This is a genomic window from Bacillus paralicheniformis (assembly GCF_002993925.1).
Classification (GTDB): Bacteria; Bacillota; Bacilli; order Bacillales; family Bacillaceae; genus Bacillus; species Bacillus paralicheniformis.
On record NZ_CP023665.1, the window covers coordinates 3,476,508 to 3,591,850 of the forward strand.

General features: G+C 47.0%; 119 protein-coding genes, 2 pseudogenes and 1 riboswitch (2 of these 122 cut by a window edge). Of the genes and pseudogenes, 27 read left to right on the forward strand and 94 right to left on the reverse strand.

Annotated elements, in window-relative coordinates:
* Positions 1–659: the 3' portion of an NAD(P)/FAD-dependent oxidoreductase gene (locus CP943_RS17835; RefSeq protein WP_020452828.1), read on the forward strand. The gene continues 409 nt to the left of window position 1, outside the view; the window shows 659 of its 1,068 coding nt (coding positions 410–1,068); its start codon lies off the left edge, out of view; it ends in the stop codon at positions 657–659.
* 80 nt (positions 660–739) lie between these two features.
* Here the strand turns inward: CP943_RS17835 and CP943_RS17840 are convergent, their stop codons facing one another.
* The 4 genes from CP943_RS17840 to CP943_RS17855 all read right to left on the reverse strand — a co-directional run bounded on the left by CP943_RS17840 (position 740) and on the right by CP943_RS17855 (position 3,298).
* Positions 740–1,111, reverse strand: a complete 372-nt coding sequence (locus CP943_RS17840) for an iron chaperone (protein ID WP_048350786.1) — start codon at positions 1,109–1,111, stop codon at positions 740–742.
* Positions 1,112–1,307: 196 nt separating this feature from the next.
* Positions 1,308–1,901 (reverse strand): dienelactone hydrolase family protein, encoded by a 594-nt coding sequence (locus CP943_RS17845; RefSeq protein ID WP_105981203.1) that lies wholly within the window; start codon positions 1,899–1,901, stop codon positions 1,308–1,310.
* Positions 1,902–1,988: 87 nt separating this feature from the next.
* A complete protein-coding gene (locus CP943_RS17850; protein ID WP_154495611.1) occupies positions 1,989–2,186 on the reverse strand; it encodes a hypothetical protein in 198 nt (65 codons plus the stop codon).
* A gap of 5 nt (positions 2,187–2,191) precedes the next feature.
* Complete coding sequence (locus tag CP943_RS17855) at positions 2,192–3,298, reverse strand: Rap family tetratricopeptide repeat protein (protein WP_020452833.1); 1,107 nt, start codon at positions 3,296–3,298, stop codon at positions 2,192–2,194.
* Positions 3,299–3,573: 275 nt separating this feature from the next.
* Here CP943_RS17855 and CP943_RS17860 point away from each other — a divergent pair, with 275 nt between their 5' ends.
* The gene (locus CP943_RS17860; RefSeq protein ID WP_009329528.1) at positions 3,574–4,074 is read left to right on the forward strand and encodes a phenolic acid decarboxylase; all 501 of its coding nucleotides are present in this window, start codon (positions 3,574–3,576) and stop codon (positions 4,072–4,074) included.
* Between the two features lie 19 nt (positions 4,075–4,093).
* Here the strand turns inward: CP943_RS17860 and CP943_RS17865 are convergent, their stop codons facing one another.
* The gene (locus CP943_RS17865; RefSeq protein WP_023856183.1) at positions 4,094–4,360 is read right to left on the reverse strand and encodes a hypothetical protein; all 267 of its coding nucleotides are present in this window, start codon (positions 4,358–4,360) and stop codon (positions 4,094–4,096) included.
* A gap of 113 nt (positions 4,361–4,473) precedes the next feature.
* Positions 4,474–4,800, reverse strand: coding sequence for a YuzD family protein (locus CP943_RS17870; RefSeq protein ID WP_003184955.1), 327 nt, complete (start codon positions 4,798–4,800; stop codon positions 4,474–4,476).
* Between the two features lie 134 nt (positions 4,801–4,934).
* Here CP943_RS17870 and CP943_RS17875 point away from each other — a divergent pair.
* A pseudogene (locus CP943_RS17875) lies at positions 4,935–5,233 on the forward strand (NifU family protein).
* A gap of 40 nt (positions 5,234–5,273) precedes the next feature.
* Here the strand turns inward: CP943_RS17875 and CP943_RS17880 are convergent.
* The 6 genes from CP943_RS17880 to yutH form a co-directional block, all read right to left on the reverse strand.
* Positions 5,274–7,235: a S9 family peptidase gene (locus CP943_RS17880; protein WP_105981204.1), complete on the reverse strand. Its 1,962-nt coding sequence runs from the start codon at positions 7,233–7,235 to the stop codon at positions 5,274–5,276.
* 106 nt (positions 7,236–7,341) lie between these two features.
* On the reverse strand, positions 7,342–8,262 hold the full coding sequence (thrB, locus tag CP943_RS17885; RefSeq protein WP_020452837.1) for a homoserine kinase: 921 nt from the start codon (positions 8,260–8,262) through the stop codon (positions 7,342–7,344).
* A complete protein-coding gene (thrC, locus tag CP943_RS17890; RefSeq protein ID WP_023856186.1) occupies positions 8,259–9,317 on the reverse strand; it encodes a threonine synthase in 1,059 nt (352 codons plus the stop codon). Before thrC ends, thrB begins: the two co-directional genes overlap by 4 nt.
* The gene (locus tag CP943_RS17895; RefSeq protein ID WP_095292354.1) at positions 9,317–10,618 is read right to left on the reverse strand and encodes a homoserine dehydrogenase; all 1,302 of its coding nucleotides are present in this window, start codon (positions 10,616–10,618) and stop codon (positions 9,317–9,319) included. The genes thrC and CP943_RS17895 overlap by 1 nt, the downstream gene beginning before the upstream one ends.
* Before the next feature lie 232 nt (positions 10,619–10,850).
* A complete protein-coding gene (locus CP943_RS17900; protein WP_023856187.1) occupies positions 10,851–11,813 on the reverse strand; it encodes a 2-hydroxyacid dehydrogenase in 963 nt (320 codons plus the stop codon).
* 91 nt (positions 11,814–11,904) lie between these two features.
* Positions 11,905–12,915 (reverse strand): spore coat putative kinase YutH, encoded by a 1,011-nt coding sequence (gene yutH, locus CP943_RS17905; protein ID WP_031305043.1) that lies wholly within the window; start codon positions 12,913–12,915, stop codon positions 11,905–11,907.
* Between the two features lie 144 nt (positions 12,916–13,059).
* Between yutH and CP943_RS17910 the strand changes: the two genes are divergently transcribed.
* Entirely contained in the window at positions 13,060–13,560 is a 501-nt protein-coding gene (locus CP943_RS17910; RefSeq protein ID WP_020452842.1) for a phosphatidylglycerophosphatase A family protein, read from the forward strand.
* Between the two features lie 47 nt (positions 13,561–13,607).
* Here CP943_RS17910 and CP943_RS17915 read toward each other — a convergent pair whose 3' ends face one another.
* Genes CP943_RS17915 through CP943_RS17925 form a run of 3 tightly spaced genes read right to left on the reverse strand, consistent with a single transcriptional unit; the run spans position 13,608 to position 15,142 of the window.
* Positions 13,608–14,378 carry a TIGR01457 family HAD-type hydrolase gene (locus tag CP943_RS17915; protein WP_020452843.1) on the reverse strand — a complete coding sequence of 257 codons (771 nt, stop codon included), beginning with the start codon at positions 14,376–14,378 and terminating at the stop codon, positions 13,608–13,610.
* 20 nt (positions 14,379–14,398) lie between these two features.
* Positions 14,399–14,839, reverse strand: coding sequence for a DUF86 domain-containing protein (locus CP943_RS17920; RefSeq protein ID WP_023856189.1), 441 nt, complete (start codon positions 14,837–14,839; stop codon positions 14,399–14,401).
* 27 nt (positions 14,840–14,866) lie between these two features.
* Positions 14,867–15,142 carry a YutD family protein gene (locus CP943_RS17925; RefSeq protein ID WP_003184977.1) on the reverse strand — a complete coding sequence of 92 codons (276 nt, stop codon included), beginning with the start codon at positions 15,140–15,142 and terminating at the stop codon, positions 14,867–14,869.
* A gap of 103 nt (positions 15,143–15,245) precedes the next feature.
* On the opposite strand from CP943_RS17925, the gene CP943_RS17930 reads away from it, so the two are divergent.
* Positions 15,246–15,863, forward strand: coding sequence for a YhcN/YlaJ family sporulation lipoprotein (locus CP943_RS17930; protein ID WP_020452845.1), 618 nt, complete (start codon positions 15,246–15,248; stop codon positions 15,861–15,863).
* 57 nt (positions 15,864–15,920) lie between these two features.
* Here CP943_RS17930 and lipA read toward each other — a convergent pair whose 3' ends face one another.
* Positions 15,921–16,817: a lipoyl synthase gene (gene lipA, locus CP943_RS17935; protein WP_023856190.1), complete on the reverse strand. Its 897-nt coding sequence runs from the start codon at positions 16,815–16,817 to the stop codon at positions 15,921–15,923.
* A gap of 252 nt (positions 16,818–17,069) precedes the next feature.
* Between lipA and CP943_RS17940 the strand changes: the two genes are divergently transcribed.
* On the forward strand, positions 17,070–18,050 hold the full coding sequence (locus CP943_RS17940) for a M23 family metallopeptidase (RefSeq protein ID WP_023856191.1): 981 nt from the start codon (positions 17,070–17,072) through the stop codon (positions 18,048–18,050).
* A gap of 46 nt (positions 18,051–18,096) precedes the next feature.
* On the opposite strand, the gene CP943_RS17945 is transcribed toward CP943_RS17940, so the two are convergent.
* From CP943_RS17945 to CP943_RS17980, 8 genes are all read right to left on the reverse strand, one after another.
* Entirely contained in the window at positions 18,097–18,210 is a 114-nt protein-coding gene (locus tag CP943_RS17945) for a methionine/alanine import family NSS transporter small subunit (protein ID WP_003184985.1), read from the reverse strand.
* Complete coding sequence (locus CP943_RS17950; protein WP_023856192.1) at positions 18,207–19,736, reverse strand: sodium-dependent transporter; 1,530 nt, start codon at positions 19,734–19,736, stop codon at positions 18,207–18,209. Before CP943_RS17950 ends, CP943_RS17945 begins: the two co-directional genes overlap by 4 nt.
* A 183-nt stretch (positions 19,737–19,919) precedes the next feature.
* A complete protein-coding gene (gene yunB / locus CP943_RS17955) occupies positions 19,920–20,696 on the reverse strand; it encodes a sporulation protein YunB (protein WP_095292342.1) in 777 nt (258 codons plus the stop codon).
* Positions 20,697–20,763: 67 nt separating this feature from the next.
* Positions 20,764–21,069, reverse strand: a complete 306-nt coding sequence (locus tag CP943_RS17960; protein ID WP_023856194.1) for a YunC family protein — start codon at positions 21,067–21,069, stop codon at positions 20,764–20,766.
* A 79-nt stretch (positions 21,070–21,148) separates the two neighbouring features.
* Positions 21,149–22,504, reverse strand: coding sequence for a bifunctional metallophosphatase/5'-nucleotidase (locus tag CP943_RS17965; RefSeq protein ID WP_025809804.1), 1,356 nt, complete (start codon positions 22,502–22,504; stop codon positions 21,149–21,151).
* 19 nt (positions 22,505–22,523) lie between these two features.
* Complete coding sequence (locus CP943_RS17970; protein ID WP_026580074.1) at positions 22,524–23,345, reverse strand: sulfite exporter TauE/SafE family protein; 822 nt, start codon at positions 23,343–23,345, stop codon at positions 22,524–22,526.
* Between the two features lie 17 nt (positions 23,346–23,362).
* The gene (locus CP943_RS17975) at positions 23,363–24,214 is read right to left on the reverse strand and encodes a DUF72 domain-containing protein (protein WP_020452851.1); all 852 of its coding nucleotides are present in this window, start codon (positions 24,212–24,214) and stop codon (positions 23,363–23,365) included.
* Between the two features lie 130 nt (positions 24,215–24,344).
* A complete protein-coding gene (locus CP943_RS17980) occupies positions 24,345–24,878 on the reverse strand; it encodes a hypothetical protein (RefSeq protein WP_065643725.1) in 534 nt (177 codons plus the stop codon).
* A gap of 88 nt (positions 24,879–24,966) precedes the next feature.
* Between CP943_RS17980 and CP943_RS17985 the strand changes: the two genes are divergently transcribed.
* Positions 24,967–25,551: a TetR/AcrR family transcriptional regulator gene (locus tag CP943_RS17985; RefSeq protein WP_020452853.1), complete on the forward strand. Its 585-nt coding sequence runs from the start codon at positions 24,967–24,969 to the stop codon at positions 25,549–25,551.
* Between the two features lie 210 nt (positions 25,552–25,761).
* Here CP943_RS17985 and CP943_RS22335 read toward each other — a convergent pair whose 3' ends face one another.
* Together CP943_RS22335 and CP943_RS17990 are read right to left on the reverse strand one after the other, a co-directional pair.
* Positions 25,762–25,899, reverse strand: coding sequence for a hypothetical protein (locus CP943_RS22335; protein ID WP_158700706.1), 138 nt, complete (start codon positions 25,897–25,899; stop codon positions 25,762–25,764).
* Positions 25,900–25,908: 9 nt separating this feature from the next.
* A complete protein-coding gene (locus tag CP943_RS17990; RefSeq protein ID WP_025809814.1) occupies positions 25,909–27,135 on the reverse strand; it encodes a pyridoxal-phosphate-dependent aminotransferase family protein in 1,227 nt (408 codons plus the stop codon).
* Positions 27,136–27,299: 164 nt separating this feature from the next.
* On the opposite strand from CP943_RS17990, the gene CP943_RS17995 reads away from it, so the two are divergent.
* The gene (locus CP943_RS17995; protein WP_105981205.1) at positions 27,300–28,898 is read left to right on the forward strand and encodes a PucR family transcriptional regulator; all 1,599 of its coding nucleotides are present in this window, start codon (positions 27,300–27,302) and stop codon (positions 28,896–28,898) included.
* Between the two features lie 100 nt (positions 28,899–28,998).
* Here the strand turns inward: CP943_RS17995 and CP943_RS18000 are convergent, their stop codons facing one another.
* Together CP943_RS18000 and CP943_RS18005 are read right to left on the reverse strand one after the other, a co-directional pair.
* A complete protein-coding gene (locus tag CP943_RS18000; protein ID WP_020452856.1) occupies positions 28,999–30,195 on the reverse strand; it encodes an MFS transporter in 1,197 nt (398 codons plus the stop codon).
* 180 nt (positions 30,196–30,375) lie between these two features.
* On the reverse strand, positions 30,376–31,782 hold the full coding sequence (locus CP943_RS18005; RefSeq protein WP_023856201.1) for a YfcC family protein: 1,407 nt from the start codon (positions 31,780–31,782) through the stop codon (positions 30,376–30,378).
* Positions 31,783–32,024: 242 nt separating this feature from the next.
* Here CP943_RS18005 and CP943_RS18010 point away from each other — a divergent pair, with 242 nt between their 5' ends.
* Positions 32,025–33,071, forward strand: coding sequence for an anthranilate phosphoribosyltransferase (locus CP943_RS18010; protein WP_023856202.1), 1,047 nt, complete (start codon positions 32,025–32,027; stop codon positions 33,069–33,071).
* A 79-nt stretch (positions 33,072–33,150) separates the two neighbouring features.
* Entirely contained in the window at positions 33,151–33,972 is an 822-nt protein-coding gene (locus CP943_RS18020; RefSeq protein ID WP_020452859.1) for an endonuclease I family protein, read from the forward strand.
* Between the two features lie 126 nt (positions 33,973–34,098).
* Here the strand turns inward: CP943_RS18020 and CP943_RS18025 are convergent, their stop codons facing one another.
* The 25 genes from CP943_RS18025 to CP943_RS18145 form a co-directional block, all read right to left on the reverse strand.
* On the reverse strand, positions 34,099–34,938 hold the full coding sequence (locus tag CP943_RS18025; RefSeq protein WP_020452860.1) for an FAD binding domain-containing protein: 840 nt from the start codon (positions 34,936–34,938) through the stop codon (positions 34,099–34,101).
* A gap of 222 nt (positions 34,939–35,160) precedes the next feature.
* Entirely contained in the window at positions 35,161–36,282 is a 1,122-nt protein-coding gene (locus CP943_RS18030; RefSeq protein WP_020452861.1) for an NAD(P)/FAD-dependent oxidoreductase, read from the reverse strand.
* Positions 36,283–36,346: 64 nt separating this feature from the next.
* On the reverse strand, positions 36,347–37,207 hold the full coding sequence (locus CP943_RS18035) for a DMT family transporter (RefSeq protein WP_020452862.1): 861 nt from the start codon (positions 37,205–37,207) through the stop codon (positions 36,347–36,349).
* Between the two features lie 30 nt (positions 37,208–37,237).
* Positions 37,238–37,621: a hypothetical protein gene (locus CP943_RS18040; RefSeq protein ID WP_023856206.1), complete on the reverse strand. Its 384-nt coding sequence runs from the start codon at positions 37,619–37,621 to the stop codon at positions 37,238–37,240.
* A 624-nt stretch (positions 37,622–38,245) separates the two neighbouring features.
* The gene (locus tag CP943_RS18045) at positions 38,246–39,367 is read right to left on the reverse strand and encodes a Rap family tetratricopeptide repeat protein (RefSeq protein ID WP_020452864.1); all 1,122 of its coding nucleotides are present in this window, start codon (positions 39,365–39,367) and stop codon (positions 38,246–38,248) included.
* 563 nt (positions 39,368–39,930) lie between these two features.
* Positions 39,931–40,224, reverse strand: a complete 294-nt coding sequence (locus tag CP943_RS18050; RefSeq protein WP_105981206.1) for a hypothetical protein — start codon at positions 40,222–40,224, stop codon at positions 39,931–39,933.
* Between the two features lie 229 nt (positions 40,225–40,453).
* Positions 40,454–41,851 (reverse strand): Fe-S cluster assembly protein SufB, encoded by a 1,398-nt coding sequence (sufB, locus tag CP943_RS18055; protein WP_020452865.1) that lies wholly within the window; start codon positions 41,849–41,851, stop codon positions 40,454–40,456.
* 18 nt (positions 41,852–41,869) lie between these two features.
* Positions 41,870–42,316, reverse strand: a complete 447-nt coding sequence (sufU, locus tag CP943_RS18060; RefSeq protein ID WP_020452866.1) for a Fe-S cluster assembly sulfur transfer protein SufU — start codon at positions 42,314–42,316, stop codon at positions 41,870–41,872.
* Positions 42,306–43,526 (reverse strand): cysteine desulfurase SufS, encoded by a 1,221-nt coding sequence (sufS, locus tag CP943_RS18065; RefSeq protein WP_075212651.1) that lies wholly within the window; start codon positions 43,524–43,526, stop codon positions 42,306–42,308. The genes sufU and sufS overlap by 11 nt, the downstream gene beginning before the upstream one ends.
* Positions 43,526–44,839 (reverse strand): Fe-S cluster assembly protein SufD, encoded by a 1,314-nt coding sequence (gene sufD / locus CP943_RS18070; RefSeq protein WP_105981207.1) that lies wholly within the window; start codon positions 44,837–44,839, stop codon positions 43,526–43,528. The genes sufS and sufD overlap by 1 nt, the downstream gene beginning before the upstream one ends.
* Positions 44,840–44,856: 17 nt before the next feature.
* Positions 44,857–45,642 (reverse strand): Fe-S cluster assembly ATPase SufC, encoded by a 786-nt coding sequence (gene sufC / locus CP943_RS18075; RefSeq protein WP_020452869.1) that lies wholly within the window; start codon positions 45,640–45,642, stop codon positions 44,857–44,859.
* Between the two features lie 222 nt (positions 45,643–45,864).
* Positions 45,865–46,800 carry a cation diffusion facilitator family transporter gene (locus CP943_RS18080; RefSeq protein WP_105981208.1) on the reverse strand — a complete coding sequence of 312 codons (936 nt, stop codon included), beginning with the start codon at positions 46,798–46,800 and terminating at the stop codon, positions 45,865–45,867.
* 414 nt (positions 46,801–47,214) lie between these two features.
* Positions 47,215–47,598 (reverse strand): carboxymuconolactone decarboxylase family protein, encoded by a 384-nt coding sequence (locus CP943_RS18085; protein WP_031305044.1) that lies wholly within the window; start codon positions 47,596–47,598, stop codon positions 47,215–47,217.
* A gap of 93 nt (positions 47,599–47,691) precedes the next feature.
* Entirely contained in the window at positions 47,692–48,522 is an 831-nt protein-coding gene (gene metQ, locus CP943_RS18090) for a methionine ABC transporter substrate-binding lipoprotein MetQ (RefSeq protein ID WP_095292329.1), read from the reverse strand.
* Positions 48,523–48,535: 13 nt separating this feature from the next.
* Positions 48,536–49,204 carry a methionine ABC transporter permease gene (locus tag CP943_RS18095; protein ID WP_003185053.1) on the reverse strand — a complete coding sequence of 223 codons (669 nt, stop codon included), beginning with the start codon at positions 49,202–49,204 and terminating at the stop codon, positions 48,536–48,538.
* Entirely contained in the window at positions 49,197–50,222 is a 1,026-nt protein-coding gene (gene metN, locus CP943_RS18100; protein ID WP_023856214.1) for a methionine ABC transporter ATP-binding protein MetN, read from the reverse strand. Before metN ends, CP943_RS18095 begins: the two co-directional genes overlap by 8 nt.
* A gap of 116 nt (positions 50,223–50,338) precedes the next feature.
* Positions 50,339–50,446: riboswitch (SAM riboswitch) on the reverse strand.
* A gap of 174 nt (positions 50,447–50,620) precedes the next feature.
* Positions 50,621–50,977 (reverse strand): SCP2 sterol-binding domain-containing protein, encoded by a 357-nt coding sequence (locus tag CP943_RS18105; RefSeq protein WP_020452875.1) that lies wholly within the window; start codon positions 50,975–50,977, stop codon positions 50,621–50,623.
* 121 nt (positions 50,978–51,098) lie between these two features.
* The gene (locus CP943_RS18110; RefSeq protein WP_023856215.1) at positions 51,099–51,407 is read right to left on the reverse strand and encodes a thioredoxin family protein; all 309 of its coding nucleotides are present in this window, start codon (positions 51,405–51,407) and stop codon (positions 51,099–51,101) included.
* A gap of 25 nt (positions 51,408–51,432) precedes the next feature.
* The gene (locus tag CP943_RS18115) at positions 51,433–51,777 is read right to left on the reverse strand and encodes a toprim domain-containing protein (protein WP_023856216.1); all 345 of its coding nucleotides are present in this window, start codon (positions 51,775–51,777) and stop codon (positions 51,433–51,435) included.
* Positions 51,778–51,839: 62 nt separating this feature from the next.
* Positions 51,840–52,076 (reverse strand): YusG family protein, encoded by a 237-nt coding sequence (locus CP943_RS18120; protein WP_020452878.1) that lies wholly within the window; start codon positions 52,074–52,076, stop codon positions 51,840–51,842.
* 60 nt (positions 52,077–52,136) lie between these two features.
* Positions 52,137–52,520, reverse strand: coding sequence for a glycine cleavage system protein GcvH (gene gcvH, locus CP943_RS18125; protein WP_020452879.1), 384 nt, complete (start codon positions 52,518–52,520; stop codon positions 52,137–52,139).
* Positions 52,521–52,581: 61 nt separating this feature from the next.
* Complete coding sequence (locus CP943_RS18130) at positions 52,582–52,938, reverse strand: arsenate reductase family protein (RefSeq protein ID WP_020452880.1); 357 nt, start codon at positions 52,936–52,938, stop codon at positions 52,582–52,584.
* Positions 52,939–53,053: 115 nt separating this feature from the next.
* Complete coding sequence (locus CP943_RS18135; RefSeq protein ID WP_025809836.1) at positions 53,054–54,838, reverse strand: acyl-CoA dehydrogenase family protein; 1,785 nt, start codon at positions 54,836–54,838, stop codon at positions 53,054–53,056.
* Between the two features lie 19 nt (positions 54,839–54,857).
* Entirely contained in the window at positions 54,858–56,033 is a 1,176-nt protein-coding gene (locus tag CP943_RS18140) for an acetyl-CoA C-acetyltransferase (protein ID WP_025809838.1), read from the reverse strand.
* 12 nt (positions 56,034–56,045) lie between these two features.
* Entirely contained in the window at positions 56,046–58,436 is a 2,391-nt protein-coding gene (locus CP943_RS18145; protein WP_105981209.1) for a 3-hydroxyacyl-CoA dehydrogenase/enoyl-CoA hydratase family protein, read from the reverse strand.
* A gap of 209 nt (positions 58,437–58,645) precedes the next feature.
* Between CP943_RS18145 and CP943_RS18150 the strand changes: the two genes are divergently transcribed.
* The 3 genes from CP943_RS18150 to CP943_RS18160 all read left to right on the forward strand — a co-directional run bounded on the left by CP943_RS18150 (position 58,646) and on the right by CP943_RS18160 (position 59,487).
* A complete protein-coding gene (locus CP943_RS18150; protein WP_020452884.1) occupies positions 58,646–58,807 on the forward strand; it encodes a YuzL family protein in 162 nt (53 codons plus the stop codon).
* A gap of 76 nt (positions 58,808–58,883) precedes the next feature.
* Positions 58,884–59,135: a hypothetical protein gene (locus tag CP943_RS18155; RefSeq protein ID WP_023856221.1), complete on the forward strand. Its 252-nt coding sequence runs from the start codon at positions 58,884–58,886 to the stop codon at positions 59,133–59,135.
* A 10-nt stretch (positions 59,136–59,145) separates the two neighbouring features.
* Positions 59,146–59,487, forward strand: coding sequence for a spore coat protein (locus tag CP943_RS18160; RefSeq protein ID WP_009329552.1), 342 nt, complete (start codon positions 59,146–59,148; stop codon positions 59,485–59,487).
* 29 nt (positions 59,488–59,516) lie between these two features.
* Here CP943_RS18160 and CP943_RS18165 read toward each other — a convergent pair whose 3' ends face one another.
* From CP943_RS18165 to CP943_RS18185, 5 genes are read right to left on the reverse strand one after another with little or no spacing between them, the layout of a single operon-like run.
* Complete coding sequence (locus tag CP943_RS18165; RefSeq protein WP_105981210.1) at positions 59,517–59,768, reverse strand: YusU family protein; 252 nt, start codon at positions 59,766–59,768, stop codon at positions 59,517–59,519.
* The gene (locus CP943_RS18170; protein ID WP_105981211.1) at positions 59,769–60,509 is read right to left on the reverse strand and encodes an IucA/IucC family C-terminal-domain containing protein; all 741 of its coding nucleotides are present in this window, start codon (positions 60,507–60,509) and stop codon (positions 59,769–59,771) included. It lies immediately after the preceding gene.
* Positions 60,502–61,320 (reverse strand): ABC transporter ATP-binding protein, encoded by an 819-nt coding sequence (locus CP943_RS18175; protein WP_020452888.1) that lies wholly within the window; start codon positions 61,318–61,320, stop codon positions 60,502–60,504. Before CP943_RS18175 ends, CP943_RS18170 begins: the two co-directional genes overlap by 8 nt.
* Positions 61,321–61,337: 17 nt before the next feature.
* The gene (locus CP943_RS18180) at positions 61,338–62,393 is read right to left on the reverse strand and encodes a FecCD family ABC transporter permease (RefSeq protein ID WP_020452889.1); all 1,056 of its coding nucleotides are present in this window, start codon (positions 62,391–62,393) and stop codon (positions 61,338–61,340) included.
* Positions 62,390–63,391 (reverse strand): FecCD family ABC transporter permease, encoded by a 1,002-nt coding sequence (locus CP943_RS18185; protein WP_020452890.1) that lies wholly within the window; start codon positions 63,389–63,391, stop codon positions 62,390–62,392. Before CP943_RS18185 ends, CP943_RS18180 begins: the two co-directional genes overlap by 4 nt.
* A gap of 152 nt (positions 63,392–63,543) precedes the next feature.
* On the opposite strand from CP943_RS18185, the gene CP943_RS18190 reads away from it, so the two are divergent.
* The gene (locus CP943_RS18190; protein WP_020452891.1) at positions 63,544–64,521 is read left to right on the forward strand and encodes an ABC transporter substrate-binding protein; all 978 of its coding nucleotides are present in this window, start codon (positions 63,544–63,546) and stop codon (positions 64,519–64,521) included.
* A 40-nt stretch (positions 64,522–64,561) separates the two neighbouring features.
* Here the strand turns inward: CP943_RS18190 and CP943_RS18195 are convergent, their stop codons facing one another.
* The 3 genes from CP943_RS18195 to CP943_RS18205 form a co-directional block, all read right to left on the reverse strand.
* On the reverse strand, positions 64,562–65,008 hold the full coding sequence (locus CP943_RS18195) for a YusW family protein (RefSeq protein ID WP_095292320.1): 447 nt from the start codon (positions 65,006–65,008) through the stop codon (positions 64,562–64,564).
* 79 nt (positions 65,009–65,087) lie between these two features.
* Positions 65,088–66,872: a M3 family oligoendopeptidase gene (locus tag CP943_RS18200; RefSeq protein WP_095292318.1), complete on the reverse strand. Its 1,785-nt coding sequence runs from the start codon at positions 66,870–66,872 to the stop codon at positions 65,088–65,090.
* A 110-nt stretch (positions 66,873–66,982) separates the two neighbouring features.
* Positions 66,983–68,137, reverse strand: a complete 1,155-nt coding sequence (locus CP943_RS18205; RefSeq protein WP_026580086.1) for a D-alanyl-D-alanine carboxypeptidase family protein — start codon at positions 68,135–68,137, stop codon at positions 66,983–66,985.
* 142 nt (positions 68,138–68,279) lie between these two features.
* Between CP943_RS18205 and CP943_RS18210 the strand changes: the two genes are divergently transcribed.
* Both CP943_RS18210 and CP943_RS18215 read left to right on the forward strand, forming a co-directional pair.
* A complete protein-coding gene (locus CP943_RS18210) occupies positions 68,280–69,122 on the forward strand; it encodes an oxidoreductase (RefSeq protein ID WP_023856223.1) in 843 nt (280 codons plus the stop codon).
* A gap of 93 nt (positions 69,123–69,215) precedes the next feature.
* A complete protein-coding gene (locus CP943_RS18215; protein WP_020452896.1) occupies positions 69,216–69,680 on the forward strand; it encodes a Dps family protein in 465 nt (154 codons plus the stop codon).
* Between the two features lie 298 nt (positions 69,681–69,978).
* On the opposite strand, the gene CP943_RS18220 is transcribed toward CP943_RS18215, so the two are convergent.
* A complete protein-coding gene (locus tag CP943_RS18220) occupies positions 69,979–71,349 on the reverse strand; it encodes a S1C family serine protease (RefSeq protein ID WP_105981212.1) in 1,371 nt (456 codons plus the stop codon).
* Positions 71,350–71,587: 238 nt separating this feature from the next.
* On the opposite strand from CP943_RS18220, the gene CP943_RS18225 reads away from it, so the two are divergent.
* Together CP943_RS18225 and CP943_RS18230 are read left to right on the forward strand one after the other, a co-directional pair.
* On the forward strand, positions 71,588–72,262 hold the full coding sequence (locus CP943_RS18225; protein ID WP_023856226.1) for a two-component system response regulator CssR: 675 nt from the start codon (positions 71,588–71,590) through the stop codon (positions 72,260–72,262).
* Positions 72,259–73,605, forward strand: a complete 1,347-nt coding sequence (locus CP943_RS18230) for a two-component system sensor histidine kinase CssS (protein ID WP_026580088.1) — start codon at positions 72,259–72,261, stop codon at positions 73,603–73,605. The genes CP943_RS18225 and CP943_RS18230 overlap by 4 nt, the downstream gene beginning before the upstream one ends.
* A gap of 23 nt (positions 73,606–73,628) precedes the next feature.
* Here the strand turns inward: CP943_RS18230 and spxO are convergent, their stop codons facing one another.
* A complete protein-coding gene (gene spxO / locus CP943_RS22515; protein WP_023856228.1) occupies positions 73,629–73,793 on the reverse strand; it encodes an anti-adapter protein SpxO in 165 nt (54 codons plus the stop codon).
* A 187-nt stretch (positions 73,794–73,980) separates the two neighbouring features.
* Between spxO and CP943_RS18235 the strand changes: the two genes are divergently transcribed.
* On the forward strand, positions 73,981–74,865 hold the full coding sequence (locus CP943_RS18235; protein ID WP_023856229.1) for a TetR/AcrR family transcriptional regulator: 885 nt from the start codon (positions 73,981–73,983) through the stop codon (positions 74,863–74,865).
* A 45-nt stretch (positions 74,866–74,910) separates the two neighbouring features.
* On the opposite strand, the gene fumC is transcribed toward CP943_RS18235, so the two are convergent.
* Positions 74,911–76,299: a class II fumarate hydratase gene (fumC, locus tag CP943_RS18240; protein WP_095292311.1), complete on the reverse strand. Its 1,389-nt coding sequence runs from the start codon at positions 76,297–76,299 to the stop codon at positions 74,911–74,913.
* Positions 76,300–76,382: 83 nt separating this feature from the next.
* The gene (locus tag CP943_RS18245) at positions 76,383–76,550 is read right to left on the reverse strand and encodes a YvzF family protein (RefSeq protein ID WP_020452898.1); all 168 of its coding nucleotides are present in this window, start codon (positions 76,548–76,550) and stop codon (positions 76,383–76,385) included.
* A gap of 125 nt (positions 76,551–76,675) precedes the next feature.
* Here CP943_RS18245 and CP943_RS18250 point away from each other — a divergent pair, with 125 nt between their 5' ends.
* The 4 genes from CP943_RS18250 to CP943_RS18265 are packed head-to-tail and all read left to right on the forward strand — an operon-like array spanning position 76,676 to position 80,732.
* On the forward strand, positions 76,676–78,118 hold the full coding sequence (locus tag CP943_RS18250; RefSeq protein ID WP_095292308.1) for a spore germination protein: 1,443 nt from the start codon (positions 76,676–76,678) through the stop codon (positions 78,116–78,118).
* Entirely contained in the window at positions 78,087–79,187 is a 1,101-nt protein-coding gene (locus CP943_RS18255) for an endospore germination permease (protein WP_026580091.1), read from the forward strand. Before CP943_RS18250 ends, CP943_RS18255 begins: the two co-directional genes overlap by 32 nt.
* The gene (locus CP943_RS18260; protein ID WP_026580092.1) at positions 79,184–80,305 is read left to right on the forward strand and encodes a Ger(x)C family spore germination protein; all 1,122 of its coding nucleotides are present in this window, start codon (positions 79,184–79,186) and stop codon (positions 80,303–80,305) included. Before CP943_RS18255 ends, CP943_RS18260 begins: the two co-directional genes overlap by 4 nt.
* 43 nt (positions 80,306–80,348) lie before the next feature.
* A complete protein-coding gene (locus tag CP943_RS18265; RefSeq protein ID WP_103750115.1) occupies positions 80,349–80,732 on the forward strand; it encodes a hypothetical protein in 384 nt (127 codons plus the stop codon).
* Between the two features lie 36 nt (positions 80,733–80,768).
* On the opposite strand, the gene CP943_RS18270 is transcribed toward CP943_RS18265, so the two are convergent.
* The 8 genes from CP943_RS18270 to CP943_RS18305 form a co-directional block, all read right to left on the reverse strand.
* Positions 80,769–81,404 carry a two-component system response regulator LiaR gene (locus tag CP943_RS18270; protein WP_023856231.1) on the reverse strand — a complete coding sequence of 212 codons (636 nt, stop codon included), beginning with the start codon at positions 81,402–81,404 and terminating at the stop codon, positions 80,769–80,771.
* Positions 81,405–81,407: 3 nt separating this feature from the next.
* Positions 81,408–82,472: a two-component system sensor histidine kinase LiaS gene (gene liaS / locus CP943_RS18275; RefSeq protein WP_023856232.1), complete on the reverse strand. Its 1,065-nt coding sequence runs from the start codon at positions 82,470–82,472 to the stop codon at positions 81,408–81,410.
* Complete coding sequence (gene liaF / locus CP943_RS18280) at positions 82,469–83,200, reverse strand: cell wall-active antibiotics response protein LiaF (RefSeq protein ID WP_026580095.1); 732 nt, start codon at positions 83,198–83,200, stop codon at positions 82,469–82,471. The genes liaS and liaF overlap by 4 nt, the downstream gene beginning before the upstream one ends.
* 30 nt (positions 83,201–83,230) lie before the next feature.
* The gene (gene liaG, locus CP943_RS18285; protein ID WP_101561490.1) at positions 83,231–84,094 is read right to left on the reverse strand and encodes a LiaG family protein; all 864 of its coding nucleotides are present in this window, start codon (positions 84,092–84,094) and stop codon (positions 83,231–83,233) included.
* Positions 84,095–84,200: 106 nt separating this feature from the next.
* Positions 84,201–84,884 carry a stress responsive protein LiaH gene (gene liaH / locus CP943_RS18290; protein ID WP_023856235.1) on the reverse strand — a complete coding sequence of 228 codons (684 nt, stop codon included), beginning with the start codon at positions 84,882–84,884 and terminating at the stop codon, positions 84,201–84,203.
* 20 nt (positions 84,885–84,904) lie between these two features.
* Complete coding sequence (locus tag CP943_RS18295) at positions 84,905–85,291, reverse strand: protein liaI (protein WP_023856236.1); 387 nt, start codon at positions 85,289–85,291, stop codon at positions 84,905–84,907.
* Between the two features lie 172 nt (positions 85,292–85,463).
* Entirely contained in the window at positions 85,464–86,417 is a 954-nt protein-coding gene (locus CP943_RS18300) for a pectinesterase family protein (protein WP_103750116.1), read from the reverse strand.
* Between the two features lie 131 nt (positions 86,418–86,548).
* Positions 86,549–87,127 carry a cob(I)yrinic acid a,c-diamide adenosyltransferase gene (locus CP943_RS18305; protein ID WP_101561488.1) on the reverse strand — a complete coding sequence of 193 codons (579 nt, stop codon included), beginning with the start codon at positions 87,125–87,127 and terminating at the stop codon, positions 86,549–86,551.
* Between the two features lie 185 nt (positions 87,128–87,312).
* On the opposite strand from CP943_RS18305, the gene CP943_RS18310 reads away from it, so the two are divergent.
* Entirely contained in the window at positions 87,313–88,059 is a 747-nt protein-coding gene (locus CP943_RS18310) for an SDR family NAD(P)-dependent oxidoreductase (RefSeq protein ID WP_105981213.1), read from the forward strand.
* 49 nt (positions 88,060–88,108) lie between these two features.
* Here the strand turns inward: CP943_RS18310 and CP943_RS18315 are convergent.
* The 8 genes and pseudogenes from CP943_RS18315 to CP943_RS18350 form a co-directional block, all read right to left on the reverse strand.
* Positions 88,109–88,537 (reverse strand): annotated as a pseudogene (locus tag CP943_RS18315) (4-hydroxythreonine-4-phosphate dehydrogenase PdxA); the annotation flags it as partial.
* Between the two features lie 103 nt (positions 88,538–88,640).
* Positions 88,641–89,819: a sialidase family protein gene (locus CP943_RS18320; RefSeq protein ID WP_105981214.1), complete on the reverse strand. Its 1,179-nt coding sequence runs from the start codon at positions 89,817–89,819 to the stop codon at positions 88,641–88,643.
* A complete protein-coding gene (locus CP943_RS18325; protein ID WP_025809865.1) occupies positions 89,819–91,222 on the reverse strand; it encodes a sodium:solute symporter family protein in 1,404 nt (467 codons plus the stop codon). Before CP943_RS18325 ends, CP943_RS18320 begins: the two co-directional genes overlap by 1 nt.
* A 68-nt stretch (positions 91,223–91,290) precedes the next feature.
* A complete protein-coding gene (locus tag CP943_RS18330; protein WP_023856244.1) occupies positions 91,291–92,460 on the reverse strand; it encodes an iron-containing alcohol dehydrogenase in 1,170 nt (389 codons plus the stop codon).
* Positions 92,461–92,464: 4 nt separating this feature from the next.
* On the reverse strand, positions 92,465–93,367 hold the full coding sequence (gene dapA, locus CP943_RS18335) for a 4-hydroxy-tetrahydrodipicolinate synthase (RefSeq protein ID WP_101561485.1): 903 nt from the start codon (positions 93,365–93,367) through the stop codon (positions 92,465–92,467).
* A 188-nt stretch (positions 93,368–93,555) separates the two neighbouring features.
* Positions 93,556–94,839, reverse strand: coding sequence for an ABC transporter ATP-binding protein (locus tag CP943_RS18340; RefSeq protein WP_105981215.1), 1,284 nt, complete (start codon positions 94,837–94,839; stop codon positions 93,556–93,558).
* On the reverse strand, positions 94,832–95,896 hold the full coding sequence (locus tag CP943_RS18345; protein ID WP_105981216.1) for a FecCD family ABC transporter permease: 1,065 nt from the start codon (positions 95,894–95,896) through the stop codon (positions 94,832–94,834). The genes CP943_RS18340 and CP943_RS18345 overlap by 8 nt, the downstream gene beginning before the upstream one ends.
* Positions 95,859–96,809, reverse strand: coding sequence for an ABC transporter substrate-binding protein (locus tag CP943_RS18350; protein WP_105981217.1), 951 nt, complete (start codon positions 96,807–96,809; stop codon positions 95,859–95,861). The genes CP943_RS18345 and CP943_RS18350 overlap by 38 nt, the downstream gene beginning before the upstream one ends.
* Before the next feature lie 379 nt (positions 96,810–97,188).
* Here CP943_RS18350 and CP943_RS18355 point away from each other — a divergent pair, with 379 nt between their 5' ends.
* Together CP943_RS18355 and CP943_RS18360 are read left to right on the forward strand one after the other, a co-directional pair.
* Positions 97,189–97,869 carry a GntR family transcriptional regulator gene (locus CP943_RS18355; RefSeq protein ID WP_105981218.1) on the forward strand — a complete coding sequence of 227 codons (681 nt, stop codon included), beginning with the start codon at positions 97,189–97,191 and terminating at the stop codon, positions 97,867–97,869.
* Positions 97,870–97,967: 98 nt separating this feature from the next.
* Positions 97,968–98,759 carry an SDR family NAD(P)-dependent oxidoreductase gene (locus tag CP943_RS18360; RefSeq protein ID WP_105981219.1) on the forward strand — a complete coding sequence of 264 codons (792 nt, stop codon included), beginning with the start codon at positions 97,968–97,970 and terminating at the stop codon, positions 98,757–98,759.
* Between the two features lie 43 nt (positions 98,760–98,802).
* Here the strand turns inward: CP943_RS18360 and CP943_RS18365 are convergent, their stop codons facing one another.
* Positions 98,803–99,498 carry an MOSC domain-containing protein gene (locus tag CP943_RS18365; RefSeq protein WP_105981220.1) on the reverse strand — a complete coding sequence of 232 codons (696 nt, stop codon included), beginning with the start codon at positions 99,496–99,498 and terminating at the stop codon, positions 98,803–98,805.
* Between the two features lie 190 nt (positions 99,499–99,688).
* Here CP943_RS18365 and CP943_RS18370 point away from each other — a divergent pair, with 190 nt between their 5' ends.
* Positions 99,689–100,597 carry a LysR family transcriptional regulator gene (locus CP943_RS18370; RefSeq protein ID WP_050820787.1) on the forward strand — a complete coding sequence of 303 codons (909 nt, stop codon included), beginning with the start codon at positions 99,689–99,691 and terminating at the stop codon, positions 100,595–100,597.
* Positions 100,598–100,634: 37 nt separating this feature from the next.
* Here the strand turns inward: CP943_RS18370 and CP943_RS18375 are convergent, their stop codons facing one another.
* The 12 genes from CP943_RS18375 to CP943_RS18430 all read right to left on the reverse strand — a co-directional run.
* Entirely contained in the window at positions 100,635–101,945 is a 1,311-nt protein-coding gene (locus tag CP943_RS18375; RefSeq protein WP_050820786.1) for a glycoside hydrolase family 28 protein, read from the reverse strand.
* A gap of 13 nt (positions 101,946–101,958) precedes the next feature.
* A complete protein-coding gene (locus tag CP943_RS18380; RefSeq protein WP_020452917.1) occupies positions 101,959–103,449 on the reverse strand; it encodes a UxaA family hydrolase in 1,491 nt (496 codons plus the stop codon).
* Positions 103,449–104,912 carry a tagaturonate reductase gene (locus CP943_RS18385; protein ID WP_075212667.1) on the reverse strand — a complete coding sequence of 488 codons (1,464 nt, stop codon included), beginning with the start codon at positions 104,910–104,912 and terminating at the stop codon, positions 103,449–103,451. Before CP943_RS18385 ends, CP943_RS18380 begins: the two co-directional genes overlap by 1 nt.
* 58 nt (positions 104,913–104,970) lie before the next feature.
* Positions 104,971–105,969, reverse strand: a complete 999-nt coding sequence (locus CP943_RS18390; protein ID WP_020452919.1) for a LacI family DNA-binding transcriptional regulator — start codon at positions 105,967–105,969, stop codon at positions 104,971–104,973.
* An 80-nt stretch (positions 105,970–106,049) separates the two neighbouring features.
* Positions 106,050–107,432 carry a glycoside-pentoside-hexuronide (GPH):cation symporter gene (locus CP943_RS18395; RefSeq protein ID WP_373367302.1) on the reverse strand — a complete coding sequence of 461 codons (1,383 nt, stop codon included), beginning with the start codon at positions 107,430–107,432 and terminating at the stop codon, positions 106,050–106,052.
* Between the two features lie 41 nt (positions 107,433–107,473).
* Positions 107,474–108,895 (reverse strand): glucuronate isomerase, encoded by a 1,422-nt coding sequence (uxaC, locus tag CP943_RS18400; protein WP_020452921.1) that lies wholly within the window; start codon positions 108,893–108,895, stop codon positions 107,474–107,476.
* A 173-nt stretch (positions 108,896–109,068) separates the two neighbouring features.
* Positions 109,069–110,826: a sensor histidine kinase gene (locus CP943_RS18405; RefSeq protein WP_020452922.1), complete on the reverse strand. Its 1,758-nt coding sequence runs from the start codon at positions 110,824–110,826 to the stop codon at positions 109,069–109,071.
* Positions 110,823–111,551, reverse strand: a complete 729-nt coding sequence (locus CP943_RS18410; RefSeq protein ID WP_020452923.1) for a response regulator transcription factor — start codon at positions 111,549–111,551, stop codon at positions 110,823–110,825. Before CP943_RS18410 ends, CP943_RS18405 begins: the two co-directional genes overlap by 4 nt.
* Positions 111,552–111,722: 171 nt before the next feature.
* Positions 111,723–112,490 carry an ABC transporter ATP-binding protein gene (locus CP943_RS18415; protein WP_043054605.1) on the reverse strand — a complete coding sequence of 256 codons (768 nt, stop codon included), beginning with the start codon at positions 112,488–112,490 and terminating at the stop codon, positions 111,723–111,725.
* A gap of 63 nt (positions 112,491–112,553) precedes the next feature.
* Positions 112,554–113,567 (reverse strand): FecCD family ABC transporter permease, encoded by a 1,014-nt coding sequence (locus CP943_RS18420; protein WP_023856259.1) that lies wholly within the window; start codon positions 113,565–113,567, stop codon positions 112,554–112,556.
* The gene (locus CP943_RS18425) at positions 113,567–114,631 is read right to left on the reverse strand and encodes a FecCD family ABC transporter permease (RefSeq protein ID WP_023856260.1); all 1,065 of its coding nucleotides are present in this window, start codon (positions 114,629–114,631) and stop codon (positions 113,567–113,569) included. The genes CP943_RS18420 and CP943_RS18425 overlap by 1 nt, the downstream gene beginning before the upstream one ends.
* 156 nt (positions 114,632–114,787) lie before the next feature.
* On the reverse strand, positions 114,788–115,343 hold the 3' end of the coding sequence (locus tag CP943_RS18430) for an amino acid permease (protein WP_020452927.1). It continues 848 nt past the right edge of the window; the window shows 556 of its 1,404 coding nt (coding positions 849–1,404); the start codon falls outside the window, past its right edge; its stop codon occupies positions 114,788–114,790.

A 115,343-nucleotide genomic window follows, 5' to 3' on the forward strand; every position in this document is an offset into this window, starting at 1 on the left:
ACTTAAATGCGGAAGCCACCGTTGCGATCGTCGGGGCAGGACTGAGCGGCGTTGAGCTTGCGAGCGAGCTGAGAGAAAGCCGAAAAGATTTGAACATCGTCCTTTTTGACCGTGGAGAATTAATTTTGTCGAGCTTCCCGAAGCGTTTGAGCAAATATGTTCAAAGCTGGTTTGAAGAGCACGGCGTCAAGATTATCAATTGCGCCAACATCACAAAGGTGGAAGAAGGCATCGTCTACAATCATGACGATCCGATACAAGCTGACGCCATCGTCTGGACAGCGGGGATACAGCCGAACCAAATCGTTCGGGATCTCGATGTGGAAAAAGATCCGCAAGGGCGCGTCGTCCTGACGCCGCACCATAACCTGCCGGGAGACGAACACGTGTATGTTGTCGGCGACTGCGCAAGCCTGCCTCACGCGCCGAGCGCACAGCTGGCCGAAGCTCAGGCGGAACAAATCGTCCAAGTGCTTGAACTGCGCTGGAAAGGCGAACCTCTTCCTGAAGCGATGCCGAAATTCAAGCTGAAAGGCGTGCTCGGTTCACTCGGCAAAAAAGCCGGCTTCGGTTTAGTTGCCGAACGGCCGTTGATCGGCAGAGTGCCTCGCCTGCTGAAATCGGGCTTGCTTTGGATGTATAAGCATCATAACGGATAAGATTGCTCGAAACCTTAGCGTTTTTTAATTAGGGCGCTCTCTCACCTTCAATGAGAGTACGCCCTTATTTTTGCGTTTTTTTATTTCCGCCAAAAAGTTGAACAGTCCGCCTTATCCGCAAGATTAAACTCGATCATTTTTTTAAGTAATGAGAAATCAAGCGGACGATCCCACGGGAAACGGACAAGCTGCTTCGTATGATCATAGCCGGCCTGCACGATTTCTTCAGAAAAACGATCAATTCCCGCGCTTTCAGGGGCAACAGCCAGGTGATGTTTCGCTGTGCTGAAACCGATAATAAAAGTGCCGTGATCGGTAAACATAGGCTGATTCCAGGCGATTTTCGGCGTTAAATTTGGAAATGTCTCCGCTGTCCAATTCAACACTTCCTCCATCCGGGCTCGATGTTCCGGGTGATCAATTCCTTCTAAATATTCTGCAAAAGCTTCCATGTTGCTCCCTCCTAAAATTAAAATGATGCTAGAACTTTGTTTCGCAAATGAACCCTTTGTAATAAGTCTATCCCTGGAACAGTTTCATTCGAATTCCCACAGATAAGATTCTACTCAAAAAAGCCCCCTTGTCATCGGCGAGCTTTCTTGAATTGAGCGTCATACCTATTATAGCGTTTCCATGCCTGTCCGCTTTTTATAAAGCTATTAAAAACTCCATCATCGTTTCATAAGCAATTTGCGAGGACTGCCGGTTGTATTTTACGGAATACGGGTCGCTAAATCCATGCTCACCCTTCAGCTTCACCGTTTTGACATTCTTTGATTCCAATTGGGATATACACGCGGCAACGTCAAAGGACTGCTCTTTTTCCGGGAAAAAAAGCAGTGCCGGACATGAAGGCGATATGTTCAGATAGTCTCTTATCCGGGAGCCGTAGTATCCGGCGATCCCATTGACACGCTCATCTTCGCTGCAAAGCCAGGCAGCGGTTGCTCCGACGCTGAACCCGAGTAAGATGATCTTGCGATATTGACGATCCAGCTTGGATATGATTGTATTTATTTTGCGCAAAAGACCGGGGAAACCGACGTTTTCCATAAAAAAAAGATAAGCCGCTTTTTCTTCAGCGTATTCAAACGGTTGATCCCGATTTAACAAATTGGGGCAAATAACATCAAAGCCCTGCTCAGCTATCAATTGGCAAACATCGTGCATGTGCCGGTTAATCCCGTATATTTCGTGCAGCACGATAACAGCTGTATCGGATTTATTTTGAATATGTATCATGTTCTGACTCCTTGTCTCTCATTGCTGCATAAAAAAAGGGCGCCGCCTTCGGCGCCAGTTTAACAGCTTGTACGGCAACAAATCAGGTTATGCAGTCTTTTGCAAAGCTGCAGGCGCTTTACCATCAAAGCTGTCGAGAAAAATCGCTCTGCCCGCCATCAGCTGGGCCGGCTTATCGTCAAGAAAAATGGCGCGACCGGCAAACTCGGCATTTCCCTTCGGCTGAGACGAAAAACTTAAAACGACAAGGCTGGCAAAGACGGCAGTCAACGCAACGGCAATCATCTTTTTCACTTTAGCTCCTCCGTTCTTTTAAGAATTTGGTCTCTTGCATGATGAGATTCTTCAAAATATTCGGCAGCTTTGTCTGCATCTCCATTTTCTTTATAGTAAAGTGCGATATCAAATGTTAATTCCGCTACATCCGTCCAGAGATTGATCGTTTTAAGATATTCTAAAGCATGTTCAACCGTAAGTGGATCCTGTTCATCATACAGAGCATGAATAAGTTTAAATTTCGACAAATATTCCCTTTCTCCTGCTTTTTCCGCGCGAAAAAATCCTTTTTCATACAATTTGCGGGCTTCTTTGACAACATTTGATTTGTATAGCACATGTGTCAGTTCAAACATGGAGTGGATGCCGTAAACCGATTCTTCATGCTCTTTGATAAGCAGCGCTTCTTTGAAATGATGTTCGGCCAAGGTGAGGAGATTGCGATTGACATAGCTCAATCCTAAGTTGTGGTGAGCCATACCGAGGAGAACGTGGTGCTTGATCAGTGCCGCGTCTTTTAGGGCTTGCTTGTAATGCTGTTCGGCTTCATCAAAACGAAATAAATCGAGTTTATTTGCTCCGATCAGCATATCGTTGCTGATCGCTTTTTGAATATAGTCATCATGTGTTTTGAAGGTTTTTAGAGCTGTTTTTGCATGGTTTAAGGAGAGGAAATTCTGTTTGATTTGATAGTAGGCGATAGCCAGTTTGTAATGGAATTCGGCGATTTCGATTTGATCGGGGATTGTTCTGAGCTTTTCTTCGGCTAGTTTATAATAATTGATGGCATTTGTATAATCCTTTTTATGAAATTCGTACATGCCTGCGAAAAAGAAATAATAATATTCGATCATGTCATCTGTGCTTTGCATATCTGCTTTTTGCTCCTGAATATCTTCGAACAATTTGGTGGAAGCTGCAAACTCTTCTGTCAGCAGTTTGTGCCGATAGTCTAAAAGATTAAAATAAAGAAGCAGATCTTGATTTTCTTCCATATTCGGCAGCCGGTGCTCAATGTCGTATTTAATCGAGACCGCTTGTGCCACTTCATGGCGCTTGATCATGACATACCATTGATTAAGCATTCCCGCGACTTCCTCATAAGCAATTTTTGTCTTCAATCGTTTATCCTTCCTTTCCTCCCATGTCTCTTCCTTTTTATGGGTTGTTTTTCATTTTACAGAATCGCTTATTTTTTGACAATCACTTTTCTAAATATTGGCTTAATTTCCTAAAATAACTCAAAATTCTGACATCAATCGTAACCATTTTCTGTATTGTTGCAAATCTCTCAGAAAGTATTTTCGTTTGACATTGTTTTTGATGACATTTTATAATTATATATGTAAATATCAACATGTTCGATTTTACAATAAACAAATAAGGAGCGGTTCATATGAATCAAGATGTCAAAGAGTTTGTCGGAAGCCATATGATCTATACGTATGAAAACGGATGGGAATATGAAATCTACATTAAAAATGACCATACCATTGATTACCGCATTCACAGCGGAATGGTCGGGGGACGCTGGGTTCGCGATCAAAAAGCCGATATCGTCAAGCTGACTGAAGGCGTCTATAAAGTATCATGGACAGAACCGACAGGGACTGACGTTTCCTTGAATTTCATGCCCAATGAAAAGCGGATGCACGGCATCATCTTCTTCCCTAAATGGGTTCATGAACGCCCTGATATCACAGTCTGCTATCAAAATGACCACATCGACTTAATGGAAGAATCGCGCGAAAAATATGAGACGTATCCAAAATATGTCGTACCGGAATTCGCCGATATCACATTCATTGAAAATGCCGGAATCGATAATGAAGATCTGATTTCAAAAGCCCCTTATCCCGGAATGACGGATGACATCAGAGCCGGAAAACGAGTATAAATGGGAAAAGGGCTTTTCATTAATGATATAATGACTGGACTTTTGTTAAGTCATGCAGCAAGGCTTTAATATCGTCTTGCGATAAAGGGACAAGCATTTGATCGTAAAGGGTGATGATCTGTCCTCCCTCGTCATGCTCATGCTGCCTTAAATACTGCTGCAAAGCCCTGAGCTGGTTTTCTTTCAAGCTGGTCTGCGTTTGAAACTGCTTGATTTTCTTTAACGAAAAAACATTCATTTCGTCATCAAAATCGCCTGACATGATTTGACCCTCAATGCTGGACATGCTGGCTATCCCTCCTTATTGACGATTCGGCTGGTAGTTAGTCTGTCCGCTTTAAGAAAAGTACAATCATAAAAAATAAAACAGCAAGGGACATATCTGTCCCTTGCTGTTTATCATGCAGGCTTATAACCTTGCTTTTCCATTTCTTTATACACGTCTTTCAGCTTCGGATTTCCTTCGCCGACCACTTGATCACCGACCATGACGAGCGGATAAAAATATTCGTCGTTCAGGATTTTTTCGGAGATTTCCTGTTTTTCAGGATCGTTTTCCGGCGGCTGATGGATATCAATGTACGTGATCGAGAAAGGCTGGTCGGGATATTTTCTTTTCAGGGCGGCTTCGAGCCACTCATACGTTTCTTTTGATGACGGAAGGTTGACACAGCTTGGACAAAGAACGTCGGCACCGTAAACAAAAAGCTCGGCTTGTTTTTTCATCAGCGGCAGCTCCTTTCTCTTTGTCTTTTATTTTATTCTATTTTGTCCTTTCGCTCCATATTGAAATGAAAATCGCTTTTTGTCTTTGCCGGCAAATATGATATAATATGTGGGAAAACGATTGAAACCAAACAATAGCTTTTTATTGTTCGACTGAATATAATGGTTGTATGATTTGAAAGGAGCGATACGAATGACGACAGAGGTCGAAATGAAAGAACAAGTACAGGAAGTGCTGGACAAACTTCGTCCATTTCTACTCCGCGACGGCGGTGACTGTGAACTCGTCGATGTTGAAGACGGCATCGTCAAGCTTCGCCTGCTCGGCGCATGCGGAAGCTGCCCAAGTTCCACGATCACCCTTAAAGCTGGAATTGAGCGCGCCCTTTTAGAAGAAGTTCCGGGCGTCATTGAAGTTGAACAAGTATTTTAATTTGAGAAGGCTGCCGTACATTACGGCAGCCTTTTCTTTTTTATAAATACGCTTCAAACCAGCCGGCAATATACTCAAGCCGTCTGATCCGCTGCTTCGGATGCCCGCTTCTTGATAAATCGTGCGACGCATTCGGGAATCTGACGAGTTTTACTTCTTTCCCCATTTTTTTCAATGCCGTAAACAGCTGCTCCGCCTGTTCAATCGGGCACCTGTCGTCCCGTTCGCCATGGAGGATGAGAAGAGGAGTCTCCACCTTGTCCGCATATTTGAGCGGCGAATGCTCCCACAGTTTGCCGGGATTTTCAAAAAGGTCCGCTCCGATCTGCCAGTCTGTGAAAAAATAGCCGATGTCGCTTACCCCGTAAAAACTGATCCAATTGGAAATGGACCTCTGCGTCACCGCGGCCTTAAAGCGATTCGTGTGGCCGACAGCCCAGTTTGTCATAAAGCCGCCGTAGCTTCCTCCTGTGATTCCGAGCCTTTCTTGATCGATGAAATCATATTGTCCCAGCGCGTGGTCAACAGCTGCCATTACATCTTTAAAATCTCCCCCGCCGTAGTCGCCTCTCACCCGGTTGACAAAATCCTGTCCGTAGCCGTGGCTTCCCCGCGGATTGACATATACAACGGCGCTTCCCTTTGCGGCCAGCACTTGAAATTCGTGAAAATAAGCATTCGCATACATGGCGTGAGGACCGCCGTGCACTTCCAGAATGAGCGGATACGTGTTTCCTTTTTCATATTGAGCAGGCTTTATCAGCCAACCGTGAATTGTCAAACCGTCCGCTGTCTGAAATTGAAGCTCCTCCGGTTCCGATATGATATGCTCTTCCGTAAACGCTTGGTTGGCATCTGTTAATCGCTCCGCTGTTTCTTCACCCAATGGGAGATGGTAAAGTTCGCTCGGCCGGACAGGCAGGGCTATCGATGCCGCAAAACTTTTTTCATCCGGATGCAGGCTGAATCCGTTCAGATGCTCTTTTTCCAACCGGACCGGATAAGCAAGACCTTCGATTGATATGTAGTAAATGCCTGTCGAACCTTTGTCAGATCCAATGACATAAAAGCCGTTTCCGTCTTTGGTCCAGGCCGGTTTCGGAAGAACGCCTCCGACAAGGCTGTCCCCTGCCACTGCATCGCTGAGATGGACATCAAGCATTTCCGTCAGACACGTTAGTTTTCCTGTTTCGATATTATACAGCCATGCTTTATCAAGCGTGGCGTTTTGAAATTCCTTTTCGTTTCCGATGAATGCAAGGTGTTTGCCGTCAGGAGAAAACGATAGTGAAGAAAAAACGCCGTTTTGACCTGTCAGGCGCTTCAAATCACCTGTCGAAAGGTTCATCAAATAGACATCGTTCACACGCATATCCGTCTGATTGGCACAAAATGCAATCCTGCCTCCGCACGGTGAAAATGCGTGGCTGAAATGGTCGCGTTCTAGATCGGTCAGCTGTTTTATCTCCCCGGTTTCCACTTGAACGAGGACAAGCTGCGTATACTTTCCCCTTTTAAACCCTTGGCCGTCTAATTTATACGACAAAGAATCGACTTCCAGCGGTTCGTGATCTTCAATCTCCGTTTTTTTCTCATCGTCGACGCTTTCCTCTTTCGTCAGCCTCACTGAACAAAGCAATGACTTGCCGTCAGACGACCATTCAGGCTGTGATACATCATAAGGAATATCGGTCACTTTTCTCGCTTCTCCTCCGGCGGCGCTTATTACGTAAAGTTGTGTGGTTTCCTCGCGATTAGACGTAAATGCAAGGGATTTGCCGTCGGGCGACCAGCGCGGATGCTGGTTTCTTCCTTTTCCAAACGTCCATTGTACTGACGCTTGTTGTTTGCGGTCGTAGACCATGATATGCGAATCATAAGAGTCCTGTTTTTCGTTTACTTTTGTTTGCACGTAGGCGATTTTTGCACCGTCAGGCGAGTACTGCGGGTCGGTAATGGATACAAGCTTGATGAGGTCTTTTTCGGTTATCAGCTGCTTCATGTTCGTTTCTCCTCCTCTATATGTTTGTCATACTATTTCGACTTTCTAAATAAAAATCCTTGTTTTGAAGGCAAACAAAAAAAGAGCCGAAAAAGCTCTTTTTTCGTTAAACACTGTTTACTGATTTTCTTTCAACGATAATGCCTGTATCCGGGACATGAAGGCAGTCCACTTCACAATGCGGAAACTTAGAAGCAAGCTGATCTCTCAGCGCGTCTCCCTTTCCTTTTTCAATAAAGGAAAGGATCGTCGGTCCTGCTCCGCTTAAAGCGGTCCCAAACGCGCCGTTTTTGCCTGCTTCATGCTCCACTTTAGAAAGCTCAGGGACGAGCGCCCTTCGGTAAGGCTGATGAAAGAGGTCTTTTTGCATCATGCGGCCGACAAGCTTCCAATCTTTCGCCATCAGTCCGGCGACGAGCATATTGCTGACCGCGCTTGCTTCCACCGCTTTCGGATAAGAGAGGCTTTCGGGAAGAACATCCCGCGCATCTTTTGTCAGCACTTCATAAAAAGGAATGACGACAACGACATCCAAATCGATGTCTTTCATCGAAACCATCTCTGTTTCATCTTCTTCATGAAGTCCGATGACAAGCCCGCCGAAAAGCGATGCTCCGGCATTGTCAGGATGGCCTTCTTCAAGGCTTGCAAAATGGAGTTTCTCGCGGTCAGAGAGCTTTAAATCGGCAAGTTCGTTCGCCAGCTCAATCGCAGCGGCAATTGCGGCTGCGCTGCTGCCGAGACCGCGCGCCAGCGGAATATCGCTCCACACTTTGACGAGGCTTGGCGGAAGGTCTTTTCCGAAGTGAGCGGCGGTCCGTTTGGCCACCTGGTAAATTAAATTATCCGTCCCTTCAGGAATTCCCGCTACGACTTCTGTTTCAGCCTCAAAACGCCACTCATCATGAGGAAAAACAGACAGTCTCAAATAACGGGACAGCGCCATGCCGACTGAATCAAAGCCCGGGCCCAGATTGGCCGTGCTTCCGGGAACCGTAACGGAAAACAGCATGTCAGCCTCAGTCATACACGAGCGGCTCCTTTTAAGTGTTCGAGAATGGCTTCTTCATCTGTCGGCAGTGTGACAGGTTTGATCTGCGACACATCAACGGCTGTGTTCGGATCTTTCAAGCCGTTTCCGGTTAAGACAGCGACAACTTTCGCCCCCGGCTGAATCTCTTTCGTTTCCAGCTGTTTCAGTACGCCGGCAATAGATGCGCACGATCCCGGTTCTGCAAATACGCCTTCTTCTCTTGCCAGGAGCTGATAAGCGTGCAGGATCTCTTCGTCTGACACTTCATCGATTTTTCCGTTCGATTCTTTTGCAGCATTGACCGCTTTGTCCCAGCTTGCCGGATTTCCGATTCTGATCGCTGTCGCAACGGTTTCCGGCTTTTCAATTACTTTGTTTTTGACAATCGGGGCCGCGCCTTCCGCCTGAAAACCTCTCATGACCGGCAGGCCTGTGCCGTTTTTCTCATGATATTCTTTAAAGCCTTTCCAGTAAGCCGTAATATTTCCGGCATTCCCGACAGGAATTGCAAGGATGTCAGGCGCTTCGCCCAGCTGTTCACAAATTTCAAAGGAAGCGGTTTTCTGTCCTTCAATCCGGTAAGGATTCACAGAGTTGACGAGTGCAATCGGCTCTTTCTCGCAAATGCTGCGCACCATTTTCAGGGCATCGTCGAAGTTTCCGTCGATCGCAATGATTTTAGCGCCGTACATGACGGCTTGGGCCAACTTTCCGAAGGCGATTTTGCCGTCCGGAATAATGACGATGCACTTCATGTTGGCGCGAGCCGCATAAGCCGCAGCAGCAGCTGACGTATTGCCGGTCGAAGCGCACATGATCGTGTCATTGCCTTCTTCTTTCGCCTTGGCGACCGCCATGACCATCCCGCGGTCTTTAAAGGAGCCTGTAGGATTGACACCCTCTGTTTTGACATAAAGCTCGATTCCGAGCTTTTTCGAAAGATTTTGCAGATAAATGAGCGGGGTATTTCCTTCGTTCAGCGTCAATTCCGGTGTTTTATCCGTTACTGGCAAATATTCTTTATATTGATGGATGAGTCCTTTCCACATTAGCTCCAACCGTTCCCTTCTACTCGATAAGTGCTTTTCACCTGATCAACAACCTCAAGATCATTCAGCTTTTGCAAGATATCCGTAAAATCCTCTTCTGACGTATGATGTGTCACAATGACAATCTCAGCCAGGTCATCATGGCCTTTAATCGGAAGCTGCAGAATTTTTTCAAAACTGACGCCTCTTTCCGAAAAAATCGATGTGATTTTTGAAAACGAACCGACCTGATCTTTAACATGAATTCTTAAAAACTGCTGGGCGAAGATTTCAGAAGGTGCCTTGATCTTCTTTTCAAATTGCGGATCGACAAAGCTGCTGCCGTTCACGCCGAGACGCATGTTTTTCATGACGGAAACCAAATCTGATACGACGGCGGTCGCAGTCGGCATGCTTCCTGCGCCAGGCCCGTAAAACATCGTTTCCCCGACGGCCTCGCCATACACGTAAACCGCATTGAATTCATTATGGACGGAAGACAGCGGATGATGCTCCGGCAACAATGTCGGCTGGACGCTCACTTCGACTTTTTGTCCGTCGCGCTGGGCGATGCCGATCAGCTTCATCGTATAGCCGAGCCGTTTGCTGAAATTGATGTCTTCATCAGACACTTGGGAAATGCCCTTCACTTTGACATCGTCAAGATCGACATTCATTGAGAAACCGAGCCTGGCCAAAATCGCCATCTTTCTCGCCGCATCAAGACCTTCAACATCAGCTGTCGGGTCCGCTTCGGCGAAGCCGAGCTCCTGCGCTTCTTTCAGCACTTCAGCATAAGGCGCGTTTTCTTTATTCATCTTCGTTAAAATGAAGTTGGTCGTTCCATTGACGATTCCCATCATTTTCGTAATCCGGTCTGAAGCCAGCCCGTCTTCCAGGCTTCGCAAAATCGGAATCCCGCCGGCGACGCTCGCTTCAAAATAAAGGTCGCAGCCGTTTTCTTTCGCGGCAGCCGTCAGTTCCGATCCATAGAGGGCGATCAAATCTTTATTCGCTGTCACGACATGTTTTTTCGCCTGAAGCGCGTCAAGCAAATAGCGTCTTGTCTCCTCGATTCCCCCGATGACCTCAATGATGACATCCACTTCCGGATCTTGAATGACATCATAAGCTTCCGTCGTCAGAACATCTTTGGAAAGGTCGACATCCCTCTTCTTATCTTTATCTTTTACAAGAACTTTTTGAATCGTAACAGGGCATCCGACTTGGTGTGTCAGCTTATCCTGGTGATCCTGAATAATCTTCACCACACCGCTCCCGACTGTTCCTAATCCTAGCAGCCCCACTCGTATCGCCTTCAATGAAATTCCACCTTTCTCTCTCTTATCGTCCTCTCTCTGAGGACATTTGTAAACACAACGCAGACATTTAAGTTACAAACATTATAATGGGGGATTCTTTTTTTGACAAGATGACATTTGCTGAAAAACAAATCATGAAAACGCTTTATACATTGATATAATAAGATTCTATATATTCAGAAATATTTTCGCGAGAAAATCTTCCGACCCGTCAGGCCGGCCGGAAGAAACATCAAATCTCGGTCTTTGCCGGCTTCCCTCCCAGGACAAGCGCAATATTTTCCGCACAAAGCCTCATCATGGCTTCTCTCGTTTCGACAGTGGCGCTGCCGATGTGAGGCAGCGCGGTCACTTGCGGCAGATTGGCGAGCGGGTGATCCTGCTGCACGGGTTCTTCCGCAAAGACGTCGAGTCCTGCGCCGGCAATATCTTTTTCGATCAGGGCTTCATATAAATCGTCTTCATTCACAACCTGTCCTCTTGAGACATTGATAAAAATAGCGGAGCGCTTCATCCTTTTGAATGCGCTGCGGTTAAACAGATGCTTCGTTTCCTCAGTCAGAGGCGTCAGGCATACCACAAAATCCGCCTGTTCGAGCAGTTCGCCAAAGGATAGATAGGATGCGCCCAGTTCGGCTTCCGCCTCGGGATTGCGGGTGCGGTTATGATATAAAATCTCCATGCCAAAGCCTTTCGCCCGCCGGGCGACGGCTTGTCCAATGCTCCCCATCCCGACGATGCCAATCGTTTTATGATGGATATCCGCTCCGGCCAAAAGCAGCGGCCCCCAGCCCGTCCAGTTGCCTTGTCTAATCCAGTCGCTTGCCTCGACGATTCTGCGCGCGGATGCCATCAGCAGAGCAAACGTCAAATCTGCCGTTGACTCTGTCAGCACGCCGGGCGTGTTGCAGCAGATGACGCCATGCTTTTTCGCAGCCTCCACATCGAGGTTGTCATAGCCCACCGCCAAATTGGCCACCACTTTTAAATGCGGCGCACCTTTTAAAAGCTCCTCATCAACTGTGTCGGAAAGCATCGTCAACAGTCCGTGCGCCTTTTTTGCTTTTTCCGCCAGAACGGCGCGCGGGCACGGTTCTTCTTCCTTTTCCCACATCTCAATACGGGCTTCTTCTTTTAACGCAGAAAGCTGTTCTTCCGGTAATTTTCTCGTTACATATACAAACGGTTTGTCCATGCTGCCTCGTTCCTTTCTAAGAGTAGCTTCCAATCTAAGCATATCGAAAAAATCCGGAAATGTTAACATGAAGAAAAGAACACCGCGGCGTCTATGGTGTCCTTTTCAGCCAATTGACAGGCGGCATGCTCATAAATCCTGCGGCTCTCATGCCTGCCATTTCTTGAAATCCGTTCAGAAATTGCTCATAAGCCGGCGCTCGAGACAATAAATGGTCGAGTCTGCTTTCAAAATAATGGTGCTCTGATTCAGGAGAAATATAATACCCTTCAACCGTCTCAAAATAGTGAAGCGGAAACAGAAGCCTGCTGTACACCAGCCGTTTAGAAAATGAGGAAAGCGGCGCGGCTTGTTCGTATTGCTGAAAAAACAATGCGATGTCATTGAAGTTTTTCCTTTCGTGAAACAAGCTTCTGGCATATTCCGCAAGATCCCTGGCCGCATGATCAAACACCCATTCCATCGGGATTTTAATAAGCGGCTCGCGCCTTAAAGCCTCGCAGGTGAGCCGCTGCTGGCAAATCGTCCCGGAGTCGGCGGCCTGCGGCTGATCATCCAATTCGGTATCGGCCAAATATTGAATCGCGTTTTCGGTTAAACCGAGATAATAAGGAAACGATTCGATAAAATGTTTTTCAAAAGGCTGCAGCTGTCTTGCCTGCGTTTTTTGGATCCAGAATTGTTCTAGCTGGTCGAGCCGTTTCCCCCAAAGTTCTTTCCACTGCCCGATCCGCGAGGTTTCTTTTACCTCATAAGGGTATCCTCTTCCCTTCTGATGAAATTCAGCCAGCTCCGCCCCAAATGAAACGGAGCTGTTTGTCATGCGGGGAGCAGCTTGAAGCAGCACATATGAGGCGCCATTGTCCTCAAATGTCATCTCCCCATCCTTTGTCAATATAAAAGATGAAACGTATGGGTCGCGCTGTTCTTGCAAATACTGACTCATACTAAACAATTCCGCCAGCTCATCCTGACTCAAGTGGGATACCGGGACGATCAAAAACATCGAATTCGGGGTATGAAAAGCCTGATAAGACAAGTATGAAGTAAGATCGCGAATATGGATTCCGAATTTTTCTTTGATCAGCTCCTTCACGGACATCACTTCCTGATAAATATTTCTCCTTCTACACATCGTAATCATGAAGGGATTCGATTATGAATTGATTCGGAAAAAGAGTTCTAAAATCGTTACATTTTTAAGGTTGTTTGTATACACTAAGTAAAAAAAGATTGGGTGAAAATGATGCCGGAAAACAACAGCATGCATCAAATCGAAACAGCAGCAAAAGAATGGCTTGAGAAACGGGGCGTCAAGATTTCTGATATTGCTGATCTTGTCTACGTACTACAGAAGAAATATCATCCAAACTTGACAAAAGAAGAATGTGAAGAGAATGTCAACCGGGTCATGAAAAAACGCGAAGTTCAAAACGCCGTGATCACAGGGATTCAATTGGATATGCTGGGTGAGCAAAGAAAGCTCATGGAACCGCTCCAAACCTTAATCGAGACAGATGAAAGCTTGTACGGCGTCGATGAAATCTTATCCTTCTCCATTGTGAATTTGTATGGATCAATCGGTTATACAAACTATGGATATATCGATAAAATCAAACCGGGAGTGCTCGCACGTTTAAACGATAAATCAACAGGCGAATGCCACACGTTTTTGGATGATATCGTCGGAGCGATTGCGGCAGCCGCATCCAGCAGACTGGCGCATCGAGCAAAAGATGCGGAATAAGCCATTAAAAAACACTTGTCCTTAAAAGACAAGTGTTTTTTTGCGGTTTAGATGCGATCCATCCAGTCTGTTAAAGAATCAATGACATATGTCGGCTTTTCCTGGTAGGCTTCAAGGTGTTCTTTTTTGGTCACGCCCGTATGAACGAGAAGCGTGTCCATCCCGGAATTCATTCCCGCCATAATATCCGTATCATAATTGTCACCGACCATCAGCGTTTCACTGATATTTGTGCCGAGCACCTTCATCGCCTGCTCCATGATGATCGGCTCCGGCTTGCCGATAAAAATAGGCTCTGTCTGCGTAGAAACGGTTAATACTGACGTGAGAGAACCATTGCCCGGCAATAGTCCTCTTTCTGTAGGAATGGCGATATCGCCGTTAGTCGAGATGAATGTAGCGCCGTTGCGGATGGCAAGGCAACCGACGGCTAGCTTTTCGTATGTAATGCCGCGGTCGATACCGACGACGACGAAGTCGGCGTCTTCTTCGCCGAATGCCAGTCCTTTTTCCTCAATGGCCTGGCGGATGCCTTCCTCACCGATCACATATACGGAAGCATCCGGTTTTTGTTCGGCGATAAAATTGGCGGTCGCCATGCTGGTTGTGAATACCTGGCTCTCTTCGGCCGGAATATCAAATGAAACAAGCTTGTCCGCCACTTGCTTCGGCGTGCGCGACGAGTTGTTAGTGACGAACAGATACGGGATGCTCCGTTCTTTCAGCTTCCTTACGAATTCGCATGCTTCTTCGATTTTTTCCGTCCCTTTGTACATTGTTCCATCCAGATCAATTAAGTATCCTTTGTATGTTTTCATGTTGTACACTCCAGTTTTGTTTAGTGCGGTTTGAATGCGGATACCGGACCGAGCTCATGGTTTAAATAATCGCGGATCCGCGCCGGAAATTTCTCAAGCGTTTCCGCATGCCTGCTGAGCAGCATGTCCAATTCTTCATGGTTGACATTCAAGTAGTCTTGAACCAATGTCTTCCGATAGGCGATCAAATGTTTCAGACTGTCGCCTTCCGCTTGGCTGACAACCTTTTCATCGGTCAGTATATCCATAATGTCGTCATAGCTTCCCGGATCTCTCATAATAAAGCCGTCAATCATATCGTTCCCTATATCCAATATACATTCGATCAGCGTGTGGCCGATTCGTTCGAGCGCTTTTTTTTCGACGTCGGAAGTCCATTCCTCCTGTGTTTGATAAAGCCGCAGCTCCTCTTCCAGGAAGTTCAGCGTGTTTTCGATTTTGTGTCGATCGACAAAATACATCATCAGAGCATCCCCTTTTATGATCGCTTATTTTCGCAGACGTTTTAAAACAAAGTAGGCACATCCGAAATTACAGTACTCGTAAATATATTCATCAAGCGTGCTGATCTTCGTATCAAATGTGGCCTTTTGATTTTGATCGTCAAAAAAGCCTTTCAGCCTCAGCTGGCTGTATCCCCAATCCCCGACGATGTAGTCATATTTATTTAAAATGTCGGAGTATCTGGCTTTAAACGCTTCTTCGTTAAAACCGTTTTTCACATCTTTGACGACTTCAAATGCAGCGTTCTGAACGACAATCATTCTTTTCACCTCTTTTATATGATAATTCAAACCCGTGCCGCCATCAATTGCTAAGAATAAATCCTCCCCGTTGGAAAAGCTATAAATGAGGAGGAAAAGCAGAATGAATAAAAAAATTCTTTTAGCAGGGCTGCTGGCGGTGCCTTTAGCAGGATGCCAGACAGCCTTAAATGATACCGAACACAATATATATGACGAAGACGGAAATACCGTTCACGTTGCAGACAAGAACCCTCAATATCATGAAAAGTTCAGAAATGACAACCGGAAAGGCAGATTCGGTTATGCGCGCCATCAGGCAACTCCAGTCGCAAACAAGGAAGAAATGCAGGCGCCTCAAATTGATCGGGAAGAAATGGCGCATATTATATCTAGTTTAACGGTTCAGCTTCCCAATATTCAAGATGCCTCAGCACTTGTGACAGACGAAGAAGCGCTTGTCGTGTACAAAACGGACTCTGGGCAGCGCGAACAGACGGCTGACCAAGTTAAAAAGACGGCGGCATCCGTCATTCCGAGGTATTACCACATCTATATTTCCGATGATCCGGATATGATGCAATCCGTCGCCAACTTCAGCCGGCTTGGAGCCAATTCAAGAAACGTTGATCAGCTGATGGCCGATACGATTAAGGAAATGCAAAAATCACCGCAAGGCAAAACAACGACAGGTACAGATGAAAACGGCCTTGACGGAAAAGGAAAAGCGACCGAATCCTGACCTGAAAATAAATAAGAAAAACGCCAGCGCAAACGGCTGGCGTTTTTTCATCCAATGTTATGCCTGTGCCTGGCGTTTTTTAGACGCTTCATTCACCTGTTCATCGGCATGGTATGAAGAGCGGACGAGCGGCCCTGCTTCACAGTGGCTGAAGCCTTTTTCCATGGCGATTTCTTTCAGTTCGGCAAACTCGTCAGGATGGTAATATTTCTGTACTTTAATATGTTTTTTGGACGGCTGCAGATACTGGCCGATTGCCATGATGTCGACGTTGTTCGCAAGAAGGTCGTCCATTGTTTCGATGATTTCTTCTTTTGTTTCGCCGAGGCCGATCATGATGCTGGATTTCGTCGGGATGTCCGGCTGCATCTCTTTGGCGCGGCGCAAAAATTCCAATGACCTTTCGTATGTAGCTCTCGCACGGACTCTCGGCGTCAGGCGGCGGACCGTCTCAATATTATGGTTTAAAATATCCGGACGCGTATCCATCAGCGTTTTCAAATTATGATAGTCTCCGCCCATGTCAGACGGGAGAACTTCGATTGTTGTAAACGGGCTTTTTCTCCGGACGGCGCGTACGGTTTCAGCGAATACCCCTGCTCCTCCGTCTTTTAAATCGTCACGGGCAACGGCTGTAATGACCGCGTGTTTCAGATTCATGATGCTCACAGAATCCGCGACTCTTTCCGGCTCATTCAAGTCAAGTTCTGTCGGCAGCCCCGTCTTCACCGCACAGAAGCGGCAGGCTCTCGTACAGACTGATCCGAGAATCATAAAGGTTGCGGTACGTCTGACGGCCCAGCATTCGTGGATGTTCGGGCATTTCGCCTCTTCACAGACCGTATGGAGGTTGTTTTCCCGCATTAATTTTTTTAAGCCCGTATAGTTTTCATTTGTGTTCAGCTTGATCTTAAGCCATTCGGGCTTTCTTAGGTGCTCGTCTTTCTTTGCCAATTCCATCATCTCCATTGTGGATTGTAGTCATGTTCAATACGAAATTTGTGACATAGCGCCGGATGTGTCCCTCTGCTTTGGAACCGCTTAAATTAAAATTGCTAAATCTTCATCTTTAGTCACTTTAACATAGTACAGATTTGTGAACAAGAGCTTGATTAGTCAAGATGGAATTTCTAACATTTTCTTATTATCGATTTCCGCAGATGTCACAAACTAACCGTATTCAAACTGAAAGGAGCTAAGGACACTGTGAAAGCTGTATTATCCGTTCTCATCCTCCTTTTGCTTATATCGCAGCCGTGCGCTCTTGCAAAGGAGAAAAAAGAGCCCGATCTGCAAAAGAGAATGGCCCTTTATCATAAAACAGAAGCTGCAACCCATATTCCTTGGTATGTTTTCGCGGCTGTCGACCAATACGAAATCAACATCCGCAAAAACCGCAAGGACTTGCCGAAGCAAAAAGGGCACACCGGGATATATATTCCGCAAAGCGTGTGGAGCGGACCTGAAAACCCCAACCCGAAAGATACATCGCCGCTCAGCATCAAGGTTTTTGACGGAATTGGAATGGACGGAAACGGAGACGGACTGGCGGAACCGGATCAGGATGAAGACGTCCTTTATACGTTTGGACAATACTTGTTGACATACGGAAGAGACATAGAAAATATCCGCATCGGCCTGTGGGAGTTTTACGAAAGGGATCAGACGGTCGGCATCATATCAGGCTTTATCAGGCTTTTTCAAAAATACGGCCACATTGATTTGAGCAAGCACGCCTTTCCTCTTCCCGTAAGATCAGATTACAGCTATAGAAGCACATGGGGAGATGCCCGCGGATTCGGGGGCAGGCGGATTCACGAAGGGACGGATTTGTTCGCCCATTATGGCCTCCCCGTCCGGTCGACATGCTACGGTATTGTTGAAATGAAAGGCTGGAACCGTTTCGGCGGTTGGCGGATCGGAATCAGAGACATCAACAATACGTACCATTATTTCGCTCATTTGAACGGATTCACAAAAGGCTTGAAAGTGGGAGAAATCGTCGAACCCGGCCAAGTGATCGGCTCGGTCGGAGCAACGGGATACGGGCCGCCGGGGACATCGGGAAAATTCCCGCCCCATCTTCACTACGGCATGTATAAAGACAACGGAAGAACCGAATGGTCTTTTGACCCTTATCCTCATTTAAGGGCATGGGAACGGAAGGAGCTTCGAAAGAAAAAATAAAAGACATCCCTATTTCAGAAGAATAGGGATGTCTTCTTTTCAGAGATTAACCGGCTTGGCTTTTCTTGCTTTTCACAACCGCATTGATGATGCTTGCGGCCAAGCCTCCCCAAATAATGACGATGCCGATTACCATCATTGCTATAGATGCGCCGTTCATGAGGAAACCTCCTTGTCATGTTGAAATGGCGTATATTTCAGTTCGTTCTTCCATTTTGAAAGTGAAAGGATAAACCCGGCTGCGATCGCTCCAACAGCGACGCACCATCCCCATTTCAGGAGAAACTCTACCGGCAGATCACCGTAGGCTGTTGTGATATTCGTCTTGATATTATCAAACATCATATACCCCAGAACAATCGGTGTGACGACGCTCAGGCAGATTCTCCACCAGGCGCCGAGCTGAATGTCGGAAACCGAATTGGCGTGAGCCTGCAAAGCTTTCAGCTCTTTCGCAAACCATGCAATCACAACGACTTCGATCAATCCGGCAAGCGCCACTCCGAAATTGTTGATAAAGTAATCGGCTGCATCGAGAAAGAACAACCCGCCTTTTGTCGCAAATACGAGCGAACACATTGCAGCAGCCCCTCCACCGAACAGGACGGCTTTCCGCCGCGGAACGTTGAACTTATCCTGAATCGCGGCAACATATGTTTCAGAGATCGAAATGAGAGACGTCAGACCTGCCAAAACTAGCGAACCAAAGAATAAAAATCCGAAAAGCACATTAAACGCCGGAAACTCATTGATGATTTGCGGAAAGACGACGAACGCCAAACCGATTCCGGAAGAGACGACCTCTTTGACTGGAACGCCTTGCTGCGCGGCCATAAAGCCCAGCGCACTGAATACCCCGATCCCGGCCAGCAGCTCGAACGACGAATTCCCGAAGCCGGTGATGAACGCATTGTTTGTAACATCGGATTTTTTCGGCAAATAGCTGGAATACGTAATCATGATGGCAAACGCGATCGACAGACTGAAGAAAATTTGGCCGTATGCCGCCACCCAAACTTTTCCGTTTGTTATCTGGCTCCAATCAGGCGTGAAAAACGCATTCAGCCCTTGAGCAGCCCCGTCAAGTGTAATCGAATAAATGACGATGATTAAAAATAAGACCACAAGCAGCGGAATGAAGATGCGGTTCGCAATTTCGATTCCTTTTTTGACTCCGGCAAATAAAATGCCTAAGGAAACAATCCAGACAATCGCGAGCGGAATCAGGACGCCCGGCACGAAGCCTCCGAATTGCCCGATGGCTCCTCCACCAATATCAACTCTGTTTAAATATTCAGTCATTAGAAAATTTTCTGTATCTTTACCCCAGCCTAAATTGAAAGAAAAGACAGTGTAAGAAATGGCCCATGCCACGATCACGGCATAATACGTCGAGATGACAAATGAGATGGCGACCTGCCACCAGCCGATCCACTCCTTTCCTTTCCCCATCCGGGCATAGGATAGCGGGGCTGAGCCCCTGTATTTATGGCCGATTGTAAATTCCATGATGAGAAGAGGGATTCCTGCTGTCAAAAGCGCGAACAAATATGGCAGAAAGAACGCGCCTCCTCCGTTTTCATAAGCTACAGCCGGGAACCTCCATATATTCCCCAAACCGATCGCAGAACCGACAGCTGCTAAAATAAAACCCGCTCTTGTTCCCCATTGCGGACGACTATCCATAAGCTTCCTCCTTTACCTTATTGAAACATCTGAAAACAATGAATTTTCTAATAATTATTATTATTGAATAGTATATACAGTCTTTTTGCCTAAGTCAAAGTATTTTTTTAAGAAAATAGACACATTCTGTTTCCAGGACGCAAAAAAAAGCATTCTGCCTGATGTGTGCAGAACGCCTGGAAATCATTGCTTATTTTGTTCCTTTTTTTGTTCTGTTTTTTCATCCTTTGAAGGGATTTGAATCGATGGCGCCGTCTGGCTGCCGTTGCCGCTGTAGAAGTCGGGTACTTCGCCGTGCACGGCTTGAATCGTTGCCGGAATCGTATTTTTAACAACCGCCGTTTTTGTCGCAAACGGTATGACGACACGGACCTTGACTTCGACAAGAACACCGACATTTATTAAAGCATTATTAATTCCATATGGTTCGACACTATGTTTAAAATCTGTAAAGACATCCCCCACAACATTAAGCCGTACAGGTATTTTCGGCCCTAGGTTTCCAAGAAGCGTGTTTCCCGTTGCCTGACCTAGAGGAATATTATAGATTACACCATCATTCTTACCTTCGGGAGTTTTCGCAGAAGAATTAAATTCTTCGGTTTCTGTTTCCTTCAGCTTTTCGTGAAGTTGTTTCGTAATTTTCGAATGCATACCACGAAGACCATGAGAGTTGAAATCAATTGTTGTTACTTTTCCATTTTCATTCGTCTTCATTTCTACTAGATTTTGCACATTTTCATCTTGGCTCATATAATCCTCGACGGCTTCCTGGATGACGTGCGTCGCAATCCGGTTCGTTTCCATTTCAGCGATGTTCAGAAGCGTCGGTTTGATGGATGAGTTGATGATCAACAGGCTGACGGCCGTTGAAAAAATAAAAAATACAAACGAAAGCAGCATGACATATCGAAAAGGCAAAGGTCCTCTTTTTGACAGAGGGCCGCGAAATCTTCGCAAGCAAAATCCCCCCTTACATCACAAGTGTATGCTTGTAAGAGGGGATATACGATTCAATCAGACAACTTTATTTCACCATTTTTAAAAGGGCTTCTTTTCCGCTCATTCCGGGATGGATGCCGAGCTCTCTGGCCGCATCGGTTACAGATTCGAGCGGCGCTTCGAGAAGCTGATCGATCGTCCGCACGCCGACGGCTCTGGCGGCGACGATTTTCCGTTCTTTTAATTTATCATTCAGCAGGGCGACGTCAAGCGCTCCGCACATAATATATCCATGGTCATTGGTTACCGCCATAAAGTTCGTTTTCGGCAGTTTGACCGTTACAGCCGTAAACGGCTGATCTTCTATCATAATCGGAGTTAAATTTACCATCGCGATCCCTCCTTTACCATTAATGTATGATAAAGCGGGAGACATGTTCCGGTTTACCCCGAATCTTAAAGCATCTGTATTAGAACCGGTTTGCTTTTTTAAGCTTCCAGGCGAGCAGATCGCGCAGGAATTCAGGCATAAAGTACTCGATATCTTCCGCATCGCGGATCGCCGGAAACAGCGTTCCGAGTGTAAACATATCAATCGTGGCGATCGTGTAGAACGCATCATCTTCAATGTCCGCTCCGTTGACAGAGAGCTTTTCCGGGTCAAGGCCGGCATACAGCATTTTCCCCATCACTTCGCCGCGAAAACCGAGCCCTTTAATTCGCAGTTTCTCGGTTTCTTCCGATGATGCATGGAAGATGACCTCTTTCAGCTCACGTCCCGTCAGCTTCAGTTTGACCGGATTAATCGGATGCGGACAGATGCGGTGAACATCCGCTTTCGTCACCGGGCCTTGTGATAGAGACTCCAGTACAATGCCTGAGTTGACCATTCCGATTTCCGCCTCACACCATTCCTTTAAGGCGTCTGCCAGCATTTGCGGAAGGGCGCTTCTGCGGAACCAGGCGGTTTCAAGGGTGTTGTCCAATGTCGCAATTTCTTCTTCAAGCAGATGTCCGGCTTCTTTCTCTTTTTCCTTCAGAAAACGAATCGTCTCCTCTGATTCTTCGTTCCATTCTGCCGTCTTCATAACGGTTGCTGTGATGTTCTCAAGCGTTCCGTTATACGTCAGTTCAACATGACCGACATAGTTCCCGTATTTTTCAGCGCAGGCCAGCATAACGCCGTCTTTCATCATCCCTTCTTCAAGCAGGTGATGGGTGTGGGAGCCGAGAATCAGGTCGATTTCGGGAAAAGCCTCCGCGACGCGCTGATCATCCAAAATGCCGAGGTGTGAAAGAAGAATGACAGTATCGGCTTTTTCTTTGATTTCACTGAGCATCTCGCCGATGCTTTCAAATGCGTCTGCAACCGTCCAGCCAAGCTGCCGGTAGATCGGATAATACGGGACTGTCACACCGAGAATGGCAAGAGTTGCGCCGCTCTTCACCTTTTTGAGCACATACGGTGCTGCCCAGCCGGGCCTCTTCCCTTTTTCGTCAAACAAATTGGAAACAACGACAGGAAACTGTGCGTTGTCATAAAGTGTATCCAGCTCCTGATGCGGCAGTGTAATTCCTTCATTATTTCCGATCGTTGCAGCATCATACTGCAGACGGTTCAACAGCTCCACATTCGCTTTTCCGAAGGTGGCCTCAGATATCGGATGGAATCTGTCGACATGATCGCCGAGGTCGAACAAAAGCACTTCTTCCCCCTGCTCTTCATGTTTTTGTCTTTGTGTCTGAATATAATCGACGATTTTCGGCCAGTTTTCAAAATGGCTGTGCAAATCGTTCGTATGGTAAATATGGAGCTTTTCCGTCATGCAAATCTCTCCCTAACGTTTAACTAAACACGCCTTGATAGATTAATCTGATTCCGATGATGATCAATACGAACCTCATGATCAATACGATCGTCTTTGTTTGCATCTTTTTATTAATGTAGGCGCCGAGCTGTCCGCCAAACCAGGCGCCCGGGATCAATGCGAGCGCATAAAGCCAGTTGACATGGCCCGCGATGACATGGCCGGCAGAGCCGGCGACAGATGAAAGGAAAATAATAAACATCGATGTCGCAACGGCGACCCTTGTCGGAAATAAAAACAGAAGAATCATCGCCGGCACCATCAGCGAGCCGCCCCCGATGCCGAAAAGCCCGCCGAGGAAGCCGACGACAAAGGCGATCGCGATTCCGGCTAAAGGATGATATGAATACGTATATTCCTGTCCTTCATCCCCTGTGAACGTTCTGATAACGCCCGTATGCTTTTTCTCGGCAGGTTTCACCCTTTTCTTTATCATTAAGGAAAGGGAAATGAGAATCATAAAAATCCCAAACCATAGAGAAAACGAGTCTGAGCTGAAATATGTCGATACATGGGCACCTGCGATGCTGCCCGGCCCCGAGCCGATGAAAAAAATAAGACCGCTTTTATAATCTACGGTTTTATACTTCATATACGCAATCGTTGAAGAAAGCCCTGTAAATATGATGACAACCAGCGATGTGCCGACCGCCATTTGCGGTGTCACATGGTCAAAGAGCGTCGGCAGCCCCGCCAGAAAAAGGAGCGAGGGAACGATGACGATCCCTCCGCCGAGCCCGACAAGACTGCCGATGGTTCCCGCGATAAATCCGAGTATGATCAAAATAAGATATTCCATAAAATAAGTCCTCTTTTCTAGCTGAATAAATCGAGCTGCCTTGGCGTAAGCCCTTTGTATTCAATATCGAGCAGCTCCTTCATTTGCTTCCCGTTTTGAGCCGCATCACCGCCTGAATTGTTATTAAACAGCACGTAAACGTTTTTCGACTGCTGTTCAAGCAGCTCAAGGTTTTTCTTCCAGTCTTTTAATTCTTGTTCATTATATAAATATAAATATCTGACCTCACGCCAATTTTGCCCGGAAGACGGCCTTAACCAGCCTTCCTTGTTGCGGCCGTGAAAACGGACGAGCGTTTTCCTGCTGTCAGTCGCATGAAGAACCGTCGGTATGCTGCCTTCGCCCGCCTGGGGTTCATCGCAAATGCTGTGAATCCATTGCTGTTCCTCCATAAAAGCGAGCGTTTTGTCGTAAAACTGGGGCATAAACCATGACCGATGCCTGAATTCAAGCGCACACGGTATATCTCCCATTTTCTCTTTTACCCATCTTAAATAATTGACGTTTTCTTTTTTGCAATCAAACCATGGCGGAAACTGAAAGAGGACCATCGCCAGCTTGCCCGCTTTTATGTATGGCGTTAACGAAAGCTTAAAAGCAGCAAACATGTCGTCTTTCGTTTCAAAGGGGATTTCCCCGCGCTGATGCCCCGTCATTCCCTGATATGCCTTAATGATAAACTGAAAGGTTTCCGGCGTCTCCTTCACCCATTTTTCATTGTTCCGCTCGGGCTGAATCGCGTAAAAGCTCGCATCAAGCTCGACGATCGGAAAATGCGCCGAATAGTGGATCAGCTTGTTTTGACTGCTTGTCTTGGGCGGATACAGGCTGTCATGATCCCCCCATCCTGTTAATCCAATATAAATCAATGCAGTTCACCTCTTCCTTTAGTTTATCACAGGTTTTTTTCGAAAACTTGATCCAGGCCTGCTTGTAGCATTTCCTTTTTCAGCGGCGGAATACTTGAACATGAAAAAGAAGCCGGATGTCCGGCTTCTTTTAACGGGCTTTCTTCGGAAAAAGGGTAAAGCTGAAACTGTACAGAAAATCGATGGCAAGGATGATCGACCATAAAGAAGCGATGCGGATTAACGGTTCCGTTCTTTCCGGGTCGCCGATGAACAGATGCATCCCGGCCAGCAGCGCCGCCCCGATCAGCCATGCGATAAAATGCCGCAACCAGCCTTTGCGCTCTTTTTTGGCGTGTTCCTTGCCGTACTGCGGGCCTTTGTCAGGCTTCGGACCGCCGGCAAAGCGATAGGCGAACCTTTCATCCGCCCATTTGATCATGCGGCTTCCGAACGCAATGCTGACGCCGATATAAACGGCGGCGAGGCCGTGCAAAACATCCGCTTGCGCCCCATTGTACAGATCAAGCGCCGTTGCAGCCAAAAGCAGCAAATCCAAAACCGGTGTGCATGCAAACATGATCAAACCAGCCTTTTTCCAGCCTGCCATATAGCGAAAAATAAGGCCAAGCAGAATAAAAATCCAAAAACCGATCTCACAAGCTATAATCAATAAACCAATCACCTTTTATCCGCCTCTCTTTTTAACACATTTGTACTAAAAAATTATAACACATATGTATTAAATAATACACCCGTGTTATAATGTGTGTATGCCAAAAATAGTTGATCACGAAAAACAAAAAGAAAAAATTGCCGAAGCGGTGTGGAATGTGATTCACAGAGACGGACTTGAACATTGCACCGTCAGAAATGTCGCTAAAGAAGCCGGGCTTTCAGCCGGATCGATGCGCCATTATTTTCCCCAACAGTCTGAGCTTTTCATTTATTCAATGAGGCTTGTGGCAAACCGGGTCAAAACGCGGATTGAGAGCATGACATTTAACGGTACACCGGCTGAGAACGTCAAACAGCTTCTTTTTCAGCTTATGCCTCTTGATGAGGAGCGAAAACTGGAAATGGAGGCATGGTATGCATTTACGGCCAAATCGCTCAGCGATCCGGAGCTCAAACCGTTAAGAAAGGAGATGAATGAAGGCATTTATTCAGCCTGTAAATCGGCTGTTGAAATGCTGGTGAATACCGGCGCCAAACCGGGGATCGATGTTCTAAAGGAAACCGAGCACCTGTACGCCCTTGTCGACGGGCTGGCGCTTCATTTGATCATGGCCCCTGAAAGGCTGACGGCTGAAATGATCGATTCTGTATTGGCCGGTTATTTAAGATCGTTGGAATAGGCACAGATCGATCGGATTGCACCAAAAGAGACTTACACAAAACCACGGAAAAGCAGGCCTCTCAGCCTGCTTTTTTTGATTAATTCTCTTGTTTTAGATTCTCACGGATGTCGCAAAATTGTTTTTTTCTGGTCATCCCACAAAAAACAGCCTGATCACAGGCTGCTTTTTGCGCTTCAGTGAACCGCTTTTGCTTCTCTTTCGTCTGCCTTAAAAATGTATTGACGCACTGCCGTCAAGCACGCCCAGCACAGCAATCATCCCGTCTTTGACGCCGATATCGGTTTTCCTTACGCCTTCCGGGCACACGACGGAAGCGCCTTTCAAAAGCAAGTCAAACGTTTTCATGAGATTAGCCTACTCATGATAGAAATCCAGAGCCGCCTGAAGCGCATTTCCCGGCGATACTGAAGCACCTGTGCGAATGAGAACCGCTTCGAGAGCAGCCAATGTAAAAAGAACATTTTCTTTTCGGCAGCTGTACCCCATTGTCCCGATTCTCCATATCTTTCCGGCCAGCGGTCCGAAAGAGCTGGCGATTTCGACGCCGAAGTCGTCAAGCATCATCTTCCTGACAAGGTCCGCGTCAACCCGATCAGGCACTTTCACACAAGTGACGGTCGGCAGCTTTTTCCGGCCTTCCGTAAACAATTCGAGACCCATCGCTTTGATGCCCTTGATTAGCGCTGCTTCATGCAGCCGGTGTCTTGAGAACCGCTCGCGGAGCCCCTCCTCAAGAACGACCCGCGCTCCTTCACGCAAACCGTACAGCATCGAAGTCGCTTCTGTATGATGATTGAGGCGCCTCGGGCTCCAATAATCCATCAGCATGCCGAGGTCAAAATAATTGCTGGAAATCGGCAAGCGTCCTGTTTCAAGCTCGATATCTTCTCTTGTGGCAATGCCACGTTCTACCTTTTTCCTTTCATTGATGCGCTTTTCAACCCGGCTGTTAAATGTGATCGGCGCCATCCCGGAAGGAACGGATAAACACTTTTGCGTACCTCCGACGACCGCGTCAAGGCACCATTCATCCGTATTGACATCCGTGCCGCCGATCGTAGCCACCGCATCGACTACACAAAGCACATCAAGCTCCCGGCAGGCCCGGCCGATTTCTTCAAGCGGCTGAATGCATCCCGTTGACGTCTCGCCGTGCACAACCGCGACGATCTCCGGTTTCGTCCGTTTGATTTCGGAGATGATATCTTTCGGTTCAAAAACGTCTCCCCACGGGCATTCCATTGTATAAACATCAGCCCGGTACCGTTCGCAAATTTCGGCCAGCAGATAGCCGAACCGTCCGAAAATGGGAATGAGCACCCGGTCCCCCGGTTTGATGAGACTGGCAAGGACGGCTTCAAGCCCGGCCCGCGATGTCCCGTCTATCGGAAATGCCCATTTATTTGTCGTTCGGAAAATCTGCCGGAGCAGCGCCATGACGTCATTCATCATGTCTGTAAATGCAGGATCGAATTGTCCCAGTACAGGTGAGGAAAGCGCCCTCAGCACTCTCGGATGAACCTCGACAGGACCGGGAGTCATAATTGTCCGTTTCGGAATATTCATTTCGCCAATTGTCATGTGAAGAAACTTCCTTTCTTTTTTCTTGTTATATTTCTTTACAACTCTCTATATAAATACAAGTTTACTGGTAACATGAAAAATAAACATCGGCATAAATGTCACAAATCCGCTCATTTTTTGTTGATAATGACTAAAATGACAAAGGAGGTCTGTACAGATCAATGAATATCTATGACATGATGAAACTCCCCGTGTTTAAAGGCGCAACGCTTGCCGCCGGAAAAACGGGAGGGACCCGGAACATCGAACACATCAATATGATGGATGCGCCAGATATTGCCGATTATCTGCATCACGGCGAGCTCCTCGTCACGACCGCATACCATTTAAAGGACCGGCCTTTTTTATTGAAGGAATTGATTGAAAGGATGATCAGGCGGGGCTGCGCCGGACTCGGCATCAAAACGCGCTTTTTGCAGAAAATACCCGACGAGGTGATCAAGCTTGCCGACGAGCGGTCATTTCCGATCATCGAGCTAAATAAAGATGTCCGCCTCGGTGATATTGTCAATCATACACTGAGCCATATTTTGGACAAACGGACGGCAGAACTCGAACAGGCCATCACCGCCCAAAAAAAGTTCACAACCCATATTATGAGCGGAAAAAGCATTCAATCGCTCTTGCATAACGTCTCTGCTGTTTTGAAGCTTCCCGTTCTTCTTTTCAATCAGCATCTCAAGCCGATCGCCTCCTCAAAAGCGGATGCCGCCGGGACGCTGTCGCATTATGAAGGAATATTTCAAAAAGGAAACAGGACGGGGCTCACCTGTTTTTCAACGCTTCCCGACAAACAAACCTATTCGGTATTTCCGATCTATACTCATGAAAAAAAATGCGGCTTCCTCGTTGTCTGCGGGATGATTTCCCCTTCAGACAAAGGCTTGCTGTTAACCCTCGAACAAGCCGCCAATGTCATCGCCTTTGAGCTGCTGAAGGAAAATGCGCTCAAACAATATTTGCGAAGAGCGCGGAACGAGTTTTTCAGCAATTTTTTGGACGGCGCCTTTTCCTCTGCTGAAGAAATTAAAAACCGGGCCAAAGAATTTCAGCTCAAGTGGGATCAAAAATATGTGTGCATTGCGGGCAAATTGGACCGGCGCGAAAAATCGCTCAGCTTCACGGAAAATCAGCTTGAATCAGATTCCGTGTTCGAACGCCTGGAAGAAGAGCTGGTTGACTTTCCGTTCCCTCCGCACCTTTTCACAAAGGGAAATGTCTGCTTCCTGCTGGCCGAAGCGACGGACAGCTGGGCTGAACTGAATGCAGACGTCAGCGGATTTTTAAAGACGTTTCAGCGTCATGCAGCGGAGCACTTTCAGCGGACAATCTCTTTCGGAATCAGCAACCTCAGCCATCAGCTGAGCGACGTTCCGCACATTTGCAAAGAAGCCGTCGACGCGCTCCACTCCGGCCATTTGTCCGGCAGCACAGAGTTCATCCAGACGTACCATATGAAAGACGTCTCTGAGCTTTTGCGCATGATTCCGGCTGATGATTTGAAGACATTTTACACGCATGCACTGCATCAGCTTGCCAGCCTGCCGAAGGATGACCAGGGGCTCCTGCAAACATTGTCCGTCTATCTGGAAACGCACTGTCAGATTTCTGAAACGGCTAAGCGCCTATATGTCCACAGAAACACAGTCATCTACAGGCTTGAAAAATGCGAAGAATTGCTCGGGAAAAGCCTGAAAGATGCGGACACAACCCTGCGCTTGAGACTGGCGCTCAGAATTCAAATGCTGCTTGGATTGTGAGAAACTCCAACAGCAGCAACCGGAGAAAGTTAAGCCATACCGGCATTGCTGATGATTAGACATTCACCATAGAAAAAAGCCGGCATATGTGCCGGCTCCCTTATACTTTTTCGGGAATTGCGCGCGTCTGCTGCTTCCGCCCCCAGCTGACTGCCGCCAAAAAGCTGAGCACGAGAACGACCGCACCAAAAATATATGGAATTTCCACGTTCACATCGAATAACAGACCGGCCACCGTCGGTCCGACAATGTTGGCAAGGCTCATAAACGCATTGTTCATGCCTGCGGCAAAGCCCTGTTCATCACCGGCCATTTTTGAAATCAGCGTATTAATTGCCGGACGAAGGATGGACGTCAGCATGAAGAAAACAATTGTTGCACCGAAAACGAGCCAGTACGAACCGGCAATCGAGCAGACCGCAAGCGCTGCGGCTGAACCGATCAGCGTCATGTTCATCAGCTTTTTTTCCCCGAAGCGGTTCGTCAGCATCCCGAGGGCCACCGCCTGGACGAACACGCCGATCAAGCTTGCCGCTGTAATGACAAAGGCAATGTCTCCCGGTGTAAAGCCGTGCTTATGATCGACATAAAGGCTGAATACCGCCTCAAAATTCATGATCCCGAAGTTCAGGATGAACACGAGGACAAACAGAAAAGCATACGGCGATCGCAGCGCGCGCGCCATTTGCTTAGGAAGCGGTTCGCGCTTTTGAGCGGAGCGGCGCTTTTCAAGCATCTTTTCTTGACTGAGCGTTTCCGGGAGGACAAAAAGCGATAAAACCGTCGCCAAGCCGGCTAATCCGGCTGACACGTAAAACGGAAAAGTGAGCCCGTACGCAGCCAAATATCCGCCGGCTCCCGGACCGATGACAAAGCCGAGAGACATCGCGGCGCTGATCAGCCCCATCCCTTTGCTTCGATCCTTTTCCGATGTGATGTCGGCGATGTAGGCAAACATGGCCGGCACCAAAAACGCCGCTCCCGCTCCGCCGAGAAGGCGGGAAACAAACAGCAGCCACATCTGGCTCGCCAAGGCGAAAAGCAACTGGGAAACCGCAAACGCACCGATGCCTAAAATGATCATTTTCCGTCTTCCGTATTTATCGGTCATTTCCCCGGCAACGGGCGAAAACAGCAGCTGGGTAATACCCGAAGCCGCAATCAGCAACCCGAGCGTGCTGCCTGACGCGCCGAATTCTTCTATAAACGTAGGCATGAGTGGAATAATCAAGCCTATACCAAGCATAACGATGAACACGTTCAGCATGAGAATATACAATCTGGCCATTTTTTTCATCCGCGGATACCTTCCTTAAAGCCCGATAATACCGGACAATCTTAAATTCGATCAATTACTAAATTAGTATATCCACAGATAGGTTCAAAGTCTAGTTTTTTCATATTTTTGCATATTTTTTCTTCTGAAGGAATGATGGGAAAATAAAAAAGCGGAGGATTCCCCCGCCTTTTTATCCATTTACGACCAGCCGACAGCGTTAGCAAACAGCAGGAAAAGCACGGCCGCTCCCATCCAGAGGCAAAACAGCGGAAGGATGAATCGCAGCCACTTGTTCCAGGCAATCCGGCTGATCGCAAGCGTCGCCATAAAGTAACCCGATGTCGGAAAGACGATGTTTGAAAAACCGTCGCCGAATTGGAAAGCCAGAATTGCCGTCTGCCGCGTAATTCCGACAATATCAGCCAAAGGCGCCATAATCGGCATCATTATTAAAGCCTGTCCGCTTCCGCTTGGAACAAAAAAGTTAAACAGCATCTGTGTGAAAAGCATCGCCGTAACCGTTAAATAAGAAGGAAGTTGTGAGACCGCATGAGACAAGCCGTAAACAATCGTATCCATGATCTGCCCGTCGGCCATAACGACCGCAGCAGCTCTTGCAATGCCGCAAATCATCGCCCCGACGAGCACTTCTTTAAAGCCCTCATTAAAGGACTCGGCAATGTCTCTCGAGCTCATGCCGGCAATGTAAGCAGGAATGATGCCGAGCGCGAGGAAATAGCCCGCCATTGTCAGCATATCCCACCTGAAATAAATGACACAGCCAATCAAGCCGGCAAACAACCCAAGCGCCGCGATACCGGCCCATTTCACCCGTCTGCCTGCTTTAAAAGCAGGCACCGCTTCTACTGCTTCTTTCCCCGTCAGGCTTTTTTCAGGATGCGCCCTGACCTTTTCCGCATATTTGAGCACATATACAGCGGCAATCGCCGTAATGACAACAAAGATGACCGCCCTGTACCCCATCCCTGAATAAAGCGGGAGACCGGAAATCATTTGTGAGGTTCCTACGGTAAAAGGGTTTGTCAAAGCGCTCGTAAAGCCGGCGATCGTCCCGCACAACGCAATTGCTGCTGCTGTCATCCGGTCATATCCGAAAGACAGCAGCAGCGGAAGAATGACAGGGACGTAAACGATGGAAAGCTCAGGCGTCCCGATAAAACAGGAAATGCCGGAAAAAACGAATATTAAAACAGGTGTAACGAAAACCGGTTTGTTCCTGAACTGACCCGCCAGCAGACGGACACCGAGCTCAATGACAGACGCTTTCCGCAGAACGGCAAAAGCGCCGCCAATCACAAATGTAAACACGATAATCGGGGCCGCTTCTGTCATCCCTTTCGGAACAGCCGTAAGCAACCCCAAGATATCAACCGGCGTCTGTTCGATCCGTTTGTAGGACGCCGGATCAATCATTTCCCTGCCGTCCGGACTTTCCACCCGTTCATATTCGCCCGCCGGAATCACATATGTCATAAGCGCCATTAGACCAATCATGACAGCCAGAATGACATAAATATGCGGAAATTCCTTTTTGCTTTTTTCTTTCTTGTTCACGTCTTCTGTTTTGTAAGCCGGCATTCCCATTTTCGATCATCCCCTTTTCCATGTTAACTTTTTTAACATATTAAATGATTACAGCATTAATCGCATTGAAAAATCCTCTAAATTTCAGCATGTTTTCAGTTAAAATACCTAAATCTACACGGCCAATCCAGAAAATCGTCATATTTTCTATCAAGTATTAAGCCGACAATCTCGACTGTTCCTTTTCTGCATTTTCATGTAAAGTCATAAGAAAGATCAGCATGTAAAGGAGAGAGTTCACATTGCAACAGTGGATTAAAGAAGTCGCAAGAGGAAAAAGGGGCGCCCGCGATTTAACTTATGAAGAGGCCAAACAGGCTGCAGAAGCGATCGTTACGGGAAATGCCAGCCCCGTCCAGACCGCCGCATTCTTAATAGCGGAGCGGATGAAAACAGAGTCCCCTGAGGAATTGCTCGCGTTTACCGAAGCATTGCGGAACAGCTCGAAAACACTGAACCTTTCCAAAGCTGTAAAAGATGCGGTCATCGATTTTGCGGGACCTTACACAGGAAGACATTCTTTTTTAGCAACCATTCCCGCCTCGCTCCTTCTCGCAGGAAACGGAGTCCCCGTGTTTCTCCACGGCAGTGATGCATTGCCGCCCAAATATGGAACGAGTGTAAAAAATGTCCTAGACAAACTCGGAATCCCCTCTGAGACTGATCCTGCGCAAACGGCACACTCACTGGAAGAGGCCTCAATCGGATTCGCAGCCGCCGAAACATTTTGCAAACCGTTTGTTCGGATGAGGAAAATTCGCGAAGAGATCGGCATCCGCACCGTGCTGAATACAGCTGAAAAACTGGTCAACTTCTCTGATGCCGACAAGCTCATGATTGGCGCGTTTCACCGGACGGCCATTCAGAAAATGCATCCCGTTTTTCAGCACTTGACGTACAAAGAAGTGTTCATTGTCCAGGGGGCGGAAGGCTCGGAAGACGTACCGGTCCACAGAGGCAGCTTTGTGTTTACGATAAAAAACGGCGTGATCGATTCCTTTATATTAAAGCCGGAAAAATTCGGGCTTTACGCAGATGAAGCAAAGCTCAACAAACCGCTGTCTGCTGAGGAACAGGCGGAAAAAATAACGGCCGTTCTCGCCGGAGATGAATCGGCCGATACCGAATACGAAAGAAAACAAGTCATCATGAATACCGCATTGCGCTATTATTTGTTCGGACACTGCGCGGCCATTGAAGAAGGCGTCCGAACGGCGGAAAAACAGCTGAAAGAAAAAGCCGGCCTGGAAGCCCTCGAGAGGTGGAAAGCTTCATTTACAAGACCGTAAGAAAACCGTAACCAAAATGATATTTCCTTTTCATGAAAAGATTGGATAATGGAAGAAATGAAAAGGAGGGAATCGAAAGATGAACCGAAAGTGTCTCATACCGTTTATTTTGATGCTGTCAGCGATGTGCGCGCCCACCCAAAACGCAGAAGCCTTCCAGTTGTTTTCCTTACACGTCCAGCCCCATCAGTCCTCGGCTCCGGCGGATTACTATGAACAGGCGCAAGGCAAAACAGGCGAAGCTTTAAAACAAGCGCTTCACGACACAATCGACGATCATAGAGAGCTTTCTTACAGCGAGGTATGGGAAGCGCTGAAAGCAACGGACGAAGATCCGGCCAATCGAAATAACGTGATTCTCTTATATTCCAGAGAGTCGCGCTCTAAACAGGCGAACGGGGGGCAAACTGGCGATTGGAACCGCGAGCACGTATGGGCAAAATCGCACGGTGATTTCGGAACAAGCAAAGGACCCGGAACAGATTTGCATCATCTCAGGCCCAGCGATGTGCAAGTAAACGCCGCCCGCGGAAACCTTGATTTCGACGAAGGCGGCAGCCCCTATCCCGGTTCTCCCGGAAACCGCTATGACGGCGATTCCTGGGAACCTGACAAAAGCATTAAAGGCGATGTCGCCAGAATGATTTTCTATATGGCGGTCCGCTATGAAGGGGACGACGGCCAGCCGGATCTTGAAATGAACGACACAACGAACAACGGATCTAAACCGTACCACGGAAAAATGTCGGTTTTATTGAAATGGCACCATGAAGATCCTGTCGATGCCCTTGAAAGAAAGCGGAACGACATCATCTATCAGCAATACCAGCATAACCGCAATCCATTCATTGATCACCCTGAATGGGCGGAGGATATTTGGGGCTCAGGCGTTTTGAATTGAACAAAAAAAGCGCCTGCCCGGCGCTCTTTTTTTAAACCTCTCTTTTTTTGTTCAGCACACCGATTTTAGGGCCAGTTCAAATTCATGGTATCCCGCGCGCCTGCAAATATTGGATTCAAACGCTTGTCAAAACGTCTCCTTCTTCAGCATGTCGAGAATGTCAAACAGCGTATGTTTGATGACAAATTTGCGATACTCAGCGGAACCCTGCGCATCGTCCAAAACAGGGCCGGGAAAGCGGCTGATCGCCTTTTCCACCCTTTGATCTACAGGGAGCGATTCGTCATTCAACGCAGATTCCACTTCTGATGAACGAAACGGAAAAGGGCAGACACCGCTAAATGCACAGCGGACGCGTCCGTCTATTTCAAGAGCTGAAATCGTCGCCAAAGGATATCCCGTATCCCATTGCTGCCTCACTTTTATGCTTGCAAAAGGCTGATGAAGATAGCGTTCTTCAATCAAAAGGAAAATGAGGATTTCTCCCTTGTTCAGCTTCAGCTGCTGATCGAATACGTCGTGAATCAAATAGCGCTTTTCCCCCTTGTCTCCGATCGTCACCACTTTGCTGTCGGTTAATAAAAAAGGCAGCACTGCTTCGCGGTAAAAGATCTGCCCGCAAATATTGCCGCCAAGCGTAATCTTATTGCGCGCCGTATGGTCGGCCACTTCCCTTACCGCTTTGCTCAACAATGGAAAGCCGCCGTTTTCCGTGATCTCTGTCAATGTTAATGCTGAGCCTAAAGCGAGGTGGCGCCGTTCAAATTGCAGAGTTCTGCACTCAGGTATGTCTTTAATATCGATAACGGCATTTGGATGAATCACCCTCAGCCGTCCTGGTATTAAATGTTCTGTTCCGCCGGAAAAATAAGCCGGCTTTTTCCCCTTGCGCTCCAAGCTTTGAAAGAGCTTTACCGCTTCCTGCGCAGATTGGGGCCTGTAATACTCAAAGTCAAACTGGATCATGGCGACCCTCCTTTTACTTTCCAAATTTGTTCGGGAATCAGAGGCGGCCGATTGAACCGAACACCTGCCGTTCAAAAAAACCGGCATGCACTACGAAGAAAGTCATATGGTTTTCTCAAAATTTTCCTCCATGGATTTATATTGAAAAATTTTCTATTTTAAAACTGTAAACAAGAAAAAAGTTCACTCTAGCTTCGAGTGAACTTTTTTTTGCAACATGATTCAACTTTCAAGCGCGCCGGCCGGATCATATAAAGCGATATCAAGCTCAGGCTCTTCTCCCAAGGCGAGCCTTGCCAATTCCGCGCCAAGGTAAGGACCTGACGTGAGCCCTGAAGCGCCAAGGCCGTTGGCAACAAGCAGCCCGCAAATGTTCGGCAATGAGCCGATCACGGGGAGAAAGCCTGGTGTAAACGGCCTGAATCCTACACGCGTCTCAAGCAGCTCACTCAATTCCAAACCCGGCGCAACAGCAAGCGCCTTTGAGAAAATTTCGTGAAGGCCGCCAGCCGTTACCCGAAGATCATCAAGCTCCGCTTCATTTTCGTGAGTAGCGCCGGCAACGATCCGGCCGTCTTCAAATGCCAATATGTATTGGTCATTCGGAGGCATCACAACAGGCCAGCTGCCGGTATCCGCCTCCGGAAGACGAAGATGAACAATCTGCGCTTTTTGGTGGCTGACTGAAAAACGCACGCCGAGCGGCTTCAAAAGCTCGGCCGCCCAAGCGCCCGCTGTGACCAGCACCTGATCAGCGTATATTTTTTTGTCCGCTGTGGAGATCCCTGTTACCCGGTTTCCTTCATAGAGCAATGAAGCGTTTCCGGCAACAACTGAAGCTCCGTATTTCTGTGCGGCATTCACAAGTGAGCGGCGGAGCAAATTTCCGTTTACGCGCGCGGCGCCGCTGATATGAACCGAGCCGTACCCCTCTGCCAAAGGCGGAAATAAACGCTTCGTTTCCTCATGGGATAAACGGGTGATCTCGCCGATTTCAGGGGCATCCTTGCGCCTGAGATGCGCCCGTTCTTCCATTTTCTCCAGCTTTCGCTCGTCTGTATGCAAGCTGATAGCGCCTGTCCGTTTATACCCCGTATCCGATTCTCCGTCAGCTTCAAGCTGCTTGATTAAATCGGCGTAGTACGCCGCTCCGCCTTTTGCAAGCTTGTACCATGCCTGGTTTCTGCGCTGCGAAAGCCAGGGGCAGACGATACCCGCCGCGGCATCTGTAGCCCTTCCCCGCTCTCCGCGGTCAATCAAGGTCACTTCCGCGCCCTTTTTTGCAAGATGATAAGCGGCAGAAGCGCCGAGGACGCCCGCTCCGACTACAATAAAAGATTTCATGATTAACACCTTTTTCATTTCTGTTTATTTACAAATATAACGGATCACATCGATGGAACACAACCTAACCAACGGCTACCGATATCACGCCAAGCACCATAAAGACAGCCGCGACAATTCTAAGCCGTCCGAAACCTTCAGACAAAAGAACCGCCCCCATCACCGTTCCGATTAAAATGCTGATTTCCCGAACCGGTGCCACATAGCTGACCGGAGCAAATACCATGACACTCAGCGCCAAAATATAAGCCAAAGAGTTAAAAACCCCCACCCCGACAGCTTCCATCCGGTGATGCTTCCACTCAAAGCGGACTTCGCTCCAGCTTTTCGCGGCAAAAGGAGTCAATATGATCAGACGGCCGAGCGTATTGCAATAATCAAGCAGCAACGGCGGAATGAGAAACCGGCTGACCGCTGCTTTATCAAGGAGGGTATATGCGGCAATAATACCGCCGACCGCCAGCCCGTAAAGAACCGGTGTGAGCGAGCCTGATTCTTTTAACCGCTTGACTCCCCCTGTGAAAAAAAGAATGCTGATCACAATCAAAAGAATCCCTGTTATTGCGGGCAGCGTCAATGATTCGCCAAAAAAGGCGACCGCCAGCACACAGGTGAGCAGCGGGCCAGTTCCTCTCGCAATAGGGTAGACGAGGGAAAGGTCGCCCTTTTTGTACCCTTTTTGAAGAACAAGAAAAAAGCCCAAGTGTGCAAGGATGCTCGCCATGATAATGGCAAGCTGCCAGATGCCGATCTCAGGCTTTTCATATATGACAACACCTATGGCCAACGGCGTGTAGACAACGGCTGCAATCGCTGTGAACAGCCAGATAAATGGAACGCCTCCATCGGCTTTTTTTGAAAGGTAGTTCCATGATGCATGGATAAATGCAGAACATAATAATACACAAAAACCCACGGCAGTCATTACACAGCCCTCCGTTCATCATAATGGAGCTCAATGTTTGATGACAATGTAGCGCTTCAATTCCCCATGCCATTTCTTTCCTTTAACAGCATCCACCCAGACGTCATACTTGCCCGGTTTCAGCTTTTTCGTCGGGAAGCTCACCCGAAAATGAGATTTTCCGCGTGTTAAATGAACATCTCGATAGATCAGGACAGTTCCTTTTTTATTGATCAGCCGGACAGCGATCATCGTTCCCGTAACAGGACTCTTTCCAGTGACAACGATCGAAGTGGCTGATTTCGTATATGTATTGGCATCCGTCCTGAATTTCACCGCGCCTTTGGAAGGCATAGCAAAGGCTTCTGTACTCCCGGCAAATGCGGCCAGCAAGAAAACAGCGGCTGTCAACACAGCCTTTTTCAACATTTTCACTGGTCATATCCTTTCTTATACAGTATGAATGTCACATGCTATACCCTTCATTATACATGACAATATGATCTAATAAAGATATTTTACAAGAAGATCCTGTTCTTCTTTTAATGGACAAATACTGTATAAGTGGGTGAAAGGGGATGATTTAATTGTATCAATCAAAGGAGAAAAGATTAAGACAGGTATAAAAATTGTTGATGAAGATGGATATTTTCATGATGATCTTTTTCTCGCAGGCAGCCTTGTGGAAATACTCGTCGATCGAATAGCAGCCCGATTTTTTTAACAAATTTGCTTTTGCCTGGAACACAAGGCGCGCTTCATTTTATACCCATTAAATGACAATATATTAAAGAAAAAAGTAATTTAATAATGTATTGCTAGTTCAAGTCGTGAATTCCAATAAAATAAAGCCCTTCTAGCAAAATGAGAAGGGCTGTTTTGACATGCTAATTTGCTGGAATGCGCACTGAATTTATATCAAAATTATTACATCAATAATCAGAGAGTGCTTAGGATTGTAGTCTATCAGCGACTTTAAATGTAGCGTTATCTGATTGTGCAACAGAAACACCTACTATACCTATAGTCCCTATAAACAAAACAACACAAAGCAATATTTTAGCCTTCATTTGCTATCCCACTCCTTTGAATTTGTCGTCTCGCATCATATGCAATACGGTAGAACTCAAGAGCGTCGTAAATCTTTTCTCTTTTCGTTAAAGCTTCAGCCACTATAACCCCGTAATCTTCCATATCTGCATACATGCCATTTTCCCTGAAAAACTTGAATGAATCTCTGATTAAATCTAAATCGAACGATAGGTATAACCCTTTAATCATTTCCAGCTTTGCAAGGATATCAAAATTCCTATTATTCTCAGCTACTTCCTTCCCTTCAAGGTATGCGTCTTCTGCGTTACCCAATTTACGAAGTTTTGCCATAACATAGGACAAATTAAACAGTGTTTTAGGCAAGAAACTCAGATATCCATCCCTATATAGATTCAGGGCTTCCTTCAAATGATTGGATGACTTTTCAAGTTCTTCAAGCTGATTATAACATATTCCGAGATTCAAATGCGATGAGCCAATTAAATGATCAGCACCGAGATTATTGGATTCCTCAAGCGCTTTATGTAAATTGACTAAGGCTTTTTCTGGATACATTTTGTCAATTAAATTCCCTGTAAGAATAAACTGACATTGAACTCTTCTCTCCCCATAAGTGTCATATTTTTTATATATGTTATATGCACGGTTCGCGTAATTCATCGAAAAGAATGTTTGTTTCATATGATAGTAAACTTCTGATGCCTTGAAATAAAATTCTGCTTTTTCCAACTCATCACAATCAAAAGAATCAAGCTGTTTCTCGGCATTCCTGTAAAAATTCAACGCAAGTATCAATTCTTTTTGTCTGAAATGATACATACCTGCGAAGAATTGATAGTAATATTCCAACATTCCTTCAAGGCTGTTCTGATCTCGAATTTTTTTGAACTCATCAAATCGACTCGCTAAATTACCTCCAGCATCAGAATACATATAATCAAATTGAAGGTTGTGCCGAAACAACAATAAGTTATAATAGACAATCACATCTTGATTTTGCTCCATTTGTTCTAATTCTCTTTCAACTTCTTTCCTAGTATCTTCTGCCTTGCCAGGCCAATTGTTTTTTAGGGCGGTGTACCAAAAATTCATTTTCGTCGCAACCAAATCATATGGTATTACGCTCACTTATCCTCTTCCTTTCTCGTAAGATTATAATTTTTCAGAAATATCAGCAGGTTTTTCCTTTTTCTTCATAGTAATCATTTTACATAAAAGAATAATTTTTCACAACAACATTCTAATAAATCTTTAAAAGTTAGAGGTTCTTTGACCTGATCAATTTGATTCATTTTTACTGTTGAATTTTAGGATTATAAAATTGGGATCAGAAAAGTAGTAGGATTATATATATCTGTTGGTATGATAAAAGGTAGTATAAAATGCGGTTTCTTTTGTTGAAACGTATCGTCACAGAATCGTTAAGAGAATATAAAATTGAGTCAGAGTTCTGACCGCACTTATCAAACCAGTGTTCCTCCGAACCGTATGATATTATAACTCAAAATTGAAACCGTCAAGCCGAAAAAAAACCGTAGATATACCCCCATCTTGTCAATAAAAATTGAAGACAGGCAATAGTTTATATCTACGGTGCACAAACACATAAAATGATGCCGGGTAAACAAATCGAAATCTGCTATAACCGATGGACGACCCTACCACCTTGTTTAAAGTTGCTTAAAATAGTCTTAACCACAAATATTAGTCGCTCTGCTAATTAAGCTCCAAATCCGCGGAATAATTTGGTTTATCTTATTATAATCCGGACCTGCGACAACCACAATTTCATAAAATCGATATTGATCAATTCTTAAATGTATAATCACAACTGTGTGATCATCGGTTAAGCAGGTAACTGCACGGGCATGATTCACTACATTTGAGTAGTAATACCTTAACTCATTTGCTATGCATTCCTTGTGTCGTGCAATGTCTGAATAACTGTTGATGTTGGCTGAATAATTGACCGATGGATAAGCCATTTAATTTTCCCCCTCAGAAAATTTCCGAAAGTTATTATTTTCCAGTCATCAATTATATGCCTACTGCAAGTTAATTGTTACTTCTAAGAAATAAGTTATTCTCCCTGTTGTTGAATAAAAAAAGCAGGGTTTCCCCTGCCAATCCCCACTGCTGTAGAGAGATCAAACAAATACTTAGAAAAAAAGAAGAAGACGAACTTCAAAAGTTCGCCTCAACATTTTTTATATATTAACCAATAGACCCTTCCATTTCGAACTTGATCAAACGGTTCATCTCAACCGCGTATTCCATCGGCAGTTCTTTTGTGAACGGCTCGATGAAGCCCATGACGATCATTTCTGTTGCTTCTTCTTCAGAAATGCCGCGGCTCATCAAGTAGAAGAGCTGCTCTTCAGATACTTTTGATACTTTCGCTTCGTGCTCCAATGAAATGTTGTCGTTCAAAATTTCATTGTATGGGATTGTATCAGAAGTTGATTTGTTGTCCATGATCAGCGTGTCGCATTCGATGTTTGAGCGGGCGCCTTCGGCTTTGCGTCCGAAGTGGACGATTCCGCGGTATGTGACTTTTCCGCCTTGTTTTGAGATCGATTTTGAAACGATTGTGGATGACGTATTTGGTGCAAGGTGAATCATTTTCGCACCGGCATCCTGATGCTGTCCTTTTCCTGCGAGAGCGATAGAAAGCGTCATGCCGCGCGCGCCTTCGCCTTTCAGGATAACGGCAGGATATTTCATTGTCAGCTTGGAGCCGATGTTTCCGTCGATCCATTCCATTGTCGCGTTTTCTTCACAGACCGCACGCTTTGTCACAAGGTTGAAGACGTTGTTCGCCCAGTTTTGAATCGTTGTATAACGGCAGTATCCGCCTTTTTTAACGATGATCTCAACAACCGCGCTGTGAAGGGAGTTTGTTGTATAAACAGGTGCTGTACATCCCTCTACATAGTGAACGTGAGCGCCTTCGTCGACGATGATCAGCGTCCGTTCGAACTGTCCCATATTTTCTGAGTTGATGCGGAAGTATGCTTGCAGCGGAGTATCAACTTTTACGCCTTTTGGCACGTAGATGAATGATCCGCCGGACCATACCGCAGAGTTCAAGGCCGCAAACTTGTTGTCAGTCGGCGGGATGACTTTTGCCCAATGCTCGCGGAAAATGTCTTCATTTTCTTTGAGGGCGCTGTCTGTGTCTTTAAAGACGATCCCTTGAGACTCAAGATCTTCTTTCATGTTATGGTAAACGACTTCTGACTCATACTGCGCAGATACACCGGCCAAATATTTTTGCTCAGCTTCAGGGATTCCGAGCTTGTCAAATGTTTGTTTGATTTCCTCAGGAACTTCATCCCATGATCTTTCTGAACGCTCAGAAGGCTTTACATAGTACGTGATTTCATCAAAGTTCAATGAGTTTAAATCTCCGCCCCATTGCGGCATTGGCATATTGTAGAAGTGTTCAAGAGATTTCAGGCGAAAGTCGAGCATCCACTCCGGCTCTTCTTTCATGCGTGAAATTTCTTCAACGATTTCTTTTGTCAATCCCCGCTCTGAACGGAAAATGGAAACGTCTTTGTCGGCAAAACCGTATTTATATTCGCCGATATCCGGCATTTTCTTAGCCATCCATTTTCACTCCAATCTTTATTCGTTATCGCTGTTTTCTTTGGAAACGCCTTTTTCAAGGGCTTTCCATGACAATGTTGCACATTTAATCCGGGCCGGAAATTTTGAAACGCCTTGCAGTGCTTCAATATCGCCTAAATCGATCGAATCGTCGTAGTCTTTGCCCTGCATCATATCTGAAAAGATCTGTGACATCTGAAGGGCGGTCTCCACGTCTTTCCCTTTGATCGCCTGTGTCATCATGGACGCAGAGGCCATTGAGATTGAGCATCCTTCGCCTTCAAATTTTGCATCTTCTACTTTACCGTCTGTTATCTTCATCGTCAGTCTGATTCGGTCACCGCATGTCGGGTTGTTCATATCAACAACGATGCTGTCATTTAAAACCCCTTTGTTTCTCGGGTTTTTGTAGTGATCCATTATCACCTGGCGATACAGTGTATCCAAGTTCACATTAAAAGACATTTGTGAAATACTCCTTTGTCTTCTGAAGAGCTTCAATCAGTTTGTCGATGTCTTCTTCCGTATTATACAGATAAAAGCTTGCTCTTGCAGTGGCGGAAACGTTCAGCCATTTCATCAAAGGCTGTGCGCAGTGATGACCGGCTCTGACGGCGACCCCTTCTGCATCAAGCACGGTTGCCACATCGTGCGGATGAACGTCTTCAAGGTTGAATGTCACGAGTCCTGCACGTTCGGCCGGACCATAGACAGTCGCGCCTTCAAGCTCTTTAAAGCGCTCCAGGGCGTAGGCCGCCAAACGGTGTTCATGCGCCAATATTTCGTCAAGTCCGATGTCTTCAAGGAAGTCAATCGCCGCTCCCAATCCGATCGCACCGGCAATGATCGGTGTGCCGGCTTCGAATTTCCAAGGCAGCTCCTTCCAAGTCGATTCGTAAAGACCAACAAAATCGATCATTTCTCCGCCGAATTCTGCGGGTTCCATGTTTTCAAGCAATGCTCTTTTTCCATACAATACCCCGACCCCGGTCGGACCACACATTTTGTGGGCTGAAAACGTGTAGAAATCGCAGTCCAAATCCTGGACGTCAATTTTCATGTGAGGCGTGCTTTGCGCACCGTCTACGACCATGACCGCGCCGTTGTCATGCGCGATTTTGGCTATTTCCTTAATCGGGTTGATCGTACCGAGAACGTTTGAAACATGCGCAGCCGAGACGATTTTTGTATTTTCCGTCACCGTTTCCCTGACATCGTCCAAGGAAATGGTTCCGTCTTCCTGAAGCGGAATGTACTTCAGCGTGGCGCCGGTTGCTTTGACAGCCTGCTGCCACGGAATAATATTCGCATGGTGCTCCATCGGTGTAATGACGATTTCATCACCAGGCTTGAGGTTTGCGCGGGCATAGCTGAGCGCAACCGTGTTCAGGGCCGTTGTCGTACCCCTTGTAAAAATAATTTCCTGCATCGACTTCGCGTTTATAAACTTCCTGACCTTCTCACGAGCTCCTTCATATCCATCCGTTGCTTTCGTTCCTAATGTATGAACGCCGCGATGGACATTGGAATTGTAAGAGTTGTAATACTCATCAAGCGTCTCGATGACAACGCGCGGCTTCTGCGAGGTAGCCGCGCTGTCCAAATAAACGAGATCGTGTCCGTTGACCTGTTGGCTGAGAATCGGAAACTGTTCGCGAATATCTTTGGCATTCATTATTTTACTTTCCTTTCAATAACAGAGACCAGCTGCTTCTTCACGCCTTCGATCGGAAGTTCATTGACAACCGGTGCGAGGAAGCCGTAAATGACGAGGCGCTCTGCTTCTTCTTTTGGAATTCCGCGGCTCATCAAATAGTAGAGCTGAACCGGATCGACGCGGCCGACGGATGCAGCGTGTCCTGCCGTTACATCGTCTTCATCGATTAACAGGATCGGGTTGGCGTCGCCGCGCGCTTTTTCACTCAGCATAAGAACGCGTGATTCCTGCTCTGCATTTGATTTTGACGCGCCGTGCTCGATTTTTCCGATGCCGTTGAAGATCGAAGATGCGGAATCTTTCATAACGCCGTGTTTTAAAATATAGCCTTCTGAATGCTTTCCGTGATGAATGATTTGCGTTGTAAAGTTTTGAGTCTGTTCTCCTCTGCCGACGACAACCGTTTTCGTATCGCCGAATGTGCCGTCTCCATGCAGATTTGTCGTGTTTTCAGAAACGGTGTCTCCGTCATTCATTAAACCGAGCGCCCATTCAATTTTGCTGTCGCGTCCGAGTGCAGTTCCGCGGCGGCTGACATAAGCCGTCACCCCTGCGGAAAGGTTGTCGACCGCACCGTATTGCACGCGGGCATTCGCGCCTGTGATCACTTCTGACACGATGTTAAAGACCGCTTCCTTAGGGTTCACAGTGCTGATGTAGTTTTCTACATATGTGACTGCACTGTTGTCATCAGCAACGACAAGTACATGGTTAAAAAGCGTTGTATCATTGCTTTCATGGACATAAACAGCTTGCACCGGCGCTTCCAGTTCGACGTTTTTCGGAACGTAAAGGAAGGCTCCGCCGTTCAGGAGGGCTGCATGCAATGCCGTTAATTTATGCTCATCGGCTTTTACGCCGTCTTTCATAAAGTATTTTTTGACCAGCTCGCCGTGTTCGCGGAACGCAGTATGAATATCTGTAAAGATGACGCCTTTATCCTGCAGCTCTTTTGAAAGAGAAAGGTAAGCCGGCGTCTGGTCTCTTTGGACATAAAGCGTTTTGTCTTCATTTCCAAGATCGATCAGCGATTTGACCTCATCTGAAAGATCATCCAAAGAATCAAGCGGTTTATTTTCTACAGTATGCTTATCAAACCGTGTAAAATTCCAATTTGTAATTTTCGTTTTATCAGGTTTCGGCAGCTGCAGATCTTCTGCTTTTTCAAGCGCTTCTAAGCGTAGATCTTGCAGCCATGCAGGTTCCTGGTGCTTCTCAGAGAAGCTTTTGACATATTCCCGATCTACAGATAGTTTTGTTTCCAATGTCATGTTTATCCCCCTAACGCTTACGCTTCTTGACCGACAGTTTCGTCTTCGATTCCAAGCTCATGCTTAATCCAGTCATATCCTTCAGCCTCAAGGCGCTGCGCCAGCTCAGGTCCGCCGGATTTCACAACGCGGCCCTGCATCATGACGTGCACGTGGTCAGGCGTAATGTAGTTCAAGAGGCGCTGATAGTGCGTGATGATCAGGCAGCCGAAGTCCTCGCCGCGCATTTTGTTGATTCCTTTTGAAACGACTTTAAGGGCGTCGATATCCAAACCTGAATCGATTTCGTCAAGAATCGCGATTTTCGGTTCGATCATCATCAGCTGAAGAATTTCGTTGCGTTTTTTCTCACCGCCTGAGAAACCTTCGTTCAAGTAGCGCTGCGCCATATCAGGGTCCATTTCAAGAAATTCCATGTTTTCGTCCATTTTGCGGATGAATTTCATTAAAGAAATCTCGTCGCCTTCTTCTCTGCGCGCGTTGATCGCTGAACGGAGAAAATCGGCATTTGTAACACCGCTGATTTCACTCGGATACTGCATAGCCAAAAACAGGCCGGCCTGAGCGCGCTCGTCCACTTCCATTTCCAGAACGTCCTTGCCGTCAAGCGTGATGCTTCCTTTTGTTACTTCGTATTTAGGGTGCCCCATAATCGCCGCGGATAAAGTTGATTTACCCGTTCCGTTCGGTCCCATTACAGCGTGGAATTCCCCGCCTTTTATTTCAAGGTTTACACCTTTTAAAATCTCTTTTCCTTCAATCTCAACGTGAAGATCTTTGATTGTTAATGTCGAAGCAGCCATGAAATATACCTCCAATATATATAATCATCATTCTCAATTTATTCTCATTCTAATTTTATAACAAATGAAAAGTGAATACAACAATAGTCTTCCTATCTTTTCGTGTACATGTTCTCAAGTTTAACAAAAAACGTTTTGTTCTTAAAGAGATTGGGACAAGAAAACTTCCCGGACGAGAGATGTGTACCTTACAATCAACAATCTATAGAAAAACAGCGGGAATTACGAGCGGGAACGGTTTGATCCCAGGCTGCACGATTCATGACGGGAACAGCGCTCCCCTTCTATTTGGACCGTCACATGCTCCACGTTGCATTCTTTCCTTAGATATTTTGATACTTGTTTTAAGATTCTATCCCTGTCACTGTTTTCGTCTACCACGATATGGCAGCTTAATGACGGCATATCAGATGAGATCGACCAAATGTGGAGATCGTGAACCTCTCTGACTGACGGAATGGAAAGCAGGCCGTTTTTAAGCGCTTCCGCATCAATGTCTTTCGGTTTTCCTTCCATTAATATATGCACCGAGTCTTTCGTCACCCGCCACCCGCTGACAAGAACCAAAGCCGCGACGGCGGCGCTTGCGATTGGATCAGCGATATTCCAATTGAAGAAAAGCATGAGGAGGCCTGCGATAATCGCGCCGAAAGATCCCAGCATATCACCGATGACGTGCAAAAATGCGCTCCGCATGTTTAAATTCCCGCTTGTGTCGCCTTTCATTAATATCCAGGCTGCAGCAATGTTGACGAACAAACCAACCGTTGCAATTGCGAGCATGCCACTGCCGGCGACTTCCGGCGGGCTGAAAAAGCGGTTGTACGCTTCCCAAAAGATATAAAGTGAAATCAAAAGCAAGGTGATTCCATTGATAAACGCAGCCAAAATTTCAAAGCGCCTGTAGCCGAATGTTTTGCTCACAGTTGCGGCCTTTTCCCCAATTTTAAACGCCAAGAGGCTGAAACCAAGCGCTGCAGCGTCGCTGAGCATATGTCCCGCATCTGACAGCAAAGCGAGGCTGTTCGTCAATATCCCGCCTATCACTTCAATGATCATAAAAGTAAAAATCAAACCGAAGCTGATCAACAGCGCTTTTTGATTTGCTGATCGGCTGCCATGGTGGCTGTGACCTGTGTGATCGTGAGAGTGGGCCATCATAAATCCTCCTTTTAATATATGATCATATATTCATATTTAAATTTTACCTTTTCCTTCACTTATGGTCAAGCGGATTCTAAAGACATATAGAAGGACGGATTGACATCCGCCCCCCCTCGTTTTATCCGATCATGGGTAAATTTGATACGATCTGCTTGCTTTTTTGATGCTGCTCTTCGCGCCTTTTCTCAACTTCAAGCCGGTTCACATGGCTTCTGCTGTACTCCTCGTACCCCATTCCATGCGACTTGTGCATCGCTTTTTCCATTTCGGCCGTGAATTCAAGGTCAAGCTGATCTTGGCTTGAACAAATAATGAATCATCCTTTCAGAGATTTTCTTTCATAGTACCAGTTATATACAAACTCTTCAAAGATGTGTGTGCTTTCAATATGCTTTCACGGACAAAAAATCAATGCTTCATTTGCTGGAATTCTTCCATCGCCTGCAGAACGAGCGTGACAGCTTGGCTCATGGCCGCGCCCCCGCCAAATGCCGCAGTTACGCCGACCGCTTCAAGAATTTCTTCCTCCGACGCTCCGCAATCCAGGCAGCCCTTGATATGATAAATAATGCAATATTCATCCTGTGTATTAACACTGATGCCCAGTGCGATCAGCTGCTTATCCTTTTCGCTGAGCGCGCCTTTTTTAAAGCATTCCTCTGTAAATTCGTTGTATTTGGCGGCAATTCCGGGCATTTTTTCGGAAAAGATGCCGATCCCTGCTTTATATTCATGCAATGCGGATTCGATAATGCTTTCTGATTCATGCTGATTCACGTTTTGTTCCTCCATTTTCAGTTGGTAGTCTTTTTTTATTATGAGCCTCTTTTCAAAAAATACGCTAAAAAAACCCCGGTTTTCTCCAAAACCGGGGTGTTCTTTCATTTACTCAGAAACAGAAATGACAGAGCCTTCATATTTTTTGTCGATGAACTTTTTAATGTCCTCAGAGCGCAATACGTCCATCAGAGCTTTCACCTTGTCAGAATCTTCGTCGCCTTTGCGGACGGCGATGATGTTAGCGTAAGGATTGTCTTTTGGAGACTCAAGCTCGATTGAATCAGTTTTCGGATTGAGCTTGTTTTGGATCGCGTAGTTCACATTGATGAACACTGCGTCAGCTTCATTGGCTTCGTATGCTTTTGCCGTCATTTCAGGCGCCACATCATTTTTGATTTTGAGGTTTTTCTTGTTTTCTGTAATATCTTTTACTGTCGCATCCACTTTTTCAATGCCTGATTTCAGCTTGATCAGTCCGGCATTTTCAAGCATTGCAAGCATGCGGCCCTGTTCAGCGGCGTTGTTGCTCATAATAATTTTTGCACCGTCAGGAAGGTCTTTTAAAGATTTATACTTTTTAGAGTAAATGCCGAATGGCTCAAGGTGTACCGCGCCGACGTTAACAAGATCGTAGTCTTTATTTTCTTTCATTTCCTGTTCAAGATACGGGACGTGCTGGAAGTAGTTCGCATCGAGATCTTTCGTTGCAAGCGCCTTGTTGATCAGTTTGTAGTCCGTGAAATTTTTGATTTTAAGCTCATAGCCTTTTTCTTTCAAAAGTGGCTTTGCTTCTTCAAGGATTTCAGCGTGAGGCGTCGGCGTCGCTCCGACTGTGATGACTTTGCTGTCTTTATCCCCTTCGCTGCTGGAAGATCCGCAAGCGGCTAAAACGCCTGCAAAAATGATGAATAAAGCTGTTAATAAACCTTTTTTCATGTTGATGTCCTCCCTAACGTTTGTCTAATTTATTTGTTATAAAATCCCCGATAAACTGGATGATAAACACAATAGCTAAGATGAAAATAGTGGCGATGAGTATAATATCGGGATTGTTCATCTGAAAACCGTTTACATAGGCAAGGTTCCCGAGTCCGCCTGAACCGATTGCTCCGGCCATCGCCGTCGAACCGATCAGTGCAATCGCCGTAACCGTAATGCCAGAGATCAAGGCCGGCATCGATTCGGGCAGGAGCACTTTAAATATGATCGTCGATGTTTTGGCTCCCATCGATTTTGCCGCTTCAATCACGCCCTTATCAACTTCGCGCAAAGCGATTTCAACCAGGCGGGCATAGAACGGAGCGGATGCGATAATCAAAGCCGGAAGTGCGGCGTTCGGCCCCAAGATCGTGTTCATTAAAAACTTTGTGAAACCAAGCAGCAAAATAATCAATATAATAAAAGGAATAGACCTGAACACATTGACGATTGCCGAGATTACACCGTTCACGACTCGATTCTGCCAAATGTTTCCTTTTGAAGTCAGATACAGCAGCATACCGAGAATCACTCCGATGATAAAAGCAAACAATAGGGAAATTCCTGTCATATATATCGTTTCATACGTAGCTTCCCACAGCTGCTCCATATCTACGTTTGGAAACAGTTTTTCAAACATTCGTGATCACCTCTGCTTCTACTTGACGGCTCTTGATGAAATCGACCACATCATTGACCTCGTTTTCATATCCGTCGACATGAATGAACAATGAACCGTATGCGCCGTCCTGAGTTTGCGAGATTTTGCCTTGAAGGATGTTGACTTCAACATCGAACTTCCGAATGATCTGTGTGATCAGCGGCGATTCGGCCGCTTCACCGACGAAGGTGAGCTTGATCGTCCGCCCCGATGTCGTTTCTTCGAGGAAATGCTTCAGCGTTTCCTGTGTTTCCACCGGTTCTGTTACCTGCTGAACAAAGCGCTTTGTCATTTCTTCCTGCGGCTTGAGGAATACGTTCAGCACATCGCCTTCTTCCACGACCTTTCCGTTTTCCATGACGGCCACTCTGTGGCAGATTTTCCTGATGACATGCATTTCATGAGTAATCAGGACAATGGTCAGTCCGAGCCTTTCATTGATATCGGACAGAAGACCCAGGATCGAGTCAGTCGTCTGCGGATCAAGCGCTGATGTCGCTTCATCGCATAAGAGAACTTTCGGATTGTTTGCGAGCGCCCGAGCGATGCCGACGCGCTGCTTTTGGCCTCCGCTAAGCTGTGAAGGGTAGGCATTTTCCTTGCCTTCAAGTCCGACAAGCTTTATCAGTTCAGCGACTCTTTTCAGACGTTTTGCTTTGCTGACACCGGCGATCTCCAGCGGAAACGCAATATTGTCGCGGACCGTTCTTGACCACAATAGGTTGAAGTGCTGGAAAATCATGCTGATTTCCTGCCTTGCATTCCTCAGCTTCTTCCCTTTGATCTCACTGATTGTTCTGCCGGCTACTTCAACCGTGCCTGAAGTCGGCTGTTCAAGTCCGTTCAAAAGACGGATCAAGGAGCTTTTTCCAGCTCCGCTATATCCAATAATTCCGAAGATTTCACCTTTTTTAATCGTAAGGGTGACATCCTGGACAGCATTGACATCTCCATGCTTTGACCGATAAATCTTTGAAACATTTTGAAGATTTATCAAAAGCCATCACCTGCTTTCTTGCTCAATTCTCATAGTTGTCTAAATCCCTGATCAAACAATGAAAAAAGCCTTTCTGCACACATGAGCAGAAAGGCTTTTGAATAGTCTGGGCCTTTCTCTCATCTTTCAAAGCATAACGCTTCGTGTGAATTGGCACCATTTCAACACGTGTTGATGGTTGCCGGGTTTCATAGGGCACTTCCCTCCACCTCTCTGGATAAGAGAATCATATATTTATTTTTTGATTATTATGATCGGAATTCTTAAAGTAGGATATCATGCGAAAAAATAGTTGTCAACTATTTTTCGTAAGACAATCGGCCTACGGCGAAAAGAGACGAACGTAAACGCTCGTCTCTGTCCGACTTATACACGGAATGTGCCGATTTTTCAAATTTTTAAAATGTCTCTGAATAAAGATCGCTGTTTTTAAAAAAGCCGTCCGTCAGCCATAAAATCGCTTCAAGCTTCAATAAAGCTCTGAATGAGCCTTTTACTTGAACAGTGCCGCGCTGTACGAGATGCTGCAATGAAATATCGCCGTGAAGAAGGTCAATAATCTCGCTTTGCTCTCCAAAAAAGGTCAAATGAGCTTTCTCTGCAAGAGAAGATTTTTCCATTTCTCCTTTTTCGTTGATCGCTAACGTAAAAGCTTCTTTCTCGCCTTGAAACGTAATCAGCAAAGCCGTTGTCGATAATAGAGGTTTTAAAAAAAGAGCCTTGTCCTCTCTTTCTATCAATCCCATTTTCTCCAACTGTATAACCTCCTGTAAATTGGTCATACTTACAGATTCTCTGTCTGCCGCAGGAGTTCCTTTAGGAATTGCTCGACAAGTTTTTGCTGGTTATTTCCCGAGAAATATGTCAAAACCGCCCTTAATCCACAACATTTTGTTTAATCGTATCGTATAAGTAGGAAACGGAGTGAAAAGCGTATTCTTTTTTGACGACTTCCCCGTTTTTGTAAAGGATAAAGCATGGAACGCTTTCTATTTCCTGCTGCTTGGCAAATGCCGGGGAATAATTGAGATTGTTTTTATAAAAAGGAATGTCCTTTATCATTTCATCAACGACTTCCAGCATTCTTCCGGCCAGCTGACACGTTCCGCAGAACGGCGTGTATACATATAGAAGACAGGTCTCATGTTCAAGCCGTTTTAGCTCTTTTTCTTGGAGTTCTTGCATCTGTTGAACCGCACCTCAATACGTTTTATAATAAATATTTTGTATGTACCCGGATGTTTGAACGAATTAATACTTCTGCAACATGCTGACTCGGGGCGGAAGCGACTTCTTTGTATACCCTATCGATGTATAGATGCGAAGCTTGGGGGAGCTCCCTCGTCAGCTGCCGGCGGAGCTTTTCCCCTGATTCATCGGCATCCACCAGGATATAAACGTCTTTATCAAACAGCGTTTCGGCGAATTCATCGAGTTTTGCCTGGCTGATCGTTCCGTTTGTGCAAATAATATCCACGGGCTCTTCGATGACATGCTTCACTTTTTGCTTATCTGATTTCCCTTCGACGATCATGACTTTTTCATTTTCCGGCATATGGATCACCTTTAAAGATTTACTTGTAAAAAAAGGCAGTGAATATTCACCGCCTGATTTGATTAACACCAGCCTTGGTGGTCATCACAGTCTACATATTTAGCATCCGGACCGCTTACGGTATCCGCCGTTTTGTAAAATCTCTCATCTTGGAATGAATATCCAGATTTCAACTCGTATTGATCCTTCCCGGTCATTCGGCCGATCAGCTCATTCTCATGGTACAGCTGCATTCCGCCGTTTTTTAATCGGCTTTCCACATGTTCTGTAATATCAATACGTTCTTTTTTCAGCGTCAATTTGGACACCCCCTCTTGATATAGAGTATCCAAACGACACATGGCTATCCTGAATAATCCTTAGTCTTCTTTTATCATGTCCTCATATTGCTCGGCTGTCATCAGATTTTCGATTTCAGAAGCATCGGACGGCTCGACGATAATCATCCAAGCCTTTTCATACGGAGACTCGTTGACGAATTCAGGGCTGTCTTCCAGATCTTCGTTCACTTCGACCACTTTTCCGTTGATCGGGGCATACAGCTCAGAAACGGTCTTTACGGATTCAACGCTGCCAAAAGGCTCGTCCGCTTTGATTTCGTCTCCCACTTCAGGAAGCTCGACAAATACGATGTCTCCAAGTTCGGATTGGGCGAAGTCTGTAATGCCGATTCTGACTTTATCTCCTTCTGTTTTCACCCATTCGTGTTCTTCTGAATAACGCAACTCTTTCGGTGTGCTCATGCTAACCCCTCCATAAAGTGTTTTAATCGATCCTACATTGAAGATATCATATTTTGATGGGTTATAACCAGTATGTCTTAAACTGATCTTCTTTAAAACCGACCGTTACTTTACTGCCGTCTGTCGCAATCGGGCGTTTGATCAGCATACCGTCCGAAGCCAGCAGTTCCAGCTGCTCATCTTCAGACATGTTTTGCAGCTTGTCTTTTAAGCCGAGTTCACGGTATTTTTGTCCGCTCGTGTTGAAAAACTTCTTCAATTCAAGCCCGCTTTTCTCGTAGAGCTCTTTCAGTTTTTCCTTGCTTGGCGGCTCTTCTGCGATATGTATCCCATTGATTTCTTTGCCATGGTCTTCAAGCCATTTTTTCGCTTTACGGCATGTCCCGCATTTCGGATACCAGTAAAAATCCAAAGCCATACATACACACCCCTCTCATTTAATCGAGGTAATTTTAACACAGATCGAATGAAAAACCTAAAACCGTGCTCCATTCTATAACAGCTAAAAACCCCGCCTAAGCAGGGCTTTTCGTTTAAACGATATATTTCTCAGCTTCAAAGACTCCCTTGGCTGCCTGGCGCTTTTTCTCAATGACATTGACAGGCGTAAAGCGCGTCAATTTGCGGAGCGCGGACAGCATCATCCGCAGCGAATCACCTGATTCCATCGCAATGAGCGATTCCTTGGCATGGCTTTCAATTTCCTGAAAGGCAACTTGTGCAAAAATCTGCGTATAAAGAATTTTCTGGGCGTTTTTGTCTTCCCCGGTTGCCTGGATGGCTTTTTCTGTACGCAAAATAGCTGCTTCCATGGCGTAGACCTGGCTGACAATGTCGGCGATATTCACGAGGATTTCCTGCTCCTGGTCGAGCGCTTTTCCATATTTTTGCGCGGCGAGTCCCGCGATCATGAGCGCGATTTTTTTGGCGTTTCTCAGCAGATACTTTTCCTGTTCCAAAACGCCGTCACCTGGTTCTTCAGGCATGAGCATCATCAGTTCTTCCTGAAGCGCCTTCGCTTTCTCAAACAGAGGAAGCTCGCCTTTCATCGCTTTTTTCAAGTATGTGCCCGGGACGATGAGACGGTTGATTTCATTTGTGCCTTCAAAAATCCGGTTGATCCGTGAATCGCGGTAAGCCCGCTCCACTTCGTATTCCTGCATGAATCCGTAACCGCCGTGGATTTGGACGCCTTCATCAACGATATAATCAAGCGTTTCAGATCCAAATACTTTGTTAAGGGAGCATTCGATTGCATATTCAGCGATCGATTTCGCGACCTGGCGCCCGTCTTTTTGCTCTTCTTCGCTCAAGGTGCCCATTTTGTCTTCAAACAGCCCGACCGTACGATAAACAGAGCTTTCCATCGCATAAAGTCTGGCTGACATAGTGGCGATTTTTTCCCCGATTAAGCTGAACTTTGAAATCGGCGTCTTAAATTGCTGGCGCTGATTGGCGTATGAAGCGGACAGCTCGATGACCCGTTTGGAAGCGCCGATTGTCCCGACAGCAAGCTTATAGCGGCCGATATTTAAAATATTGAAGGCGATGACATGCCCTTTTCCCGGTTCGCCTAAAAGGTTTTCTTTCGGAACTTGAACCTGGTCTAAGATGAGCGTACGGGTCGAAGAGCCTTTGATGCCCATTTTTTTCTCTTCAGGCCCTGTGGAAACACCTGCGTAATCTTTTTCCACAATGAAGGCCGAAAAATGTTCGCCGTCTATTTTCGCGTAGACGATGAAAACATCGGCAAAAGCTGAGTTTGTAATCCATTGCTTTTCACCGTTTAATATATAGTGGGTTCCCGCCTCATTCAAAACGGCCGTTGTTTTTGCCCCTAATGCATCAGATCCGGAGCCAGGCTCTGTTAAGGCATAGGCTGCAAATTTTTCCCCTGTTGCAAGGGACGGCAGATACTTTTTCTTTTGCTCCTCGGTTCCGAAAAATACGATCGGAAGCGTGCCGATCCCGACGTGCGCCCCGTACGATAATGAAAAGCTTCCCGCTCTTGAGAATTTTTCGGTAATCAGCGCCGAGCTGATTTTATCGAGCCCGAGTCCGCCATACTCTTCAGGAACGTCAGCACCGAGAAGCCCGAGTTCTCCAGCTTTTTTCAGGAGCCTGACAGAGTGATCGAAATTGTGCTCTTCAATTTCGTCGATGTATGGCAAAACATCTCCGAGAATATAATCTTCAGTCGTTTTGGCGATCATTTTATGTTCATCTGTGAAATCTTCCGGTGTAAACAGCTGATCAGCCGTCACCTCTTCGATCAGAAAGGCTCCGCCTTTTTTCATATGGTCTTTTGTTTGTTCCATTGTTCCATCCCCCTTGTGATTAAACTAATTCGAATACCCCTGCTGCTCCCATACCTCCGCCGATACACATTGTTACAACGCCGAATTGCTCGCTTCTCCGCCGCATTTCGTGGATCAATGTCAGCGTGAGCTTTGTGCCCGTGCAGCCGAGCGGATGTCCGAGCGCAATCGCTCCACCGTTGACATTGACTTTTTCTTCATCGATGCCAAGCGACCTGATCACCTGGATCGCTTGTGATGCAAACGCTTCATTTAATTCGAATAAACCGATATCAGAGAGCTCAAGTCCTGCCATCTTCAGCGCCCTTGGAACAGCTTCAACAGGACCGATGCCCATCACCTCCGGCGGAACGCCGCCGACTGCGAACGAACGGAACCTTGCGAGGGGCTTTAACCCAAGCGCATCCGCTTTTTCTCTGTCCATGATCATCACTGCGGCCGCCCCGTCGCTCGTCTGCGATGAATTCCCTGCCGTAACAGAACCGTCCGCCGAAAACGCCGGTTTTAACGTTGACAGAACGTCTTTCGTTGTCCCCGGGCGCACACCTTCATCGGCAGAGAAAGTAAACGTCCGCTCCTTCAGCTTGTGATGGTCATCCACTTCTCTGACGGTGACGTCCACCGGGACGATTTCATCTTCGAACTTTCCTTCCGCGATCGCTTTGGCTGCTTTTTGATGGCTGCTGACGGCAAATGCATCCTGATCATCCCTGGAAACGCCGTATTTAACGGCAACCTGTTCAGCCGTATGGCCCATTCCCATATAATATTCAGGAGCTGTTTCCGCGAGCGCCGCGTTCGGTCTGACGATATGTCCCATCATCGGCACGATGCTCATCGATTCAGCGCCGCCGGCAATGACCGTGTCGGCAGCTCCAAGCATGATTTTTTCGGCCCCGTAAGCGATCGATTGAAGTCCTGAAGAACAATATCTGTTGATCGTAACGGCCGGAACTGTGTGCGGCAGCCCGGCAAGCGCGCCGATATTGCGCGCCATATTCAACCCTTGTTCGGCTTCCGGCGTAGCGCAGCCGATGATTAAATCATCGATATTCCCTTCATAACCGCCAGCTCTTTTCAACGTCTCTCTCACTGCATATGCGCCTAAATCATCGGGACGGACAGTCCTCAATGAGCCTTTTTTTGCTTTTCCGATCGGGGTTCTCGCTCCCGATACAATAACTGCCTCTTTCATTATTTTCCCTCCTTAATTACGCAAAGGTTTGCCTTTTACAAGCATATGCTGCATTCTCGCCTGCGTTTTCGGTTCGCTCACAAGGCTCAGGAAAGCTTCTCTTTCCAAATTGAGCAAGTATTCTTCCGTTACTTCAGCGCCGAACGGAACCCTCCCGCCCGCAATGACAAACGCCAGCTTTTTCGCTATCTTCATGTCGTGTTCAGAGATGGCGCCGGACAGCTTTAACGATTCCGCACCGAGCAGGAGCGCCGCATAGCCGGTTTCGCCTGTCACCGGAACTTTCTTTTTCACCGGCGGACGGTAGCCACTTTCGGAAAGTGTCAGGACGAGTTTTTTAGCATCGTATAACAAGTGATCCTGGTTGATGCTGATTTGATCCTCTGCGGTTAAGATGTTCAGCTCTTTCGCTTCATGAGCCGAAGTCGACGTTTTTGCAAGAGCAATTGTCTCAAACGTTTTGATGGCGGCCTCCTGGATATCCGGTTTAACGCCTTCAGGCAGCCCTTTCAAGTAGTTTAAATAAAGCTCTTTATTGCCTCCGCCGCCCGGAATCAGGCCGACGCCTGTTTCAACGAGGCCCATGTATGATTCACTTGAAGCTTGAACACGGGCTGCAGGCAGACAAAGCTCAGTCCCTCCGCCAAGCGTCATCCCGAACGGAGCAGCGACGACCGGCTTGGTACTGTATTTCACTTTCATCATCGTCTCCTGGAACTGACGGATGATCATGTCAATTTCCATATAGTTGTCGTCTTGGGCTTCCATCAGCATCATCGCAAGATTGGCTCCGACGCAGAAATTTTTGCCCTGGTTGCCGATCACAAGTCCTTTATAATTGGCATCTACTTCCTCAAGAGCGAATTTGAGCATTTGGATGATGTCGAGGCCGATTGCATTGCTTTTCGAATGAAATTCGAGCAGTGCGACATCATCGCCTAAATCGATCAAACTTGCCCCGCTGTTTTTCTTGATGACGCCTTTTGTTTCTTTGAGTGACGACAAATGGATCGTTCTCTTGTTTTCTTGAAGCGCCCTGTATTCGCCGCTTTCAAAACAGTAGCAGAACGTCTTTCCGTTTTCTCTAAGGTAGAAGGTCTCATGTCCTTTTGCGAGCATTTCCTTCACCCAGTCCGCGACTTTCCAGCCCTCTGCTTCAAGCTTTTGCACCGCGTTTTTCACACCGATGCTGTCCCACATTTCAAACGGACCTTCCGACCAGCCGAACCCCCATTTCATCGCCTGATCAATCGCCGTTATGCTGTCAGCAATTTCCCCTGTCAGCTCAGCCGAATAGACAAGCGTCGGAGCTGTCATGTTCCAAAGAAGGCTTCCCGCTCTGTCATCTGAATAAACAAGCGCTTTCAATCTCGCTCCTGCGCCTTTCATTTGCTTGGCCGCTTCAAGTCCCGATGTTTTTAATGTTTGGCGTTTGCTGTAGGTCATCGTCATCGGATCGAGCTCAAGGATGTCTTTTCCTTCTTTTTTGTAAAAACCTTGTTTCGCTTTGCTTCCGATCCAGCCTTTTTCGAGCATTTGTTCAATAAATTCAGGCAGCCGGAAAACGTTTTTTTCTTCGCCAGTGACTTGGTTATAGACATTTTTGGCAACGTGCGAAAATGTATCAAGCCCGACGACATCTAGCGTTCTGAAAGTTGCGCTTTTCGGGCGTCCGATCAGCGGGCCTGTAATCGAATCGACTTCGCCTATCGTGTAGCCGCCTTTCAGCATTTCCTGAACCGCCACAAGCAAGCCGTAGGTTCCGATGCGGTTGGCGATAAAGTTTGGCTTGTCTTTCGCTTCAACAACCCCTTTGCCAAGGACGTCTTCGCCGAATTTCTTCATAAAGTCCAGCACCCCGGGATCCGTTTCATCAATCGGAATCACCTCAAGCAGCTTTAAATAGCGGGCCGGGTTAAAAAAGTGCGTTCCTAAAAAGTGCTTTTTAAAATCAGCGGACCTTCCCTCTGCCATCTGCCTGACGGAGATGCCTGATGTATTGCTGCTGACGATGCTTCCGTGTTTTCTGTATTGATCGACCTTTGAAAACACTTGCTTCTTGATCTCCAGGTTTTCGACAACCACTTCAATAATCCAGTCGGCATCTTTAATTTTTTCAAAATCGTCTTCCATGTTCCCTGTGCTGATACGGCTGATATTCTTCTTCGATGTCAGCGGAGCCGGTTTTTGCTTTAGCAGCTTTTGAACGGCTGACTGTGCCAGCCGGTTGCGCACATCCGGGTCTTCAAGGGTGCGGCCTTTTTTTCTTTCCTCATCTGTTAATTCACGCGGCACCATATCGAGCAGTAACACAGGAATCCCGATATTGGCTAAGTGAGCCGCGATTCCGGAACCCATTACACCGGAACCGATAACGGCGGCTTTACGAATATGCTTGACCATGAAAGATCCTCCCCTACTTTGAATGAATACTCATTCATTTTTGCTCCAAAAAAATAAACTTTCCTGTCTTCTTTCATCTTAAAAGATTTTGGAAGCGAGTTCAATAACTTGGTGCAAAATTTCTGAAATTTTTTCAGCGGGTATTATTTTGCCGCGGTTACATGTTTCCCCGCTTTTGGGACAAACCAATAGAGAGGGAGGTGAAGGCCTTGGTACGTGAAAGAAAAAATCCATCTTCAGCCGCAGTCAGCGCCGCAAGCATAAAAGGCAATGCAGGTCCGGATTATAAAAAGGCGGATGCGGGCGGAAAACGGACAAGCCAAAACCAGCAATATAAAAAGCATAATATGGATGTTCCTGAAGATCACTAAGCCCCCTTTAAGCATCCGGTATAAATTTCCGCTGTGTTAGGAAATCTAAAAATAAACGCTAAAAGGAGGCAGACTCATGCAGCAACAGCAAGGAATGACAACACCGCCGCCGGTCATTTCAACAAAGGATCATCTGTATTTGCAGGATATGCTGAACTGGAACTTGCTCGCAATGAAAAAAGCGCATTTTATGGCGGACCAGTGCCAGGATCAGTCTCTTAAAACAGAACTCGACAGGGTCGGACAAATGCACCATCACCATTACAATGTGATATTGGAGCAGCTTCGTCAAAATCAAACGCAAAACCCGTCAGCATACATGCAATAGGAGGTTAATGATGAATCAGCAAAACCAACAGAAAATCGGCAATCAGGAAACTCCTGTCCCGAAAACGAGCGCGATGAATGACAGGGATTTTGTCAACGAACTGCTGACAACTGAAAAATACATGACGGCAGCATACTCGACAGCGCTTAATGAATTAAGCCATGAGTCGCTTTACCAAGCTGTTCAGCCGCTGTTTAATGAGGCGCAAAACGTACAGCGCAGATTGTACCAGGTGATGTTTCAAAACGGATGGTACAAGGTGGAGGCAGAAGATGCCCAGAAAATCCAGCAGTCTTATCAGCAGTTCCATTCTACATTGCAAGACCAGTCGCCATATCAGCAAAACCAATAAACAAAAAATAAGCAGAGGAGTCTCCCTGCTTATTTTTTTTGATTAGCCGCTCGGTGCGCTTCATTTCGTTCTTTAATTTGGCAGATTACTTCTTTTATCTCCTGCTTCGCATCGGGATAAGCTCCGTTCCAATGCTTGGCGAGGGGCGGCATGCTTTTGGCGATATGGCTGTAGATGATCCACATCTTCACCTGTTCTTTCAGTTCTTCGTCCGTTTCGCCTAAAAGCAGCTCCGTATATTTCTCAACAAGTCCATCCAGCTGCTCCTTTAGTTTTTCCACTCACGACACCCTTTCTTTACGTTTATTTCTCGGGCATGTCCTGCATTTGACACCGTTTTTGTCTGTTGCATAATACAGACAGCAAGTCGTGCGTGTCCGGTCCTCCGCATGCTGTCCGGGATAAAACCTTTTGAGAGGGTTTTCGTCCGCCCCTTCTTCAAAAAGACCGGGCTCAGCTTCATAAAGAAGAAAATGAAAATCTTGCGCCGCCCGCGCCTTGAGTTTCGGATCTTCCAGAAGCGTGTCATACATCCAATACAGATAAACGGCAATATTTTCCCAAAGAATATGCTTTGAAATCGAAAATACCCGCCGACAGGCCGCGATCAGGCCGCCAAGGTGGCACCTGAAGATATCCTCAGTCAATCTTTTCAGTTCTTCGGTGCGATCCGCTTCGATAAGCTCAGCACCTATGTGAAAATAAAACGACGGCATCCACCCTCGATCATCGGCTTCTATCTCCCATGACACGGAAGCAGGAGCTGTTGGCAAGCGCTTTCCCCAAACCGTAAACAGATAGAAATGCAGCGCAGCCAGCATCCCGCTGCGCTTGACGAGCATTGAAGCCGCAACTTTTTGATTCGGAGCGTTCAGCCTGTCTTTAATATCTTCTACATAACGTTCTAAAAAATCCTCATCAAGGAGCTTGTTTCCTTTAACAGAGAATAAGGAGCCGGTCTGCTTCGTTCCAAGGCGAAAACGAAGCAATGACTCAAGCTCCTCTTTTGTTAAATTAAGCATGGGACTGAACCACCTGCTGGACGATGCATCTTCCTCTTCCGTACGGAATGCAGTGCGGCGTGCCGAAAAGCGGATCTTTCGTCACTTCGCAGTCCATTTCAAAAACGTCCTGCACAAGCTTGCAGTTGATAATGGATTCAGGCCGGCCTTCGGCATATATCTTTTTATCTTTAATCGCGACGAGGTGGTGAGCGTAGCGGCAGGCAAGGTTCAAATCGTGCAGCACCATCACGATCGTGCGCTTTTCGTGTTCATTTAATTCAAACAAAAGGTCCAGAATTTCAATTTGATGCGTCATATCCAAGTATGTCGTTGGTTCATCCAGTAATATGATATCCGTTTCCTGGGCGAGCGTCATCGCGATCCAGGCGCGCTGCCGCTGGCCTCCTGACAAGGAATCGACTGTGCGCTCAGCCAGTTCTTCCATTCTTGTCGCTTTCAAAGCCTTTTGCACGGCCTCTTCATCTTCCGCCGACCATTGCTTCAGCCAGTTTTGGTAAGGGTACCGCCCCTGCTTAACGAGCTGGAGAACGGTCAGGCCTTCCGGAGCCGAAGGGCCTTGAGGCAGAATGGCCAGCTCCTTTGCCACTTCTTTCGTGGGAAGTTTGGCGATGGAGCTGCCTTCGAGAAGCACTGAACCGCCCTTTGGCTTCATCAAACGTGCGAGAGACCGAAGGAGAGTCGACTTACCGCAGCCGTTGCTGCCGATAAATACGGTGATTTCACCTTTTGGGATCGTTAAGTTTAACTCATCAATAATGATTGTTTCTCCATAACCTAAGCTTAACGTTTCTGTTGAAATGGCACTCATAAATGAAATCTCTCCTTTTATTGGTTTCTGCTTTTATACAGCAAGTAGATAAAGTAAGGGGCGCCGATCGCTGCAGTAAACACACCGGCAGGCACTTCAACGGGAGAAAAAAGCGTGCGTCCGATGATGTCGGCAATCAGCACAAGCAATCCTCCGATCAGCGCTGCAACCGGCAAGAGGGCGCCGAATGATGAACCGACAAGCCTTCTTGCGATATGCGGGGCCATCAAACCGACAAATCCGACGGTTCCGGCAAAGGCAACGGCAATTCCGGCAAAAGCCGTGCTCAGCAGAAGGAGCAAAAAGCGGTTCCGCTGAACCGAGCTGCCCGCTCCTGTCGCCAGTTCTTCACCAAGCGTCTGAATGTTGACGTTTCTGGCGGCGGCTGCGGATATCAGCAAAAGGACAAGCGCAGCCGGCATTAAAATATTCACATCCTGCCAGTTCGATCCATATACTGATCCGGTAATCCAGACGTTCGCCTGAGACATTCTGTATATCGGTCCTTTTATCATAAACAATGTCGTCAGCGACTGGGCAAGCATCGAAAATCCGATTCCGATCAAAACGAGCCTGAAAGTCGAAGAGCCGTTTTTATATGAAAGAAAATAAACGAGCATTCCGGCGAGAGCCGCGCCGATAAATGCGGCAACCGGGAGCCAGCTGATGCTGACCGTAAGCGCATTGTTTTTATTGGAAAACAGCATTAAAAACAAGACAACGGCGACTGAAGCCCCGCCGGTCACACCGATAATATCCGGCGAAGCGAGCGGATTGCGGATCAGACCCTGAAGGATCGATCCGGCTGCCGCCAGACAGATTCCGGCAAACAGAGCGACCAAAATCCGCGGCATCCTGAAGGACATAATGATCAGGTCATCGCCCGGATCCCCCATGCCCAAAAACGTTTTCGCGACGGCGCCCGGAGAAATAAAACGTTCACCGATGCCGGCGCTGAGGATGACTGCACAAGCCGTCAACACCAATAGGATCACGAACGAAAACAGTGCTTTTCTGCCGATCAACAATGAAATGCCGCCTTTTCCGATTCTCAGCGTGCGGTAATTTTTCATTTTTGGAACCCCCTTCTCGCGATATAGACAAAAATGGGTGTCCCAATGATGGCTGTCATGACGCCGACAGGCACTTCTTCAGGCATAATCAGGTACCTTGCGCCAATGTCTGCGGTTACAAGCAGGATGGCTCCCAGCACGGCACAGTACGGAAGAACCCAGCGATGGTCGTGGCCGACGATAAATTTTGCAAAATGCGGGATAACAATACCGATAAAACCGATCGGCCCGGCGACGGCGACAGATCCCCCGGCAAGCAGGATAATCGAAACCGCCATCAACGCTTTGATCAGCCACGTTTTCTGGCCGAGGCTTTTTGCCACTTCCTCCCCCATCGTTAAGACATTGATTTTCGACCCGAGTAAAAAGCTGATGATGAATGCCGGCACGATATATGGAAGGACGGAGACCAAGAGGCTGAGGTCGCGCCCCTGGACAGAGCCCGCAAGCCAAAACAGCGCCTGCTCAAGAGCTGCTTCATTAACGGAAAGCATGCCTTGCGTCAATGATGAGAACAGCGCTGACATCGCCGCCCCTGCAAGCGTCAGCTTGACCGGCGTCAGCCCTTCCCTTCCGAGAGAGCCGACAAAATAGACGACAAGCGCGGCAAACGCTGCACCAAAAAACGAGATCCATGCAATCGTCTGAAGCGAACTGACGTGATAGAAAAACAGCGCTCCAACAACAAAGAAACCGGCACCCGCGTTCACGCCGAAAATTCCCGGGGAAGCAAGCGGGTTTTTGGTCATCGCCTGCATTAAAGCGCCGGCAACTCCGAGGGAAGCGCCGACAGTTGCAGCAATCAGCGCGCGCGGCAAACGCACGTTTTTGATGACAAGATGTTCATTAGAGCCGCTGAAGCCGGTAAAAGCCTTGTAGGCCATCGACCATGACGTATTCGTATAACCGTATACGATACTAGCGCAAACGGCGGCAACCAGCACCAAAATAAAAGACAGTAGTGCGATTGTTCTATATTTATTCGTTCTTAAGAGCATAAATTAAAATTCTCCTAGTTTGACTGAAACATCTACTGGTTATTGTATCAGATAACATTGATCTTGAAAATCATTTTCAATTAACAATTGACAAAATTCTGATCAAAAATTATGATCAGGATGAATGACTTACATACCTAAGGAGGACACACATGAAGAGATGGTCAATTGTTGGATTTATCGCTTTGTTAGCGATTTCAATTCTTGCAGCCTGCGGCGGAGGCAAGGATGACTCTGCAAAGGGCGGAGAGAATAAAGATACGATCACCGTTAAACACGCAATGGGTACGGAAGAACGAGTGCCTGCAGACCCAAAAAGAGTCGTCGTCCTGACAAATGAAGGAACCGAAGCGCTTTTGGAACTCGGAATCAAACCTGTGGGTGCAGTCAAATCCTGGACAGGCGATCCTTGGTATAAGCATATTCAAGCCGATATGAAAGGCGTTAAGCAAGTCGGGCTCGAAGGCGAACCGAATATCGAAGCGATAGCCGAGCTAAAGCCTGATTTAATCATCGGGAATAAAATGAGACATGAAAAAATCTACGACAAGCTTGAAAAAATTGCTCCGACTGTCTTCTCTGAAACGCTGCGCGGCGAATGGAAAGACAACTTCTCCCTCTACGCGAAAGCGGTAAACAAAGAGGAAAAGGGCAAAGAAGTTTTAGAAGATTTCGATAAAAAAGTCAGCGAATTAAGCGACAAGCTCGGCGACCAGAAAAAGAAACGGGTGTCGGTTGTCAGATTTATGGCCGGCCAATCAAGGATTTACTATAAAGATTCTTTCCCGGGAATCATCTTGGATCAGCTCGGTTTTAAGTATCCGGAAAAACAGGAAAAACTGTTTGAAAAACAAGACGACAAATTTGTTTTTATGACGGAAAATAAAGAATCGATCCCTGAAATGGATGGGGATGTCCTGTTCTATTTCACATATAAACCTGCCGAAAGCAAAACAGAGGCCGAAACATGGCAAAACGATTGGACAAGCGATCCGCTTTGGAAAAAATTGAACGCTGTCAAAACCGGAAACGCCCACGAAGTCGACGATGCGATCTGGACGACGGCCGGCGGTGTCAAAGCAGCGTATCTGTTCCTTGATGACATCGAAAAATACTTTTTAAAATCGTAAGCAAAAAAGAGCATTTCCGCCGTTGGAAATGCTCTTTTGTTTATTTTCCGTGATAGATTCTTGACGTACCATCCGGCCATTTCACCCGCAGATGAAACAGGTCATATCGCTCATCAAGATTGAAAGCCTCGAGCACATTGCTGATCACGTCCTGCTTTGAATCGGATTTGGCGATCGAAAGCTCGCTTAAAACCATTTTCATTTCGTTTAAAGCTTCTTCCCCTTCGCGGTTCGCTCCGTTCAGGTGGTCTTTAATCGATGCTTCTTCCCGCTCCTGTTTGTCGTATACGGCTGTAAACGAATTGTGCTTTCCACGGCCATAGTTCACTTCCAATGCAAATGCAGCGTAAGGCACGCTTTCCACATCTGAAACAGGAGCGTTATCGGGAACGGCCTCCTTGCCTTCGGCATGTTCTTCCGCTATTGAACGGCAGCCGGTCATCAGGATCATGACGAGAGCGATAACGGCCATCCGAAATAGGTTCATACCGTTCATCTCCTCTATGCACATTATCCTTAGCTATGTCCACTTTGCGGAAACTCATTCAATCTCTCAGCGGAAGCCTTTATATCATCTCTAACAATGCTTCCGCATCACGGACAGCCGGCTGAATGGCCGCTTCCCAGAAATCCCGCTTCGTCAGATCGGCGCCGAGATGCTTCATCGCCAGTTCCTCAACAGACATGGAGGCTGTATCTTTTAAGAGCGCGATATATTTTTCTTCAAACGCCGCCCCCTCTTTCAGCGCTTGCGCGTAAATGCCAAGCGAAAACAAGTAGCCGAACGTATAAGGAAAATTGTAGAACGGGACAGACGTAATATAAAAATGAAGCTTTGATGCCCAAAAATACGGATGATACTCGCCAAGCGCGCCGCAAAACGCTTCTTTCTGAGCTTCTTCCATCAGCTCGTTCAGTCTTCCGGCGGATACGACGCCGTTTTTTCGTTCATCGTAAAAGCGGGTTTCAAATAGAAACCTTGCGTGAATGTTCATAAAAAAGGCGACGCTTCGCTGGACTTTATCTTCCAGAAGGACGAGTTTTTCTTCGTCTGAACCGGCTTGTTTTAATGCCGCATCAGCCACGATCATTTCTGCAAAAGTAGACGCGGTTTCCGCCACGTTCATCGCGTACGCCCTGTTTAGCGGTCTGACGTCCAGCATGGATTCCTGATGAAAGGCATGGCCAAGCTCATGCGCCAGCGTGGAAACGTTTGACTGGCTTCCTGCAAATGTCATAAATATTCTCGATTCCCCGCTGTCAGGAAAATTGGCGCAAAAGCCGCCCGGGCGTTTGCCTCCCCTGTCCTCAGCTTCAACCCATCTGTCTCTGAGCGCTTTTTCAGCAAAGGAGGAGAGCTTTTCTCCAAACGTTTTAAACTGCCCGGTAATAAAAGCGGCTGCCTCTTGATACGAATATTCCTTTGCCGCTGAACCGATCGGCGCTTCGACGTCATACCAGCTCAGTTTATCCAGCCCAAGCATAGACGCCTTCCGGGAAAGATAGTCTGCAAACGGCTTTTTATGATCAATAATGACCTGCCACATGACATCAAGGGTTTCCTGCTTCATGCGATTGATGTCCAGGGGTTCTTTTAATACATTGTCCCAGCCTCTCGCCTCATAGACGTTCAGTCTGAAACCGGCGAGGTGATTCAGCGTGCTGCTGAGCAAATCAGCGTGCTGTTCCCAGCCGTGGTCCAAATTTTCCGATACGGAGCGGCGGATCTTTCTGTCAGGTTTAGATGTCAGGTTCTGCGCCTGTCCGACAGACAGAATTTTCGTCTCGCCATCTTCTTCATACGGGATTTGAATTTGGTCGACGATGCTGTCGTACATATCACCCCAAGCATGATATCCGTCAACAGACAAACCTTGAATCAATGTTTCCTGTTCGGAACCAAGCTTTTCCGTTACCCGCTCCCTTCTCTCATTCAAAATATAAGAGATATTGGAAATGCCTTCTTCTTGAAGGATCGCTTCCCATTCTTCATTTGAGACAACGGCAAATTTGCTGTCAAGCACGACCAGCGCCTTCTGAGCATCGGCAGCGAGCTGGGTGACCTCAAAATTAAGGGCATTCGCCTTTAAATCCGCGGTGTCCTGCGCTTGGAGACATCCGACAAAAGCGTCTGCTTCGCGGATTTTAACATCAATTGTTTCAAAAAGCGCCAGTGTTTCCTTCAATTCATCAAGACCGCTTTTTGAGACGGTAAGAGCCTCGGCAGAGCGTTTAAAAGTTGAAAGCAGCGCTTTAATTTCATTTAAATATTGACGGAACTCGACGGAGCCGCTCCCGCCTTTAAAGAAAACCTCGAGATCCCACGTATCTTTAAGTTGATGAAATGTCATTGTTCCCGTCCCCTTTCATTGGCTTGTTTCCATTATAAGATAAATTTGGCTTTTCAGGGCAAATAAAAAACGGCCGACTTGTGAGCCGGCACGCCTCTTCCCTGATCATATTACAGCTGCCTCATCCGTTTGACCGCATAGCTGGCCGTCAATAAACCGATTAGGCCGAACACAAATAAATACAATCCGCCTTTACTTTGCGGCGGGCCTTGAACAGCATCTGTGCCGCTTGATATTTCCGCGCTGAATGGTTCTGCGATTTGCAGGGCCTGAAGCAGCCTGCCGTCCTCTCCTTTAATGTTCAGAATTCCGTCGCTGTCTACATTTTCACTCAGGGCTTCGCCTTTCTTTTTCGTCACGTATAAAGGGTTTTTCAGTTCATGGCTTGTCCCGTTCTGGTCGGTAAACGCCTCTCCCTTTTTGAGTTCTTGTGTCTCGTAATTGTGAAATCCTTCATCCAGAAGCGTTTTTGTATCGCTGTACATCATTTTCTTGCTATCGGCCTTCATGATGACGGCGATTAAATTAAGGCTGCCCCGTGTTGCCGTTGTGACAAGGGTATGCTTTGATTCATCCACAAATCCTGTTTTGCCGCCGGTTATTCCTTTGTAAGGAATCTCACCTGTCAGCATTCGGTGATGGTTTTTCAGCGTCGTGTCCCACGTCTGTCCGTGCCATGACGTTTGCTTTTCCGAAAAAAGCGCTCGAAACGTTTTGTTTTTCATTGCGTACTCGGTAATTCTCGCCATGTCGGCGGACGTCGTATAATGATTTTTGTCAAACAGTCCGTGAGGATTCACAAAATGAGTGTCATGCACTCCGGCATGCTCAGCAATAAACGCGTTCAAATCATCCGCAAACTGTTTCACGCTTCCGCTGACATGTTCGGCGATCGCCGTTCCGGCGTCATTTCCCGAATTCATCAGCAGCCCTTGGAGCAGCCGTTTTAATGGAACCGACTCCCCCGCTTCCAGATATACGCTTGATCCTTCCGTTTGAGCAGCATTTTTGCTGACTTTCACACGATCTTCTAGATTTCCGTTTTCTATTGCATAAATCGCCGTGGCAATTTTTGTAATGCTGGCCGGGTACATTTTTTTGCGGCTGTTTTTTTCATAGAGAACCTGCCCCGATTTCCCATCGATCAATATGGCGGAAACACTTTTAATTTCCGGTTTGTTTTTTTCTCCTGCTTGAGCCGAGCTATGAAAAAACAGCGTCAGACATAGTACAATAATGAACAGGAGGGATCGTTTAACATTCATCGTGTCACCCTGCCTTCTTTCTCTCTTGCGTTTTTTTATAAAAAATAGGTCTTTTAGCACTTTTTAAATTTTATCAATGATAAACTGCCGCTGACAAGCCTTTTTTTGTCAACAAGCCAAAATTTTGAATGGAGGAAACTCATTGAATAATAAAATCGCCATCGTAACAGGCGCGACGAGCGGATTTGGTTTATTGACCGCTTTAAAACTCGCCGGCACTCATTTCGTCATCGCAACGGCGCGCCATCCCGAAAAAGCGGAAGCTTTGCGGAACCGCATAGCGGAGCTTTCGATCGATTCATCGATTGCCGTCACTGAACTAGATGTCACAAACGAACAATCGATTTCAACATTTACCGAAGAGCTGAAACCGTACGGACAGATAGACGTTCTCGTCAATAATGCAGGAACGGCATACGGCGGATTTGCTGAAGAGCTTTCTCTTGACGACTACAGAAAACAGTATGAGACAAATGTTTTCGGCCTGATGGCGGTAACGAAAGCGGTCCTTCCTTATATGAAGAAACACAGCGGCGCCAAAATCATTAATCTGAGCAGTATCAGCGGACAGATCGCTTTCCCCGCTTTCTCGGCATATGCTTCATCAAAGCATGCGGTTGAAGGCTTTTCAGAAAGCCTCCGCCTCGAACTCCGCCCATTCGGAATCGATGTGGCCGTCGTCCAGCCGGGATCGTATCAGACGGCGATTTGGGAGACATCATTTGCCGCCCAGGTCACTGCACCTGAAGCCAAATCACGGTACAGTACATATTTTGAGCGAATCTCCGCCTACATTGCGGCGAACCGCCAACATTACGGAAACCCTGATGATGTGGCTGAACTGATTTGCCGCCTCGCTGTAAAAAAGCGGCTGAACAGGCTGCGCTATCCGATCGGCAGGGGCGTCCGCCTCATGATCCTCCTCCACAGCGCCCTGCCATGGAGGATTTGGGAACGCGCGGTCATTAAAAATTTGTTTAAATAAGGTTATTTAAAATAATTATAATTTAGTATTGATTTTAATCTTATATTTGTTATAATATAATTAACAAATGAAAACACGAGGAGGAAATATCACATGATCTCTCAACAATTAAAACAGCAAAATCCTGTACTTGAAAACTCAATGAATACGAATTTGTCCAACTGGTTCATTCTCTACACGAAGCTTCACCGTTTTCACTGGTATGTAAAAGGGCCGCAGTTCTTTACCCTTCATGAAAAATTCGAAGAGCTTTACAACCATGCCGCAGAAACAGCAGATGTGGTCGCGGAACGCTTGCTGGCCATCGGCGGACAGCCGCTTGCCACAATGAAAGAATACCTTGACCACGGCACAATCGAGGAAAACGGATCCGAAAAAACGGCCGAAGAAATGGTTTCCGCACTTGTCAGCGATTACCGTCAAATTCGCGATGAAATTCAGCATACCATAGAACTGGCGGAAGAAAAATCAGACCATTCTACCGCTGACCTTTATATCGCCCTGACAGAGGAAATTGATAAGCAAATTTGGATGCTTAGTTCATTTTTGGACAAGTAATATAAAAAAAAGCCATGGCAGACGCCATGGCTTCAGATTGTTGACAAAATCCCAAAACGGCTTTTAGTTTTGGGATTTTGTCATCCTTTCAGCGTGACCCTCAACCCTTGCAGTCTAGGAAAGCCGAGCATCGGAAGCTGACTTTCACAGGATGTGATGACGGCGGCGTTTAGGCAGGACGCCTGGGCGGTTAGCCGCCGATCCTTCCTCTATTCGTGAGCACCGACGCGCAGGCTTGACAACGAATGCGCGGGTTTGGCGACACGCTGAAAGCCATGGCAGACGCCATGGCTTTTATTTATGATTTGCTTTTCGCAAGCTTTGCTTTCATTGTTGTTTGCTTTCCGTTTCTCAGCACCTCAAATGTGACGGTATCTCCTGCTTTTGCTTCAGTATAAAGAATTTTTCTAAGATCTGAAGTGGTTTCGACGTTTTTGCCGTTCATTTTGGTGATGACGTCGCCGGCTTTCATGCCCGCATCAGCCGCAGGCGATTTCGGCGATACTTTATCGACGTACACGCCTTTATTGAGCTGGTCTCCGAAAAGGCCAAGCGTATTTTGCTGATACTGTTCCGGCACCTGCTGCATATCGATCATTTGCACACCCAGGAAAGGCCGCTCCACTTTTCCTTTTTGCAAAAGCTCGTCAACGATCGGCTGAACATCATTGCTCGGAATCGCGAAACCAAGTGATTCAACACCGCTTTGGCTGATCTTCAGGCTGTTGATGCCGATGACCTGCCCGCTGCTGTTAATCAGAGGGCCGCCGCTGTTTCCAGGGTTGATCGCCGCATCTGTCTGAAGGACGTTCATATCCCAATTCCCTTCAGATGTGGAGACTTCAATTGTCCGGTTGACACCGCTGATGATACCTTCTGTAACCGTTCTTGAGAATTGAAGGCCGAGAGGGTTCCCGATCGCGATTACTTTTTCACCGGCGCGAAGTTTTGCGGAATCTCCGAAACTTGCAACCTTATCAACGCCTTTGCTGCTGATCTCTAAAACAGCCAGATCAGTCAAAGCGTCACTGCCGATAATCTTGGCATCCGCTGTCTTACCGTTGTATAAGGAGATGGTTACCTTCGAAGCGCCTTCAACGACATGGTTGTTTGTAATAATGTAGGCCTTGCCGCCGTCTTTCTTAAAGATGACGCCTGATCCCGTGCCGCTTTCCTCCACGTCGTCCTCAGAGAAGCCGAAGCTCGTTTGAATATTTGAAACGCCGACGATCGCAGGCTCCAAATCTTCCACCATATCAGGCACGTTATCTGCGTTTGTAACAGGTTTTGTGTTGAAATTCTGCGACTGCTTTGGCTCTGTCTGTCCGGTTCCGGCGGTTTCGCTCGGATGATCGCCCGGAAGATACGGAGAGATTCCAAGCACTAAGCCGCCCCCGATGATGCCGCCCAAAATCGGGCTCAGCCACGAAGCCTTACGCCGCTTTTCTTTTGCCGCTCTCGTTTCCTTGGCATCTTCCAGGGCTGCAGCGGTTTCTTTATTCGTAAGATCTGACTGATCGTCTGTATCCTTCTTTAAAATCAGCTCGGGCTCCTTTGCCGGCTGTTCTGACTGCTGCTCCTCAGAACCTGCCGTTTGCGGCGTCTGCGCTTCTTCGCGAAGCTGCTCTTCATTTGCATGTTTTTGTTCGTCATCGCGTCTAAAATCCATAAGCGTACACTTCCTTTATTTTTCTTGTCTTCAACTATCGCAAATGGCATAAAAGCTTTAACATCCACAAAAAAAGAGACCCGGCCGTCGTTCACTCTGTTTTCATTCCCTTTCTTCCCTGATGAGTATGTTACGAAAACATTGTGGGATAAAAATGAAAAGAATATGTGAAATTATGAAAATTGACCAGACTTATGTTAAAACTAGTATAATGACGTAGAAAGGATGTGAACCGCCCTTGTCATACTCCATTTATCTAGTTGAAGATGAAGAGAATTTAAATGAATTGCTGACAAAATACTTAGAGAGTGAAGGCTGGCACGTCACTTCTTTTCTAAACGGTGAAAGTGCCAGGCAAAAAATAGGCCAGTCACCTCATTTATGGATTCTCGATATCATGTTACCAGATATCGACGGGTATACGCTAATAAAAGAAATAAAAAATCATGATCCGGAAGTCCCCGTCATTTTTATTTCTGCACGCGATGCCGATATTGACAGAGTGCTGGGGCTTGAGCTGGGCAGCAGTGACTATATATCTAAGCCGTTTCTCCCCAGGGAACTGATCATCCGCGTACAAAAGCTGCTCAAGCTGATATATAAAGAAGAACCGGGAGAAATGAAGAAAGGAACGCCGGTTTCCTGCTATGAAGTCTATGAAGACTTGAGAGAAGTCTATGAAAATGGCAGCATGATCAATTTGACGTCAAAGGAATTTGATCTTCTGCTTCTATTTATAAACAACAAAGGCCGCGCCTTTTCAAGGGAGGATATCCTCACCAGCGTCTGGGGAGACGATTACTTCGGAACCGACCGCGTCGTTGACGATCTTGTCAGAAGGCTGCGCAAGAAAATGCCCGAACTGAAAGTGGAAACCATCTACGGGTTCGGCTACAGGATGTTGAAATCATGAAGAACAGGTCGCTCGCCTTTCAAATTTGGAGTGTCATTTGCGGCATCCTGTTAACGGTCTCGATTTTGCTGACGTTTTTATTCTCGACAACACTGCAGAACTTTTTTACTGACGAAATTTATACGAACATTGAAAATGAGCAGCATGTTCTGACAGAATACGGATTTTCCGATTCACCGGAAAGAGGCTTCGGCGGAAGCAGCGGCTCACGAAGCACAAACCGCCACGTTCAGCACGTCCTGCTGCCTGAGAGAGGAACCGTCTACCAAAGCCCGCAGATCCTCCCCGATTCATTTATCGAGAAGGTTCAGAAGCTCGGCAAAAGACAGGACGAGTCCTCAAAAAGGTATTCGGAGAATGTCAACGGAGAGCACATTTTCTTTGTGCTCAAAAAAATCCAAACCCAGGACCAGACGTTTCTGCTATTGTCCTATGCGCTTGATTCATACAGGGACGATTTGTCCCATACGCTGTTTAAGCAGCTGCTGTTTATTTTGATTGTCGTCATTTTGCTGAGCTGGATTCCTTCCATCTGGCTGGCGAAATATTTATCAAGACCGCTCGTCACGCTTGAAAAACACGTCAAACAAATCTCTAAACAGGACTGGGATGATCCCGTGATTGTCGACAGGGAAGACGAAATCGGCAAGCTCGGGCACACCATTGAGGACATGCGGCAAAAGCTCATCCAGAAAGATGAGACAGAACGCACGCTCCTGCAAAACATCTCCCACGATCTGAAAACGCCGGTCATGGTCATCCGCGGGTATACCCAGTCGATCAAAGACGGCATCTACCCTAAAGGAGATTTGGAAAACACGATTGAAGTCATTGAAGGCGAAGCTGAAAAACTTGAAAAGAAAATCAAGGATCTTCTTTATCTGACAAAGCTTGATTATTTGCTGAGACAAGAAAGACAGTACGGAACTTTTGATATACAAGAGGTCATTAAAGAAGTTGTTGAACGCTTGAAATGGTCCAAAAAAGAATTGAACTGGAAGATTGATCTTGAAGAGGAAACAATGTTGACGGGCGATCAAGAACAATGGAGCAAGCTGTTGGAAAACGTTCTTGAAAACCAGATCCGCTATGCGGAGACATGCATTGAAATCAGCGTCAGGTCGACGAAAAAACATACGTTGATCACCATTAAAAATGACGGACCACACATTGAAGAAGAGATGCTTTCCAGCCTGTATGAGCCTTTTAATAAAGGGAAGAAAGGCGAATTCGGCATTGGACTCAGCATCGTTAAACGAATCTTGACGCTCCACCATGCTGACATGACCATTCGGAATGATCAAACCGGTGTGTGCTACTCAATATCCGTTCCGCGAAATTAGACTGTAGACGCTGCAGTCTTTTTTCATATAAACGAATAGCCGTTGAAATCCCGATAGCTGGGCTTCATCGTGTTTTTCGGCTTTTTCATCCATTTCTTTTCGCACAGGACATGCTTTGGATATTTGACTTTGTCCACCTTAATTCCCCTGCTGCGCAGACGCCTGATCATATCATCGATTTCTTTCATCAACCTTCACCCTTTCTCCACAAATTTTGACCACTCGGTCACCTTACTTTATAATATAAATAATATCAAACAAAAAAACAAGTTACAATCTAGTTAAAAATATAACGGAGCAGAAAAAGTGACCCGCCAGTCACCACGGTCCGCCGAAAGCCGCTTTCGGGTTCGATCTTTCAGGAAGGTGAAAGCAATGAAACAAAAAGAGAAAGTCATTATTGAAACAGCCATCAAACTTTTCGCAAAAAAAGGATACAGCTCTACTTCAGTTCAGGAGATTGCAAAAGAGTGCCAAATGTCAAAAGGCGCTTTCTACATTTATTTCAAATCAAAGGAAGCGCTCCTCCTTTCAGTCCTTCACTACTACTATGAAAGAATCTTTACCCGAATTCAGAAAATCAAAACGGAGCATGACCATCCGCGCGATGTGTACCGGATGCAGCTCGTCGTTTTTTTCGAAAACATTTTGGAGCACAAAGAGTTTATCACGATGCAGTTTAATGAGCGGTCAATGCCGATCAATGACGAAATTGAAGCGTTCGCGAAAAAAATGCGGAGAACCACGCTCAGGCTGCACATCGAAAACATCCAGAACATTTACGGCAAAGACATTGAACCGTACAGCGCCGAACTGTGCTTTATGATCAACGGAATGAGCGATGTCTATCTTGAGCTGATGATTTTGCTGCACCATTCGTTCGACCTGCAGTCTCTCGCCGACCACATGCTGAACCGCCTCGACGATTTGGCAAAGGGGATGATCAAGCGCAATGATCAGCCGCTGATTTCATTCGAAAAAGCAGACGAGTGGTTCGGCCCCTTTTACACATTTGATCCGCTGAAGGACGCCCTCCTCAATGAAATGCGGGTCAAAGCGAACAAGCAGTACAACGGCGCTCCTCCTGCCGATCTTGCCGAAAGCCTGGATATTCTGGAAAAAGAGCTTAGAAAAGAAAAGCGCAAAAACGCCATCATCAAAGGCATGATATCCAACTTGAAGGAATATGATGCGATTCGAAAAGAAACGGACAAACTCGCTGAATTGATCAAAAAAGACATGCACCATCCGCACGGATGATTCGCAAAACAAAACCGGCTGCAATACATGCAGCCGGTTTGTTGATTATGCTTTCGGTTTCACCATTTCTTCAGGTTTTACAACTTCGTCGAACTGCTCCTCTGTTAAAAGGTTCAGTTTGAGCGCCGCTTCTTTCAGCGTCAGCCCTTCTTTATGGGCCAGCTTCGCGATTTTCGCTGCATTTTCGTATCCGATATGCGGATTTAAAGCCGTAACCAGCATGAGAGAATTGGTCAGGTTCTTTTCAATTGTTTCCCGATTAGGCTCAATTCCCACGGCACACTTGTCATGGAATGAATTCATGCCGTCGGCAAGAAGCTGAACGGATTGCAGGAAGTTGTATATAATCACCGGTTTAAAGACGTTCAGCTCAAAGTTCCCCTGGCTCGCGGCAAAGCCGATCGTTGCGTCATTCCCCATGATTTGGGATGCGACCATTGTCAGCGCTTCGCTTTGCGTAGGGTTTACTTTTCCAGGCATGATCGAGCTTCCCGGCTCATTTTCCGGAATAATCAATTCGCCGATTCCGCAGCGCGGTCCGCTTGCAAGCCATCTGACATCATTGGCGATTTTCATGAGATCTGCTGCAAGCGCTTTAAGTGCGCCATGAACGTGTGTCAGTTCATCATGGCTTGTCAGCGCATGAAACTTATTAGGCGAGCTTTTGAATGTCTGTCCGGTCAAGGCGCTGATCTCTCCGGCAACAGTGCTTCCGAATTCAGGGTGAGCATTAATGCCTGTTCCCACGGCAGTTCCGCCGATGGCAAGATCGCGGATTTTGTCAGCCGATTCAAGGATCATCTCTTTAGAACGGTCCAGCATGTATACCCAGCCGCTGATTTCCTGTCCCAATGTCAGCGGTGTCGCGTCCTGCAAATGAGTGCGGCCGATTTTGACAATGTCTTTGAACGCTTCAGCTTTTTCATGCAGCGTGCCTCTCAAGCGGTCAATCGCCGGGATCAGTTTATCGTGAATCGCGAGGACAGCAGCCACGTGCATCGCTGTCGGGAATGTATCGTTAGAGCTTTGGCTGCGGTTGACATCATCATTCGGATGAATCTTCAAGCTTGAGCCTTTTTCCTGCAAATAAGCCGTTCCCCTGTTTGCCACGACTTCATTCATATTCATGTTGCTCTGTGTTCCGCTCCCGGTCTGCCAGACGACCAGCGGAAAATGGCTGTCATACTTTCCTTCTAAAATATCATCGCATACGGAAACAATCGCTTCCTTTTTTTCCGCTTCAAGATTGCCAAGCTTTTCATTGGCAATCGCGGCGCTTCTTTTCAGGATTGCAAACGCATACACAATTTCCTGCGGCATTTTCTCAGAACCGATTTTAAAGTTCTCCTTGCTTCTTTGGGTTTGAGCTCCCCAAAACTTATCGGCGGGAACCTTGACTTCACCCATCGTATCTTTTTCAATTCTGTAATCCACTTTCGAATCCCTTCCTTCTCTCAATCTGCAATAATCTATATTTCGATAAAAATCGATAAAACCCTTCCATTTAAATTTTATCTTTATTTTAATTTTAGCTCAATATAAACTCGGGAATCTTTTGCATATTTATATTTCGGGTTTGTCTTGCCGTATTCTTTCGATACATATGAAACCTCATAATGCTTAGAAAAAGATTGGATAATGCGTTCAATCTCTTCCGGTTTCCCCGTAAGCCTGATCTGCGCCAACTTTTCTCACTCCGTCTCTGTTCAATGAAAATTTCACCAAACACTACTGTAACACAGTATATTGTTTTTTTAACAGGAAAAGATAACCTATATCAAATTCCAGAAACACCAGGCAGGTGACGATCATGACTCAGTCGGAATTCAAGGAACACATCCATGAGAATCTCGCAATTCTTCTTCCCCATCTTGAGCACAACGATGATCTGATTCAAAACAAAAAAATGCTGAAAAACGGAATCATTTTTTACTTTTTGTACTTTAAAGATTTGAATGATGATAAGAAAATCCAAAAAGCGGCGAAATTGCTGGTCTCGGATGACAGCTCTTATTCACTGGAGGATGTCCGTCTCCGTTTAAATAAGCTGAATGCGGAACCCGTTACAAAAGAAAAAGACGCCATCAACGCGATCTTCAAAGGAAAGTGCCTGCTCTTGATCAATGGCATGAATGTTATTTTTGCGCTGCCGACATCTGAGAAAAAGAAAAGAAGTCTTGGAGTCGTAGATACGGAAAACGTCGTCAGAGGCCCGAAAATCGGCTTTATCGAGGATGTCGATACAAATGTGGCCCTGGTCAGGCAGCGTGTCCCGGATCAAGAACTGACCGTGGAAAAAATACCGATCGGCAAGAACAAGTTTAAAGACGCGACCATTATCTATATCCAGGGCAAAGCGGACGATTCGGTCATTAAAGATCTTAAAAAACGCCTCAAGAAGGTTCGGCTGGATGACATTCAGGATACCGGCGTTCTTGAAGAATTAATCGAGGATAATAAGTACTCGCCGTTCCCGCAGATTCAGAACACCGAAAGGCCTGACAAGGTTTCTTCAGCGCTGTTTAATGGACGGATCGCCATCTTTGTCGATTACTCGCCATTTGCTCTCATCGTTCCCGCTTCTTTCGGAATGGTGATGCAGTCCCCGGACGATTTTTACGAAAGATGGATCGCCGCGACCTTAATTAGATTTCTCCGGTTCAGCTCGATTTTCATCACCTTGTTCCTGTCGGCGTTTTATATTTCGCTTGTGTCTTTTCATCAAGGGATGCTGCCGACAGCACTCGCTGTTACGATTGCAAGCACGCGCGAAAATGTGCCGTTTCCGCCGCTCCTTGAAGCGATGATTATGGAAGTAACGATCGAACTCTTAAGGGAAGCAGGACTGCGGCTTCCCAATCCGCTCGGCCAGACAATCGGCCTCGTGGGAGGAGTCGTCATCGGCCAGGCGGCGGTCGAAGCCAATATCGTCAGCTCCGTGATGGTAATCATCGTCAGCATTATCGCCCTTGCGTCATTTACTGTGCCGCAGTACGGCATGGGTCTGTCGTTTCGCGTGCTGCGGTTTATTTCCATGATAGCTGCATCCGTGTTCGGACTTTACGGGATCATATTATGCATGCTCGTCATCTTCACTCATTTGGTCAGGCAAAGGAGCTTCGGCATCCCGTATTTTAACCCGAACCATTTTTTCAGCTTAAAACATACCGATGAAGCCATCATTCGTCTGCCAACAAAAGACCGGGAGGTGAACCCTGAAAATGGTTCCAAGAAATCAGCACGATCGGATTAGCACATATGAAGCCGCTTCGATCATTACGAGCACAATGCTCGGGGCAGGCCTGCTAACGCTGCCGAGGGCGCTGACGCAAAAGACGCTGTCGCCAGATGGATGGATCGTATTGATCGTAGAGGGGCTCGTCTTTTTTCTCATTATCTACATCAATGCCAAAATCGTTAAAAAGCACAACGTCCTGTCTTTTTTTGATTACACAAGAGAAGGCTGCGGCTTTATGATCGGGAATATTCTCAACCTTTTAATCGTTTTATACTTCATGGGCGTGGCCAGCTTTGAAGCAAGGGCAATGGCTGAAATGGCAAAGTTTTTCCTTCTTCAGTTCACACCAATGGGCGTGACAATTTTTGCTTTTATCGTTTGTGCAATTTATTTGGTCATCGGCGGTATCAGCGATATGTCCAAGCTATTTCCGTTCTTTCTGTCCATTACGATCGTCGTTCTTCTCATCGTTTACGGACTGAGTATGAATATGTTTCAGCTGAACCATTTGCGTCCGGTTCTCGGCCTTGGATTGGAGCCGGTCAGCAGAGCTTTGACGGTGGTTTCCATTTCATTTTTAGGGGTGGAGCTGATGATGTTTCTGCCGAAATACATTAAAAACAAAGAAAAGCTCTTTAAAGCATCCGCGATCGGATTTGGGATCCCGCTCTTCTTATATATTCTCACCTTCACGGTCGTTGTCGGGGCGCTGACAGCGACTGAGGTTATGACAATGACATGGCCGACGATCTCGTTATTTCAGTCTTTTGAGATAAGAGGGATTTTCATCGAAAGGTTCGAATCTTTTTTGCTCGTCATTTGGACGATCCAGTTTTTCACAACATTTGTCGTCTATACGTACTTTGCCGCCTCAGGACTTGAAAACGTATTCGGTTGGCCTGTGAAAAAAAACGTCCTCTTTGTCGGCGCCATTGTTTATCTGGCATCTCTTGTTCCGCGGGACGCCAACCAGGTCAGCGCCTTCAGCGATTACCTCGGGTATATCTTTATCGTTGTCTTCTGCGCGCTACCCCTTCTGATCTTTTTGCTCGTGTCCGTCAAAAGGAGGTTTACGTCTTCGTGAAAAAAAAGGGAATGTTAGCAGTCTTGTCCCTGCTTCTCCTTTTAACAGGCTGCTGGGACAGCAGGCAGATTGAAAAACTCAGCATCGCCATCGGCCTTGCCCTCGATAAAGGTGAAGATGATAAAAAGGTGAAATTGACGTATCAGTTTCTCGTTCCTAAAAAGATCGGACAAGACGGCAGCGCTCAGGATCCGACCAAAGTGGTGTCCACTTCTGGAAATACGGTTCATCAAACCATCCGTTCCACCGCTTTGAAAAATTTCCCGGTATTCTCGCAGCATCTGCAAGTCCTGATTTTCTCGGAGGATCTTGTATCCGATATTTCTCTGGAAGCGTTGATCAATCAGTTTATCCGGGACAACAGCATCAGAAGAAGCAGTGAGGTCTATATGACGCCCGGGGCGGCCGGCAGCATTTTGAAGATTGATGATGCCGGAGATCCCGCGTCTGACGTGATCCACAACATCTCTGAAAACAGAGCATCAACGATCAAGCTGCTCGATCCTGTTACATTGGGCGACATTTCAATCAAATTGCAGTCCGATTTGTCTTTTATCATGCCGAAGGTTGTCGTCGAAAAGGGGCAGCTGCAGCTTGAAGGAGGCGCCGTGATCAAAAACAACAAATATCATGCAAACCTTTCGCCTCCTCAGATCGAAGCGCTGAATTTATTAACGGGCCATGTAAACGGAGGGGTGATCGACTCAAAGCATGATGGCCATTTATTCTCGTATGAAGTGTTTTCGATGACACACCGCGTTCGGGCGATGAGGCAGAACGGAAAGTACAAATTTGTCATCAATGCCAATATTAAAGGAAGGCTGTCAGAAGACTGGTATCTTGGGGAGGATTCTTTTAATGATCAATACATTAAAAATATTGAGAAATCGGTTCAAAGAGACATCGAAAAGCGGGTTGAACGTCTGATCCATGTCCTGCAGCACGAAATCAAAACGGACGTCACCGATCTTTCCGACAATGCCCGAATCACTTTTCCGAAGGAATGGGAAAGAGACAGATCCAATTGGGATAAACACTTCAGCGAAGCCGATATCGACTTTCACATTAAAGCGACAATTCAGGACTTTGGGACAAAAGGTGCGACAAAAAGCAGCTAGCGGCCCGTTTTTCTGATAAAATGTGTGTGAAAGGGTGATGAGCTTGAAGCGGATATTGCACATGACAGGCATTTTTTTGATTGCAGCGGCCGTCATTTTGTCCGGATTCATTATCAGCGATGTCGCTTATGATCCGTTTATGGAGGATTCGCAGTCGATGCTTTTCTTTACGATCGGCACATACCTCACCACTCCGTTTTTTTGCTTCATCGGCGGATTCATTTTGCTAGGCATCGGCAAATTGATCGACTTGCAGGAGAAGCACAATGCCATAGTAACCGAGCGGCTCAACATCATTTACCAAAACGGCACAGCGGGCGAACATGCACGCGAGGAAAACGAGACCGCCCAACTTACCGCCCGCACGGTTGAAACAGATTCATTCACTCTTCCTGCAGATGAGGACCGAAAATATTGGAACGGCTGAAAAACGGCTTTCTTGAGAAAGCTGTTTTTTGTTTTGTCAGTCGACAAGTTTGTTTCGGTGGGCGTAGACTGCGGCTTGTGTCCGGTCGTCGACTTCAAGCTTGGAAAGGATGTTTGTCACATGCGTTTTAACTGTTTTAATGGTGATAAATAATTCTTCGGCAATATCTTTGTTCGTTTTGCCTTCTGCTACAAGCTTGAGAATTTCCAATTCTCTCGCTGTCAGCGATTGATGAAGGGGCTGTTCGCCGGCTGAATGTCTCAGCTTGGACAACACTTTTCCTGCGACTTTGGCTTCAAGCTTTGGTTCTCCAACGCTCGCAGCCCTGATCGCATCGGCGATTTCACTCGCTTTCGACGTTTTCAGCAAATAGCTGAGCGCTCCGGCTTCGATGACCGGATAGACCTTGTCATCATCAACGAAGCTCGTCAGAACGATAATTTTCGGATCGGCAAGCTGCCGGCAAATTTCTTTCGTGGCCTCAATTCCGTCCATCCCTTCCATCACAAGATCCATCAAAATCACGTCGGGTTTGGTTTCAAGCGCCAATTCAACGCCGCGCTTCCCGTCTGATGCTTCTCCAATCACTTCAATATCAGGCTGGGATTCCAGGAAAGCGGCCAGCCCCATTCTCACCATTTCATGATCATCAATTAACAATACTCGAATCACCTTTTAAGCCTCTCCTTTTTGTTGTTCAAAAATCGGAACCTTTACATCAACCTGTGTTCCTTTTCCCGTAAATGAAATGATTTCGGCCACTCCGCCGACTTCACTGGCCCTTTCCTTGATCGAGTTCAGCCCGTATGAAGATGTTTTGACGGCGTCCATCATAAATCCTTCACCGTTGTCAATGACTTTCAACTGGAGCTGCTTGTTCCTGAGCAGCAGTCTGACGGTGACTTTTGTCGCTTTTGAATGCCGGAACACGTTTGAGAGCGCTTCTTGAACGATCCTGAACAGGTGGTCTTCCACACCTTTCGGAAGTTTGCCTGCATCCTCGATCTCCCAATCGATGTCGACCGACTGTTTCGCTTTAAATTCTTTCAAAAGATCTGCAAGCCCTTCTTTTAAACCTTTCCCTTCAAGGGTAACAGGTCGTAAATGCAAAAGCAGCGCCCTCATTTCATTCTGGGCGTCGGCCGCCATTTTTTCGACCATTTTCAGCCTTTGAGCGAGCTTTTCGTCAGCGGCAGCATCGATCCCCTCCAATACCGCCGAAGTCATCATGGAAATCGCAAACAGCTGCTGGCTCACCGCATCATGCAATTCGCGCGCAAGACGCTGCCGCTCTTCAGAGATCACCGATTTTTTCATTTGATCCTGCCATTCCGCTCTCTCGTTGGACAGCTTTTGCAAAGAGGCGACCTGTCTTTCGATCCGTTTGGCCATCTCATTGAGCTGGTCGGCGGCCAGTCCGATCTCATCGTCTCCAAGCGACGGAATCCGGTAGGCAAAGTTGCCGTTTTCGTACTTTAGAATGGATTCGATCAGCTTTTCAAGCCGTTTTTTCAGCTGATTGCCGAACATATAACCTGAGCCGAATCCGACAGCTGCGCTGATCAATGCGAGAAGCGCGATAAACGGAATCCCGAACCACCTGGAAACGATAAGCACCCTCGGATCCAGCTGGTAATAAAACAGCATAAAGCCCAATACAGCAAGAAAAATCGTAAAGCTGACACCTAGGGATAAGCGGACGGCGCGCCATTGAATGTTTGCAAGCCTGTTCGTTCTCATATGAACCGCACATCCACATCGCCGATAAACAGCGAAATCGAAATTTTGACCCGTCGTGCCGACTGCTCGTAATTCTCTGTCTCGGTATAGATTTGATTGCCGATGCCGCTTTTTCGGCCGCCGATAACGTCAATGTCTCCAATGAACGCAGAGGAGCTGATGGACACTTCAAGGTCGGACGGGATGTAAATATCGACATCTCCGATCAACCCCGTGATGACGATGGTGTTTTCTCCCTCTGAAATAATCGCTTTTGACAAATCGATTTTCACGTCACCGATAAACCCGGAGATATTCAAGTCATTTAAGTCAAAAGGTGTTTTCATCAATTTTACATCACCGAAAAAAAAGCTGCGCTGTCCCGGGCTGTTCTTCTCCTGAAGCGGCTTGGAATCCGTCTTTTCCTTCTCCCTGCCTTTCGGCTTATGGCGATCAAATACCGGCTGATTTGTCACCAGCCGGTACCCCGCATAAATTAAGAAAGCGGCAAAGAAGAAGCCGAACAGGCTGAATGTAATGCTGAAGATGTTCTTCAGCAGCAGAAAGCCCGCAAAGATATACATGACAGACCCGAGCCAGCGGCGGGAATATTTATGGAGAAAATAACCGGCAAAAAGAAAAGCGAGCGGCCAGAATAACGCGTCTCCAAGCCCGCTGTTTTGCAAAAATATGCTGATTCCGAAGAGTACGATGATCAGTCCGATCAGCTGGTTTTTAGTAAGTCGCATGCTGACTCGAGCCCCCTTTCTTTTTGTTGATTACTCAATTGAGACATTCCCGCTCGTGATGGAGATGTCGATTTTATTTTTTCCATTTCCTTTTTTTCCAGTCAGTGTCCGCTTCTCATTGGCAACTTGATCAAATGAATAGGAATGACTGATGTTTCCGCTTGTCGACTCGGCTTTAAGACTGATGTCGGCATCATCGGGAAGTTTAAGCTTGGTGTTTCCGGATGTTTGTTTGATGCTCAGAGGATCATTGATCTCTGTAAAAGAAGCGCGCAAATTGCCTGAAGTCTGTTTGATGCTCAGTCTGCCGGTGACATTTTCAAGTTTTGTATGACCGGATGTGGAGCGGATGTCGCCTTCTGTGGTTTGAACGTTTTCCAGCCTGACCGACCCCGAAGTCCCTTTTACAGAAAGGTCTACCGCCTGAAGATCATCGGCCTTGAGGCTGCCGCTTCCCGACTTCAAGGCTACATTTCGCAAATGCAGACCGCCGCCGGACAGTTTGACATTTCCGCTTCCCGAAGAAATCGCCAGATCTTCTTTATATTCAGAAGGAATCTTGACAATCAGCTCTTTTTTACTCCAGAAAAACGGCCAAAAGCCCTTCGAATCAGCGGAAAGCCGGAGTGTACGCCCCTGTTCAGACGAATCAAGCCGGACGTTTTTTCCCGAAATCTCAGCTTTTATATCATCGCGGTTTTCAGCTTGGATGTTGACTGTTATGCTCTTTGCATCAATGTCAATTTTATCGATGTCTTTTCCCTGTGCATGATATGTGCGGGCTGACTCGTCATCGAAGCCGAAGAATGAAAAGCCTTCGCGCCCATTCAACATCATCCCGGCAAGGATAAGAATGCCGGCGATAATCAGCAGTTTTCCAACCGTTTTTTTCATTTGGATTACCCTTTCGGCTAGTAAGTGTATGCTCCTTATTATAAGGAAAATGATCTATGAAAGAAATCAAAAATTGCATAAGGGGCCTATGAGAGCCCCTATTCGTTTACGCATTTCCCGCAGGCGTCTGCTTTTCCAAGCCTGTCTTTTTAGCCCTCATTTTTTCCAGCTCTTCTTCTACCTCTTTTGCATATTCAAGGCGGCCGAATGGGCTGCTTGATGAAGCGGATAATTCAGCATAACTGTTCGCCTTTGTTTCCATCTCTTCAATGCGGTTTTCCATTCTCATAAATTCCCGGTAGGCGCTTTCGCTGTCGATTTTATTAAATGATGCATTCATATGTTCTTTCGCTTTTACCGCGTTTGCCCTGGCGATCAGCGCATGCTTGCGGTCTTTGACATCGCGCAGTTTAATTTCGAGTGTCTCAAGCTGTTCCTTTAATTCGGCAAGCTGCTTTTTCGCGTGCTGGTGAGCGTCCTTATATTCGGCAGCTTTTTCTTCAAAATACTTCATTTCTGAGAGCGCCTTTTTAGCAAGTTCTTCTTCACCCGCATCAAAAGCGAGCTGAGCCTGGTTTCTTCGCTTGACAGCAAGCTTTTCGGCTTCTTCCACTTTTCCTTTAAAACTATGTTCAATTGTCTGCTGCTTGACAATGGTATGCTTCGCCTTAGCGATATCACTTTCCATGTCGCGTACGTATTGATTCAGCATCACCCGGGGGTTCTCAAGTTTATCCAATCCTTCATTTACTGATGCGACAAACATGTCTCTGATTCTTTTTAAAGCCATGATCTCGTCCTCCTAAAATATTATTTATTCTTTTTCAAAAAGTCTTCCCACTCTGCATCAAAGCCTGTGTCATATGAAGCTGCAGAAGGCTCCGTTTTCTCTGAATAAAGGATGTCATTCTGTTTGTCATCCTGCTTCATCATTTTCCATCCGAAATAAACCATCGCTGCAGCAACCGCGATGCCGATCAGAAACGGCAATGACCCTCCCAAAAACATGATGCCGAAGATCGCGGCCAGTACCGCGGCAAACTGGCGCCCTTCCTTCCATTTTTTCACGGAATAGAATAGAAGCAATGCTCCAATAGCACCTGTAACCAATCCGCCGAAATGGCCTCCGCCGAAAAACAGGGAGACGCCAAAAAGGATTAGAAAAAAGCCGATGATGGACTTTCCATTTATATTCATATTTGCTCCTCCTTTCTCGTTCATGTCTTTACTATAGTCAATTTCAGGCTTCGACAAAACGAGTCACAGATTGATTTTGCTGTACGACCCTAGTCGTACGGCACATCGGACCCGCTCGCATAAAAAGACCGCTCATCTCAGCCAGAGAGCGGTCTTTCTGCACGTTGCCTTGCTATGATTCAACTTTAGGATTCCAGCCGTCCAATACGTTTTCAATTGTCCATTTCTCAGCCTCATGATCGGCAAGCTGCCTTCGATCCTCATGTGATATTGCACCAGGACCCGTATTCTCGTATTCATACAATCTGGCATCGGCTGCCGAAAAGCCCGACATATCCGTCCATCCTTCAGGCTTGATGTGTGCGCCTAAATCGCAGCGGTGATATAGTACACTGGCGATGGCGTCGGGGTCTCCTCCCGGATGCCAAGGGCGCCCGAGGTATACCGTTCCATCTGCGGCATCGCTTGTCAGTCTGCAGTTTGTCATCAATAAACCGAACGGCTTTGCGATATGCGTGCTCGCAGCTGTTACATAACCGTTATTGGTAGCGGACCCGCGGTCAGCGCTATGGATCTGGCACTCTTCAAACACGGCTCTTGCTCCTCCGAAAATGAAATCGACATCGCCTTCTATATAGCATTGATAAAAATATTGTGTACCGTCATTGACAAACAGTGTATCTTGTCTGCCTATAAACCTGACATGTTTGAACGTCATCCTGTTTCCTTTCGCATAAACCGCCACCGCTTGTGTATCGGTCGTATCGACTTTCGTGCGGTCGAATGAGTTTTCAAACGTCAGATTTTCAGCTTCAACATGATCCGCATAAATAAACACGCTTGAACTTCCGGTCGTGCCGTATTTCCCTCCTCCTTCCTTTTCTTTTCCGGCATAGTTGTCATACGTAATCACAGTCTCGTAACGATCTTCGCCGATCAGCTTCACAAACGGCTTTGTAGCCGGAATATGAACGACTTCTTTGTAAACTCCTTTTTTAATGAATATCACTTTCTGTTCCCGACTGTACTCAGGCAAAGCATCGATCGCCTCTTGAACGGTTTGAAATTCGCCGTCTCCATCCTTCGAAACCGTCAGCCTTATAGCAGCTGCCTCCCGATTAACCACTTGAACACTCCCCCTCCTTGAAAACGCTTACTTAAAGATTTACGACAAAAAGCCGTTTTCCCCTGCCGGAAAACGGCTTGATTTGATCAATCGGCCCATTTCTGTTCGATAACGATTGGCGGATTTCTCATTCATGAGTTTTTCTTTGTCCGGAATACATCAGCGCTTCGTTCATATTCGACATCCACTTCCCCGAGCCGGTGATTGACAATGCGCGCCGCCGCAAATAAATAATCGGACAGCCGGTTGACGTATGGCAGCGCAAGCGGCGGAATGTCTTCTTCTTTGGCCAAAGCGACAATCTTTCGTTCAGCTCTTCTGATGACCGTTCTCGCCGCATGCAAAAATGATGCCGCTTCTGTTCCGCCCGGAAGAATAAACTTGGTCAGCCGCGGCGCTTCCTCGACATAGGCATCAATTCGTTCTTCAAGCATGGTGATTGATTCAGTCTTGAGCTTGCCTTCTTCCTGAACATTGACATACGCCAAATCAGTGCCGCAGTCGAACAGCTCATGCTGGATGGCGGTCAACTCTGACAGAACATCTTGAAACAACGCTTCTTCTGCTTTTAAATAAGACTGAGCCAGCCCGATGAAACTGTTTGCTTCATCCAATGTGCCGTACGCTTCCACTCTAAGATGATCTTTATCCGCCTTTCCGCCAATTAAACTCGTTTTTCCCTTATCGCCTGTTTTTGTGTATAGTTTCATTTCATTCTCCCTTCTTTATTACTTGTTTCTATAGTATACCCTGTTTCTAACGACTGCAGGAATTGTTCCATTATGAAACAAAAAAACGAATAGCAATCATCAAAATAAAGTTTTGTTGAATAAAGAAACACTCAATTTTATAATAGACATGAAAACGGTTTTATTCAAAGACAGGTGGGATGAGGATGGAATTGAATCAGCAAACGGCGATTATTACCGGTGCAAGCCGCGGCATCGGCAAAGCTGTTGCAGAGACGCTTGCGGATAAAGGGGCAAATGTCGTCATCAACGGGACAAACGAAGAATTGCTCAAGTCCCTGTGCACACAATTGAATACTGAGAGAAAGCGCGCTTCTTATGTTGCAGGTGATGCCAGTTTGCCAGAAACAGCCTCGCTTCTCATAGCTGAAGCAAAACAGCAGTTTGGGCGGATCGATATTTTGGTCAACAATGCGGGCATTAATTTGCGGAAAACGACCATTGATACATCGCTTGAAGAGTGGAAAAGAGTGATAGATTTAAATTTAACCGGCACCTTTCTCATGTGTCAGGCTGTCATCCCGGAGATGATCATGCAGGGCGGCGGAAAAATTGTAAACATGAGCTCAACGACGAGCAAAACACCGCATCACAATGCCTCTCCTGCTTACGGTGCATCGAAAGCAGGCATCAACTATTTAACGATGCATTTGGCAAAGGAGCTCGCTGCACACCGCATTTATGTCAACGCCGTCTGCCCGGGACCGATTGAAACGGATATGAGCAAGCAGTGGAGCGAGGAGTATCGCGCAGCTGTCATTGAGCGGATTCCGCTGAAAATGATCGGCTCACCCGAGCATGTCGCAAACGTTGTCGCCTTCCTAGCCTCTGATCAATCTGATTTTATAACGGGCGAAACCATTAATATTAACGGCGGCACCTACATGAACTAAAAAGAAGAGCCTCCTTAACTGGAAGGCTCTTCTTTTATATATATGCCGCTCAAGCGGACCGGACGGACAGCACGATCGCCTGTCTCACTGCTTCTTCTAAACTCGCAGGATCAGCTTTGCCGGTTCCCTCATTATCCAAAGGCTGTTCCATGGTCAACACTCGTACGGATCATCGGCAGGCCGACTGTAATGCTCACACCGGCCTTAAGGCCAAGCGGACCGTGTCCTGGATCGTCATACATCGCCACCACTATATCAAAGTCGCCTCTCACTGCTCTGAAGAAAAGCGTGCCAGCGGGCAGCGGACCGAATGCCTGCGGTCAACGCCAGGAACAATTTTCTCTTCTCCTTCTCCATGTCCAAACAAACCATTCTCACCGCCATGGGGGGTCATGCCGCATACGGAGATTTTCGGCTGCGGAATGCCTGCGCGAATGAGCGTGTCATACGCCAATTGAATTGTCGTGTACACCCGTTTCACATCACGAGGGAGTCCCTTCAAACGATTGGAACAGCCTCTCGAACTTAAATCATAAATGATATACCCTTCATTCCATCAAGTGCCGCGCGCTCAAACGGCTTTATTCTTGACCGGCAAAGGCCCATGTTTGCGGAACACGTACATATTTAATCGCCTGACGGTAGTACGTAAAGGCAATATGCAGATCACCGTCTTTCCCCTGCTTGATCGACGGATAGGAAAATTCGCGGTTGAGCTTGTCTTTTGAGTTGTTCGTCATCGCATAACCATCGCCGACTTCGATGTTTCTTTTGACAGGCCATGTGATGCCGCCGTCCTGTGAAAGGGCCAATGTCATCGGCGCCCTCGGAGCTCCCCAGAAGGCAGGCCGCGCTTCTGTGTCAACACCTGTTTTTGTATCATCATCCTCCTCAATTTCATCGTATAAAGATGCTCTTCTTTCGGTCGTTTCATTCGCATTCATATGATTGTATACGAGAGCAAGCGTCCCATCTTGAAGCGCTGTAAATTGAATGGAGGAGTTGTTGTTCGGCAGCTCCGTCGGCTCAGGCTCTGACCAGGTGCGGCCGTTATCAATAGAGCGGCTCAAATAAATCGAGTCTGCAAAACGGCTTCTAAACAGCGCAAGCAATGTGCCGTCGCGCAGTTTTTCAATATTCATATGAACACAGCCCGTACTGCCCGGCACCTTCACTTCCTCCCACGTCTTGCCTTTATCAGACGAAATTTTCACCGCGCTGATGTCACGGTTTCCAGTCCATTTCACGCCCGGCAAGGTGATGCAGTAAAAGACAGGCAGCAGCCAATCGCCGTTATCCAGAACAATGAGCGGCTGGCGGATAAAAGTCCCGGCTTCGGCAAACAATGTGTCAATCTTACTCCATGTCCGGCCTCTATCGTCTGAAGTCCGGTATCTGACAATCGCTGTATCCTGATTGCCGGAAAGCTGTGCCGTATACATAAGCCAAAGCCGGCCGTCAGGCTCTTGAAAAAGCACAGGATTTTGTTCGGAGCGGGAAGGATCATCTGACAGCTTTTCTGCCTGTGTCCACTCATCGCTTCCTCTTTCAAGCCTTGACATGTAAATCGATATATCAGGGATGCCTTCCTGCGTTCCCCCAAACCAGACGCACAACAGATCACCATTATCCAGCTCCAGCAGGTTGGCTGCATGGTTTTGCGGGCAGTCTGTCGGCAAAAACGCATCCTTTCTGGCCGGGTCAGTTTTATTTTCTCTGATGCGCCCATCTATCGGCAGGGAAGTTTCACTTTGTTTCATCACAATTCCTCCTCCACATTTGACTCTTTTTTCGCAGGCGAGCTGATCAGACGGTCTAATACGAGCACAATAAACGGGACAATGATGGCGATGTACATGTTATCGATGCCAAACGGATTGTCCAGCAAATACCATACCGTCGTCGTAATACCTGAAAGCGTCAGACCAATTGTTGCTCCGCGGTTTGAATTGAAATATGGCAAATAAAAGCCCATCGCCGCCACAACGGCAATTGATGTCCGAAGCGCCCTCGTAAAGAAAGAAAGCGTTAACAATTCAGGCGCCAGCGCAACGCCGAGCAGCGGAATAAAACCGATGATAATCGAAACATATCTCGTGATTTTCATGCGCTGTTCCGGTGTCGGGTTTGCTTTCGGCACATAAAAATCATCAATGATCAGCGTCGTTGTCGCCAGCGCAACCGTCGAAACGCCGACGAAAATAGACGCCACAAGGGATGTCGCCACAACCGCGCTCAGCACAGGATTCATGTGCTGCATAAACACCGGGAATGCGTAAATTGGATCAATATCCGGGTACAAATACCGTGCAGCAACGCCGATGACTCCAATGGCAATCGCAAGCGGCAGACAAAGCAGCGCTGCATACAGCGTCGACTTCTTTGCATCTTTCTCACTTTTCGATGATGTAATAGCCTGTATAATAAACTGAGTCGCGAAAATCGCCCCCATGTTGCCGATAAACCAGGCGCCGATTGTCCCCCATCCGATGCTGCCGTCCCAAGTGAAGAAATGCTCCGGCAACTGCTGCGTCATCGGCTCCCAGCCTTTTGTCAAATAGAGGGCAACCCCTAAAGTGATCAGAACCCCAGCATATTTAACAAGAGAATGCAAAATCGTCACCCAGGCAACGCCCTTCATTCCGCCAAACGTAAAATAAAAGGTGCTGACAATCGCTGTAATGATCGCACACGTCATCAGCGGCAAACCTAAAATAGACGAAATTGCCGCCGATCCGCTTAAATAGTTTCCAAGATTCACAAGTAAAAGGGCTACAATCATAATGATAGAAACGACTAGCTTGGTCGAACGGCCAAACTTTTCACTAATAATGCCGGAGATCGTATATTGGCCTGTTTTATAAAATTTCCCGGCTAAGAAGTAGGAAAAAATAAAAAATGCAATCGAGACCGTTACAATCGACCATGAAGCCGCCAAACCATGTGTATAAGCTGATTCAGCGGTCCCAATTGTCGATTTGGTGCCGATGAATTCACTCATCAGCAGAATGCCGACAACAATCGCCGGCAGCGTTTTGGCAGCATTGTTGAATTCCGAACTTGATTTACTGCGAAACCGCATCGTCAGCCACGTCGTAAAAAGAATGTAAACCACAATCACTGCCAAAATAAACGTTATGATCGAACCGCTTAAGACATCCACCCAAACTCCCCCTTTGTTTGTGAGCCATTTACAGGCTCATGGTGAAAACCATGTACAGATCCCGGCACCTACATATCCAGCAATTTCAAATAGACGGCTTCAATCTCCGCAATGGACATCGGCTTTGGATTGTTATCCATGAGCCGTTTGACGTCGGCTGCCGCCTCTGCAAGCGATGGAACATCCTCTTTTGATACCCCGAATGTCTTTAAATTTTGCGGAATGTTCAAATCAGCGGTCCACTCTTCAATTTTCCGTATGACCCGCTCTGCTTGACTTGCCTTCGAACCCTTTGGTTCAATTCCAATCACGCCAGCCACATCCGAAAGACGGTCAATCACATGATCCGCATTGAAGGCCGTTACATGCGGAAGCAGCATTGAATTGGCCACCCCGTGCGAAATTTTGTATTTTCCCCCGAGCGGGTAAGCCATCGCATGAACCGCCGCTGTTCCTGCGCTTGTCAAGGCCATTCCGCCATACATGGCGCCAATGAGCATTTTTTCTCTCGCTTCCAGATTATCTCCATGATGGTAGGCCTCCTGAATACTGGAGGAAATCAGTCTCATAGATTCAAGCGCAAACATGTCGCTGAATGGGTTTGCTTTGTTGGAAATATAGGATTCGAGTGCGTGTGTAAATGCATCCATTCCAGTTGCAGCTGTGATCGCTTTTGGAAGACCGGTCGTCAAAACCGGATCTAAAATCACAACCGACGGCAGCAGATAGGGACTGACCATACCAATCTTTAATTCTTTCTCCGGGAACGTCACAATCGCATTCGGCGTCACCTCTGACCCTGTTCCGGATGTTGTCGGAATCAGCACAAGCGGAACGCCGGGCTTTTCAACAAGATTCGTGCCAATCAAAGCAGAAATCGGTTTTTCATTTGTTTTCAGAACAGAGAGGATTTTAGCCGCATCTAGCACACTGCCTCCGCCAATTCCTAGAATCGCGTCATGGCCTCCTTCAGAAAAAAGCTGAAAAACCTCTTCGATATTTTGTTCCGTCGGCTCCGGCTGTATATCGGTGTTAATTTCACTTGAGATGCCTTTTTCGGCCAGCACCTCTTTCATTTGGTCTGCATAGCCGAGAGAAACGATCGACGGCTGAGTTAAAATAAACACCGAACGAATCTGATTCAAGCCGGTCTGATCTAAGTGATCGCCAAGCAAATTGAGTGAATGTGCACCAGCCTCAATTCGGGCGGCCGTTTGAAAATGATAAAGCGTCTTCATAACCTCACTGCTCCTTTGCCATTTTTACTTCAATTCCGTAGCCTTCGAGCATCTTTTTTACTTTTAGCAGCGGCTCTCCCGACAGCTCTGCAATCGGACTTTTAGGCGGCCCGACGGCAATGCCGGCAAGCTCTGCTGCTTTTTTTAGCGGTGCCGGCAGTGAACCGAGTGAAAACGTATCACGAATTGGTTGCAGCTGCTGTTGATAGCGCTCGCTCTCTTCAATGTTTCCTTGTTTAAAAGATTCATAGATTGAAACAACGGTTTGCGGAAGCACATTGGCTGTGGCAGCTACAGCACCTGTTCCACCCGCCTTCAATGTGTCTAAAATCAATGAATCAGTTCCTGCCAGGACGGAAAAGGACTGTTCTTTTGTACGCTCAAGATACGCCTTAATATTGGCGAAGCTGCCGCTGCTGTCCTTAATGCCGATAATGTTCGGCAATGCCGCAAGCCTTTCAACCGTTTCGGGCTCCAGTGATACGCCTGTTCTCGACGGAATGTTGTAGAGCAGGACGGGAAGCGTGACATTTTCAGAAACCGTGCGGAAGTGCTGATACAATTCCTCCTGCGAAGGTGCGACAAAGTATGGCGTAATAATCGAAAGAACATCCGCTCCGATATCCGCCATTTGATTGGATAAGGAAATGGTCGCCTCAGTACTGTTTTCTCCTGCCCCGATGAAAACAGGCACTCGTTTATTAACCGCTTTTACAACTGTTTCAGCAATTTGAAGCTTTTCCTCTTGCGAGAATAAATGAAATTCGCCATTTGTCCCTAAAGCAAAAATGCCATGGACGCCTGAATCAATAAGATCATTCACCAGCTTTTCGGCTGCGCCCGCATGAAAAGCCTGTTCTTTTGTAAGCGGTGTCAGTATGGCAGGGATAATCCCCTCTACTTTCAAGTGATCTCGCCTCCTTTGTTGCATTTTTAAACATTTAATTAGTAAAACGCTTTCACAAATTTTATTATAAAGGTGTTATGATTCATTTAACAACACATTTTTTCGAATTCGGGACAAAAGAATGAAACCTCACCTTCAGCTGATGCGTTTTAAAACAATAAAAAAACCTGTCCAAAGACAGGCCCAAATTAACCTTTTAAAACTTTCACACAAGCCGCTGTTTTATTTTGAATTTCTGTAAAAAAGGCGGTCTGATACGCTGACCGGCCGGATTGAGTGGCCGCTACAAGCACATCGCTGCACGGAATATGGTGCTCGGCTGCGGCATTTGCTGCAGCACTTATCGCCGTTACAAATTGACCATCTTGCAAACAGCCGTCAACTAACACCCATATGATCAAACGCCCCACCGTATCTTTCATACCGACGATGCAAAGATCACCCTTTTCCGACACAATATGACAGTCAGCCAATTTAGCATCATGTTGGATAAACAGCGTTTCCTGTTCATAGGCTGACAGGTCATGCGGCAATCCAGAGTTGTTTCCGCTTGCGAAGACAAGCTTTCGTCTCCACGCAAAGCCTGTTTCAGAGGACAGAAGACGCAGCGGGCGGTCTGCCGAAAATGCGATGCCATGCGGCAAATATTGTTCAATCCGCTCTTTTAAAAAGAGGGGCTCGGTTTTCTCCGGAATGGTTTTCGCCTTGATCGTAAACTGCGGATTTGCACGCTGAGGATGGTCCAGCGCTGTGATGCCCGTATCATACACTCTTCCGATACCCTCGGCAGAAAGGGCGGCTTCCGGGCGGTCAAGAACTTCCGCCTTTCCATCTTTCAACAACAGCAGGCGGTCACAGTATAAACTCGCAATATTCACATCATGAAACACCCCGACCACTGCGAGTTTGGATGCAGCCGTTTCTTGTTTCATTAAATCAAGCAGACTCTTTTGAAATGACAAATCGAGAAAACTCGTCGGTTCATCAAGCAGCAAATATTCGGGTTCCTGGGCAAGTGCCTGTGCTAAATACACCCGCTGCTGCTCTCCGCCGCTCAGCTCATGAATGGATTTTTGAGCGAAACGAAGCGTGTCTGTCTGCTTCATCACCCTCTTCACGATATCATGGTCTTCCGCTGTCAGCTGCCGAAAAAGGCCTGATTGATACGCGTAGCGGCCAAACTGTACCGTTTCCTCCACCGTAAAGGAAAAGGCCTGCTCCGTTTTTTGAGGAAGAACCGCCATTTTGCGAGCGAGCTCCTTCGTTTGGTACGCCCCGACTGAACGGCATTCAAGCAGCACTTCGCCGCTTCGAGGCGCGATTGTTCCCGACAGCATTTTCAGCAAAGTAGTTTTTCCGCTGCCGTTCGGACCAAGAATTCCTAAAAATTCACCCGGCTTTACAGCAAAGCTGATGTCCTGTAAGACATCCGTTTTTCCGTAGCCGCCGGACACACGGATGACATCAATCATGAATTCGCCCTCCCCGGTAGCGCCGAATCAAAATAAACCCGAAAACAGGCGCTCCTACCAGTGCGGTAATAATGCCGATCGGCAGCTCGGACGGCTCAATGATGGTTCTCGACAAAAGATCTGACAGCACAAGGAACGAAGCGCCGTTCAGCATCGAGAGCGGCAGAAGATGACGGTGATCCGTAATAGAGAGAAGCCGGATAAAATGCGGAATGACGAGACCGACAAAGCCAATGGTTCCAGACACAGCAACCGCACTGCCAGTTAAAATAGCTCCCGCCAACAGAACGACATACTTACTTCGCTTCACATTCACACCGAGCAGCCTCGCTTTTTCCTCGCCATAAGTCATCACATTCAGTTCTCTCCCGCTGATCAAAAGCGCGGCAGCGCCCGCAGCAAAAAAGGGGAGAAACAGCGCGACATAGCCCCAGCCTCTCATTGATACGCTGCCGAGCAGCCAGTGGACGATCGGTTTTAAATCATCGCCGGTCAATGCGATCATGAGAGAAATAAGCGCACCCAAAAAAGAACTGAAGATGATTCCTGTCAAAATCAAAGCAGACAGGGTCAATGAAGGGTGTACGAGCCGCGCAAAGAACAAAACCAAAAAAATCACGACAACGGCCGCGGCAACGCTTAAAAACGGCAGTGTAAAACTTCCGATCAACGGCAGCTGAATCCCAAAAAACAGTGTGACCACTGCACCGACAGCCGCTCCTGACGAAATGCCGAGCGTATACGGATCTGCGAGCGGGTTTTTCAAGAGCCCCTGAAACCCGGCTCCCGCAGCAGCAAGCCCCGCGCCGACAAGAGCGGCCAGCACCACCCTCGGCAATCTGATTTTCATGATGATGTTCGCCTCTGTCGGATCGGGATTTAACCCTTGAATGCCAAACCATTCGTTCAAAAAAACCTTGATAATAGAAGGAATGGGAATCTCCAAAGATCCGATAGAGATTCCCATAAGAATAGATGCCGACAGAAACATCAGGCTGAAGGCATATGCCGCGAAGCGGTTATTTTTTAAAAACGTCAGGGTAAATATGTTCAGCAAGCTCTTCGACCCCTTTGATCAATCGCGGCCCCGGACGGGTCACGAGGTCAGGGTCCACGTCGTATACTTCGTTATTTTTGACCGCTTTTACACCGTTCCAGCCGCTTCGTTTTTTAATTTCGTTGACAGCGGATTTACCGTTTGTCGTCACGATCGCATCGGGATTCAGCTTGACGATCGCTTCTTCCGTTATTTTGGTCCAGCCTTTCTGCCCGGAAGCGGCATTTTCCGCATGGATCGCTTCAAGCATTTCATCCATAAATGTGCCTTTTCCGGTCGTATAAATGTCCGGAGCCGGAGACACTTCGACAAATACTTTCTTTTGATCGGCTTTAGATATGCCGGCGGCTTTTTCTTTTATGTCAGCCAGGTCAGATTTCATGCTCTTGATCAGGCTCGCCGCTTGATCCTCTGCGCCTGCAGCCTTTCCGATCATTTCGATCGACCGGTACGCCTCTTCAAAAGAGGCCGCATCATTCACGGTCACCACCGTAATTCCTGCATCCTCCAGCTGCTTCAGCCCTTCTTTGGCACTCTGCATGCTGGAAGCGTGGGCCAAGACCAAGTCGGGATTTAACGAAATGATTTTTTCTGTGTTGAATTCCATGCCCCCGATTTTTTCAACGTTTTTCACTTCTTTTGGATATGTATCAAAATCCGTCACGCCGACGACTTTTTTCCCCAGGCCGAGGGCGTATGTAATTTCGGTATTGCTCGGCATCAGAGAGACGATTTTCTTCGGTTCTTTTTCAATTTTGACCTCTTGTCCTGAAGCATCTTTTACGGTGACCGGAAACGCTTCAGCCGCCTTCTCCTGTTTTTGCTGATCTGCCGGTTTTTGCGCTTGACCGCAGCCGCTAAGAACGCCGGCGGCCAACAGCAGTGACAGCAATAAAAGCCCTAACTTCTTCATTCTGCTTCCTCCTCGGGATAAAATAAAAACATCTCTACTCAGTAAAGATGCAGCAAACCAAGAACGTACAAAAAAAGAGCACATCGCTTATACCGCATCTGTCTTCGCAGATAACGCGGTCATCATCCAGGCGGTTATTCCGGGGCTTTTGGTTGATCGCTCCCGGCCCGTCCGAACTGCTCGCGGGGGGCTCGCCGGCTCCCTTAAGCTGCTGACGGCTAGCGCCTTTCTGACTCATTCGTGTCCTAATTTCGGAATTATTATACTATAATCGACACAGGTCTGTATATGAGATTCTGAAAAGGAGATTTTCAACTGAAAAAACGTTGTTTTTGCTAAAGTATTTACGATATATTGCATATAGAGAAAGGGTGGTTTTATGCCGATACCGAAAAACTATACGCCGCAGGTCAGACTTTCAGCAAAGGAAAAAGCGTTTCACCAATTGCAGCGCTGGATTGTCGACGGAACACTTGAACCCGGCGAAAAAGTCACGGATGCCGATCTGGCCGAAGCGCTCGGCGTCAGCCGCACACCGGTCAGAGAAGCGCTACAGCTCCTCGAATCCCAAGGTTTTGTTGAAATGAAGCCGGGAAAAGAAACAAAGATCACGCTCATTCATCCCGATGATGCGCTGGCCGTCTATCCCCCGCTCGCACATCTTCAGGCTCTGGCGGCGGAACTGGCCGCGCCGCTTTTGACTGAAGAAGAGATCGCCGAGCTCAAAAAACTCGCGGCTCAATACGAAGCCGCGTTTAAAGAAGAGCGGAACCACGATGCAGCCGAACTGGACGAACAGTTCCACCATTTGATTACAGAAGCGGCTAAAAACCCGTATGTTCTTCAGTTTTCCTCTGTACTGCAGCTTCATGTCAGACGGATGAAGTATGTGTTTTTCAATCGGCCGTCTGCTCCGAAACTGCAGTCCGCCGCCGAGCATTGGGAAATCATCGCCGCTTTTGAAAAAAACGATCCGAAATTGGCTGCTGAAGTGATGAAAAAGAATTGGCTCCGTCCGATGGAAGATATTCATAAGATTTTAAAAGACAAGGAACAATAAAACGTCAAGCACGATTTTCGACCGAGGTATCCAGCTGCGATATACTGTTCATTAGATGTTTTTTTCATCTTAACTCTCAAAACAAGGATTGATGGCATATGGATTTAAAGCTGAAAGACAAACTCGTCCTCGTGACAGGTTCTACTGCAGGTATTGGAAAAGCAACGGCGGAAGCCTTTTTGGCGGAAGGGGCCGAAGTCATCGTGAACGGACGGACAGAAGAAAAAGTCCAGTCAGTCGTTGAGGAACTTTCCCGGCACGGAAACGTTCACGGCATTGCCGCTGATTTATCCGATCCTGAAGAAAGCATGGCATTGGTCGAAAAAACCGCTAAAATCGGGGAGCTTGATGTCCTCGTCAATAATATGGGCTTCTTTGAAGTGAAGGATTTCACAGAGGTGACAGACGAAGAGTGGCTCAAATATTTTGAAGTAAACGTTTTAAGCGCAGTCAGGCTTTGCCGCGCGTTTCTGCCGGCCATGCTGAAGCGTAATAAGGGAAGGATTCTCAATTTGGCAAGCGAAGCCGGCATCAAACCGCTTCCGCAGATGATCCCTTATTCGATGACGAAAACCGCTCTGATCAGTTTATCAAGAGGTTTGGCCGAAATGACGAAAGGGACAAATGTGACGGTCAACTCCGTCCTTCCGGGACCTACCTGGACGGAAGGCGTCGCCAATTATATGGAGGGTGCCGCAGCTCAGGAGAAAACCGATTTAGACACTTTTGTCAAAGACTATTTCAAAGTGAATGAGCCGACTTCTTTGATTCAGCGCTATGCAAAACCGGAAGAAGTGGCGAGTACGATCGTCTATCTCGCTTCCGAAAAAGCTGCGGCCATCAACGGTTCCGCTCAAAGAGTGGAAGGCGGAATTATCCGCTCCATTTAACAGAAATCCTCTGCCGATCGGCAGAGGATTTTTTCCTTTTGGGTTAAGATCTCTTCTCCAAACCTCCCGTCAGCCTTTCGCGGTCATCCGGCTCAAAACCGTTAAGCCGCTTTAAACATGATGCCCGCCAATTTGCCGACAGTTCCTCCACCTCGAGAAGTTTTTTGATGCCCTCAATGTTGTTCTTTTCATGATGCTTGATGCGATTTGCGTAAGAAATCGTGATGCCTTTAGGGTGGCGTGAGATTCGTTTCAGACCACGATCTTTACAGACGAACCCTTCGTTCAGCACGCGAAAGTAAAAACCCGTAAATCCGGTGTCCTGTACCTTCAGTATCATATCGGGCATACCGTACCTTACGGTTAGTTTATAGCAAGGCTGCCTTGGCTGGCTCACCTGTACAACAGCTTCACCCAGCTGAAAGATATCGCCGATATGAACGTCATCCTCCAGCAGACCCTTGATCGTTAAATTTTCGCCAAATGCTCCGTATTCCAGCTTTCTTTGCAGTTCCTTTTCCCAAAAGAGATAATGTTCATACGGATAGACACACACTGCTTTTTCCGCGCCACCATGATGAACGAGATCCCCCTGCCCGTCCCCCGCAAAATTAGTAGATGACAGGAAGATAGGGCCGCTTGCCGGCTTCTTGTATATTCCGGTAGACACAGCTTTATTTTGAAACTGAATTGCCTCTGGCTTCCCTACATTGATCGAAAGGATATCGGCATATTCCATTCATATCACCTCTTACATTCAAATGTCCTGCAGACGGCAGCGGCCGAACAGCAACGCTGCACATCTCTTTTGAGATTTAAGTATAATCGACCTCTTATCATAAAACCATTCAATCGTTATTATAAAAACAATAGGTTAAACCTATCGTTGAGTTTCGTCTGTTTTTTATAATGGAGAGAGGGAAAAAGCATTGGAGCTAAAGCAATTGGAATATTTCATGGCATTGTGCCGGGAGCTTCATTTTACCCGTGCCGCCGAAAAACTGAATATCGCTCAGCCCTCGCTGAGCCAGCAAATCCGTTTGCTTGAACATGAAATCGGAACGCCTTTGTTTAACCGTTCAGGCAAACGCACCGTAATGACGGAAGCGGGAAAGATTCTGCTTCAGCACTGTTACAATATCTTTCATGAACTGTCACAGGCGCAAGACGCAATCAGCGAGCTCCAAGGTTTAAAGAGGGGAACGCTAAAAATCGGGGCGCTGTTGACCGTGGTTAATTATTTGCTTCCCCGGACCGTGATCGAATTTCACCGCAGCTACCCCAATATTGAATTGTCTGTTTTAGGGCTGAGAACCGGAGATATTTACGACCAGCTGCTGCAAAATGAGCTCGACTTGGGCATTGTAGCCCAGCGGGTGGAACACAGTGATCTGGAAACCGTTCCATTCCTTACCCAGCAGCTCGCCCTCGCAGTGCCTATTGACAATCCGGTTGCAAAACGGCAGTTTGTCACGCTTGACGTGTTAAGGGAGATTCCATCCATTTTGCTGCCTGAGACGTATTTTTTGCGGCAGCTGATCAACGAAAAGTGCCGCACGTTTGGATTCGAACCTCGGCCAGTCATGGAAATGACAACGATGGAATCGATCATGAACATGGTTGGTAAAGGCATTGGCGCCACCATTTTGCCGAAAGGCTATCTCGATGATATTGGAAATAAATCCATTCAGACGATTCCGATTCAAATGCCGGATTTGACGACGGAAATCAGCATCGTTTACCGTAAAAACAAGCATATGTGCGCTGCAAGCCGGGTGTTTATTGAACTGCTGATTTCCTCGGTCAAAAACGAAACCGCTGATGCGCCGCCGCGTTAAAAGAAAGATCCTCTGCATGTCTGCAGAGGATCTCTGTTTAGACTTCGTGTGAATCATAGCGTTTTCCGTTAATATACAGATTCGAAAAAACAGGGTCTTTCACATGTTTCAGTTCCATCGGAATATCGACGCCGTCGATCTCGGAATCAGTCACTTTCAGACCGGTGACTGGAGAATGATCGTACGCCAGCACCCTGATCCCGTATTGTCCGCCCATGCTTTTCAGCTGCTCAACATCAATGTTGCGGACGACGGGCTTGAAATCTCCGGCGTCCCCTTCTTCATATTCCATATCGATGGCGATCACTTCGCGCTTCAAGCTTTTGACCGTATTTTTGTGAAAGTAGATGTTTTCAAGAACACCGCCGCGCACCGAATTCGTTTTAATGCGGAGGGCTCTGTCCAAGTTCGGGCTGTCCATGAGGTTTCCCTCGGCGATGACATTCTTCACGCCGCCGGAAATTTCGCTTCCGATCGTGACCCCTCCATGCCCGTCTTTCATTTCGTTATGTTCAATGACAATGTTCTCCGATGGCATGTTGATCCTTCGGCCGTCGGCGTTCCTTCCCGATTTGACGGCGATGCAGTCATCTCCATTATCAAAATGGCAGCCCTTGATCACCACGTTTTTGCACGATTCCGGGTTGACTCCGTCGGTATTCGGACCGTGTCCGATGACCTTGATTCCGTCCACTGTCACATTCTCGCAAAGCACGGGATGAACTTGCCACATCGGCGAATTCAGCACGGTGACACCTTGAATCAAAATATCTTTGCAGCGATACGGCTGAATGAAGTTCGGCCGCAAATAATGCCCTTTTCCAAACTGCCGCTCAGTGACCGGGACACCGCGCTCAGCCATTTCAAACAAAGCATTTCGGTCTTTTTCCTGTGAAGACTGGCCGTTCGTTCCCCTTTTCCACGGCCACCAATGCTCGTCATCACCTTGGCCGTCAAGCGTGCCCTTTCCGGTTATTGCAATATTTTCGGCTTCGTAAGCATAGATGAGCGGTGAATAATTATAGAGCTCGACGCCTTCGAACCTCGTCAGCACAACGGGGAGATAATCTTCCGGGTTCTGACTGAATTTGATCACCGCTCCTTGTGCAAGATGAAGCTCCACATTGCTTTTCAGTCTGAGTGCACCGGAAAGAAACACGCCTTCAGGAACTGCTACTCTTCCACCGCCTGCTTTGTGGGCTTGATCAATCGCCTTCTGTATCGCTCCCGTCGCATCCTTTTTTCCGCTTCCGTCAGCCCCAAACGCTGTAACATCAAATGATCGATCAGGAAATACCGGAACCTTCAGCGTCTTTAGAATCTCGTCTTTTATTTTCTGCAGACTCACGTTACCGCCCCCTTTACAATGTAACGCCTGTTTTAAATATCGCAAGCTCCCTGAAATCGTTTATCTCATTGTTCAGCTGCCTGCCGCCCGCGACTTCGATCAAATATGCTGTCAACTCTTTCAAAACGTCATCTTCTGACCGGTTTTCGAGCACCCTTCCCGCATTAAAATCGATCCAGTGGCGCTTCGCCTCATAAATCGCTGTATTTGTTGAAATTTTCATCGTCGGCACAAAGGTGCCAAAAGGCGTGCCCCGCCCTGTCGTAAATAAAACGATTTGACACCCTGCAGCGGCCAGTGCGGATGAAGCAACAAGGTCATTTCCCGGAGCGCTCAGCAGGTTCAACCCGTTCTTTTTCAAAACGTCCCCGTATTCCAGAACATCCGTCACCTTTGAAGTGCCGGCTTTTTGCGTACAGCCGAGCGACTTATCCTCCAATGTCGTAATGCCGCCTGCTTTGTTGCCCGGAGACGGGTTTTCATAGACGGGCTGCCTGTGATCGATAAAGTACTGTTTAAAATCGTTGATTAAGCGGACGATTTTATGAAACACTTCCTCATTTTCAGCCCGCTCCATCAAAAGCGTTTCCGCTCCAAACATTTCAGGCACTTCTGTCAAAACCGCCGTTCCCCCTTGGGCGATCAGAAAATCGGAGAGCCGGCCGAGCAGCGGATTTGCGGTAATGCCGGAAAATCCATCAGATCCGCCGCACTTCAAACCGATCTTCAGTTCAGAAAGCGGAACATCTTCACGCCGGTCACCTTTTGCATGCTCATAAATTTCTTTTAACAGTTTGACGCCTTCCGTGACTTCGTCTGATACTTCTTGAGAAAGCAGGAACTTGACCCGGCTGTGATCATAATCGCCGAGCGCTTCGCGGAATTCATGGATGCTGTTGTTTTCACAGCCAAGTCCCAGTACAAGGACACCGCCTGCATTCGGGTGTTTGACGGCATTCGCCAACATCGTTCTCGTGTTGATATGATCATCGCCAAGCTGTGAACAGCCGTACTGATGCTTTAATACGTGAACGCTTTCAAAAGGGACGATAGAGCCGATCTCAGCTTTAAATTCTTTGATGATCAGCTCTGCAATGCCATTTACACAGCCGACAGTCGGTACGATCCATAGCTCGTTTCTGATTCCCGTTTTTCCGTCTTTTCGTTTAAAGCCTTTAAATGTGAGCGGTTCTTTTTGATAGCGGTTTTCCGTAAATTTCGGCTTGTAGCTGTATTCTTCGACACCGCCCAAATTCGTTTTCACATTTTTTGTATGCACCCACTCCCCCGTCTGAATCATGTCAGTGGCGTGCCCGATCGGAAAGCCGTATTTGATGACGTCTTCATTTTCAGCGATGTCTTTTAAAGCAAACTTATGGCCTTTCAAAATCGTTTCCTTGATCACGATGGTCCGTTCTCCTGCAGTGACCGTTTCACCGGTTTGCAATTCTCTTAACGCAATGCCGACATTATCTTGAGAATTGATCATCAAGCAGTCTTTCATCACATGTCCCCCAGCTCAGCCATTTGGCTGTTCATCATTTTTTTCAGCGCCTTCCTCATTCCCGTTTGTTTCATGTCCCTTAAATATTCAGCCGTCTTGTCCGTCAACCCGGAAATGTCGTTCAGGTTTTGCCCCCATACTTTTTCAAACCCGAGAACATGGAACGCGATGTTTGAAACGTCTGTCTCTTCTGTCCAGAGCCGTTTGAGAAAAGCCAGCACCTCATCGTCGTCAGACAGCGGAATGGCCTCATCTTCCCGTTTTCCTTGGTAAAAATAAATTAAAGCGCTTAAAGCAAATACGGTTCGAGCCGGAAGTTTGCCAGTTCGTTCCGCATATTCCATTAAGACGGGCAAATTTCTGACTTTGAATTTTGCAAAGGAATTTAAGGAAATATCGATCAGCTTGTGACGGATAAACGGGTTTTTAAAGCGGTCGAGAATCTCTTCCACATAGGCGTCAAGTTCACTGCCGGGCATATCGATCGTCTCGAGCACTTCACGCTGAATCAGCTCTTTCACAAATGATCCGATAAGTTCGTCTTCAGCCGCTTCACGAACCGTCTCAAGGCCTGCCAAATAAGCGATCGGCGTCATCGCGGTATGGGCGCCGTTTAAGATTCTCACTTTTCTCACCCGGTACGGCGTCACATCTTTGACAAACTCGACATTCAGACCGGCCTCATGAAGCGGAAGCTCGTCTGGAAGCCATTTCGGCCCTTCAATCACGAACAAATGATACGGCTCCGCCGTCACCATCAGAGAATCGCGATAGCCGGCCGCGTCTTCAAGCCGGTGTGCATTTTCTTGCGGGAATCCCGGTACGATCCTGTCTACAAGCGTATTGCAAAACACATTTGACTCCTCAAGCCAATCGATGAACCCCTGTTCAAGCGCCCATTCGTTCGTATAGCGCAGCACAATCTCTTTCAGTTTTTTCCCGTTATCTTCAAGCAGCTCACACGGGAGGATCACCAGGCCTTTTTCCCTGCTTCCCTGAAAAGTCAGGTAGCGTCTGTATAACAGCGCAGTCAGCTTCCCCGGATAGCTCTTCTGCGGACGGTCGGACAGCCGGTCTTCCTCGATATATATGATGCCGGCCTCTGTCGTATTTGAAAAGACAAAGCGCAAATCCGGCAGATCGGCCAGCTTCATAAATTCATCATAGTGTTCATAGCTGCTGACGACTCTGCTGATTGTTGTAATGACAGCAGAATCGCGAACCTCCCGTCCTTCCCGGAAGCCTTCAAGATAAAGCGTGTAAAGCCCATCCTGTTCTTGAAAGGCCGTTACTGAGCCGCGGCGCGGAGGCACAACAACGGCGCTGCCGTTAAAATCGGTTTCTTCATTCAATCTATGAATCTGCCAGTCAATAAACCCCCTCATAAAGTTACCTTCCCCGATTTGCAAAATCCGTTCGGGACGGCTCGGCTTAGACCTTATCCGTTTGGACAGCCTCTCCATTTCAATTCCCTCCTCATTTTTGCACACGTTCACATTTTACAGCGCATCAAAAATGATGCTATAGATGCTTAACTGAATTGCGAATGATCAGCTCCGTGCCGATGAGCGTCTGCCTGCCTTCTGCCTGCGGATTTTCGATCAGTGACAACAGGCTTTCCGCACCAAGCATGCTGATTTTTTCCGTCGGTTTTTTTACCGTCGTCAATGACGGTGTCGTATACGCCGAAAATCCGCTATCGTCAAAGCCGATGATCGACATATCGTCAGGACAGCGTTTCCCGTTTGCATAAAGGGCGTTCATCGCGCCGATCGCCATATCATCATTGGCGCAAAACAGGGCTGTCGGAGGGTTCTTCAGCTTCAGCAGCGTTTCAGCCGCACGAAAGCCGCTTTGCATCGTATAATCACCTTGAACGAGGTATTCGCCGGGCATGTCAAGATTTGAGTCGCGAAGCGCTCGAAGAAAGCCTCCTTTTCTTTCTTGAGACGATTTAAAACTTTCTTTCCCCTGCACCATGGCGATCCGTCTGTGGCCGTTTTTGATCAAGTATGAAGCAGCGAGGAAAGCGCCCTCGTGTTCATTCGCCAAAATATTGACGACGGAGTGCCCTTCGATTTTTCTGTTCAGCACGACGACCGGAATATTCTGTTTGAGGACATGCTCAATAAAAGCCTGATCCTGTTCGCTTTGGCTGATTAAAATCATGCCGTCATAGCGGTTGCGGTGAATGGATGACAAATCATGATAATCGTCAATCCCCCTGACAACCATATTATAGTTTTCATCGATCACCTTGTTGACGCCGCGCAGGATGTCTGCAAAGAAACTTGAAGACGTCCCGTCTGTCAGGCTTGTTAAAAACAGACCGATCGTAAAAGACTTTTGCGTAACAAGGCTTTTCGCATTAAAATTCGGTTTATAATTCATTTCGGCTGCGATGTCGAGTATTTTCTTTTTCGTGTTCTCTTTTATCAGCGGACTATTGTTCAGCGCTCTGGATACTGTGGTGTGCGATACATTCGCCAGCCTGGCGATATCTTTAATCGTTACTGACATTGTTTTTTTACCCGCCTTTTCTTGCTGTTGTTACCATCAGTTTACCATATCAAAAGCGCTTTTTAGAAAATGAAATTCCGCTATGGTCTCGCTTCGATTTCCGCGATCATTTCGGCATGCTTCTGATCTGTCAGACGGTACAGGTAGCCGAGAACGAGAATGGCCGCCGTCAGCGCCGCTGCAGGATATAAAAGGAGTATCGCTTTAATGCCGAGCAGCGTCCCCGCTTTTTGGGTCGCATTCGGCACATAGCCGATAATGCTGAGACCGATCCCCGACAGGAAGCCGGAGAGCGACTGAGCCAGCTTTCTCGAAAAGTTAAACAGCGAGTATACCGTTCCTTCTTTCCGTTCCCCTGTTCTCCACTCGCCATAATCGATTGCGTCTGATACAAATGCCCAGGTGATACCGTTCGGAATGCTGATGCCGATAAAGGCGATGCTGGCGAGAATCGTAAAAACAAAGACATTGCCCGGTACGAAAAAATTGATCAGATCCGCACAGACGGAAACCGCGAGCCCCAAAATAGCGGTATGCTTTTTCCCGAACAGCTTCACGAGCTTCGGCAGCATGATGACGCCGATAAAGGATGAGCCGATGATGATAAAGTTCATGTAGGCCATCAGTTCGGCGTTGCCGAGGTTATACTGTGCGAAATAAATCAGCATCGCAGATTTAAGGTTATAGGCTGAAATCGTAAAAATGGTCATGAATATAAGCGTAAGGAGCGGTTTATTCGTAAAAAACGTCTTTGATATTGCTTTGAATGTCACTTTTTCCTGTTTGTACTTCTCATCTTTTACGACAATCCGTTCCTGGCAGTTTCTATAGCAAATGTAGAAAAACAACACACCGAGAAAAGACATCAGCCCCATGACGACCGGATAGGCAACCGCAGGGTTGTCAAACCTGACGATCATCGGAATGACAACAATGCTCGTCACAAACAGGGCGCCCAGCGAGCCGGCCTGTCGAAAGGAAGCAAGCGAAGTCCGCTCCACCGAATTTTGCGTCATGGCCGCCCCGAGCGAGCCGTAAGGGATGTTGACAAAGGAATAGCCGAGGCCCCAAAGCATGTATGACGCATAAGCGTATATGAGTTTGCCCGTCGGTGACAGATTCGGCGAGATGAAGGTCAATATCGTCAAAATCGCGAGCACAAAGCTTCCGTATAGCAAATACGGCCTGAATTTGCCTTTCGGCCCGATATTCTTCCTGTAGTCGATCGATGTTCCCACAATCGGATCGACAAAAGCGGCAAAAAGTTTGCTCACAAGAAAAATGCCGCCGGCCGCTGCCGCCGGAATACCGGCAACATCCGTAAAAAACTTCAAAAGATAGAGCTGTCCAAGGTCAAACATAAATCCGTTCCCAAAATCTCCAAAACCGTAAGAAACCTTTTCTTTTAAACTTAATTTCTCTTGAGTGACGGTGACTGTTTCGGTTTGTTTGTTCGTCGATATTTCCATGAAAAAGCAGCTCCTCTGCTAGCCATTTTGTGACTCTATGCTTTCAAACGATCTTTCACTTCAAACTGGAAATAGTGTTTTGCATTTTCGTAGCAGATCCCTTTGACGATCCGTCCCAGAAGCTCGATATCATCCGGCGCTTCTCCTTTTTCAACCCATGTGCCGATGACATCGCAGAGCAGGCGCCTGAAATATTCATGTCTTGTGTAGGAAAGAAAGCTGCGCGAATCAGTCAGCATACCGATAAAACGGCTCAATAGTCCGATGTTGGCGAGCGATTTCATTTGTTCGAGCATGCCGTCTTTCGTATCGTTGAACCACCAGGCGGTGCCATGCTGGATTTTCCCCGGTATCCGGCCGTCCTGGAAGCTTCCGCAAAGGCTTGAAATCACGACGTTGTCTCGCGGATTTAAAGAATACAAGATCGTTTTTGGCAGCGCGTCTTTTCGGTCAAGAGAATCGAGAAAGCTGCACAAAGGCTTTGCGATGTCCTGATCATTAATCGCATCATATCCCGTATCAGGCCCGAGCTTCCGGTACATTTTGCTGCTGTTGTTTCGGAGGGCGTTAATATGAAGCTGCATCGCCCAGCCCTTCTCCGCATAGCATGTTCCCAAATAGTGCAGGGTAAAGGATTTAAATTTGCACTCTTCCTCAGGCGAGGCGGCTTCTCCGTTCATCACCTTTGCAAAAATCGGACGCACTTCGCTTTCATCTGTTTCCGTGTACATCATTTGATTGATGGCATGATCCGATATCCGTCCGCCTAGTTCATGGAAAAAGTCAATTCTGTTTTTAAGCGCTTTCAAAAAATCGTCATAATTTCCTATCTTCATAGCGCTTGCTGCTTCAAGCTTGCTCACCCAGGCGGCAAAGCCTTCTTGATTGATTTCCAGCGCCTTGTCTGGCCTAAATCCGGGTAAAACGCTTACATTAAAGTCTTCATCTTTCAGCTTCATATGATATTCAAGACTGTCTGCCGGATCATCCGTCGTGACAACCGTTTCAACGTTTGATTTTTCAATCAAGTCTCTGGCGCCGAACCCTTCTCCGGTCAGCTGTTTGTTCACCCGCTCCCAAATATGCGGCGCGCTCTTTTCATCAAGCCGTTCATCGATGCCGAAAAACCTTCTCAGTTCCAAATGGGTCCAATGATAAAGCGGGTTTCCGATCGTCATCGGAACCGTTCTTGCCCAGGCGCTGAATTTCTCTTCGTCTGACGCATCTCCTGTAATAAACTCTTCGGATATTCCATTGGCCCGCATTGCTCTCCACTTGTAATGATCCCCGTACAGCCATACTTCGGTCAGGTTTTTAAACGTTTTGTTTTCGTAAATTTCCTTTGGGTTCAAGTGGCAGTGGTAGTCGATGATCGGCATCCCTTTAGCATACTGGTGGTACAACACTTTCGACGTTTCATTCGTTAAAAGAAAATCGTCATTCAAAAACGGCTTCATAAAATCCCCACCTTTCCTTATTTAATGTTAACGTGAACATTTCTTTTTGCAATACAATGTGAACGTTAACATTTAATCTTATTTTATACGAACCTCGCCTTCTTTTCCATTATTTTCTCAACATAAAAGAAGCCTAAAGGCAATAACCTTTGGCTTCTTCTTTTTCATACCGCTTATTTGGCGGTTTTAGGGTTTTTCTTAAATTCCATCGTAATTTCCGTCCCGCGGCCTGTCCGGCTGTCAACGGCGATGCAGCCGTCGTGAAGGTGGACAAGTTCCAAAGAAATCGCAAGGCCGAGACCGCTTCCTTCTGTCGCATCTTTTGTATGCGTTCCTCTGTAGTAGCGGTTAAATAAATTTGAGACGGTTTCCGAGTCCATGCCTCTTCCGTTGTCTTGAATTTTAAGAATAATATATTGCTTGGTTTCTTCAAGGATCACCTTGATGTCAGTGCCTTTTTTGTTATGCTTGACGGCGTTGGCAAGGAGGTTTTCCAGGACTCTTCTGAACCAGCCTCTGTCTATCGCAAACTCGGTATCTTCTTGCGTATATTCAAAAGAAACGTTGTACCCTTCCGAAAACGAATGGCGCTTAAACTCTTCAACGAAGCTTTTTAAAAACGGCACAAGCCTCACTGTCTGGCGTTTAATCGGCAAGGCGTCGTTTTTCAGCCTGTACGTCAAGTTCAGGTCTTCGATGAGCTGTGACATGTAGTCCGATTTTTCTTTCATTGCCTGGCCGATTTCACGGATTTCTTCTTTTGACCACTCATAGTTTGGAGACTCCAGCATCATGCTGTAGCCGTAAATCGTGCTGAGCGGCGTTTTTAAATCATGGGAGAGCCCCGCGATCCATTCCTCCCGAGTCGTTTGGATTTTCTTGCGGCTTTGTTCGTCTTTTTTCAGCGTTTCCGTCAGCTGCTCCATCGATTCAAACACTTCTGTGAACAACCGGTACGGCTGTTTTCGCTTCCCTTTTTTGTTCCGGCTTTGCGGGCGGCCTTTCCGATTTCTCGGCTCTTCAAATCGCCCTTTTGAAAGGTTGACGATCCATTTAATCGTATGGATGATCGGCATGCCGAATCTGAAAGAATACCAAATCGTCATGGAAGACATCAATACGATCAGAACGCCGATCACGAGCAGAACGATTTTTAAAGCGAGCCCGATCATCGTCCTGTTGAACTCATGATCCGGATTATAAATCGGGTTCGGGGTAGCGGCAATCAGCCATTCTGTCGCGCTTAAACGCCTGTATGAAAACTCGTGCTCGTAGTTCCATGGCTTCGATCCGTATTTTAAAAGTTCCAGCTCAGTGATGCCCTGGCTGTAATCTATGTCCTGATAGAGCGAGTTCAACATTTTCCCTTTTTCGCTGAACAGATAAACCGATCCTTTGTTTTTCTTAATGAAATCAAGCGTGCTTTTTTTATAGGAAGAAAGGTCCGCCATATCCTTCTCTTCCTTTTCCAAATAGGACAGGATCGTATCGCTTTTCGACTCCCATCCGAATAGAATCACGTAGTCTTCACCATTGAAATTGGCAGACCAGAAGTTGACTTGATATTTTTTGATTCTTTTTTTGTCAAAGACTGATACGAGGTCTTCCCTGTGGTACTCCCTCTGAATTTCCGAAGGAAGGCGGTAGGAATAAACGGTTTTCTCCTTACCGTCTAATATTTGAAGCCAGCCTCCCTGTTTGTCGATAGCCGATTTCAAGATATCTTCAATCTGCCAATTATTATTGTCATCCACACTGACCCAGCTTTCAAAAGTGTCTGATGTGGCTTTTGCCAAGCCTGTATCCGCTTCGCTCTCGCTTAACCGGAGAGCGAAAAAGATGAAGGATAACAGCAGAGTGGCGAGGACAAGACCGAGAATCAGGAAAATCTGGCTGACAAAATGGAGAACGAGCTTTCCTCTCAGCTTCATCCTTCGCTCTCTTTTCTTGCAGGATTGGGAACGAACTTATAGCCAAGACCGCGAATCGTGACGATATATTCGGGGCTGCTCGGGTCTTTTTCGATTTTCTCCCTCAGTTTTCTGATATGTACCATAACGGTGTTGCTGTCTCCGTAAGATGGAACGCCCCACACTTTTTCATAAATTTGGTCCTTGGAAAGCACTCTGTTCGGATGATCGCAAAAATATTGCAGAAGCTGGAGAAGCTGTGCGGAGCAGCTGACCGTTTCTCCGTCCACGATCAGCTCCGCAAAATCGGGATGAAATGTAAACCGTTCATATTCGTAGGCTGAAGATACCGAAGCAGCTGCGACTTCTTTATGTATATACGTTCTTTTTAAATGCGCTTTAATCCTGGCAATTAACTCCAGAGGATTAAAAGGTTTTGTAATATAATCATCGGCTCCGTAGGCAAAACCTGACAGTTTATCGAGGTCCGATGTCTTCGCCGTTAAAAAGAAGATCGGGGCGTTGGTGTGCCGTCTGATTTCAGGGGATACATCAAATCCTGTCTGTCCCGGCATCATGACATCGAGAAGTATTAAGTGCACGGTATCCTTTTTCACGATGTCGAGCGCTTCTTCTGCGCTGCTCGCGGTCAGCACTTCTGAAAATCCTTCCTTCGTGAGGACGCGCTTGACCATTTGAACAATGGCGTCTTCGTCATCCACAATCAAAATTGTCGCATTTTCCAAAATCCTTCTTTCCTTTCTGTCTATATCATGTTTTGATATCCTCATCTTACCATCTATTATATCTTTATCGGCACCCGTTTTCTGATTTTAAAGTAAAAATAAACTTTTTTAGAAATGATTTTTTACTTTACGAAATCATGGAATAAAAAAACAGACATCGTCTGATGTCTGTCAGCCGGTTGCCAGCCTCTGATCCTCTTCTTTTTTCAATAGATCATAAGTCAGGCACACCGGTTTTCCTGTGCGCGGGTCTAAAATAATTTCCGCATCAATCTGAAACACTTTTTTCAATACCTCTGACGTCATGACTTCATGTGGAGCGCCCTCTTTGACAATTGCACCGGAGTTCAGCGCCACCATGTGATGGGCAAAGCGGGCGGCATGGTTGAGGTCGTGAATGACCATCAAAATCGTTCGGCCTTCTTCTTTGTTGAGCTTTTCCAGCAGTTGCAGAATTTCAAGCTGGTGCGCCAAGTCCAAATAGGTTGTCGGTTCGTCGAGCAGCAAGAGCTCCGTTTCCTGGGCAAGAGCCATCGCAATCCAGACGCGCTGGCGCTGTCCCCCGGAAAGGGCTTCGATCGGCCGGTCATAAAAAGGCAGCATTCCTGTCACTTCGAGAGACCATTCAACCATGCGGCGGTCATCGGCCGAGAGCCTGCCCATTCCCTTTTGATGAGGAAAACGGCCGTAAGAAACGAGCTCATATACGGTCAGACCGCCTGGCGCCTCAGGGGTCTGCGGAAGAATCGCCATCTGTTTGGCTATATCTTTCGTCGACATTTGGTGGATCGCTTTGCCGTTTAAATAAACGGCGCCCGTTCTAGAACGCTGTATGCGTGCCATCGTTTTTAATATGGTTGACTTGCCGCACCCGTTCGGACCGATCATGGTCGTTACTTTTCCTTTTGGTATGTGGAGGTTTAAGCTTTCGACTATCATCTGTTCTCCGTAGCCGATCCCCAGGTTGTTTGTTGAAAGAGACACCTTGCACCCTTCCCTTCTTTAATTTGTTTTCATGAGCAAATAGATAAAGTACGGCGCGCCTAAAGCGGCAATGACTAACCCTACGGGAATTTCCGAAGGCGCCAGTATCATCCTTCCGATTAAATCCGCCAGCAAAAAGAGCAATGCTCCGGTCAACGCGGAAGCCGGGATTAAAAGCTGATGCTTCGGCCCGACAAGCCTTCTGGCAATATGCGGAGCCACAAGACCGAGAAACGTAATATTCCCTCCAGCCGCTACACACGCGCCGCTCAGCGCGGCTGCCGACAGAAGCAGTATGCGCCGCTCCTTTTCAACTGCCGTTCCAAGCCCTGTTGCGAGCTGATCACCGAGATTCAGCACGTTTAAATAGCGCGCTTTGTAGAGAATAAAAGGAAGCAGCACGACAATCCAGGGCAGCACGGCCGAGACAAAGCTCCAGTTTGAACTCCATATATTTCCTGACAGCCAAACAGCCGCCTGCATAAAGTCATTCGGGTCCATTTTCAGCTGCAGCATTAAGATGGCCGCCGAAAACGCCGCATTCACTCCGATGCCGACCAGAACGAGGCGAATGGGATTCAAGCCTTTTTTCCACGCCAGCAAATAGATGGAAACGACTGCAAAGCAGGCTCCCAAAAATGCAAAAATCGGCAGGGAAAAAACGAATCCTTTTTGCAGATTTCCAACATTCCCCTGAAAATAAAAGATGAACAGCACAACGGCAAAACCTGCTCCCGTATTGATGCCCAATATCCCCGGATCGGCCAGGTCATTCCGCGATATCCCCTGCCAGACGGCTCCGGAGACAGCAACTCCCGCACCGATCAGCATGGCGAGGACCATGCGCGGCAAACGGAATTCAAATAATACAAGTTCATCCTGCGGCGTTCCGAAACCGAACAGTGTTTTCAATGTATCAAGCGGGGCGATGCGGATTTCTCCCATGTTCATGCTTAGTAAAAACACGGCGACCGTCAGCACGGCCATGACGAGCATCACCGCAGCCGCCCGTCTGCTGTTTTTCTTGAGCATTACAGTCCACTCCTTTCCCTGCGGGCCAGATAGAGAAAGAATGGTACGCCGACAAGCGCCGTGACTGCTCCGACAGGTGTTTCGAACGGCGGATTGACCAGCCTTGCCGCAATATCCGCATAGATCAGCAGGACGGCGCCAAGCACCGCTGAGCATGGAATGATCCAGCGGTAATCAACCCCGACCAGAAAGCGGGTAATATGCGGAATGATCAATCCGATAAAACCGATTGCCCCGGCAACGGACACAGCGGCACCCGTCAGCAGAACAACCGACACGATTCCGATCGCTTTCACCGTCTTCGTATATTGCCCGAGCCCTTTCGCCAGCTCCTCTCCCAAGCTTAGAACCGTAATGGAACGGGCGATGACAAAAACGACGGCCAAACCGAGAGCTGCCGCCGGAACCAACAACTGAATGCTGAGCCATTTCGTGCCAGCGACACCTCCGGCATACCAAAAACTGACGTCGCGCGCCACATCAAAATGGATCGCAATGCTCGTAGAAAGAGCGCTCAGAAATGTGCCGACAGCCGTACCGGCCAAAGCCAGCTTTACAGGCGTAAGACCGCCTTTTGAAAACATTCCGATCGCAAAAACGAGTCCCGCTCCAAGACCCGCGCCGGCAAACGACCAGATCATCAGCCCGACCGATGAGGTTCCCGGAAAAAAAGCAAACGCGACAGCAATTGCGAAAGCTGACCCGTGCGTGACGCTCATAATTTCCGGCGATGCGAGAGGGTTTCTCGTCATCCCCTGCATCACGGCTCCGGAAACCGCCAAGCAGGCGCCCACAAGAGCCGCACTTACCGTCCTTGGCAGTCTGAGTTCCTGAATAATTTGATGGGCCGTATTTTTCGCATCAAAATGAAAAATGGCGTCCCAAACCGTTCCAAGCTTTATATCAGCCGCACCGAGCGCAATCGATAATGCGGCGCCAAACAGCAGTAGCATGATTCCGCCGGCCAGGACAAAAACAGCTCCAAGCGGACGGCTGATCGGTTTCTGTTCTTCATCAGGGCCATCCGCGCTGTTGATACGATGTATGTTTTTGCAAGAGCTCACTCGATGCCATTCCTTTCGATCTTTTTAACCGATAACGATTATCATTTTCATTTTATAGTATAACAGGCCTAAGCGGAAATTTTAATCAAAAATTTCGGCGGGAATCAAAAAGCCAGCCGATCTTCTGCTAAAAGACCCGGCTGGCAAAGAACTTTATCACACTTGATTATTTTTGAACTTTTTGTAGACGAACGGGTAGATCGCAAGACCGACGAAAAACAGCCCGATTCCCAAGATAAAGGTGGTTAAGTCAGACGTACCTGAAACGATGACCCATAAAGAATACACCAGAGCAGCCAAAGCGATGATGCCGTCCCCTGTTCTTGAACCTTTCAGTTCGCCGTATGTCTCCCCTTTGAGGATGAGCTTCAAGCTGAAAACAGCCGCCACAAGATAAGGCACAAGGTAAGCGAGCGTCGCCGACGTTGTTAAAAACGTAAAGGCCTCGCTGATCGTTCCCGAAACCGTTGAGAAAATAAAGATCTGCGACATCACGTTTGTGACGATCAATGAATTAACCGGGCTTCCCTTTTTGTTCGTTTTCGCAAAGAAAGCAGGAAAATCACCGGCCTTTGCCGCCTGATACGGAACCTCTGCGCCGATTAAAATCCAGCCGAGCATCGATCCAAACAAAGAAACGATTGCCAAGACCGCCATAATTACGCTGCCAAAGCTGCCGATGATCACGTGCAGCACATCAACGAACGGTTTA

What these genes read in the sequence shown, in the direction of transcription:
- CP943_RS17860 (WP_009329528.1), top strand. Translation starts at nt 3,574, where the DNA reads ATGAATCAAGATGTCAAAGAGTTTGTCGGAAGCCATATGATCTATACG.
- liaF (WP_026580095.1), bottom strand. Translation starts at nt 83,200, where the DNA reads ATGCGACTTACTAAAAACCAGCTGATCGGACTGATCATCGTACTCTTC.
- CP943_RS18140 (WP_025809838.1), bottom strand. Translation starts at nt 56,033, where the DNA reads ATGAAAGAGGCAGTTATTGTATCGGGAGCGAGAACCCCGATCGGAAAA.
- CP943_RS18305 (WP_101561488.1), bottom strand. Translation starts at nt 87,127, where the DNA reads ATGAAACTATACACAAAAACAGGCGATAAGGGAAAAACGAGTTTAATT.
- CP943_RS17970 (WP_026580074.1), bottom strand. Translation starts at nt 23,345, where the DNA reads ATGGAATATCTTATTTTGATCATACTCGGATTTATCGCGGGAACCATC.
- CP943_RS17930 (WP_020452845.1), top strand. Translation starts at nt 15,246, where the DNA reads ATGAATAAAAAAATTCTTTTAGCAGGGCTGCTGGCGGTGCCTTTAGCA.
- CP943_RS18180 (WP_020452889.1), bottom strand. Translation starts at nt 62,393, where the DNA reads ATGAAAAATTACCGCACGCTGAGAATCGGAAAAGGCGGCATTTCATTG.
- CP943_RS17945 (WP_003184985.1), bottom strand. Translation starts at nt 18,210, where the DNA reads ATGAACGGCGCATCTATAGCAATGATGGTAATCGGCATCGTCATTATT.
- CP943_RS18170 (WP_105981211.1), bottom strand. Translation starts at nt 60,509, where the DNA reads ATGCTTAATTTAACAAAAGAGGAGCTTGAGTCATTGCTTCGTTTTCGC.
- CP943_RS18320 (WP_105981214.1), bottom strand. Translation starts at nt 89,819, where the DNA reads ATGAAACAAAGTGAAACTTCCCTGCCGATAGATGGGCGCATCAGAGAA.
- sufD (WP_105981207.1), bottom strand. Translation starts at nt 44,839, where the DNA reads ATGACATTGGAAACAAAACTATCTGTAGATCGGGAATATGTCAAAAGC.
- liaG (WP_101561490.1), bottom strand. Translation starts at nt 84,094, where the DNA reads ATGAAAAAAACGGTTGGAAAACTGCTGATTATCGCCGGCATTCTTATC.
- uxaC (WP_020452921.1), bottom strand. Translation starts at nt 108,895, where the DNA reads ATGAAGCCGTTTTTGAATGACGATTTTCTTTTAACGAATGAAACGTCG.
- CP943_RS18355 (WP_105981218.1), top strand. Translation starts at nt 97,189, where the DNA reads ATGCCGATACCGAAAAACTATACGCCGCAGGTCAGACTTTCAGCAAAG.
- CP943_RS18085 (WP_031305044.1), bottom strand. Translation starts at nt 47,598, where the DNA reads ATGGAGGAACAAAACGTGAATCAGCATGAATCAGAAAGCATTATCGAA.
- CP943_RS18030 (WP_020452861.1), bottom strand. Translation starts at nt 36,282, where the DNA reads ATGAAATCTTTTATTGTAGTCGGAGCGGGCGTCCTCGGCGCTTCTGCC.
- CP943_RS17960 (WP_023856194.1), bottom strand. Translation starts at nt 21,069, where the DNA reads ATGGTAAATTTAACTCCGATTATGATAGAAGATCAGCCGTTTACGGCT.
- sufU (WP_020452866.1), bottom strand. Translation starts at nt 42,316, where the DNA reads ATGTCTTTTAATGTGAACTTGGATACACTGTATCGCCAGGTGATAATG.
- CP943_RS18020 (WP_020452859.1), top strand. Translation starts at nt 33,151, where the DNA reads ATGAACCGAAAGTGTCTCATACCGTTTATTTTGATGCTGTCAGCGATG.
- CP943_RS18385 (WP_075212667.1), bottom strand. Translation starts at nt 104,912, where the DNA reads ATGGAGAGGCTGTCCAAACGGATAAGGTCTAAGCCGAGCCGTCCCGAA.
- CP943_RS18155 (WP_023856221.1), top strand. Translation starts at nt 58,884, where the DNA reads ATGCAGCAACAGCAAGGAATGACAACACCGCCGCCGGTCATTTCAACA.
- CP943_RS18095 (WP_003185053.1), bottom strand. Translation starts at nt 49,204, where the DNA reads ATGTTTGAAAAACTGTTTCCAAACGTAGATATGGAGCAGCTGTGGGAA.
- CP943_RS17995 (WP_105981205.1), top strand. Translation starts at nt 27,300, where the DNA reads ATGAATATCTATGACATGATGAAACTCCCCGTGTTTAAAGGCGCAACG.
- CP943_RS18390 (WP_020452919.1), bottom strand. Translation starts at nt 105,969, where the DNA reads ATGTCAGTAACGATTAAAGATATCGCCAGGCTGGCGAATGTATCGCAC.
- sufS (WP_075212651.1), bottom strand. Translation starts at nt 43,526, where the DNA reads ATGAATGCCAAAGATATTCGCGAACAGTTTCCGATTCTCAGCCAACAG.
- CP943_RS18215 (WP_020452896.1), top strand. Translation starts at nt 69,216, where the DNA reads ATGATCTCTCAACAATTAAAACAGCAAAATCCTGTACTTGAAAACTCA.
- CP943_RS17850 (WP_154495611.1), bottom strand. Translation starts at nt 2,186, where the DNA reads ATGATTGCCGTTGCGTTGACTGCCGTCTTTGCCAGCCTTGTCGTTTTA.
- CP943_RS18110 (WP_023856215.1), bottom strand. Translation starts at nt 51,407, where the DNA reads ATGCAAGAACTCCAAGAAAAAGAGCTAAAACGGCTTGAACATGAGACC.
- CP943_RS17870 (WP_003184955.1), bottom strand. Translation starts at nt 4,800, where the DNA reads ATGAAAAAACAAGCCGAGCTTTTTGTTTACGGTGCCGACGTTCTTTGT.
- CP943_RS18115 (WP_023856216.1), bottom strand. Translation starts at nt 51,777, where the DNA reads ATGCCGGAAAATGAAAAAGTCATGATCGTCGAAGGGAAATCAGATAAG.
- CP943_RS18405 (WP_020452922.1), bottom strand. Translation starts at nt 110,826, where the DNA reads ATGAAGCTGAGAGGAAAGCTCGTTCTCCATTTTGTCAGCCAGATTTTC.
- CP943_RS17845 (WP_105981203.1), bottom strand. Translation starts at nt 1,901, where the DNA reads ATGATACATATTCAAAATAAATCCGATACAGCTGTTATCGTGCTGCAC.
- CP943_RS18350 (WP_105981217.1), bottom strand. Translation starts at nt 96,809, where the DNA reads ATGAAGAAGTTAGGGCTTTTATTGCTGTCACTGCTGTTGGCCGCCGGC.
- CP943_RS18080 (WP_105981208.1), bottom strand. Translation starts at nt 46,800, where the DNA reads ATGGCCCACTCTCACGATCACACAGGTCACAGCCACCATGGCAGCCGA.
- CP943_RS17925 (WP_003184977.1), bottom strand. Translation starts at nt 15,142, where the DNA reads ATGATTGTCGTTCAGAACGCTGCATTTGAAGTCGTCAAAGATGTGAAA.
- CP943_RS17990 (WP_025809814.1), bottom strand. Translation starts at nt 27,135, where the DNA reads ATGACAATTGGCGAAATGAATATTCCGAAACGGACAATTATGACTCCC.
- CP943_RS18360 (WP_105981219.1), top strand. Translation starts at nt 97,968, where the DNA reads ATGGATTTAAAGCTGAAAGACAAACTCGTCCTCGTGACAGGTTCTACT.
- CP943_RS18415 (WP_043054605.1), bottom strand. Translation starts at nt 112,490, where the DNA reads ATGATAGTCGAAAGCTTAAACCTCCACATACCAAAAGGAAAAGTAACG.
- CP943_RS18235 (WP_023856229.1), top strand. Translation starts at nt 73,981, where the DNA reads ATGAAACAAAAAGAGAAAGTCATTATTGAAACAGCCATCAAACTTTTC.
- CP943_RS18185 (WP_020452890.1), bottom strand. Translation starts at nt 63,391, where the DNA reads ATGCTCTTAAGAACGAATAAATATAGAACAATCGCACTACTGTCTTTT.
- metQ (WP_095292329.1), bottom strand. Translation starts at nt 48,522, where the DNA reads ATGAAAAAAGGTTTATTAACAGCTTTATTCATCATTTTTGCAGGCGTT.
- CP943_RS17910 (WP_020452842.1), top strand. Translation starts at nt 13,060, where the DNA reads ATGCCGGAAAACAACAGCATGCATCAAATCGAAACAGCAGCAAAAGAA.
- CP943_RS18050 (WP_105981206.1), bottom strand. Translation starts at nt 40,224, where the DNA reads ATGGCTTATCCATCGGTCAATTATTCAGCCAACATCAACAGTTATTCA.
- CP943_RS18250 (WP_095292308.1), top strand. Translation starts at nt 76,676, where the DNA reads ATGACTCAGTCGGAATTCAAGGAACACATCCATGAGAATCTCGCAATT.
- CP943_RS18340 (WP_105981215.1), bottom strand. Translation starts at nt 94,839, where the DNA reads ATGATTGATGTCATCCGTGTGTCCGGCGGCTACGGAAAAACGGATGTC.
- liaH (WP_023856235.1), bottom strand. Translation starts at nt 84,884, where the DNA reads ATGGCTTTAAAAAGAATCAGAGACATGTTTGTCGCATCAGTAAATGAA.
- sufB (WP_020452865.1), bottom strand. Translation starts at nt 41,851, where the DNA reads ATGGCTAAGAAAATGCCGGATATCGGCGAATATAAATACGGTTTTGCC.
- CP943_RS17985 (WP_020452853.1), top strand. Translation starts at nt 24,967, where the DNA reads ATGCCAAAAATAGTTGATCACGAAAAACAAAAAGAAAAAATTGCCGAA.
- CP943_RS18310 (WP_105981213.1), top strand. Translation starts at nt 87,313, where the DNA reads ATGGAATTGAATCAGCAAACGGCGATTATTACCGGTGCAAGCCGCGGC.
- CP943_RS18205 (WP_026580086.1), bottom strand. Translation starts at nt 68,137, where the DNA reads ATGAATGTTAAACGATCCCTCCTGTTCATTATTGTACTATGTCTGACG.
- CP943_RS18295 (WP_023856236.1), bottom strand. Translation starts at nt 85,291, where the DNA reads ATGAATATAAATGGAAAGTCCATCATCGGCTTTTTTCTAATCCTTTTT.
- CP943_RS18365 (WP_105981220.1), bottom strand. Translation starts at nt 99,498, where the DNA reads ATGGAATATGCCGATATCCTTTCGATCAATGTAGGGAAGCCAGAGGCA.
- CP943_RS17900 (WP_023856187.1), bottom strand. Translation starts at nt 11,813, where the DNA reads ATGGACAAACCGTTTGTATATGTAACGAGAAAATTACCGGAAGAACAG.
- thrC (WP_023856186.1), bottom strand. Translation starts at nt 9,317, where the DNA reads ATGTGGAAAGGACTCATCCATCAATATAAAGAATATTTGCCAGTAACG.
- thrB (WP_020452837.1), bottom strand. Translation starts at nt 8,262, where the DNA reads ATGACTGAGGCTGACATGCTGTTTTCCGTTACGGTTCCCGGAAGCACG.
- CP943_RS18195 (WP_095292320.1), bottom strand. Translation starts at nt 65,008, where the DNA reads ATGAACCTATTTCGGATGGCCGTTATCGCTCTCGTCATGATCCTGATG.
- CP943_RS18255 (WP_026580091.1), top strand. Translation starts at nt 78,087, where the DNA reads ATGGTTCCAAGAAATCAGCACGATCGGATTAGCACATATGAAGCCGCT.
- CP943_RS18190 (WP_020452891.1), top strand. Translation starts at nt 63,544, where the DNA reads ATGAAGAGATGGTCAATTGTTGGATTTATCGCTTTGTTAGCGATTTCA.
- CP943_RS18035 (WP_020452862.1), bottom strand. Translation starts at nt 37,207, where the DNA reads ATGACTGCCGTGGGTTTTTGTGTATTATTATGTTCTGCATTTATCCAT.
- CP943_RS18230 (WP_026580088.1), top strand. Translation starts at nt 72,259, where the DNA reads ATGAAGAACAGGTCGCTCGCCTTTCAAATTTGGAGTGTCATTTGCGGC.
- CP943_RS17915 (WP_020452843.1), bottom strand. Translation starts at nt 14,378, where the DNA reads ATGAAAACATACAAAGGATACTTAATTGATCTGGATGGAACAATGTAC.
- CP943_RS18000 (WP_020452856.1), bottom strand. Translation starts at nt 30,195, where the DNA reads ATGAAAAAAATGGCCAGATTGTATATTCTCATGCTGAACGTGTTCATC.
- sufC (WP_020452869.1), bottom strand. Translation starts at nt 45,642, where the DNA reads ATGGCTGCTTCGACATTAACAATCAAAGATCTTCACGTTGAGATTGAA.
- CP943_RS17880 (WP_105981204.1), bottom strand. Translation starts at nt 7,235, where the DNA reads ATGAAGCAGCTGATAACCGAAAAAGACCTCATCAAGCTTGTATCCATT.
- liaS (WP_023856232.1), bottom strand. Translation starts at nt 82,472, where the DNA reads ATGAGAACGAACAGGCTTGCAAACATTCAATGGCGCGCCGTCCGCTTA.
- CP943_RS18130 (WP_020452880.1), bottom strand. Translation starts at nt 52,938, where the DNA reads ATGGCTTTGGATTTTTACTGGTATCCGAAATGCGGGACATGCCGTAAA.
- CP943_RS17920 (WP_023856189.1), bottom strand. Translation starts at nt 14,839, where the DNA reads ATGTATTTTGTCGATCGACACAAAATCGAAAACACGCTGAACTTCCTG.
- spxO (WP_023856228.1), bottom strand. Translation starts at nt 73,793, where the DNA reads ATGAAAGAAATCGATGATATGATCAGGCGTCTGCGCAGCAGGGGAATT.
- yutH (WP_031305043.1), bottom strand. Translation starts at nt 12,915, where the DNA reads ATGTCCGTGAAGGAGCTGATCAAAGAAAAATTCGGAATCCATATTCGC.
- CP943_RS22335 (WP_158700706.1), bottom strand. Translation starts at nt 25,899, where the DNA reads ATGAAAACGTTTGACTTGCTTTTGAAAGGCGCTTCCGTCGTGTGCCCG.
- CP943_RS18160 (WP_009329552.1), top strand. Translation starts at nt 59,146, where the DNA reads ATGAATCAGCAAAACCAACAGAAAATCGGCAATCAGGAAACTCCTGTC.
- CP943_RS18220 (WP_105981212.1), bottom strand. Translation starts at nt 71,349, where the DNA reads ATGGATTTTAGACGCGATGACGAACAAAAACATGCAAATGAAGAGCAG.
- CP943_RS18380 (WP_020452917.1), bottom strand. Translation starts at nt 103,449, where the DNA reads ATGAAAGACTGCTTGATGATCAATTCTCAAGATAATGTCGGCATTGCG.
- CP943_RS17840 (WP_048350786.1), bottom strand. Translation starts at nt 1,111, where the DNA reads ATGGAAGCTTTTGCAGAATATTTAGAAGGAATTGATCACCCGGAACAT.
- CP943_RS18135 (WP_025809836.1), bottom strand. Translation starts at nt 54,838, where the DNA reads ATGGAACAAACAAAAGACCATATGAAAAAAGGCGGAGCCTTTCTGATC.
- CP943_RS18005 (WP_023856201.1), bottom strand. Translation starts at nt 31,782, where the DNA reads ATGGGAATGCCGGCTTACAAAACAGAAGACGTGAACAAGAAAGAAAAA.
- CP943_RS18175 (WP_020452888.1), bottom strand. Translation starts at nt 61,320, where the DNA reads ATGAGTGCCATTTCAACAGAAACGTTAAGCTTAGGTTATGGAGAAACA.
- CP943_RS18025 (WP_020452860.1), bottom strand. Translation starts at nt 34,938, where the DNA reads ATGATCCAGTTTGACTTTGAGTATTACAGGCCCCAATCTGCGCAGGAA.
- CP943_RS18330 (WP_023856244.1), bottom strand. Translation starts at nt 92,460, where the DNA reads ATGAAGACGCTTTATCATTTTCAAACGGCCGCCCGAATTGAGGCTGGT.
- gcvH (WP_020452879.1), bottom strand. Translation starts at nt 52,520, where the DNA reads ATGAGCACACCGAAAGAGTTGCGTTATTCAGAAGAACACGAATGGGTG.
- CP943_RS17965 (WP_025809804.1), bottom strand. Translation starts at nt 22,504, where the DNA reads ATGACGGAAAAGCTCCATATTTACCATACGAACGATTTGCACAGCCAT.
- CP943_RS18200 (WP_095292318.1), bottom strand. Translation starts at nt 66,872, where the DNA reads ATGACATTTCATCAACTTAAAGATACGTGGGATCTCGAGGTTTTCTTT.
- CP943_RS17950 (WP_023856192.1), bottom strand. Translation starts at nt 19,736, where the DNA reads ATGGATAGTCGTCCGCAATGGGGAACAAGAGCGGGTTTTATTTTAGCA.
- CP943_RS17865 (WP_023856183.1), bottom strand. Translation starts at nt 4,360, where the DNA reads ATGTCCAGCATTGAGGGTCAAATCATGTCAGGCGATTTTGATGACGAA.
- CP943_RS18420 (WP_023856259.1), bottom strand. Translation starts at nt 113,567, where the DNA reads ATGCTCAAGAAAAACAGCAGACGGGCGGCTGCGGTGATGCTCGTCATG.
- CP943_RS18145 (WP_105981209.1), bottom strand. Translation starts at nt 58,436, where the DNA reads ATGGTCAAGCATATTCGTAAAGCCGCCGTTATCGGTTCCGGTGTAATG.